The 108,252-nt window shown below is 52.7% G+C and carries 135 protein-coding genes and 5 tRNA genes (2 of these 140 running past the window's edge); 62 read left to right on the forward strand and 78 right to left on the reverse strand.

All coding sequences use genetic code 11. From position 1 onward, the window contains the following. Positions 1-76, reverse strand: the 5' portion of a protein-coding gene (locus ACYOR7_RS10545; RefSeq protein WP_479913905.1) for a hypothetical protein. Its footprint begins 125 nt before the window's first position; the window shows 76 of its 201 coding nt (coding positions 1-76); its start codon is at positions 74-76; the stop codon falls past the left edge of the window. Positions 77-131: 55 nt separating this feature from the next. Then, the gene (locus ACYOR7_RS10550; RefSeq protein WP_479913906.1) at positions 132-1,478 is read right to left on the reverse strand and encodes an MFS transporter; all 1,347 of its coding nucleotides are present in this window, start codon (positions 1,476-1,478) and stop codon (positions 132-134) included. Positions 1,479-1,623: 145 nt separating this feature from the next. Between ACYOR7_RS10550 and ACYOR7_RS10555 the strand changes: the two genes are divergently transcribed. From ACYOR7_RS10555 to ACYOR7_RS10565, 3 genes are all read left to right on the forward strand, one after another. Continuing rightward, positions 1,624-2,514, forward strand: coding sequence for a hypothetical protein (locus tag ACYOR7_RS10555; protein ID WP_479913907.1), 891 nt, complete (start codon positions 1,624-1,626; stop codon positions 2,512-2,514). A 182-nt stretch (positions 2,515-2,696) separates the two neighbouring features. Then, positions 2,697-3,668: a UbiA family prenyltransferase gene (locus ACYOR7_RS10560; RefSeq protein ID WP_479913908.1), complete on the forward strand. Its 972-nt coding sequence runs from the start codon at positions 2,697-2,699 to the stop codon at positions 3,666-3,668. A gap of 155 nt (positions 3,669-3,823) precedes the next feature. Next, complete coding sequence (locus tag ACYOR7_RS10565) at positions 3,824-4,162, forward strand: hypothetical protein (RefSeq protein ID WP_479913909.1); 339 nt, start codon at positions 3,824-3,826, stop codon at positions 4,160-4,162. 10 nt (positions 4,163-4,172) lie between these two features. On the opposite strand, the gene ACYOR7_RS10570 is transcribed toward ACYOR7_RS10565, so the two are convergent. Then, positions 4,173-4,958 (reverse strand): asparagine synthase C-terminal domain-containing protein, encoded by a 786-nt coding sequence (locus ACYOR7_RS10570; RefSeq protein ID WP_294806893.1) that lies wholly within the window; start codon positions 4,956-4,958, stop codon positions 4,173-4,175. Between the two features lie 50 nt (positions 4,959-5,008). After that, a complete protein-coding gene (locus tag ACYOR7_RS10575) occupies positions 5,009-5,206 on the reverse strand; it encodes a hypothetical protein (protein ID WP_479913910.1) in 198 nt (65 codons plus the stop codon). A gap of 179 nt (positions 5,207-5,385) precedes the next feature. Here ACYOR7_RS10575 and ACYOR7_RS10580 point away from each other — a divergent pair, with 179 nt between their 5' ends. Continuing rightward, on the forward strand, positions 5,386-6,228 hold the full coding sequence (locus ACYOR7_RS10580; RefSeq protein ID WP_479913911.1) for a 6-pyruvoyl trahydropterin synthase family protein: 843 nt from the start codon (positions 5,386-5,388) through the stop codon (positions 6,226-6,228). After that, a complete protein-coding gene (locus ACYOR7_RS10585; protein ID WP_294806886.1) occupies positions 6,229-6,876 on the forward strand; it encodes a 7-cyano-7-deazaguanine synthase in 648 nt (215 codons plus the stop codon). It begins immediately after the preceding gene. Here the strand turns inward: ACYOR7_RS10585 and ACYOR7_RS10590 are convergent. Further along, a complete protein-coding gene (locus ACYOR7_RS10590; RefSeq protein ID WP_479913912.1) occupies positions 6,851-7,879 on the reverse strand; it encodes a Clp1/GlmU family protein in 1,029 nt (342 codons plus the stop codon). The two genes, ACYOR7_RS10585 and ACYOR7_RS10590, sit on opposite strands and share 26 nt — an antisense overlap. 128 nt (positions 7,880-8,007) lie before the next feature. Between ACYOR7_RS10590 and ACYOR7_RS10595 the strand changes: the two genes are divergently transcribed. The 4 genes from ACYOR7_RS10595 to ACYOR7_RS10610 are packed head-to-tail and all read left to right on the forward strand — an operon-like array spanning position 8,008 to position 13,800. After that, positions 8,008-10,353 (forward strand): amino acid permease, encoded by a 2,346-nt coding sequence (locus ACYOR7_RS10595; RefSeq protein WP_294806881.1) that lies wholly within the window; start codon positions 8,008-8,010, stop codon positions 10,351-10,353. Positions 10,354-10,403: 50 nt separating this feature from the next. Beyond that, a complete protein-coding gene (locus ACYOR7_RS10600) occupies positions 10,404-12,743 on the forward strand; it encodes an ATP-binding protein (RefSeq protein ID WP_479913913.1) in 2,340 nt (779 codons plus the stop codon). Further along, positions 12,724-13,110: a response regulator gene (locus ACYOR7_RS10605; protein WP_294806875.1), complete on the forward strand. Its 387-nt coding sequence runs from the start codon at positions 12,724-12,726 to the stop codon at positions 13,108-13,110. Before ACYOR7_RS10600 ends, ACYOR7_RS10605 begins: the two co-directional genes overlap by 20 nt. A 15-nt stretch (positions 13,111-13,125) precedes the next feature. Beyond that, the gene (locus ACYOR7_RS10610) at positions 13,126-13,800 is read left to right on the forward strand and encodes an adenylate/guanylate cyclase domain-containing protein (protein WP_294806874.1); all 675 of its coding nucleotides are present in this window, start codon (positions 13,126-13,128) and stop codon (positions 13,798-13,800) included. Between the two features lie 35 nt (positions 13,801-13,835). Here ACYOR7_RS10610 and ACYOR7_RS10615 read toward each other — a convergent pair whose 3' ends face one another. Beyond that, positions 13,836-14,045, reverse strand: a complete 210-nt coding sequence (locus ACYOR7_RS10615) for a hypothetical protein (RefSeq protein WP_294806871.1) — start codon at positions 14,043-14,045, stop codon at positions 13,836-13,838. 92 nt (positions 14,046-14,137) lie between these two features. On the opposite strand from ACYOR7_RS10615, the gene ACYOR7_RS10620 reads away from it, so the two are divergent. Further along, on the forward strand, positions 14,138-14,737 hold the full coding sequence (locus ACYOR7_RS10620; RefSeq protein ID WP_479913914.1) for a hypothetical protein: 600 nt from the start codon (positions 14,138-14,140) through the stop codon (positions 14,735-14,737). Positions 14,738-14,754: 17 nt separating this feature from the next. Here ACYOR7_RS10620 and ACYOR7_RS10625 read toward each other — a convergent pair whose 3' ends face one another. Beyond that, a complete protein-coding gene (locus ACYOR7_RS10625) occupies positions 14,755-15,078 on the reverse strand; it encodes a DUF2024 family protein (RefSeq protein WP_294806865.1) in 324 nt (107 codons plus the stop codon). 78 nt (positions 15,079-15,156) lie between these two features. Between ACYOR7_RS10625 and ACYOR7_RS10630 the strand changes: the two genes are divergently transcribed. Together ACYOR7_RS10630 and ACYOR7_RS10635 are read left to right on the forward strand one after the other, a co-directional pair. After that, positions 15,157-15,963 (forward strand): AN1-type zinc finger domain-containing protein, encoded by an 807-nt coding sequence (locus ACYOR7_RS10630; protein WP_294806862.1) that lies wholly within the window; start codon positions 15,157-15,159, stop codon positions 15,961-15,963. A 53-nt stretch (positions 15,964-16,016) separates the two neighbouring features. Next, positions 16,017-16,661 carry a cysteine hydrolase family protein gene (locus tag ACYOR7_RS10635; RefSeq protein WP_479913915.1) on the forward strand — a complete coding sequence of 215 codons (645 nt, stop codon included), beginning with the start codon at positions 16,017-16,019 and terminating at the stop codon, positions 16,659-16,661. A 78-nt stretch (positions 16,662-16,739) separates the two neighbouring features. On the opposite strand, the gene ACYOR7_RS10640 is transcribed toward ACYOR7_RS10635, so the two are convergent. Together ACYOR7_RS10640 and ACYOR7_RS10645 are read right to left on the reverse strand one after the other, a co-directional pair. Continuing rightward, positions 16,740-16,973: a TRAM domain-containing RNA chaperone gene (locus ACYOR7_RS10640; RefSeq protein WP_075055557.1), complete on the reverse strand. Its 234-nt coding sequence runs from the start codon at positions 16,971-16,973 to the stop codon at positions 16,740-16,742. Between the two features lie 40 nt (positions 16,974-17,013). Further along, entirely contained in the window at positions 17,014-17,943 is a 930-nt protein-coding gene (locus tag ACYOR7_RS10645) for a PHP-associated domain-containing protein (protein ID WP_294806249.1), read from the reverse strand. Between the two features lie 161 nt (positions 17,944-18,104). Between ACYOR7_RS10645 and ACYOR7_RS10650 the strand changes: the two genes are divergently transcribed. Next, entirely contained in the window at positions 18,105-18,515 is a 411-nt protein-coding gene (locus tag ACYOR7_RS10650) for a hypothetical protein (RefSeq protein ID WP_294806251.1), read from the forward strand. Here the strand turns inward: ACYOR7_RS10650 and ACYOR7_RS10655 are convergent. Then, positions 18,495-18,707 carry a hypothetical protein gene (locus ACYOR7_RS10655; protein WP_294806255.1) on the reverse strand — a complete coding sequence of 71 codons (213 nt, stop codon included), beginning with the start codon at positions 18,705-18,707 and terminating at the stop codon, positions 18,495-18,497. The two genes, ACYOR7_RS10650 and ACYOR7_RS10655, sit on opposite strands and share 21 nt — an antisense overlap. Positions 18,708-18,807: 100 nt before the next feature. Between ACYOR7_RS10655 and ACYOR7_RS10660 the strand changes: the two genes are divergently transcribed. Then, a complete protein-coding gene (locus ACYOR7_RS10660) occupies positions 18,808-19,002 on the forward strand; it encodes a hypothetical protein (RefSeq protein ID WP_294806258.1) in 195 nt (64 codons plus the stop codon). Here the strand turns inward: ACYOR7_RS10660 and ACYOR7_RS10665 are convergent. The 5 genes from ACYOR7_RS10665 to ACYOR7_RS10685 all read right to left on the reverse strand — a co-directional run bounded on the left by ACYOR7_RS10665 (position 18,999) and on the right by ACYOR7_RS10685 (position 20,875). Beyond that, on the reverse strand, positions 18,999-19,157 hold the full coding sequence (locus ACYOR7_RS10665) for a hypothetical protein (protein ID WP_479913916.1): 159 nt from the start codon (positions 19,155-19,157) through the stop codon (positions 18,999-19,001). The two genes, ACYOR7_RS10660 and ACYOR7_RS10665, sit on opposite strands and share 4 nt — an antisense overlap. 10 nt (positions 19,158-19,167) lie before the next feature. After that, entirely contained in the window at positions 19,168-19,365 is a 198-nt protein-coding gene (locus tag ACYOR7_RS10670) for a hypothetical protein (protein WP_294806260.1), read from the reverse strand. Positions 19,366-19,418: 53 nt separating this feature from the next. Then, positions 19,419-20,486, reverse strand: a complete 1,068-nt coding sequence (gene hflX, locus ACYOR7_RS10675; protein ID WP_479913917.1) for a GTPase HflX — start codon at positions 20,484-20,486, stop codon at positions 19,419-19,421. 4 nt (positions 20,487-20,490) lie between these two features. After that, a complete protein-coding gene (locus tag ACYOR7_RS10680) occupies positions 20,491-20,667 on the reverse strand; it encodes a hypothetical protein (RefSeq protein ID WP_479913918.1) in 177 nt (58 codons plus the stop codon). 134 nt (positions 20,668-20,801) lie between these two features. After that, positions 20,802-20,875, reverse strand: a tRNA-Val gene (locus tag ACYOR7_RS10685). 89 nt (positions 20,876-20,964) lie between these two features. On the opposite strand from ACYOR7_RS10685, the gene ACYOR7_RS10690 reads away from it, so the two are divergent. The 4 genes from ACYOR7_RS10690 to ACYOR7_RS10705 all read left to right on the forward strand — a co-directional run bounded on the left by ACYOR7_RS10690 (position 20,965) and on the right by ACYOR7_RS10705 (position 25,273). After that, positions 20,965-21,984, forward strand: a complete 1,020-nt coding sequence (locus ACYOR7_RS10690) for a DNA-methyltransferase (protein WP_294806265.1) — start codon at positions 20,965-20,967, stop codon at positions 21,982-21,984. 28 nt (positions 21,985-22,012) lie between these two features. Next, positions 22,013-22,744, forward strand: a complete 732-nt coding sequence (bluB, locus tag ACYOR7_RS10695; RefSeq protein WP_479913919.1) for a 5,6-dimethylbenzimidazole synthase — start codon at positions 22,013-22,015, stop codon at positions 22,742-22,744. Between the two features lie 48 nt (positions 22,745-22,792). Beyond that, positions 22,793-25,165, forward strand: coding sequence for an HD domain-containing protein (locus ACYOR7_RS10700; protein ID WP_479913920.1), 2,373 nt, complete (start codon positions 22,793-22,795; stop codon positions 25,163-25,165). A 33-nt stretch (positions 25,166-25,198) separates the two neighbouring features. Continuing rightward, positions 25,199-25,273, forward strand: a tRNA-Arg gene (locus ACYOR7_RS10705). On the opposite strand, the gene ACYOR7_RS10710 is transcribed toward ACYOR7_RS10705, so the two are convergent. Then, positions 25,242-25,664, reverse strand: coding sequence for a winged helix-turn-helix transcriptional regulator (locus ACYOR7_RS10710; RefSeq protein ID WP_294806273.1), 423 nt, complete (start codon positions 25,662-25,664; stop codon positions 25,242-25,244). The two genes, ACYOR7_RS10705 and ACYOR7_RS10710, sit on opposite strands and share 32 nt — an antisense overlap. Before the next feature lie 82 nt (positions 25,665-25,746). On the opposite strand from ACYOR7_RS10710, the gene ACYOR7_RS10715 reads away from it, so the two are divergent. Continuing rightward, positions 25,747-26,124 (forward strand): VOC family protein, encoded by a 378-nt coding sequence (locus ACYOR7_RS10715; protein ID WP_294806277.1) that lies wholly within the window; start codon positions 25,747-25,749, stop codon positions 26,122-26,124. 16 nt (positions 26,125-26,140) lie between these two features. Here the strand turns inward: ACYOR7_RS10715 and ACYOR7_RS10720 are convergent, their stop codons facing one another. Together ACYOR7_RS10720 and ACYOR7_RS10725 are read right to left on the reverse strand one after the other, a co-directional pair. Beyond that, positions 26,141-26,464, reverse strand: coding sequence for a hypothetical protein (locus ACYOR7_RS10720; RefSeq protein WP_294806280.1), 324 nt, complete (start codon positions 26,462-26,464; stop codon positions 26,141-26,143). 37 nt (positions 26,465-26,501) lie between these two features. Beyond that, positions 26,502-27,005: a HEAT repeat domain-containing protein gene (locus ACYOR7_RS10725; RefSeq protein ID WP_479913921.1), complete on the reverse strand. Its 504-nt coding sequence runs from the start codon at positions 27,003-27,005 to the stop codon at positions 26,502-26,504. A gap of 100 nt (positions 27,006-27,105) precedes the next feature. Here ACYOR7_RS10725 and ACYOR7_RS10730 point away from each other — a divergent pair, with 100 nt between their 5' ends. From ACYOR7_RS10730 to ACYOR7_RS10745, 4 genes are read left to right on the forward strand one after another with little or no spacing between them, the layout of a single operon-like run. After that, positions 27,106-27,567 carry a hypothetical protein gene (locus tag ACYOR7_RS10730; RefSeq protein ID WP_479913922.1) on the forward strand — a complete coding sequence of 154 codons (462 nt, stop codon included), beginning with the start codon at positions 27,106-27,108 and terminating at the stop codon, positions 27,565-27,567. Positions 27,568-27,603: 36 nt separating this feature from the next. Next, complete coding sequence (gene tatC / locus ACYOR7_RS10735) at positions 27,604-28,419, forward strand: twin-arginine translocase subunit TatC (protein ID WP_479913923.1); 816 nt, start codon at positions 27,604-27,606, stop codon at positions 28,417-28,419. 26 nt (positions 28,420-28,445) lie between these two features. Further along, the gene (locus ACYOR7_RS10740) at positions 28,446-28,781 is read left to right on the forward strand and encodes a twin-arginine translocase TatA/TatE family subunit (protein ID WP_294806288.1); all 336 of its coding nucleotides are present in this window, start codon (positions 28,446-28,448) and stop codon (positions 28,779-28,781) included. Positions 28,782-28,819: 38 nt separating this feature from the next. Then, on the forward strand, positions 28,820-29,917 hold the full coding sequence (locus ACYOR7_RS10745; RefSeq protein ID WP_294806291.1) for a formate--phosphoribosylaminoimidazolecarboxamide ligase family protein: 1,098 nt from the start codon (positions 28,820-28,822) through the stop codon (positions 29,915-29,917). 13 nt (positions 29,918-29,930) lie between these two features. Here ACYOR7_RS10745 and ACYOR7_RS10750 read toward each other — a convergent pair whose 3' ends face one another. After that, positions 29,931-30,350: a bifunctional nuclease family protein gene (locus ACYOR7_RS10750; RefSeq protein ID WP_294806293.1), complete on the reverse strand. Its 420-nt coding sequence runs from the start codon at positions 30,348-30,350 to the stop codon at positions 29,931-29,933. A 94-nt stretch (positions 30,351-30,444) separates the two neighbouring features. On the opposite strand from ACYOR7_RS10750, the gene ACYOR7_RS10755 reads away from it, so the two are divergent. Further along, positions 30,445-31,278, forward strand: a complete 834-nt coding sequence (locus tag ACYOR7_RS10755; RefSeq protein ID WP_294806296.1) for a hypothetical protein — start codon at positions 30,445-30,447, stop codon at positions 31,276-31,278. On the opposite strand, the gene ACYOR7_RS10760 is transcribed toward ACYOR7_RS10755, so the two are convergent. Beyond that, complete coding sequence (locus ACYOR7_RS10760; RefSeq protein ID WP_479914472.1) at positions 31,258-31,914, reverse strand: HAD family hydrolase; 657 nt, start codon at positions 31,912-31,914, stop codon at positions 31,258-31,260. The genes ACYOR7_RS10755 and ACYOR7_RS10760 overlap by 21 nt on opposite strands. 80 nt (positions 31,915-31,994) lie before the next feature. Here ACYOR7_RS10760 and ACYOR7_RS10765 point away from each other — a divergent pair, with 80 nt between their 5' ends. Then, entirely contained in the window at positions 31,995-32,156 is a 162-nt protein-coding gene (locus tag ACYOR7_RS10765; RefSeq protein ID WP_479913924.1) for a hypothetical protein, read from the forward strand. Positions 32,157-32,209: 53 nt separating this feature from the next. Then, entirely contained in the window at positions 32,210-32,671 is a 462-nt protein-coding gene (gene msrA / locus ACYOR7_RS10770; protein ID WP_479913925.1) for a peptide-methionine (S)-S-oxide reductase MsrA, read from the forward strand. 26 nt (positions 32,672-32,697) lie between these two features. Here the strand turns inward: msrA and ACYOR7_RS10775 are convergent, their stop codons facing one another. Beyond that, positions 32,698-33,186 (reverse strand): hypothetical protein, encoded by a 489-nt coding sequence (locus ACYOR7_RS10775; RefSeq protein ID WP_479913926.1) that lies wholly within the window; start codon positions 33,184-33,186, stop codon positions 32,698-32,700. A 506-nt stretch (positions 33,187-33,692) separates the two neighbouring features. Between ACYOR7_RS10775 and ACYOR7_RS10780 the strand changes: the two genes are divergently transcribed. Both ACYOR7_RS10780 and ACYOR7_RS10785 read left to right on the forward strand, forming a co-directional pair. Further along, entirely contained in the window at positions 33,693-33,875 is a 183-nt protein-coding gene (locus ACYOR7_RS10780; RefSeq protein WP_479913927.1) for a hypothetical protein, read from the forward strand. A gap of 55 nt (positions 33,876-33,930) precedes the next feature. After that, positions 33,931-34,785, forward strand: coding sequence for an SDR family oxidoreductase (locus ACYOR7_RS10785; protein WP_294808548.1), 855 nt, complete (start codon positions 33,931-33,933; stop codon positions 34,783-34,785). Positions 34,786-34,853: 68 nt separating this feature from the next. Here the strand turns inward: ACYOR7_RS10785 and ACYOR7_RS10790 are convergent, their stop codons facing one another. Next, positions 34,854-35,234, reverse strand: coding sequence for a hypothetical protein (locus ACYOR7_RS10790; RefSeq protein ID WP_294808551.1), 381 nt, complete (start codon positions 35,232-35,234; stop codon positions 34,854-34,856). Positions 35,235-35,843: 609 nt separating this feature from the next. Between ACYOR7_RS10790 and ACYOR7_RS10795 the strand changes: the two genes are divergently transcribed. The 3 genes from ACYOR7_RS10795 (at position 35,844) to ACYOR7_RS10805 (ending at position 37,528) form a co-directional block, all read left to right on the forward strand. Beyond that, complete coding sequence (locus ACYOR7_RS10795; RefSeq protein ID WP_479913928.1) at positions 35,844-36,365, forward strand: hypothetical protein; 522 nt, start codon at positions 35,844-35,846, stop codon at positions 36,363-36,365. A 34-nt stretch (positions 36,366-36,399) separates the two neighbouring features. Then, positions 36,400-36,951, forward strand: coding sequence for a hypothetical protein (locus ACYOR7_RS10800; RefSeq protein WP_479913929.1), 552 nt, complete (start codon positions 36,400-36,402; stop codon positions 36,949-36,951). A gap of 268 nt (positions 36,952-37,219) precedes the next feature. Continuing rightward, positions 37,220-37,528: a hypothetical protein gene (locus tag ACYOR7_RS10805; RefSeq protein ID WP_479913930.1), complete on the forward strand. Its 309-nt coding sequence runs from the start codon at positions 37,220-37,222 to the stop codon at positions 37,526-37,528. Positions 37,529-37,622: 94 nt separating this feature from the next. Here the strand turns inward: ACYOR7_RS10805 and ACYOR7_RS10810 are convergent, their stop codons facing one another. Next, entirely contained in the window at positions 37,623-37,946 is a 324-nt protein-coding gene (locus ACYOR7_RS10810; protein ID WP_479913931.1) for a hypothetical protein, read from the reverse strand. 151 nt (positions 37,947-38,097) lie between these two features. Between ACYOR7_RS10810 and ACYOR7_RS10815 the strand changes: the two genes are divergently transcribed. Further along, on the forward strand, positions 38,098-38,412 hold the full coding sequence (locus ACYOR7_RS10815; RefSeq protein WP_479913932.1) for a hypothetical protein: 315 nt from the start codon (positions 38,098-38,100) through the stop codon (positions 38,410-38,412). A 562-nt stretch (positions 38,413-38,974) separates the two neighbouring features. On the opposite strand, the gene ACYOR7_RS10820 is transcribed toward ACYOR7_RS10815, so the two are convergent. Further along, entirely contained in the window at positions 38,975-39,172 is a 198-nt protein-coding gene (locus ACYOR7_RS10820; RefSeq protein WP_479913933.1) for a hypothetical protein, read from the reverse strand. 137 nt (positions 39,173-39,309) lie between these two features. On the opposite strand from ACYOR7_RS10820, the gene ACYOR7_RS10825 reads away from it, so the two are divergent. From ACYOR7_RS10825 to ACYOR7_RS10840, 4 genes are all read left to right on the forward strand, one after another. Next, positions 39,310-39,555, forward strand: a complete 246-nt coding sequence (locus tag ACYOR7_RS10825; RefSeq protein ID WP_479913934.1) for a hypothetical protein — start codon at positions 39,310-39,312, stop codon at positions 39,553-39,555. 324 nt (positions 39,556-39,879) lie between these two features. Further along, positions 39,880-40,275 (forward strand): hypothetical protein, encoded by a 396-nt coding sequence (locus ACYOR7_RS10830; protein ID WP_479913935.1) that lies wholly within the window; start codon positions 39,880-39,882, stop codon positions 40,273-40,275. 192 nt (positions 40,276-40,467) lie between these two features. Beyond that, positions 40,468-40,842 carry a putative quinol monooxygenase gene (locus ACYOR7_RS10835; protein ID WP_479913936.1) on the forward strand — a complete coding sequence of 125 codons (375 nt, stop codon included), beginning with the start codon at positions 40,468-40,470 and terminating at the stop codon, positions 40,840-40,842. A gap of 233 nt (positions 40,843-41,075) precedes the next feature. Next, positions 41,076-41,552, forward strand: coding sequence for a hypothetical protein (locus ACYOR7_RS10840; protein ID WP_479913937.1), 477 nt, complete (start codon positions 41,076-41,078; stop codon positions 41,550-41,552). A gap of 138 nt (positions 41,553-41,690) precedes the next feature. On the opposite strand, the gene ACYOR7_RS10845 is transcribed toward ACYOR7_RS10840, so the two are convergent. After that, a complete protein-coding gene (locus ACYOR7_RS10845) occupies positions 41,691-42,065 on the reverse strand; it encodes a nitroreductase/quinone reductase family protein (RefSeq protein ID WP_479913938.1) in 375 nt (124 codons plus the stop codon). A gap of 566 nt (positions 42,066-42,631) precedes the next feature. On the opposite strand from ACYOR7_RS10845, the gene ACYOR7_RS10850 reads away from it, so the two are divergent. After that, complete coding sequence (locus tag ACYOR7_RS10850) at positions 42,632-43,165, forward strand: hypothetical protein (protein ID WP_479913939.1); 534 nt, start codon at positions 42,632-42,634, stop codon at positions 43,163-43,165. 624 nt (positions 43,166-43,789) lie between these two features. Here the strand turns inward: ACYOR7_RS10850 and ACYOR7_RS10855 are convergent. The 3 genes from ACYOR7_RS10855 to ACYOR7_RS10865 all read right to left on the reverse strand — a co-directional run bounded on the left by ACYOR7_RS10855 (position 43,790) and on the right by ACYOR7_RS10865 (position 46,910). After that, positions 43,790-44,167, reverse strand: a complete 378-nt coding sequence (locus ACYOR7_RS10855) for a C2H2-type zinc finger protein (RefSeq protein ID WP_479913940.1) — start codon at positions 44,165-44,167, stop codon at positions 43,790-43,792. A gap of 71 nt (positions 44,168-44,238) precedes the next feature. Then, complete coding sequence (locus tag ACYOR7_RS10860) at positions 44,239-44,571, reverse strand: hypothetical protein (RefSeq protein ID WP_479913941.1); 333 nt, start codon at positions 44,569-44,571, stop codon at positions 44,239-44,241. A gap of 137 nt (positions 44,572-44,708) precedes the next feature. Then, complete coding sequence (locus ACYOR7_RS10865) at positions 44,709-46,910, reverse strand: elongation factor EF-2 (protein ID WP_294806464.1); 2,202 nt, start codon at positions 46,908-46,910, stop codon at positions 44,709-44,711. Positions 46,911-47,008: 98 nt separating this feature from the next. Here ACYOR7_RS10865 and ACYOR7_RS10870 point away from each other — a divergent pair, with 98 nt between their 5' ends. Beyond that, positions 47,009-47,842: a menaquinone biosynthesis family protein gene (locus ACYOR7_RS10870; RefSeq protein ID WP_294806467.1), complete on the forward strand. Its 834-nt coding sequence runs from the start codon at positions 47,009-47,011 to the stop codon at positions 47,840-47,842. Between the two features lie 25 nt (positions 47,843-47,867). On the opposite strand, the gene ACYOR7_RS10875 is transcribed toward ACYOR7_RS10870, so the two are convergent. Beyond that, positions 47,868-49,313, reverse strand: a complete 1,446-nt coding sequence (locus ACYOR7_RS10875) for an ArsB/NhaD family transporter (RefSeq protein ID WP_479913942.1) — start codon at positions 49,311-49,313, stop codon at positions 47,868-47,870. Between the two features lie 98 nt (positions 49,314-49,411). Continuing rightward, the gene (locus ACYOR7_RS10880; RefSeq protein ID WP_294806472.1) at positions 49,412-50,527 is read right to left on the reverse strand and encodes a radical SAM protein; all 1,116 of its coding nucleotides are present in this window, start codon (positions 50,525-50,527) and stop codon (positions 49,412-49,414) included. Positions 50,528-50,616: 89 nt separating this feature from the next. On the opposite strand from ACYOR7_RS10880, the gene mqnC reads away from it, so the two are divergent. Next, the gene (gene mqnC / locus ACYOR7_RS10885; RefSeq protein ID WP_479913943.1) at positions 50,617-51,744 is read left to right on the forward strand and encodes a cyclic dehypoxanthinyl futalosine synthase; all 1,128 of its coding nucleotides are present in this window, start codon (positions 50,617-50,619) and stop codon (positions 51,742-51,744) included. On the opposite strand, the gene ACYOR7_RS10890 is transcribed toward mqnC, so the two are convergent. From ACYOR7_RS10890 to ACYOR7_RS10900, 3 genes are read right to left on the reverse strand one after another with little or no spacing between them, the layout of a single operon-like run. Then, the gene (locus tag ACYOR7_RS10890; protein ID WP_294806476.1) at positions 51,745-52,704 is read right to left on the reverse strand and encodes a GNAT family N-acetyltransferase; all 960 of its coding nucleotides are present in this window, start codon (positions 52,702-52,704) and stop codon (positions 51,745-51,747) included. Positions 52,705-52,719: 15 nt separating this feature from the next. After that, entirely contained in the window at positions 52,720-54,171 is a 1,452-nt protein-coding gene (locus ACYOR7_RS10895) for a menaquinone biosynthesis decarboxylase (protein WP_294806479.1), read from the reverse strand. Between the two features lie 19 nt (positions 54,172-54,190). Beyond that, positions 54,191-54,595 carry a hypothetical protein gene (locus tag ACYOR7_RS10900; RefSeq protein ID WP_294806482.1) on the reverse strand — a complete coding sequence of 135 codons (405 nt, stop codon included), beginning with the start codon at positions 54,593-54,595 and terminating at the stop codon, positions 54,191-54,193. 99 nt (positions 54,596-54,694) lie between these two features. Between ACYOR7_RS10900 and ACYOR7_RS10905 the strand changes: the two genes are divergently transcribed. Beyond that, positions 54,695-55,075, forward strand: coding sequence for an eS24 family ribosomal protein (locus ACYOR7_RS10905; protein ID WP_294806485.1), 381 nt, complete (start codon positions 54,695-54,697; stop codon positions 55,073-55,075). Position 55,076: 1 nt separating this feature from the next. Next, positions 55,077-55,289, forward strand: coding sequence for a 30S ribosomal protein S27ae (locus tag ACYOR7_RS10910; RefSeq protein ID WP_294806488.1), 213 nt, complete (start codon positions 55,077-55,079; stop codon positions 55,287-55,289). A 1-nt stretch (position 55,290) separates the two neighbouring features. On the opposite strand, the gene ACYOR7_RS10915 is transcribed toward ACYOR7_RS10910, so the two are convergent. Continuing rightward, positions 55,291-56,949 carry a nucleotidyltransferase domain-containing protein gene (locus ACYOR7_RS10915; protein ID WP_479913944.1) on the reverse strand — a complete coding sequence of 553 codons (1,659 nt, stop codon included), beginning with the start codon at positions 56,947-56,949 and terminating at the stop codon, positions 55,291-55,293. Then, the gene (locus ACYOR7_RS10920) at positions 56,942-57,667 is read right to left on the reverse strand and encodes a hypothetical protein (RefSeq protein ID WP_294806493.1); all 726 of its coding nucleotides are present in this window, start codon (positions 57,665-57,667) and stop codon (positions 56,942-56,944) included. Before ACYOR7_RS10920 ends, ACYOR7_RS10915 begins: the two co-directional genes overlap by 8 nt. 487 nt (positions 57,668-58,154) lie before the next feature. Between ACYOR7_RS10920 and ACYOR7_RS10925 the strand changes: the two genes are divergently transcribed. Then, positions 58,155-58,568, forward strand: a complete 414-nt coding sequence (locus ACYOR7_RS10925) for a hypothetical protein (protein WP_479913945.1) — start codon at positions 58,155-58,157, stop codon at positions 58,566-58,568. Between the two features lie 118 nt (positions 58,569-58,686). Here ACYOR7_RS10925 and ACYOR7_RS10930 read toward each other — a convergent pair whose 3' ends face one another. The 4 genes from ACYOR7_RS10930 to ACYOR7_RS10945 form a co-directional block, all read right to left on the reverse strand. After that, on the reverse strand, positions 58,687-59,463 hold the full coding sequence (locus tag ACYOR7_RS10930; protein WP_479913946.1) for a D-glucuronyl C5-epimerase family protein: 777 nt from the start codon (positions 59,461-59,463) through the stop codon (positions 58,687-58,689). A gap of 102 nt (positions 59,464-59,565) precedes the next feature. Next, a complete protein-coding gene (locus ACYOR7_RS10935) occupies positions 59,566-60,693 on the reverse strand; it encodes a tRNA pseudouridine(54/55) synthase Pus10 (protein WP_479913947.1) in 1,128 nt (375 codons plus the stop codon). Continuing rightward, positions 60,686-62,059 carry a signal recognition particle receptor subunit alpha gene (locus ACYOR7_RS10940; protein WP_294805951.1) on the reverse strand — a complete coding sequence of 458 codons (1,374 nt, stop codon included), beginning with the start codon at positions 62,057-62,059 and terminating at the stop codon, positions 60,686-60,688. The genes ACYOR7_RS10935 and ACYOR7_RS10940 overlap by 8 nt, the downstream gene beginning before the upstream one ends. A 4-nt stretch (positions 62,060-62,063) precedes the next feature. Further along, on the reverse strand, positions 62,064-62,759 hold the full coding sequence (locus ACYOR7_RS10945; RefSeq protein ID WP_479913948.1) for a diphthine--ammonia ligase: 696 nt from the start codon (positions 62,757-62,759) through the stop codon (positions 62,064-62,066). A gap of 85 nt (positions 62,760-62,844) precedes the next feature. Here ACYOR7_RS10945 and ACYOR7_RS10950 point away from each other — a divergent pair, with 85 nt between their 5' ends. From ACYOR7_RS10950 to ACYOR7_RS10965, 4 genes are all read left to right on the forward strand, one after another. Continuing rightward, complete coding sequence (locus ACYOR7_RS10950) at positions 62,845-63,693, forward strand: ATP-binding cassette domain-containing protein (protein WP_294805955.1); 849 nt, start codon at positions 62,845-62,847, stop codon at positions 63,691-63,693. Positions 63,694-63,775: 82 nt separating this feature from the next. After that, a complete protein-coding gene (locus ACYOR7_RS10955) occupies positions 63,776-66,811 on the forward strand; it encodes an ABC transporter substrate-binding protein (RefSeq protein WP_479913949.1) in 3,036 nt (1,011 codons plus the stop codon). 39 nt (positions 66,812-66,850) lie between these two features. Continuing rightward, positions 66,851-67,900, forward strand: a complete 1,050-nt coding sequence (locus ACYOR7_RS10960; RefSeq protein ID WP_479913950.1) for an ABC transporter permease — start codon at positions 66,851-66,853, stop codon at positions 67,898-67,900. Further along, positions 67,897-69,306, forward strand: a complete 1,410-nt coding sequence (locus ACYOR7_RS10965; protein WP_479913951.1) for an ABC transporter permease — start codon at positions 67,897-67,899, stop codon at positions 69,304-69,306. The genes ACYOR7_RS10960 and ACYOR7_RS10965 overlap by 4 nt, the downstream gene beginning before the upstream one ends. Before the next feature lie 126 nt (positions 69,307-69,432). Here ACYOR7_RS10965 and ACYOR7_RS10970 read toward each other — a convergent pair whose 3' ends face one another. From ACYOR7_RS10970 to ACYOR7_RS10985, 4 genes are all read right to left on the reverse strand, one after another. Continuing rightward, positions 69,433-69,822: a translation initiation factor IF-5A gene (locus ACYOR7_RS10970; RefSeq protein WP_174405460.1), complete on the reverse strand. Its 390-nt coding sequence runs from the start codon at positions 69,820-69,822 to the stop codon at positions 69,433-69,435. Positions 69,823-70,006: 184 nt separating this feature from the next. Then, a complete protein-coding gene (locus ACYOR7_RS10975; RefSeq protein WP_479913952.1) occupies positions 70,007-70,174 on the reverse strand; it encodes a hypothetical protein in 168 nt (55 codons plus the stop codon). Positions 70,175-70,223: 49 nt separating this feature from the next. Next, positions 70,224-70,829, reverse strand: coding sequence for a hypothetical protein (locus ACYOR7_RS10980; RefSeq protein WP_294805966.1), 606 nt, complete (start codon positions 70,827-70,829; stop codon positions 70,224-70,226). Between the two features lie 137 nt (positions 70,830-70,966). After that, positions 70,967-71,920, reverse strand: coding sequence for a magnesium transporter CorA family protein (locus tag ACYOR7_RS10985; protein ID WP_479913953.1), 954 nt, complete (start codon positions 71,918-71,920; stop codon positions 70,967-70,969). Positions 71,921-72,031: 111 nt separating this feature from the next. Between ACYOR7_RS10985 and hemB the strand changes: the two genes are divergently transcribed. The 3 genes from hemB to ACYOR7_RS11000 all read left to right on the forward strand — a co-directional run bounded on the left by hemB (position 72,032) and on the right by ACYOR7_RS11000 (position 74,631). Then, positions 72,032-72,970, forward strand: coding sequence for a porphobilinogen synthase (gene hemB, locus ACYOR7_RS10990; protein ID WP_479913954.1), 939 nt, complete (start codon positions 72,032-72,034; stop codon positions 72,968-72,970). Between the two features lie 34 nt (positions 72,971-73,004). After that, positions 73,005-73,173: transfer RNA gene (locus ACYOR7_RS10995), tRNA-Tyr, on the forward strand. A 66-nt stretch (positions 73,174-73,239) separates the two neighbouring features. After that, a complete protein-coding gene (locus tag ACYOR7_RS11000; protein WP_294805972.1) occupies positions 73,240-74,631 on the forward strand; it encodes an NAD-dependent succinate-semialdehyde dehydrogenase in 1,392 nt (463 codons plus the stop codon). 51 nt (positions 74,632-74,682) lie between these two features. On the opposite strand, the gene ACYOR7_RS11005 is transcribed toward ACYOR7_RS11000, so the two are convergent. Beyond that, positions 74,683-75,735 carry an alcohol dehydrogenase gene (locus ACYOR7_RS11005; RefSeq protein ID WP_479913955.1) on the reverse strand — a complete coding sequence of 351 codons (1,053 nt, stop codon included), beginning with the start codon at positions 75,733-75,735 and terminating at the stop codon, positions 74,683-74,685. A gap of 90 nt (positions 75,736-75,825) precedes the next feature. Here ACYOR7_RS11005 and ACYOR7_RS11010 point away from each other — a divergent pair, with 90 nt between their 5' ends. Beyond that, positions 75,826-76,170 carry a DUF488 domain-containing protein gene (locus ACYOR7_RS11010; RefSeq protein WP_479913956.1) on the forward strand — a complete coding sequence of 115 codons (345 nt, stop codon included), beginning with the start codon at positions 75,826-75,828 and terminating at the stop codon, positions 76,168-76,170. 18 nt (positions 76,171-76,188) lie between these two features. After that, positions 76,189-76,554 (forward strand): hypothetical protein, encoded by a 366-nt coding sequence (locus ACYOR7_RS11015; protein WP_294805978.1) that lies wholly within the window; start codon positions 76,189-76,191, stop codon positions 76,552-76,554. Here the strand turns inward: ACYOR7_RS11015 and ACYOR7_RS11020 are convergent. The 6 genes from ACYOR7_RS11020 to ACYOR7_RS11045 all read right to left on the reverse strand — a co-directional run bounded on the left by ACYOR7_RS11020 (position 76,551) and on the right by ACYOR7_RS11045 (position 81,049). Continuing rightward, a complete protein-coding gene (locus ACYOR7_RS11020) occupies positions 76,551-77,939 on the reverse strand; it encodes an aspartate ammonia-lyase (RefSeq protein WP_479913957.1) in 1,389 nt (462 codons plus the stop codon). The two genes, ACYOR7_RS11015 and ACYOR7_RS11020, sit on opposite strands and share 4 nt — an antisense overlap. 135 nt (positions 77,940-78,074) lie before the next feature. Further along, a complete protein-coding gene (locus tag ACYOR7_RS11025) occupies positions 78,075-78,527 on the reverse strand; it encodes a hypothetical protein (protein ID WP_479913958.1) in 453 nt (150 codons plus the stop codon). Positions 78,528-78,561: 34 nt separating this feature from the next. Next, on the reverse strand, positions 78,562-78,813 hold the full coding sequence (locus ACYOR7_RS11030; RefSeq protein WP_479913959.1) for a hypothetical protein: 252 nt from the start codon (positions 78,811-78,813) through the stop codon (positions 78,562-78,564). A gap of 153 nt (positions 78,814-78,966) precedes the next feature. Next, on the reverse strand, positions 78,967-79,827 hold the full coding sequence (locus ACYOR7_RS11035) for a DUF2182 domain-containing protein (RefSeq protein WP_479913960.1): 861 nt from the start codon (positions 79,825-79,827) through the stop codon (positions 78,967-78,969). A gap of 57 nt (positions 79,828-79,884) precedes the next feature. Continuing rightward, a complete protein-coding gene (locus ACYOR7_RS11040; protein ID WP_479913961.1) occupies positions 79,885-80,529 on the reverse strand; it encodes a DUF1326 domain-containing protein in 645 nt (214 codons plus the stop codon). Between the two features lie 106 nt (positions 80,530-80,635). Beyond that, positions 80,636-81,049 carry a hypothetical protein gene (locus ACYOR7_RS11045; protein ID WP_479913962.1) on the reverse strand — a complete coding sequence of 138 codons (414 nt, stop codon included), beginning with the start codon at positions 81,047-81,049 and terminating at the stop codon, positions 80,636-80,638. Between the two features lie 74 nt (positions 81,050-81,123). Here ACYOR7_RS11045 and ACYOR7_RS11050 point away from each other — a divergent pair, with 74 nt between their 5' ends. Together ACYOR7_RS11050 and ACYOR7_RS11055 are read left to right on the forward strand one after the other, a co-directional pair. Further along, the gene (locus ACYOR7_RS11050) at positions 81,124-82,056 is read left to right on the forward strand and encodes a hydroxyacid dehydrogenase (protein ID WP_479913963.1); all 933 of its coding nucleotides are present in this window, start codon (positions 81,124-81,126) and stop codon (positions 82,054-82,056) included. Positions 82,057-82,095: 39 nt separating this feature from the next. Then, the gene (locus ACYOR7_RS11055; protein WP_479913964.1) at positions 82,096-82,554 is read left to right on the forward strand and encodes a 50S ribosomal protein L15e; all 459 of its coding nucleotides are present in this window, start codon (positions 82,096-82,098) and stop codon (positions 82,552-82,554) included. 581 nt (positions 82,555-83,135) lie between these two features. Here the strand turns inward: ACYOR7_RS11055 and ACYOR7_RS11060 are convergent. Continuing rightward, positions 83,136-83,825, reverse strand: coding sequence for a CDGSH iron-sulfur domain-containing protein (locus tag ACYOR7_RS11060; protein ID WP_479913965.1), 690 nt, complete (start codon positions 83,823-83,825; stop codon positions 83,136-83,138). Between the two features lie 259 nt (positions 83,826-84,084). On the opposite strand from ACYOR7_RS11060, the gene ACYOR7_RS11065 reads away from it, so the two are divergent. Beyond that, the gene (locus tag ACYOR7_RS11065) at positions 84,085-85,020 is read left to right on the forward strand and encodes an NADP-dependent oxidoreductase (protein ID WP_479913966.1); all 936 of its coding nucleotides are present in this window, start codon (positions 84,085-84,087) and stop codon (positions 85,018-85,020) included. Between the two features lie 77 nt (positions 85,021-85,097). Here the strand turns inward: ACYOR7_RS11065 and ACYOR7_RS11070 are convergent, their stop codons facing one another. The 10 genes from ACYOR7_RS11070 to ACYOR7_RS11115 form a co-directional block, all read right to left on the reverse strand. Continuing rightward, positions 85,098-85,886, reverse strand: coding sequence for a class I SAM-dependent methyltransferase (locus tag ACYOR7_RS11070; RefSeq protein WP_294806012.1), 789 nt, complete (start codon positions 85,884-85,886; stop codon positions 85,098-85,100). 70 nt (positions 85,887-85,956) lie between these two features. Next, on the reverse strand, positions 85,957-86,346 hold the full coding sequence (locus ACYOR7_RS11075) for a hypothetical protein (protein ID WP_479913967.1): 390 nt from the start codon (positions 86,344-86,346) through the stop codon (positions 85,957-85,959). Positions 86,347-86,422: 76 nt separating this feature from the next. Beyond that, entirely contained in the window at positions 86,423-87,028 is a 606-nt protein-coding gene (locus tag ACYOR7_RS11080) for a hypothetical protein (protein ID WP_479913968.1), read from the reverse strand. A gap of 171 nt (positions 87,029-87,199) precedes the next feature. After that, positions 87,200-87,628 carry an HTH-type transcriptional regulator LysM gene (gene lysM, locus ACYOR7_RS11085; protein WP_294806008.1) on the reverse strand — a complete coding sequence of 143 codons (429 nt, stop codon included), beginning with the start codon at positions 87,626-87,628 and terminating at the stop codon, positions 87,200-87,202. Then, the gene (locus tag ACYOR7_RS11090; RefSeq protein ID WP_479913969.1) at positions 87,618-88,799 is read right to left on the reverse strand and encodes an aspartate aminotransferase family protein; all 1,182 of its coding nucleotides are present in this window, start codon (positions 88,797-88,799) and stop codon (positions 87,618-87,620) included. The genes lysM and ACYOR7_RS11090 overlap by 11 nt, the downstream gene beginning before the upstream one ends. Further along, on the reverse strand, positions 88,796-89,599 hold the full coding sequence (locus ACYOR7_RS11095; RefSeq protein WP_479913970.1) for a [LysW]-aminoadipate/[LysW]-glutamate kinase: 804 nt from the start codon (positions 89,597-89,599) through the stop codon (positions 88,796-88,798). Before ACYOR7_RS11095 ends, ACYOR7_RS11090 begins: the two co-directional genes overlap by 4 nt. Then, complete coding sequence (gene argC, locus ACYOR7_RS11100; RefSeq protein ID WP_294806004.1) at positions 89,596-90,648, reverse strand: N-acetyl-gamma-glutamyl-phosphate reductase; 1,053 nt, start codon at positions 90,646-90,648, stop codon at positions 89,596-89,598. The genes ACYOR7_RS11095 and argC overlap by 4 nt, the downstream gene beginning before the upstream one ends. Before the next feature lie 128 nt (positions 90,649-90,776). Then, positions 90,777-91,637, reverse strand: coding sequence for a lysine biosynthesis protein LysX (gene lysX / locus ACYOR7_RS11105; protein WP_479913971.1), 861 nt, complete (start codon positions 91,635-91,637; stop codon positions 90,777-90,779). A 6-nt stretch (positions 91,638-91,643) separates the two neighbouring features. Continuing rightward, on the reverse strand, positions 91,644-91,817 hold the full coding sequence (lysW/argW, locus tag ACYOR7_RS11110) for an alpha-aminoadipate/glutamate carrier protein LysW (protein ID WP_294806001.1): 174 nt from the start codon (positions 91,815-91,817) through the stop codon (positions 91,644-91,646). A 29-nt stretch (positions 91,818-91,846) separates the two neighbouring features. Further along, positions 91,847-93,052: an argininosuccinate synthase gene (locus ACYOR7_RS11115; RefSeq protein ID WP_294805999.1), complete on the reverse strand. Its 1,206-nt coding sequence runs from the start codon at positions 93,050-93,052 to the stop codon at positions 91,847-91,849. A 76-nt stretch (positions 93,053-93,128) separates the two neighbouring features. Here ACYOR7_RS11115 and ACYOR7_RS11120 point away from each other — a divergent pair, with 76 nt between their 5' ends. Both ACYOR7_RS11120 and ACYOR7_RS11125 read left to right on the forward strand, forming a co-directional pair. Then, entirely contained in the window at positions 93,129-93,824 is a 696-nt protein-coding gene (locus ACYOR7_RS11120; protein WP_294805997.1) for an ACT domain-containing protein, read from the forward strand. 32 nt (positions 93,825-93,856) lie between these two features. Beyond that, positions 93,857-94,774 (forward strand): helix-turn-helix transcriptional regulator, encoded by a 918-nt coding sequence (locus tag ACYOR7_RS11125; protein WP_479913972.1) that lies wholly within the window; start codon positions 93,857-93,859, stop codon positions 94,772-94,774. Here the strand turns inward: ACYOR7_RS11125 and ACYOR7_RS11130 are convergent. The 5 genes from ACYOR7_RS11130 to ACYOR7_RS11150 all read right to left on the reverse strand — a co-directional run bounded on the left by ACYOR7_RS11130 (position 94,764) and on the right by ACYOR7_RS11150 (position 98,117). Continuing rightward, positions 94,764-95,207: a hypothetical protein gene (locus ACYOR7_RS11130; RefSeq protein WP_479913973.1), complete on the reverse strand. Its 444-nt coding sequence runs from the start codon at positions 95,205-95,207 to the stop codon at positions 94,764-94,766. The genes ACYOR7_RS11125 and ACYOR7_RS11130 overlap by 11 nt on opposite strands. Before the next feature lie 54 nt (positions 95,208-95,261). Next, positions 95,262-95,600 (reverse strand): FUN14 domain-containing protein, encoded by a 339-nt coding sequence (locus ACYOR7_RS11135; RefSeq protein ID WP_479913974.1) that lies wholly within the window; start codon positions 95,598-95,600, stop codon positions 95,262-95,264. A 139-nt stretch (positions 95,601-95,739) separates the two neighbouring features. Then, entirely contained in the window at positions 95,740-96,288 is a 549-nt protein-coding gene (locus ACYOR7_RS11140) for a hypothetical protein (protein WP_479913975.1), read from the reverse strand. A gap of 291 nt (positions 96,289-96,579) precedes the next feature. Beyond that, complete coding sequence (locus tag ACYOR7_RS11145) at positions 96,580-97,092, reverse strand: cupredoxin domain-containing protein (protein ID WP_479913976.1); 513 nt, start codon at positions 97,090-97,092, stop codon at positions 96,580-96,582. 230 nt (positions 97,093-97,322) lie between these two features. Continuing rightward, positions 97,323-98,117: a class I SAM-dependent methyltransferase gene (locus tag ACYOR7_RS11150; protein ID WP_479913977.1), complete on the reverse strand. Its 795-nt coding sequence runs from the start codon at positions 98,115-98,117 to the stop codon at positions 97,323-97,325. A gap of 70 nt (positions 98,118-98,187) precedes the next feature. Here ACYOR7_RS11150 and ACYOR7_RS11155 point away from each other — a divergent pair, with 70 nt between their 5' ends. Next, entirely contained in the window at positions 98,188-99,174 is a 987-nt protein-coding gene (locus ACYOR7_RS11155; RefSeq protein ID WP_479913978.1) for an LLM class flavin-dependent oxidoreductase, read from the forward strand. Positions 99,175-99,220: 46 nt separating this feature from the next. On the opposite strand, the gene ACYOR7_RS11160 is transcribed toward ACYOR7_RS11155, so the two are convergent. Continuing rightward, a tRNA-Ile gene (locus ACYOR7_RS11160) sits at positions 99,221-99,294 on the reverse strand. Between the two features lie 218 nt (positions 99,295-99,512). Here ACYOR7_RS11160 and ACYOR7_RS11165 point away from each other — a divergent pair. Together ACYOR7_RS11165 and ACYOR7_RS11170 are read left to right on the forward strand one after the other, a co-directional pair. Continuing rightward, positions 99,513-99,836: a translation initiation factor eIF-1A gene (locus tag ACYOR7_RS11165; protein WP_294805984.1), complete on the forward strand. Its 324-nt coding sequence runs from the start codon at positions 99,513-99,515 to the stop codon at positions 99,834-99,836. Between the two features lie 37 nt (positions 99,837-99,873). Further along, positions 99,874-99,979 (forward strand) — tRNA-Ala (locus ACYOR7_RS11170). A gap of 136 nt (positions 99,980-100,115) precedes the next feature. Here ACYOR7_RS11170 and ACYOR7_RS11175 read toward each other — a convergent pair. After that, positions 100,116-101,042: a cupredoxin domain-containing protein gene (locus ACYOR7_RS11175; protein WP_479913979.1), complete on the reverse strand. Its 927-nt coding sequence runs from the start codon at positions 101,040-101,042 to the stop codon at positions 100,116-100,118. Between the two features lie 122 nt (positions 101,043-101,164). Here ACYOR7_RS11175 and ACYOR7_RS11180 point away from each other — a divergent pair, with 122 nt between their 5' ends. Then, positions 101,165-101,446, forward strand: a complete 282-nt coding sequence (locus ACYOR7_RS11180; RefSeq protein ID WP_294808530.1) for a hypothetical protein — start codon at positions 101,165-101,167, stop codon at positions 101,444-101,446. Further along, entirely contained in the window at positions 101,443-101,772 is a 330-nt protein-coding gene (locus ACYOR7_RS11185) for a hypothetical protein (RefSeq protein WP_294808532.1), read from the forward strand. Before ACYOR7_RS11180 ends, ACYOR7_RS11185 begins: the two co-directional genes overlap by 4 nt. On the opposite strand, the gene ACYOR7_RS11190 is transcribed toward ACYOR7_RS11185, so the two are convergent. Together ACYOR7_RS11190 and ACYOR7_RS11195 are read right to left on the reverse strand one after the other, a co-directional pair. Then, the gene (locus ACYOR7_RS11190) at positions 101,769-102,119 is read right to left on the reverse strand and encodes a winged helix-turn-helix domain-containing protein (RefSeq protein WP_479913980.1); all 351 of its coding nucleotides are present in this window, start codon (positions 102,117-102,119) and stop codon (positions 101,769-101,771) included. The two genes, ACYOR7_RS11185 and ACYOR7_RS11190, sit on opposite strands and share 4 nt — an antisense overlap. A gap of 146 nt (positions 102,120-102,265) precedes the next feature. Next, a complete protein-coding gene (locus tag ACYOR7_RS11195; RefSeq protein WP_479913981.1) occupies positions 102,266-102,862 on the reverse strand; it encodes a hypothetical protein in 597 nt (198 codons plus the stop codon). 362 nt (positions 102,863-103,224) lie between these two features. Between ACYOR7_RS11195 and rpl12p the strand changes: the two genes are divergently transcribed. Then, positions 103,225-103,533, forward strand: a complete 309-nt coding sequence (gene rpl12p, locus ACYOR7_RS11200; protein WP_075054810.1) for a 50S ribosomal protein P1 — start codon at positions 103,225-103,227, stop codon at positions 103,531-103,533. Between the two features lie 72 nt (positions 103,534-103,605). On the opposite strand, the gene ACYOR7_RS11205 is transcribed toward rpl12p, so the two are convergent. The 8 genes from ACYOR7_RS11205 to ACYOR7_RS11240 form a co-directional block, all read right to left on the reverse strand. Beyond that, a complete protein-coding gene (locus ACYOR7_RS11205) occupies positions 103,606-103,863 on the reverse strand; it encodes a hypothetical protein (protein WP_479913982.1) in 258 nt (85 codons plus the stop codon). Continuing rightward, positions 103,853-104,221 carry a hypothetical protein gene (locus tag ACYOR7_RS11210; RefSeq protein ID WP_479913983.1) on the reverse strand — a complete coding sequence of 123 codons (369 nt, stop codon included), beginning with the start codon at positions 104,219-104,221 and terminating at the stop codon, positions 103,853-103,855. The genes ACYOR7_RS11205 and ACYOR7_RS11210 overlap by 11 nt, the downstream gene beginning before the upstream one ends. A gap of 238 nt (positions 104,222-104,459) precedes the next feature. Next, positions 104,460-105,365 (reverse strand): 50S ribosomal protein L10, encoded by a 906-nt coding sequence (locus tag ACYOR7_RS11215; RefSeq protein ID WP_479913984.1) that lies wholly within the window; start codon positions 105,363-105,365, stop codon positions 104,460-104,462. Positions 105,366-105,368: 3 nt separating this feature from the next. After that, positions 105,369-106,049, reverse strand: coding sequence for a 50S ribosomal protein L1 (locus ACYOR7_RS11220; RefSeq protein WP_479913985.1), 681 nt, complete (start codon positions 106,047-106,049; stop codon positions 105,369-105,371). A gap of 336 nt (positions 106,050-106,385) precedes the next feature. Then, positions 106,386-107,267, reverse strand: a complete 882-nt coding sequence (locus ACYOR7_RS11225; protein WP_479913986.1) for a hypothetical protein — start codon at positions 107,265-107,267, stop codon at positions 106,386-106,388. Between the two features lie 85 nt (positions 107,268-107,352). Next, positions 107,353-107,913: an FkbM family methyltransferase gene (locus tag ACYOR7_RS11230; protein WP_479914473.1), complete on the reverse strand. Its 561-nt coding sequence runs from the start codon at positions 107,911-107,913 to the stop codon at positions 107,353-107,355. Continuing rightward, positions 107,883-108,137, reverse strand: a complete 255-nt coding sequence (locus tag ACYOR7_RS11235; RefSeq protein WP_479913987.1) for a hypothetical protein — start codon at positions 108,135-108,137, stop codon at positions 107,883-107,885. The genes ACYOR7_RS11230 and ACYOR7_RS11235 overlap by 31 nt, the downstream gene beginning before the upstream one ends. A 91-nt stretch (positions 108,138-108,228) precedes the next feature. Next, positions 108,229-108,252 carry the 3' end of a glycosyltransferase family A protein gene (locus ACYOR7_RS11240; RefSeq protein ID WP_479913988.1) on the reverse strand. The gene runs 846 nt beyond the window's last position, so the window shows 24 of its 870 coding nt (coding positions 847-870); its start codon lies off the right edge, out of view; the stop codon is at positions 108,229-108,231.

Consider the following 108,252-nt stretch of genomic DNA (forward strand, 5'->3'; position numbering starts at 1 on the left):
TAACCTGCAAGCGAGCCACCTGCTCTGAAATCGGGCTTAATTTCAAAACGTCAAGCTTTGTTGTCGACGCCAGCATGGATATGAGATAGGCTGTCAGTCATATCAAGCATTTCTATATAGACTATATTGCACTATGGAGAATCATTCGCAATCTTCTCAAGAGGCTTGCCCCGGGTCTTTATTCCAAAAACAAGCATCACGCATGCCGCGACAAAAGAGAATATTGAAATCCCTACCATAAGGGGCATGAATCCCTGCGGCTGAAGTGCAATAAAGATGAATGGCGATACGGCTGCGATGCCCCTGCTACTGCCTTCCACGATTCCTGTTGCAGAAGACCGGATACGGGTTGGAAAGTTCTCTGCAGTGTACGTCAAGAGGGCCGTAATGACCCACGCATTTGCGAAAAATGCAATGAATCCGGCGAGCACCAGGCCGGCAAAATCATGGACGAGCAGACCTCTGAGGATAAACCCGATGCTCAGAATGACGCTGGCCGTGGCAACCTGGTATTTCCTCTCAATCCTGTCCCCAAACAGCATAGCCGCTATTCCGCCCGCCACAAAGCCCGTGCCACTTAGCAGGGTAATAGATATTGATTCTGATATGGTATATCCCTGATTGACGTATGCCACCACTAGCAACAATGCGGAGTATATTGGAATGTACACCAAGAACCAGACGGCTACGAGAAAAACAATACGCGAAAGAGAGGTTTTGTTTTTGAGGAACTTGAAATCGCGAGCTTTCCTTTCACTCGACGCAGTGGACTCTAGCTTGGCAGCACCTATTGATTGCAGGATGTCGTTTGTTTCCTGCAATCTGCCTTTTGACACCAGCCATCTGGGAGACTCTGGCATCCGGAGCCTGAAAGGCAGGGAGACCAGGGCGACAATGCCGGCTAGCCCAAGCACTACCCTCCAACCTTCGATTCCAGCAGAATGTCCCTGAAGCAGCGCCAACGAGATCGGGCCCGAAGAGGTCAGGCCCATCCATCCGAGAATTGCCAGAAATGAAGTGTATTTTCCTCTCTTTGCCTTGGGAGACATTTCTGCGATGTACACGCTTACTATTGCAAGCTCGGAGCCTATGCCGGCCCCGGTTATGAGCCGGAAGACCATCAGATGGGTCATGTTCTGCGACAGCGCCGCCAATATCGAGCCTACTCCCAGCAGGAGTATTGAGACCATGAATGCAGTTTTTCTTCCCTTGGAATCGGAAAGTATTGTTATCAATACCGCGCCTATCAAATAGCCCACGATTGTGAGAGAAGCGCCGGCGGCTATTTCTGCGTCGGTGACGCCCCAGACGTTTCTTAGCACGGGAGAAATGTAGGCGTAGTTTGACACGTCGTAGTACACAAAAAAGCTGGCAAGACTTATCGCAGCTATGACACTGAGTTTAAGGGGAATCCTGTTCAGGCCATCTATCTTTTCGCCTATCTCTTCAATAGGTCCCTTTCCGCCCCCCGCCTGCACTACATTGGTAACAAGATTATGGAACTAGTTAAAGGTCACCTGCGGCGCACGTCGACGTTTGAGTATCAAGATAATATTATAGAATTATCCAATACAAGACAATTATCGAATACTTAAATAGGACGCGGAGTAATCCGATGCGAATATGTCAGAATCCGTCACTACAGATCAGGTTTTCTCCATCTTAGCTGACAGGCATTCTAGTACCATTCTAAAGATGGCTTATTCCGGTTTCAAGGCTTCGTCAACCAGTTACATAGGCAATCTGAGCAAAAAGCAGTTTTACGTCAGGCTCAAGCGCCTCCGCGACGCCGGCCTGGTTGAGAAGCGCGACGCATTCTACAGGACAACTACTCTTGGATCCCTCGTCTACAACAGCCACATCAAGACGATGGACAACATACTATCCAACTATTGGAATCTCAAGGCAATAGACATCCTGAAGGCAAGGGAGGACTTTCCCTCGCACCAGAAAGAGATGGTCATCAAGGAGATAATCCAGAGCAGCAACCTCAAGGGCATCGTCAATGCGACGCACCTTTCCGGCTTTACAATCATCAAGGACTTTAACGGCCTCATCAACGAGGCAATCAAAGTTCTTGATAATGCGCACGGCGAGGTCTACTTTGCCTCAAGGTATCACGATCCTCACGTCGCGGCCAAACTGGTCGAGAAATTTGCCCAAGGCGTCAAGCTACACATACTTGACAGTAATCCCGAGCAGATAAGTCTCGAAAACAGACTTAATGCGATTCTCAGAACGCCACCCAATAAGGAAACCTTTGAAAAGGTGAATGAAATGATCAGGTCGCCACGCTTTGATCTAAAGAGAAAAGAGGTTCCAATAAGCTTCATGGTGATTGACGGCATCCAGGTCGTCTATGAGACAGTCAACTACTCGAGTCCCGAACAGTTTACAATAGCTCTATCTGTCTACGACGATACGTACATGGCCCAGCGGTTCATAACTTACTTTGACCTGCTGTCCAAGGACGCCATCATGCCTCATCTGCTGGCAAGTGTCAGAGAACGCTAGATAGCTGCTTTTAGGTTTCATTGGCTAGGGCACCCCGCAGGATTATCAATTAAACACAGAATTACAAATGAGTAAGTAGCTTCAAAGGTCCGTCCGGCCCACAATCTACCCCAGAAAGTAGCCGTTTTTGGACACTTTTTGTAAAAAAAAGTAATATCGCAATACTCTGTCGCACCCTTTTAATGTCAGTTCTTTCAACAATACAAAACCAAAAGACTGGTAAACAGGTTAAACAGACATCGTTCCTTCGTTCACAACTGATTCTCTTCCAGTCTCGGAAAAAATGGGGCCTAATCTATGCTCTTGCCACCTTGGCAGGATTATTTTGCATACCACAAGGCACAGTTGCGGCGGCTTCGCAAATTGACGCGCTGGTATTTGTCGCGAGAACCTTGCCGTTGCCCCTCGTTTCATTCGCGATAATAGTGGGCATGTACGTGCTGAACGACCTGGTTGATGCCGATCTGGACAAGGCCAACGGCAAAAAGCGCCCGATACCCACGGGCAAGGTGTCAAAAAGACAGGTGTGGGCTTTTGTAGGCCTCACTAATGGCACGGGCATACTACTTGCAAGCCTCACGTTCAACCCGGTAAGCGCGGTAATTGCACTCGTGATAGCTGCCATAGGCTTGATGTATTCCGCACCAAAGATCTCGTTCAAGGACAGGTTTGTAGTAAAGACGCTGTCAATAGCGCTTGCAATGATGCTCTGCGCACTCCTCGGCGCAACATCGATGTTTGGTCTGGACCTCTCAGGTGCCAACCTGTTCGTGCCTGCATACATGGTTCTTATGCTTGGAACCATGATCTTCATTACCTCGCCTTTTAATGATATGGGCGATATAGCAGGCGACAAGGCTGCAGGAAGACGAACCATACCTATCGTGATAGGAAGGGAAAACACGGTCAAGATGGCAATTGTGCTGGCAACAGGGATGATAGCGGCTTCATGGCTGTTCCATGGTCTCGGCGTTGTAGGCCTCGCCTCGGCAATTGCGGTGAGTTTTGTATCTTCCCTTGCGGCAGTCAACATATTCAAGGTGCTGAAAAAGCTGGATGACGTGAATTACGTACGCAAAAAACACACGATATCATATCCGCTCCACATTATGTTGCAATCGGCAATAGTAATCGGTGTGCTATTGACTTGGTAATAGCAAATAGTATCCAATAAAGGCAACTACTTGGTCATAACTACTGCCTAGAGTCACCCAAGCTATAATACGCTCACTATCACGAGTAAAGTCGTAAAATGGCCAAGACCCAGACAACAGCCACAGTCCTAAGGACCATTTCAGATGATAGATCCATGGACCTTTTTAGAACTATCGCCCATGGTAGCATAGACAGCGAGAGTCTAAAGAGTAAGACCAAGCTCACACGTAAGCAGTATTATTCTAGGCTCTCAAGGATGACAAAATCTGGTCTTGTAAGGAAAAAGAGTGGCAAATACACCCTCACCGCGTTTGGTAAGGTGGTCTACGACTCGCAGATGACTGTCGACAATGCGCTGACCAACTTTTGGAAACTCAAGGCAATCGACTCGCTCGAAATGTCAAACGAACTTCCAAAGGAAGAGCAGCAAAAGCTTATCGATACCCTCCTGGACAACCAGGAGCTCAAGGGCATCCTCGTAAAGGGGCCCTAGACGTCTCTTTCTAGACCACGCTTTTTTTCATTTCATCTTTTCTCTCTCTAGCGGACAGCTTGTAGTTCTTGTGTATGAGCGAGCCGTACTGCAGGGCCTTTTTTGGCTTGAGCGCCGACTCTTCCGGCACGCCCATGGCAAGAGCAGCCTGGCGCAGGACATGCTTTCTCATCATGTCATTTGCGTCCTTGATCTTTTGGTCCATGGGCACCTTTTCTTTCGCAAACTCGACAAACTTGGCAGACAGAAAGGGCTGGCGCACCTGCACCGAGAACTCGGCTGCGACTGCGGATATTTCCTGCACCAGTACAAGCTCGTTTTCTATCTTGGACTCCATGTACTCCATTATCGCAGACTCGCCTTTGTCATAGACTGCCCGATAGCCGTTGTAGCCGCAGAAAAGCTCGTCGCATCCGTTGGCGCTTGCCACCACGGAAAAGCCAAGCCTGTTTGCGGCCTGGGCAATGTAATAGTAGGCTATGCAGTTTTCGACGTGGGAGGTGTTGCCGCATGTCACTGTCTGCAGGACGTGCGCAAGGTCCTTCTGGAAATCACGGTGGTCAAGCTCGACCACTGTATGCGGCAGGCCGATCTTTGACGCAATCTCTTTTGAAAAAGAGACGTCGTGCGAGCCGGGAAACCCCACCGTCGCAAGCGTCACGTGCTTGCCAAGGTCGCGGCAGATAATTGACAAGAGCGCGCTATCTACCCCGCCGGAAAACGCGACTGCTACGTTTTTTTCTGGCAGAACAGCTCCTACCGCATCGCGCAGAGCGCGCTCTAGCTCTTGCAACATGTGTATATGTCAGGCAGAGGTGTGACCCTGAATAAAACGGTAATTATTGATCACAGGTCTCGGAGGGCCTTGTCGAGCATATCCATCAAAAGTTCGCCCTCGTCCTCTCCAAAGGTCTTTTTCAGCGCTTCATCTATTCGCCTCATAGGGTAAGACTCACTTCCTGTAAAAGTTATGCCCTGTCTCTGCAGGTCGGTCATCAGGAGGTCCACCACGTTAGATCCAAGCGGCTTGCGCAGGCTATTCATCGCCCTAAAGGTCTTTGCCAGGCACAGACCCCACGTTTTTCTGATTATTGGACAAAACGCACGTCTTAGTGTCTATATGTATCTAAAAATAGTTATGTTTGGTTGTTACCTAACAAGACTTATGCATCGCAAAAATACCATTTATATAGACTTTAGCTGCTCACGTAGACAGCCAATTAATGCCCACCGAACGGGTCGTTTTAAACAGCGATCTGCGCTACCTTGACAGCAAGGGCAACCTTATGCGCACGAGGGCCGAGCTGTCAGTCGCGCGGATGCTTGACTTTCTAGGCCACGACTACAAGTATGACCAGGCAGTAACGCTGCCAGACGGCACGGTCGTACGCGTTGATTTTATTGTGGCAGGCAGCAACAAGCACATAGAGGTCGTAGACTCGGAATCCGACGCGGCCAAGTTCCGCAGGATAAAGGAGGGGATGTCGGCGCTTGACATCGTCGCGATAGGCCACTCTAAATATTCAAGCAAGGTGGACGAAATTGACTCGATGTTCTTTTATGACGAGTCAGAGAGGACGCAGACGGGCTCTATCTTTATCGAGGACCCGTCACTCGCGTTTGACTATGCGCACATACTTCCGCTCGTGGAAAAATGCTCGGTCCTGCATGGCCACACTTCGACTGTCATGGTAGAGATAATCGGGAGCATGAAGAACAACCTGGTGGTAGACTTTGGCGAGGCAAAGCGCATAATCAAAGACACCATCAACATGATAGACCACAAGTTCTTCATCAACAAAAAGTACCTGGAAAAGGAAGACGACATGCACTATTACGTCTCGTTCCAGGGCCCGCGGGGCTATTTCAATCTGCAGCTGCCCAAGATGACGACGTGGCTCATGCCCGGCGAGGCGACGGTTGAAAACCTGTCGACGGAGATAATCAGGCTGCTTGCGCCGCGCATGCCGCCAAACGTGGAGGCGCTTGGTGTCTACATCTACGAGGGCGTCAACAAGGGCGCGCACATCATAGCCGGAGTCAAGAAGGAAGAGAAAAAGGGCTAGATGGACAAGGCCCTGGTGATGCTCTCAGGCGGGCTGGATTCAGCCACTTGCCTCTACTGGGCCAGGGAAAGGTTCGCAGTCTCTGCAATCACGTTCAACTATTTCGGCAGACTTGTACAGGAAAAGCGCGCCACACGCAGCCTCGCAGAGAAGGCCGGCGTAGAGGTCATAGAAGTCGATGTGCCGTTTGTAAAGGAGGCGTCTGACTTTGACGACGGCAAAATGAAGAAGGAAAAAGGTTCCGACCTGCGGTGGGCCTCGTACGTGCCGGCAAGAAACATGATGTTCTACTCCATAGCGGCTCACTACGCAGAATACCTTAACGCCAAGTGGATAATAGGCGGCCACAACAGCCACGACGTGTCATTCTTCAAGGACGCGTCCAGACAGTACATCGAAAAGATGAACTCTCTTTTTGCAGAAAGCTGCCTGCTGTGCGACGGCCGGCCGTACCAGATAGTGCTTCCTTTGGCAGAGATGGACAGAAAGGCAGTCATCACGCTTGCGCGCGGGCTGCACGTTCCCATAGAGATGACGTGGAGCTGCCACCAGGAAGGCGAGATTCCCTGCAGAGAATGCTACGCGTGCAGGCAGCGCCTGGAGGCGTTTTCGGCCCTTGGCATCAGAGACCCTGCGCTGAAAAAGTGACCCTTTCTTCTCGGTTTTTGCGCAGCCGGATCTCGCTTGCATGAATTGTGGAAAAGTCCTTTACTCCCGTCCTCATAGACACCTGCCTGCCGTCCATCGACTCTATCGCGCCAAAACCGGCTATCCTGCGCCGTGAGCCGAGGGCAACGAACATTCCCTCTGGCGCAAGCGCAAGCACTGTACCCCACTGCACGGGCCTGTCCCGGTGCAAAAAGTGGGCCGCGTCGACGCTTTTTGAGACAATCCCCGGCCCGATGTGCCTTTCGTACTGCTCCAACCGGCGCCCCACCCTTTCATAATGGGTTTTTGCCGCCTGCGCGCTCGAAGGCGCCACAGCCAGTTTCCACTGGCCCGAAAGTGCAAGATTGTCCTGCCCCATGCAGACCAGAACGTCGGGCGAGACTGCGTCTGCAAGCATCCGCTTGTACAAAGGGTCAGAATAGCCGTCGGTGTTGACTATTTTCAGGTCAGAAGACATCATTTTTCCAACAAGCGATTTTAGCTTTTTCGCCACCAGCTTTTCTGCGCCGGCGGGAGTCGTCGCGCCGATGAACGCGAAAAGGCCGGCCTCGGCATCCCTCAGGTCGACGACCTGTTCCTTGAGGACTGCCGCACCAAGGGCCGCCGGTGGCGCGAGGTCGCCCTGGCCCATGTCGCCGTCGATGATGCACGGCGCCATGCCGCGGCACAGCGCGAGGTTTGCAAGGTATGTTGAAAATGTGGACTTGCCCGTATCCGTGGCGCCGGCTACCATCACGGTTGTTGCACTGCCAAGCGACAGGATGCTTTCCGCGATTTCCCGCCACATACGGGCGCCGGCATCCTTAGAATCTGCAGTCCACGACTCGCCACCCTGCACGTCGAGCTTGAAGTCGTCGTTATTGTTGTCAGGCTCAAACGGCAGCGTCTTTCCGGTCCTCACGGCAATTGTGCGCAGAGACACATCCATTCCAAGTACCGAACACCTGCCAAGGACGCGCACTGTGGCCGGACCCTTTACCATCTGCACTGTGCCAGCCGACATCATATAATTAGAATACCTAATGTACGTGGCCGAGATAACATTTTTCTCCCTCTCCCCTTATGAGGGTTGTAAACGTTTATTTCCCAAGCCCATGGTGCACTGCTAAGTTGTCTGCACCGGCTGACGGCGCGCAGCGGCCACCGGCGGCTGAAGCTCGTGGCCAGCACCAGTTGGTACGCACCCTTGGCCTCACCGACGTCATAATGGTCGGAATAGCGGCCATGATAGGAGGCGCCATATTCGTGCTTACTGGACCTGCCATTGGGCTTGCAGGAAGCGCTGTGATAATCGCGTTTGTGATAAACGGCATTATCACGCTCTTTACGGCCATGGTGTACGCCGAGCTTGGCTCGGCGATGCCGGAGGCCGGCGGAGGCTATTTGTGGATACGCGAGGGCCTGCCCAGACCAAACGCGTTCATCAGCGGGTGGATGGCGTGGTTTGCCCACATCGTGGCAGGGAGCCTCTATTCCGTGGGCTTTGGCGCGTTTGCGTACAGCCTGCTCCAAGTTGCTGGGGTGCTTTCGTCAGAGTCACTACTCGGCATATTTCCAATTGACAAGCTGATAGCCGTGGCCTCTATAGCGGCGTTTACGTACGTCAACGTCAAGGGCACGTCTGAAACGGGCAAGGCCGGCACAATAGCGACGGTGGTGCAGCTGGGAGCAATAGTTGCCATCATCGCGTTTGGTGTGTGGGGGATCCTGAACAACCCGGGATGGGAGCAGCGGTTTTCCGAACAACTGCTGCCGATGGGGATAAGCGGCATAGTCGCGGCGATGGGTCTCACTTTCATCGCGTTCGAAGGCTACGAGATAATAGTCCAGACGGGCGAAGAGGTCAAGAACCCAAAACGCAACATACCCCGGGCGATATTCATCTCCCTTGCAATCGTAGTCGCCCTGTACTGTCTGATGGCCTTTGTGGCGCTGGCCGCTACAAAGGCGCCTGACGGCACGCCGGCGTGGAAGTTCATAGGAAGCGAGGGTGAACTTGGGATAAGCAAGGCTGTCAACCTTTTCATGCCGTATGGCGCGTTTGTGGTCCTTGCAGGCGGCATCGTGTCCACCCTTGCCGCGCTCAACGCCACCACGTTTTCGTCTTCAAGAGTCGCCTTTGCCATGGGCAGGAACTACAACCTGCCGCACAAGCTCAGCGAAATACATCCGGTGAACAGAACGCCCTACGTCGCCGCCATCGTTTCGGGCATAATAATGGCAGTCATGGCATACGCTCTCCCGCTCAACGACATCGCCCTTGCGGCAGGCGTGATATTCCTTCTCCTTTTTACGCAGGTCAACGTGTCAGTCATAACCATACGCAGGATGTACGGAAGCAAGCTCGACTATGGCTTCAAGACGCCGTTCTTTCCCGTCATACCTGTCATTGGCATCATACTAAAGCTCGGCCTTGCCGTCTACCTCCTTGTCACGCAGCCGCTCAGCTGGGTCATCACCATCCTGTGGATACTCGTCGGCTTTGTGCTGTACCGCATGTACACGTTCAAGAAGGAGGTGGAGCACTATGCGCCCCTTGTCACGCAACAGGGAGCAGAAGAGCGGCGCGGCTACAGGGTGCTCCTTATGTACAGCCCGGAAAACCCCGACAGGCTGGCGAAATACGCGACTAGGATAGCGAGGGAAACGGCTGGCGAGGTGAACGTGCTTCGCATAATCACGGTCCCGCACCAGACCCCGCTTTCCGCCGGCTCGGCCTTTGCGGAAAGCGCCCGGCGCGCGTTCCAGCCGCTTGAGGAGGCGTTTGAGAAAAGAGGCGTGCCAAGCCACTACCTTGTCAGGATATCGCATGACGCGACAGAGGCGATGCTTGCTACCATAGAGGAGCAAAAGATAAACCTGGTGGTGGCCGACCTTGAGACGCTGCGCAGGAACAAAAAGCTGCTGACGCTTGCCACCTGCGACATCCTGGCGATAGCGGCCGAAAGCGACGAATTGGAGATGGAGCCGGCGCGCGAGCAGGTCGAGGCTGATCTTGAGCTGCACGCTGTGCCGGCGGAGGAAAAGAAGAGCCTGGTGGTGATATACGACGGCGGGCCGCACGCAAACCTGGTGCTAAAGATCACAAGCTGGCTTGAGCATTCTGGCAGGTTCAAGGTCAACCTCGTTTCAGTGGGCAAGAAGGAGGAAGAGGCGGCAGAAGGAAGCGTCGCCATGAAGCCCGATTATTTGTCGCAGCTTGGGGTAGACCTGACGGAGGTTCATCTGGGTACAAGCGTGCAAGAGTCTGCCGCAAACGTGTTTTCCGCCGTCGACGCAAACAAGCCGGACATCGTGGTGATGGGTGCAAGCATCGGCAAGTTTTCCGTCCTTGACAGCCCGTACATGCTGCAGATGCTCAAGCGGCTCCGCTGTCCCGTCATGATTGCTAGGGACTTTGGCATCCCAGGCGTCTACCGCGCCACGTCGCTTGTGAGAAGGATGCTTGGAAGGTAGCAACATAGATATCGTTTTTATTTCTCGCGGGACGCAATCTACCGCGTCTTTTGCACCAGCCCGTCTTTCTGAGCATCAGGTCCAAGATCACGTTTATCAGCCTCTTTCTTTCGATAACAACGCTTTTTGCAGTCGCCCTCATCAGCTTCATCTCCGCCGACAATCAGCTGCGCGAAAGAGTCAGCGACCAGCTGATAAGCGAGTCCACCGGCAGGGGCGCGGCCATACGCTCGCTTGTCGACACAAGGATAGAGCAGATACGATTAATGTTCACAAACAGCGTGCTGCAGCAAGCCATCGAGGAATTGAACCAGAACGGCTCGTCGATAAGCGACCAGAGGATGCAGGCGTACAGAAACGACTTTACAGCAGGCATCGAGTCTTTCCGGCAGGTCGTCGGGACCACCGCGGGGCTTGAAAACGTCAAGGCGATTGGCTCAAGCGGGCACGTGCTTTTTTCGTCCGACCGGTCCGAGGAAGGCGCGGACCTGTCGCGCGACAGGCGGTTTCTGCGCGGCATGAGCGAGAGCTTTCTAGAGTTTGATCAGATTGACGGCAAGCGCAAGGCCGTAGTCGCCGTCCCGATATACAAGAACGGCCAGATAGGCACGCCGCCGGCAATAGGCGTCATGATTGCCACGATGGATACGGCGAAATTTGACGAGATCCTTCTAAACCGCGAGGGCCTCGGGGAGACCGGCGAGGTGTACCTTGTAAACGCCAACAGGACGCTCATCTCCGAGTCGAGGTTCATCGAAAACGCCGCCTTTCGCACGACAGTCAATACCCTTCCCGCCAACAGGTGCTTTGACGAAGGCGCCAAGATTTTTGCGGTATACCCGGACTACAGGAACATACCCATCGTAGGGGCGTCGTACTGCGCCCGCGACCTTGGGTTCGTGCTCCTTGCCGAGTTTGACGAGGCAGAGATATTCCAGCCCGTGACGCAGCTGCGCGACGCCATCCTCATTGCGGGCGCAATCATCACGGGCGTGGTAGTCGTCATAGCCCTGTACGTGTCAAAGACCATCTCTAGGCCCATAACGCGGCTCAAAGACGCCGCCGACAAGATCTCAAAGGGCGACTATACCCACAGGGTAGAAGTCGAGTCCGGCGACGAGGTAGGCAGGCTTGCATGGCAGTTTGACATGATGCGAAAAAGCGTGCTAGAGACCAACATGAACCTGAACCGGCTGGTGCGCGACAGGACAAAAGAACTCACCGACATGACAAACGCGCTGGACGCTACTGCCATCGTGGCCGTGACTGACAAGGACGGCACGATAACAAAGGTGAACAGCAGGTTCGCGGAAATATCGAAATATTCAGAGGAGGAGCTCATAGGGCAGAACCACCGGCTCTTAAAGTCTGGATACCACTCTCCGACCTTTTTCGAGGAGATGTGGAAGACCATCACCTCCGGCCAGATATGGCAGGGCGAGATAAAGAACAAGGCCAAGGACGGGAGCTTTTACTGGGTCAAGACCACCATCGTGCCGTTCCTCGGCGAAGACGGCCAACCCAAGCAGTACATAGCGATACACAACGACATCACCAACCTAAAGAACACAGAGGAGCGCCTGAACGAGGCGCTTGCGCGCGACAGGGCAAACACCGAGATAATCAAGATGCAAGTCGAGGAGCTGAACGTCACTAACGAGGAGCTCCGGCACAAGGACAAGCTGAAAGACGAGTTTCTCAGCATGGCGTCACACGAGCTAAAGACGCCGCTCACCCCCATCATTGGGTGGTGCGGCGCGCTAAAGTCAAACACAATCCTTGGCAGGCTCTCAGGCGAGCAGCGCGCCGCGGTCGACACGATTGAAAAGAACGCGGTCAAGCTGGAAAAGATGGTGAGCGACATGCTCGACGCGCAAAAGCTAGAGCTGAACGAGTTCAAGTTCAACATCGGAGAGGTGGACGTGGACCGCGTGATAAGAAACGTCGAGCGCGATTTGGAGTTTGTCATGAAGGAAAACAAGATCGAGTTTGTGGTAAATGCGCAGCCGGGCTTGAAGCTGCGGTCGGACGAAGCCAGGATAATGCAGGTGCTAAACGCGCTCCTGTACAACTCGGTCGATTTCGTCCCCAAGACAGGTGGCAGGATAGAGCTCACAGCTGAATCGAGAGGCGGCGACATTGTCTTTGGAGTCAGGGACAACGGGCCGGGGATACCGAAGGACAAGCAGCGGTTCCTGTTCAAGAAATTCTATCAGGTCGATACATCGCTAAAGCGCAAGCACGGCGGGACGGGCCTCGGGCTTGCCATATCAAAGGGCATAGTTACCGGCCTCGGCGGCCAGATATGGGTCGACACCGAAGAGGGCAAGGGCTCTAGTTTTTATTTCAGTCTACCGAGAGAAACAAAAAATGAGAATCCTCATAATTGACGACAGCGACGACATAACAGACCTGCTCGTCAAGGTTCTCACCACCGTCGGGCACGAGGTGACGCCGTCCGACAACGGCAGGGAGGGTCTTGCCATGATAAACAGCGGCAAGTTCGACCTCGTCTTCCTTGACATTGCGATGCCGGACTTTTCCGGCCTTGACGTGATTGACAAACTTGTGCAGTCGGGCAGAATAAGAGACAGCCCAATAGTGCTTTTCACCGCTTCTTCCATCACCGACGCGGAAGTGGCAGAGCTCGTGAAAAAGGGCGTGCACTCGTGTCTGAGAAAGCCGGTAAGAATAGAGACGCTGTTTGAAAAGGTGGAAGAGATTGGCAAGCTGCGGGCCTCGGCGGCCAAGAGCTAGAACGGTGTTTTGATATTGTCCAGTGGCGACCGCGACGACCAGTACAGGACCCACACCGCGGCAGAAGCCGGGGCCGAGCATGACACGAAGGAAAAGCAGCAGATAGACCTCCTGCTCCAGTTCTTTTCGTCCACTAGGAACTATTGCGTCGGCATCGTCGACATGGTGGGCTCTACCGCCGCGACCATGAAGATGGCGCCGGACAAGGTCAGCCGCTTTTACGGCATTTTCCTAAATGGCCTTGCAGAGGTGGTTTCCCGCAACGGCGCAGTCGTGGTCAAGAACATCGGCGACAGCCTGCTGTACTACTTTCCTGCGACGGAGTCCGGCGAGGTCCTGGCGTTTGAGCAGGTGTTGAGGTGCTGTTTTGCCATGATCGAAAAGGGCCCGCAGCTGAACGCGCTCTTGGAAAGCGAGGGCCTGCCGAGAATAAAATACAGGATAAGTTGCGAGTACGGCGCCGTGGTGGTGGCAAGGATGTCCACGTCGTCCGTAAACGACATCTTTGGCTCTCCGGTCAACATGTGCTCCAAGATGAACCCGCTTGCGCCGCCGTGCGGAGTCGTGATAGGTCAAGGGTTGTATGAAATGGCAAAGAACGTCCCCGGCTATGCGTTTTCCGAGGTAAAGGGCGCGCCCATGTTTTCAGAAACGGGCTACAGCCTGTACATTGTTGATATGGCGGCCTAAAAGTCTCTGCGGGCCTCTGCATATTTTTTGCGCAGTCAGCCGTGCGATATTACTATGGCAGTCTTGCAGAAGGGGCATCTGGTCATGTCGGGGTCTACTAGCTCGCCCTTTTTGTCGTACAGCTCGACAGAGCCGTCCGGGGTGACCCTGACCATGTTCTTTTCCTTGGCCCCTGCCATCTTTGTGCAGCACCACGTAAAAGTATAGCGCACGGATTCAGGTTTTTTCGTTATTGCTACGTGCAAGACAAAATCAAGCTCTAGGGTTTTTGCTTATTATCTTTACTATGTAAGAAGATAAACTGTTTTTACAGATGTCTTGGAAATGTACGCATATCATGGAACCGGCATCAATCATTCAGAGGACTGTTGCCGAACATGCCGTGTCAAGAGAGGTTCCGCCCAACAGGAGAGAAGAGATTCTCGAATACCTAAAGCTGTTTGGCTACAAGCCGGACAGGACCATAATCCAGGTCCACATCACGGGCTTTTTCAACAAGAAAGGCGGCTCTGCCCCAAGAGAAGCCGCAAAAAGGGAAGCCGCTGCAAAAAGGTACGGCGGGACCACGTTTGTAATAGTCGGAAGGACGCACGACCCGGCGATAATGGAGCAGGTGATAAAGCCCAGAAAAAGCGCCAGGGACGCAAGCCCCGGCTACGTAGGCTATTTGTGGCAGAACCGCGACCAACAGCTGAGGCCGCCCCATGAAGTGATACCGCTCGACTTTACGCCCGTGCACATGTCTTATCCGAAGGACTGGAAGGACGCGTTTGCGACAAAGGGATTCCTGCTTGCGATGCACGTCCCAAGCTCGTTTGCAAAGGAGAAAAATAGCTTGACAAGGGCACTCTACCGCCTTGGCAAGGGTGCGGATGCAAAAGAGCAATGGACGTTTCTAAAAGAGCTGAAAAATTTCGGGTTCAAGCAGCAGGAATAAAGCGCTTGTACTACCAGCTAGTTTGGCTTTGGGCAGCCTTCCATCGGCCAGATGAACACTTCTTTTTCGGGAAGCTGCCACAGCTCGTTTGAATAGAGCGAGGTGTCGTCGATGTGGCAGCGCTCGCACATGTTCACCATCAGGTTGCTTGACTGCTTGCCTATCAGCTTCAGGAACTCCTTGGCGTACTCCACCGCCTGGGCGTCCATGTCCTTTGGGACTTGTCCGGCGTTGGACTTGTCTGTCGGGATAAAGACGTCAAAGTGGAGCTTGCCCCCGTCAGCGTACGTGTTGTACACTACGACCTTTTTGCGTCCGCCGTGGTACGGTTCAAGTTGCATATGCCAAGAGTTGGAAGAGACGGCTTTTAATTTTTTGGCCGGCGGTTTTTATCTTGGAAATGCACATATTCTTCATAGTTGGAATGCGGGATATGCGGTAGGTGGGAGGAAGAGAAGCTTTCGTTCCGATGCCGTTACTGCAAGGGCTACTTTTGCTCGGAACACAGGCTCCCCCCCAACCACAACTGCCTGTTCATAAACGACTTTATGCGCCAGCCTGAAAGGGACAGGGAGTTTGTAGAATACGTGAGCGGCATGGGAGGAGGGCTGGGCGAGCGGGCCGCAAACGTCGTGAAAAATACCGTATTTCTCAGGTTCTCAAAGACAGAGATAGCCCACCTTGCCATAGGCATGGCGCTTGTAGCAGCCGTCGGCATGTCGATGTTTGGCTTTCGCTTCCAGCCAGGATACATAGCGATATTTGTCAGTGCGTTTCTTCTCCACGAGCTTGCGCACAAATTCCTTGCCCAGTTCTACAGGGCATGGGCGGAGTTTCGCGTAATATTTTTTAGCGCGCTTTTTACCGCGGTGTCGGCCATGCCGTTCTTCCCGTTCAAGTTCATAGCGCCTGGCGCCGTGTTCATAAGCGGATCCGTGAGCGAGCGGAGAAACGGCAAGATATCGCTCGTGGGCCCGCTCACCAACGTGGCGCTTGGCGCCGGCATGCTGCTTGCGTTCATGTTGTTTTCAGACTCGCAGCTGCTTGCGCTGGGCGCAAGGTTCAACGCGTGGATAGCCATCTTTAACCTGATACCGTTCATGGGCCTTGACGGGCAAAAGATATTCGCGTGGAACAAGATTGTGTGGGTGCTTGCACTGGCCGCATCGGCGCTCCTCTACCTCGCAGTAGGATTTGCATCCGGCAGGGGCCTCGGATTTCCCTAGCCAGAGCATGGAGCTTGCTTAACTCTTTTTAATCGAGCTTGCATCTATAGGGCATGACCACCATCAGGGGCCACAAGATTAACCCTGCCCTAGTAGTAATCGACGTGCAGAACGGCTTTGTAAGCAAGGGAGGCTCGTACGACCTCCTCGGAATGGAGACTGCGCACTACCAGCAGGTCATCCCGAAAATAGCGAGGCTCATCTCCCTGTGCAGGGACGCCGGCGTGCCGGTATTTTACACCCAGGCCGTGAGAGAGAAATCCGGGATAGACCTGCTCACGAGATCGCACAGGATCCTGCCAAAGGCAAGAGAGGAGAGGATACGCAAAAGGCCAATATGCGTCAGGGACACGTGGGACGCAGGAATAGTCGACGAGATAAAGCCGGCGCCGGAAGACCATATCGTAGTAAAGAGAAGGGATTCGGCTTTTCACGACACCGAGATAGGCGTGTGGCTCAAGAGCCTCAATGTTGACACGCTCTTGTTCTGCGGCATCGATACTTCCATCTGCGTCGAGACCTCACTCCGTGACGCGTTCAACAACGGCTATGACGTGGTGCTGGTGTCAGACGCCACAGCATCAGGCAACCGCAAGCATTTCGAGTCGACGCTGGAAATAGTGAAGGACTATTACGGCTTTGTCATGGAAATCGACGAGCTTGCGCGTTCGCTTCCTCCTCAAAAGCAGGTGCAGTAGCAAAAGAGCGAGTAAAGATGGGATGAAAAAAGTGTGGCACGTTGCTTTGGGCAATTGCCACGTTTTTGTTGGTCGTGATTATTGTGCGATTTCTGCTGTGGCGAACCTGTTTCCTACGTTGGTGATCTTTACCTTGACCTTCTGACCGACCTGGCCGCCCGTAACAAAGATCACGAATCCCTGTACTCTGGCAATGCCGTCGCCCTTTCTGCTCGTTTCAGTTATCTGCACTTCGTATTCTTTACCTGTTTCCACAGGCTTTGGACCGTAGCTGCCGCCGAAGCCGCCACTCCCACGTCTCTGGTATGACATTCGTTGGCGTAAAGTGGGCACGATTGTAATATAAAGGTGGCTATGGCAGAAGACTCATCTTTATGAGTTTTGCCCACTGCCTGTTGGAGAACACGTGCGGGCTGTGGCCCTTCATGTTCACCTTTTCAGAGACACGCCTTGTCAGGTAGAGTGAGAACGCGGCCACCGACCGCCAGAGAGGGCTCTTGTAGTTCCCGAGGTACGAGTCAAGCGCCCACTTTACTATCCAGTGCAGGCGCGGGTGGCTCTCAAGGGCGTGCTGGAGCAAGAGCTCACGTGAGCTCTGCATGATGTAGTAGGCGTGCTCGTACAGCTCGTCATGGGAGGCGTATTCCCTGCACGCCACCTTTACCTTTCTGTGAAGCATGGCATCAAGCATAGAGTCAAGGTTGTTTTCTTCTGCCTCCACAGTGTTGACGCACTTGCCAAGGGTGGTCAGGACATGCGAATCGCTTCCGGCCACTTCGGGCATCGAGTTATCGTGCGCAAACTTGCTTGCGACAATGTTGGAAAAGCGGTCTACATTATTGCTGTTGAACGACTCTATCATGTCGCACAAAAGCGCCTTTTCGCGGATGCCGTTGGACACCGCAAATGGGTGGGCGGCGCACGACACCGCGCCCTGCCTCCTTATCTCGTCAAGCGTCTCGCCAAGCGTCATGCCGGGCCGGATGGTCCGGTGTATGCCGTAGGCAAGCACGTGGCCCCCGGTGTCTATCGTCACCTCCTCGGCAGGGAAGATGGCGATTTTCTGAAATTTTGAGTGGTTTGCCTGGTACTCCAGTATCTGGCGGTAGCCGTCAAGCGTGTTGTGGTTTGTCACAAACAACACATCTATCTGCCTTGCAAGTGCGGCCTCTAATTGTGCCGCCATCTCGACTCCGCAGTCAAACGGGATGCGTGCAGACCCGTTTTGATGGTTCGAGAAGGTGTTGTGGCAGTGGAGCTCCGCGTTCAGCACCCTAGTCATACCAGCAGTATCACGTCCTTGGAGCAAGTAACGGCGTTACCACATAAATATTACGCTATTGCAATAGCGAGAGCCGGCAGCGTGGCGTGATAAAGCTTTGTCTCAAGCAAGAGCGCCCATCCATTCAGGTTATATGGCGTGCGCTACAATATACTATCGTCTTGACTCAGAACAGCTTTCCCATGAAAGACTGGCACGTCAAGCACATGGAAAAAACAATAGTCAAGTACGTGAGCGGGCTTGCCCCAGACGCCTCTGCATGGGAGTGGAAAAACCACATGAAGTACGTCAACTTTTCAAACACTTGCAGGCAGATAGACTATGACATCAAGCACGGCGTCACAAGCGAACAGGTGGTGTCTTTTCTGGGCAAGGTACGCCACAACGCGTCATATTCCAAGGTCAGGAAAAACGACGGCTCGATGGACAGGCTCGTAGAGGTAGAGAAGTACTTCCATGAAACTGTCAGGCAAGAGCTGCCGCAGCGCAGGCAGGCCAAGATCCGCGGCAGCGGCAGGGTCGCCGGAAACCGCGTTGCGGCCAAAAACAGGTCAAGACAGTTTTTGACCTAGCTTGTACCGCCGGACTATTTCCTTGTCTATCTCTTCGTGCTTTATCTCTTCTCCCCTTCTGCCAGGCGTCTTCATCCCCTGCTGGTTCACCTTCTTCCTTTCGTCTTCCAGCTCGTCCTGTCTTTTCTTCCGCAGCTCCTGGGCATAGTTTTCCCGGAATACCTGCTCCGCATCGGTGTCTATTGTTGCCATACTCTGCTACTACCCACCGCTACGGTTAGAGCCAAGGACTGATTAGCCTTTCTATTTGCATGAGATAGTTTGATAAGCAGGTTCTGCTACAACGAATATCGTGGCCGAGCTTATTGTCGAATCGTACCGGAACTCGACCGTGAACACCATACTTGAGGACATTGGCAGGAAATACAAGATTGACACGAAACGCGACTGCCTGCAGGTTGACAGCATGGTAGAAGAGATCAAGTTCAAGTACAGGACGTACGGCGAGTGCGTCAAGATGCTGTACAAAAAGGCAGGCATGGCCTAGGTTCTGACTTTCATCAATGTGACATGGCCGATTGTGCAGCCGTCGCTCCCCTCCAGGTGCGAATGTCTAAGATCTTTTGCCTGCTGTTCCGGGAGCTTTTCAGTCGAGATGTAGCCGCATTTTTTACAGACTACGATATAGCTCCAGCTTACCACTGCGGCCTTCTCACTCCAGCGGCGCAAGCTCTTGGTTGCGGCCTTTTTGTGCGGCCTTTTGCTCTGTCATTTGCTGCGGGAAATACGTGATCCCATGGTCTATCTTTAGGTGGCTGAGAAATGCCACGCCGTTGTTCACTGTGTCCTTGACTATGAGCGCGCGGCCGCAGATGCTGCATTTTATAATGTGTTCGTCAGATGCTACCAAGACTGCCCTATGATGTGCAAGGCTCCCTAATAAGGCAGATTGCATGGCATGCGTCAAGCACGCTGCAGCCGAAAGCCCGCCATTGTCTTTAGCTTGTGCACGCCATAGCCGCTTGCCGACGATATGGCGACAGGGTTTGGCACTTCGAGGCTTGTGGCAAGCTGCGCGACTAGCTCTTCCGAGCCCAGCTTGTCGTATTTCGTGAAAACTACCGCGACGCGCGACCTGTCCACCTTTAGCTCGTCAAGCACCTGCCAGCAGGCCCGGTACTTTATCCGTATGTCGTGCAGATCCTCTGAAGCGTCTACCAAGAGCAATATCAAGTCGGCTGCAAGCGACTCTTCAAGCGTCGACTTGAACGCATCTATCATATAGGTCGGAAGCCTGCTGATAAAGCCGACAGTGTCGGTGAGAAGAGCCTCCCTGCCCCCGATCTCAAGCACCCGCGTCGTGGTAGAAAGCGTCGTAAACAGGCTGCTTGCAGTCTGCTTGTTCTCGTTGGCAAGCAGGTTGAAAAGCGTGGTCTTGCCAGAGCTCGTATATCCTACCAGCGAGATTACATGCATCCCAGTCTTTACCCTCTGCTGGTGGTAAAGCTCGCGCTTTTTCCTTGCCTCGTCCAGCTTGTCCTTGACAAACGACATGCGCCTTTTCAGGTCTCGGAACTTGACATCGACCGTGTATTCGCCCATGCCGCCCTTTCCGGCCCGCTCGCTTCCAGAGGTCAGTTTTGCGTTTTCCCGCACGCGTGGCATTTCGTATTTTATCTCTGCAAGCTCGATCTGCAGTTTGGCCTCAGTCGTGGTTGCCCGGGAATAAAAGATGTCAAGTATGAGCCGCTCGCGGTCGATTACCTGCACGCCAGTCAGTTTTTCAAGGTTGTATATCTGGCGCGAGGTGAGGCGCTCGTCGACTATTACCTGTTCCGCGCCGGACTCTTTCACGAACTCTTTTATCTCTTCGGCTTTGCCCGAGCCCACGCCATACTGCGAGTGGTTGAGGTACTTTTGGGTAAAGACTGCGATGCTCCGGCGGTCGGCAGAATCCACCAGGCTTTTTGCCTCCTCAAGGGCAAAGCTGTCGGGATACGCCACGAGCACTACCTTTCTTGGGTTTGCCAACTATTCATGACCAGTCCATATAGTCTTGCAGGACGTATTCGTTCGCGTGCCCCCTAGAACACGTGTGAGAAGAGTCGTTTTTTGTGGCGGTTGATTTGAAATCGGCGGTGCTCCCTTCAGGGACGTACAGGCCCGGGAATACTTCGCCGCAGGTCTTGCACTTTAGCATGAGCATCGGCATCAGGCATCCCCAAAGATGAAAGAATTTCTCACGCATGTGTTGTGCCAGCCCCGCTTAAGAACCTTCAAGGTCATTCTAGCTGACGACACGAGGAGAGAGATATAGCTGCGCAGACACTTTTAAGATGAGAAAAGTGGGCGAGGCGTGATTTGAACACGCGACCACCTCGATGTCAACGAGGTATCATACCGAGCTAGACCACCCGCCCGTACGCCAACTACCTTTTCCGCCCAAATATATTGTTACACATTTTGCAGGAAAGGTTAAGAATCACGGCACGCGCTGTTAAAACGAAATTTGGCCGGCGATCCTTTCAGGGTGCTGCAGGGCGACGCCCGAGATGTTGCAAGGGGCCTTGAGCCCGGGACGTTCCGGGCGATAATAACGTCCCCGCCGTACTTTGGCCACAGGCACTATGGTCTCGACGGGGGCGAGATAGGGCAGGAGCGCGACGTTGAAAAATACCTTGACGCGCTAGAGGGCGTCTTTGTGGCGTGCAAGAGGCTGCTTGCAGAGGATGGGAGCCTCTGGATAGTGATAGGCGACACGCGCCGGCGCAAGGAAAAGCTCCGGGTGCCCCATAGGCTCGCAGAAAGGCTGGCAAGGGCGGGCTACAGGTTCCGCGAGGACATTATCTGGTACAAAAAGAACAACATAAGCTCCAGCTCGAAGGACAACTTTTCGCAGGCGTACGAGTACGTGTTGTTCTTTTCAAAGGGTGCGCGCTCGTACGCGGACCTCGACGCGGTGAGGGTGCAGGGCAACGAGGCAGTAGAGGGCAGGAACAGGGTCCCGCCAAGAGAGATGGTGCAGTTTGCGCCTGAAAATCCCGACAGAAGGGAGATAGAGCGCATCGCAAGGATAATCCATGGCGCGACGGCAAAGACGCCGATTTCAGAACTGCCAAGCACCGCAGAAATTGCGCGTGCCCACGGCTATGACCCGGAAAAATTCTGCCCGACGTGTTACCGCAAGTTCAAGAGGCACGCGACCCGGCGCAGGATAGGCGACCACAGGCACTACCCCATATTTGCGGTGTGCAACCCAAATGGCAAGAATCCCTCAAACGTCTGGGAGATAGCTACGAGGGCGCATTATGGAAACGAGCACTTTGCCATATTTCCAGAAGAGCTCGTGGAAAAGATAATCCTCTTTGCCACCAAAAAGGGCGACTCTGTGCTCGATCCGTTCTGCGGAAGAGGAACCACAGGAATCGCCGCGGTGTCGCTTGGGCGCACGTTTACAGGCATCGACCTTTACAGTGAAAACGTCGACAGGGCTGCAAAGAACATTTTGCAGGCGCAGCAGCAAATCTAATAACCGGTGCCGTGAAGCACTGACACACTTGGCAGAAGGTGATTATGCGCTTTCCGGCCCTGAGAAGGAGGGCCTGTACAAGGCGATATTTTCAAGGAGGGACGTGAGGTCGCACTTTGTGCAAGAGAAGGATGTCCCCGACGATGTGCTCTTGCGCATACTGAACGCCGCGCACCACGCGCCGTCTGTCGGCTTTTCGCAGCCGTGGAACTTTATACTGATAAAGGATAAAGAGACGCGCAAGGAGGTAAAAGAGTCGTTTGAGCGGGAGCGGGAGCGCTCGATAAAGATGCTCGAAGGCGACAAGGAGAGGCAGGAAAGGTACTCCAGGCTAAAGCTTGAGGGGATAATGGAGTCGGCGCTCAACGTCTGCGTCACTTATGACCCGACGCGCTTTGGGCCGTTCGTGCTCGGCAGGACTTCAATCGAAGACACGGGCGTCTACAGCGTCTGCTGCGCGATTCAGAACCTGTGGCTTGCAGCGAGGGCCGAGGGCGTCGGGGTCGGCTGGGTCAGCATACTCTCAAACGAGGACCTTGAGCGCATACTTGCGATACCGGCGCACGTCAAGCCGGTCGCATACCTGTGCCTCGGCTACGTGGCCGAGTTTGCGCAAAAGCCGGACCTAGAGCGCGCAGGCTGGCTCCCCAGGATAGACCTTTCAAAAGTGGTGTGCTATGAACGGTGGAACAGGCACGAGTCGGAAAAATGGTCGGGCCTGTGCGACGCGGTTGGCAGACTTGCTCGAAATAATATATAGATGGACAGACCGCCATTGAAAATATACCGGCAGGCAGGCACAGACATATTGGGCTCAACACCGGGAGGTAGCTTCTCTGGCGCATCTTGCAGCCATGCGTACGGTCGGCGTAACAGTGGCCTGCCGTTCAGCCTCTACTACCACGACATTGCGCGCTGGCTGTTCATCCTGCTTCTCTTTTCCGGCCTGCTTTCGACCGGCTGGTTCGGCATACCGCTCACCCCCAAGTACTTTATCGGGACCGTCGACATTGTTTCGGGCATTTTCGCCCTGTTCAGCGCGCTCGGCACCATCTGGGGCATCATGGCGTACAGAGAATTCACAAAGTCGGCAAGCGCTGTCATCGAGGCAAGGCTTGCCGCGCGCAGGCTCGACCCTTCCATAGGCGACTATGAGTACAAGTCGTACAACCCCCTGACGAGGGAGTACGAGGACGGCTTTGTGCCGTCCGGCCCGGTGGATTTCTGGGATAAGGAGACGACGGTCCCGGCATGGATGGACAAGGGCAAGTACTGGCACATACTGCTGTCGCTTCAGAACCCCGGCCGGGAAATACGGCTGCAGGTTGTCCGGGATAGAGACTTGCCGTTTGGAAGCGGGATGCGAAACGTGGCAGTCACGTCAAAGGACCAGAGCGACGAGGGAAGGATAATGAACCGCTACATAGTCAAGGTGCCGCAGTGGCTCGTCATGAACACGGAGCGCCGGCGCTTCTCAGGGCACGAGGCCGAGGGCTCTGAACTGAGCGCGCTCATTTCCGACGTGAACAGAAAGATAGTAGCTGCCACAAACGAGGTCGCCGGGTGGGAGCGCCTGCGCGTGCGCTACCCGTGGCGCTTCATGACGTTTGTAATATACCTGAACAAGAGCCTGCCACTGCGCATCGTCTACAGGCAGGTCATACGCAACTTTCCCGGCGCAAAGGAGCGCAAGGTCTACGAGACAAACGCCAACCTTGCAAACGTGGGCGACGACGAGCTGGCTGCGTCGATAATGGAGCTAGCGCAAAAGAAAAAGATCCCGCCGGCAAGGATGGCGCAGGTGCAGACGCTCATGCGCTTTTTGAAAAACGCGTACACCCGGCAGGGCCTGGGCGAGGGCGCAAGCGAGTACCACAATTTCCACCACTCGCTTGAAGTGGCGTACGTAGCGATGCAGCTGCTCCCCGACTATTTCAGGGGACACGAGTTTGGCCCAAAGGACTATGAGCTTTTGCTGGTGGCCGGACTCTTGCATGACTACGACCCCGCGCAGGAGCTCGGCGCAAATTCCGGCAAGCCCAAGGGCCCGAGCGCGGCGAGGACCATCGAGGAAGTGCAAAGGACCAGGATACACGACGCGTACTTTACCATGACAAACGCCGAGTTTATTGACTATTTCCGGCAGTACGGGTCGTCGTCGCTCCAGCCGCCGGAGGATTACGCCACCACGCACCCGGAGAGGGTCAAGTCCGACTGGACGCCGACGGAGAGCCTCGTAATCGAGACGCTCATCTGGAGGACAGACTTTCCGTTCTTCAAGCAAAGGCTTGCGCAGGAAAAGTATTCCGCACTGCTTTCGCAGCTAAAAGACAATGGCAAGGTGAACCTGCTTGCAGAGGTGCTCTGGCTTGCGGACCTTTCCGTGACGTACATGGTCTCAGACCCCGTCAGGGCATGGGACAGGGTGAACAACCTCTATGACGAGTTGTTCCTGCCAAAGCTGGAAGCCGTGTCGAGGACTGACGCGTTCTTTGCAGACTTTGCGGACCTGCCTCTGTACAGGGAGCTTCTCGCCCAGCGCGGCTTTCCCGATGTTTTCCGGCGGCGGTGGAACCTGATATACCAGTTCTTCCACGAGGGCAATCCGTCGACACCTCTCAACCGCACCATAGAGATGGCGCGCAAGATTTACTTCAAGGTGAACATGGAACTCGACATGAGGCAGGGTGAGATGCTGCAAGAGATAGCATCGAACAACTGGTCAGAGTATTTCATCGGCATAGGAAAGGACCAGGGCGAGGTCCTCAAGGCCAAGTCGAGGCTTGCCGAGCTTGACCCGCAGAACGCGTCGGCGTTCTGGGGCGACGTGCAAAAGCTGCTACCTTCAATTCCCGACGGCGCCATCGACAACTTTTTGATGGTCATGCCAAGCCGCGTCGAGCTGCTTGACACTGAGGAAGAAAAAGCCAAGGTAGAGACGATGTTCTCCATCCTTGTCAAAAAGCTCGCCCAAGCTGGCGCAGTCAAGGTGTTGACCGACATCAACGGAAACGACTCGCAGTTTTTGGAGTTAATGTCGGCGGCAGACAGGGCGGGCCTTGCTCCCTCTGACACGGGCAAGCAGTATTTCCCGCCGGGCTGGGCCGACCCCGACTTTGCAAAAGACCCCCGCATAATCACGCTTGCGCCAAAGCCGGCGGCCGAAGCGACGAAGGCTTAAAATTAACGCGACCGTGGTTGAACATTCAAGCGGGGGCTCGTAGCTCAGCATGGACAGAGCGAACGCCTCCTAAGCGTTAGGTCGTGGGTTCGAATCCCACCGGGCCCGCTTGTTGTTTGTACAAATCTTCAAGCGTCTTGGGCGTTCCGTCCTTGCACACTTCCTGCGGGTAATGCTGCATCGAAAACAGCATCAGCTGGTCAAGCACCGGCTTGAGAGCAAGGCCCCTTTCAGTCAGGAAATACTCTATCTGGACAGGCGTGCCGGGGTGCACCCTGCGCTCCACCAGCCCGTTTTTCTGCATCTCTTTCAGGCGCTGCGAGAGCGTCTTTGGGTTGATGCCCTCGATTGTCAGAAATTCGTTAAAGTGTCGGTGGCCAAGGTGCATCATATTACGCATGAGGAGCACCGTGAATTTCTTGCCGATTATCTGGAACGTGTAGTTTATCGGGCACTGCTTCAAGTTCTGCATTACCGCAGCATAATCGACCGTGGACAACTTACTCCGCCTTCACCTACTTACCTCATCGACACCTGCCAATTAAAATATTACTTTATTATATCTGCTATCCAGAAGTAACATGGCTACAATAGTCCACTTTGAGATACCCGCAGACAATATCGAGCGCACAAACAAGTTCTATGGAAATCTGTTTGGATGGAAGATGGAAAAGATGGCCGGCCCGATGGAATACTGGACATTTCGCACCACCAACGACAAGGGAGAGCAGATCATCGGTGGCGGCATCATGAAAAGGCAGATGCCTGATCAGGGAATAATAAACTACATAGGCGTGGACTCGGTCGACAAGTATTCAAAAAAGGTGCAAGAACTTGGAGGCAAGGTCAAGGTCCAAAAGACAGAGGTCCCGGGGTTTGGATGGTTTGCCGTATGCACAGACACAGAGAACAACACCTTTGCCTTATGGGAGGCAAACCCGCAGGCACAGCACCATTGAGAGACGCTAAATAAGACTAGACGCCGGCGAGCTTGGCGTTTCCGTACAGACGCGCCTGGTGGACCTCGCTTATCTCCTCCCGGCGGTGCCGGCGCCTCTCGACCACGTATCCCGACGCGGAATGATAAATGATGACCATGTCCTTTGGGTAAAACGACAGCATCTCGTGGTTTTCACTGTCAGAGGCCATGTGGCGCAGGTGTATGCGCTCCCAAGCAAACAGCTCGTCCACCTTGCCTCGAAAGTGGAAGGTGCTCCCGCACGGGCACTGGGTGTCGCGCCAGCTGCCGCCAATGTTGTTGAGCCACTGGCTCCCTTCCTCCCCCTCTTGCGCAGCCATGTATTCCTTGTATACAGGCAGGCGCCGTTTTATATTGTTAGCCGCCAGTCATGCGGGTAAAGTCGTTCTTCCTGTTGACCGCCTTGATGTAGTCGAGGTTCGCCAGGGCGACCACTGCCGAGTCGCGCACCTCCTCGCTTTCGTCATTCTCCAGGGCGTCGTCCAGCGTCTTTCTTGCGTCCTCCGAGCCGATTACGCCGAGGGCCACCGCGGCCTCGTGGCGCACGAAAAAGCTCTTGTCCTTTTTCACGGCGTCGGCAAGCGGCTTTATCCCGCTTGAAAAGCCTAGCTGGCCAAGCGAGAACGCGGCCTCGTGGCGCACCAGGTCGTTGTCGTCGTCCTTCAACACCTTGCTTATCGGAGTCACCGCCGACTCGCCGGCTATCTCTGCCAGTATGCACACGGCCCTTGTACGGACCACGCTGTCCGGGTGCGTCAACAGTTTCTTGAAATATATAACGTTCTTTTCGTCAAACTGCGCCTCCATCTCCTCGAATAGCTTTATCCTCTCAATGCCAGGTGATTGTTTTTTGGCCGCCATGCCCCATGTGTGCAGGCAGGACCCTTTTATTTTTTGTCAGGTCTGTCTGGCGCGAGACGTTATTATAATCCCGCAGGTTACAGATGCGCCGTATATCTATATGCGCGTAAGGTACTGGCGTCTTGGCATCACCGACGTTCTGGATTCGGCGTACCCTGCCGAGAAGGCGAACCACTGGGACATCAAGTGTATGCAGGGCGAGTACGAGCACTTTGGGGTGTTCTGGTACCGCTACGGAACGCCGTTTGACAAAGAGCCGGTGCACGGCGTATGCTTTTACTTTAACGATGTGCCCAAAAAGACGGTCGACGACCTGGCCGCATTCTTGCAGGGCAAGTTTGGCGGGCAGCTGCTGTACAGGCAGGCGAGAGGATTCTTGCAGGGGTCAAAAGAGTTTGCCGACGGCAAGGCGGTGGGCATCCTGGCAAACGAGATTTCCCTGAAATTCAACGCGCCCGTGGAATTGACCCTAGAGTTTGAGAAAGCCACCAAGGAAGAAGTCGACAGTGAGGCGTGGAAGCTTCCGGCTGGAAAGGCGCTTCCGATACCGGGTCCCGACTAAAATATATTCCACAGACGATCACTCTAAGGTGAAGCAATGGCGTCAGAGATGACCCTGTTTGAGCACTTTAACGAGCTTCGCGCTCGCATAGTGCGCATGGTAATCGCCGTCATCGCCATAAGCATCTTCTGCATGTCGTTTGGCCTAAAGCCGACAGAGTATGCGGGCATACAGCTAGCATACCCCTTTCCGGACACGATACACAACGTCTCGTCCCAGATAATGCTCTACATGCAAAAGAGCCTCATCCCTACAGGAGTCACCCTGGTCCAGACTGCGCCGGGGCAGGCGTTCTTTGCGCAGGTGTACGTCTCGATGCTTGCAGGGGTCATTGGCGCCATGCCGGTCATCGTCAAAGAGATAGCAGGGTTCATCTCGCCGGCGATAAGCCCAAAGACAAGAAAGTCGATATCCCACGTCGTCATACCGGCGATTGCCCTCTTTGCCGCCGGCGTGGTGTTTGCATACCTTGCGGCGGTGCCGTTCGTGCTCCAGTTCCTCTACCAGTATGGCGAGGCGATAGGCGCGGTGGCGCTGTTCAACGTCTCGGATTTCATCTCGTTCGTGCTCCAGTTTCTCCTCGGCTTTGGCATCGCCTTTGAGCTCCCGGTCCTGATGTACGGCATCTCTCTCACGGGCGCCATGTCGCCCTACTTTTGGCGCAACAACTTTCGCTATGCCATCATAGTCCTCGTGATATTTGGAGCGGTGATAACACCCGACGGTAGTGGCATCACGATGTGGTTCGTGGCCGGCCCCATGATAGCCCTGTACCTGGCGGGTATGGTGGCAGTCGAAAGCAGGGCTAAAAAGCTTGAGAAGGCGGCAAGATTGGCACCTAATAACACTTAAATTCTTAATATTTACATACTCTTTTGATGTCTGGAGGACTTTCAAGCCTCATAATGCAGTTCGGTGGCCTAGGCGGCGCTGAATGGATATTCATCATAATAGCTATTGTGGTAGTATTCTTTGGGGTCAAAAAGATCCCCGAGATTGCAAGGAGCTTTGGCAAGGCGTCAGCAGAATACGAGAAGGCCAAGATAGAGGCCAAGCGCGAGCTCCAGCAATACAAGAACCAGGAAAGCAACAGGGTGGGCAGGGAAAAGCTGGAGGAGATCGCAGACTCGCTGGGCATCAACTACACCAACAAGAACGACGACGAGCTGAGAGCAGCGATCGACATCGAGCTGAACAAGACCTCGAAAAAGTAAGCAAGGCTTTTTATTACAATCTTTTTGTTTTATAGCCGTTGATCGGCCCGCAGCAGATCGCATCGGTTATAGACCGCTACGACCCGAGGGACGTCACCATCGGCACCATTGGGAGCCATTCCGCCCTTGAGGTGATGGACGGCGCCAAGGACGAGGGGATGAAGACGATCTGCATCTGCCAGAAGGGCAGGGACCTGCCGTACCGCAGGTTCAAGCGCCTCGCCGACGAGATAATAATCCTTGACAAGTTTTCCGACATACTGAACCGCGAAAACCAGGAAAAGCTGCGCGAAAGAAACTGCATAATGGTTGCGCACCGAGCGTTTACCGCTTATCTAGGCTACGACAATATCGAGAACAACTTTAAGGTGCCAGTGTTTGGCAACAGGTCGCTCCTGAGGGCAGAAGAGCGAACTGCGCCGAGAAACCAATATTACCTCATAGAAAAGGCGGGCCTGCGCCACCCAAAGATATACCGCAAGCCGTCTGACATCGCCGGGCCGGCCATGGTCAAGGTACAGGAGGCAAAGCGCAAGCTGGAAAGGGCGTTTTTCATAGTCACCTCGTACGAGGACTACAAGAAAAAAGCCAAGCAGAAAATCGAGCAGGGGGTGGTGAGCAAGCAGGACCTCGAAAACGCGGTGATAGAGGAGTACGTTCTGGGAACATATTTCAATCTCAACTTTTTCCACTCGCCCCTGACAGGCGAGACAGAGTTTCTTGGCATCGAGCGCAGGCTGCAGACCAACCTCCACGACTTTGTGTCCATCCCGGCAAAGCAGCAGATGGAAATGGACATACAGACGCAGAACATCGAAGTCGGCCACACGCCGGCGAGCATACGAGAATCGTTGCTGGAAAAGGTGTTCGAGATGGGCGACAAGTTTGCGGTGGCGGCAAGAAAAGAATACCCGCCGGGGATAATCGGCCCGATTTCGCTCCAGAGCGCAGTCACCACCGACCTTGATTTCGTCGTTTACGACGTTTCTCTCAGGGTGCCGGGGAACCCAATAATGGCGACTACGAGCCCGTACACGAAATACTATTACGGCCATACTATGGGTGTCGGCCGCAGGATTGCCATGGAGATAAAGAATGCCGCAGCACAGCGCAAGCTGCGCGATATTGTCACCTAGCTAACTGACCAGACTAGTGCTCAAGCGCCTCTTCAAAGAGGCCTTTTCGCACCTTTATGGGCGTATCATAGTATGAGGCAAGCGCGATGGAATCAGATGCGCGGTAGTTGCGGAGCACTATCTCGCCCTTTCTCCCCTGAAAGTACAGGTTTGCCCGCAGGACCGTCCCGCTCTGGTAGACGCGGACCTCCGTCAGCATGAGGTCGGCCATTGCGGCAATCTCTTCCACGAGGTTATAGATGGTCGGAATTGCGCCCTTGTCCCCTTCCTGAAAGCGCGAAATGTGCCTTGCCACCTCTCCGGAGAACGCCCGCATTGGAAACTCGCGGCCATCTTCTGCCTTTAGTATGACCACTCCTTCAAGCCCCACCTGGTCGACGAACCCGACGTAACTTATCCTTGCGCTAACATATTCGTCCTCATGGCCGAGCATGACAACAGTGTATTTACAAAACTGGGAATTAAGGATTTGCGGGCGACGACGACGATAGGATTTAATTTGAATCATGCTATCCTGAGCACTGTATATGAGCTGGCGGGCCATGCGTGAAAGTGGCTACAGGATGATGTTCACAGGCCTGTTTTCGCTTGCAATCGCGTTTATCATCTATTCCCGGCTGACAGGCACGTCCAACGATTCTCCTGTGCAGGCATCGCAGCTGACCGGCCTTGCGTACGCCATCCTTGGCATCACCGCCGCGTCGCTTGCCGCGGCTATGTACGGCGCATACACGATTTTCCGCGCAGAGCAGGCGCGTACAGCAGGCGGAAGCAGCCTTGTGTCGTTCGTCACGGGCGCCTTTTCGGATGGGAGATACTGGCGCATCATGGCCGTTTCCGCCATAGTCTATGGCATATTCTTTGCGTTTCTATCCCAGATACTAGTCTACCGGCCCGACGTTTCGTTTGCAGAGCGCGGGATAAAGGTCCCGTCGACCGACCTGATACCGTGCTGCAGCGCCCCCGGATATATGCCCATGTTCACCGCGTATTTCACAGACCACTTTTTGCTCCTAGTCATCCCGGTCAACGTCATCCTCGCTGCAGTCGTGTCGGTGATGGTCGGCTTTAACGTGGCGCTCAGCGTCTATGCGTACAGGCTCAGGCAGGCGGTGCAGGGCAGGACCTCCATAGTAGGAGGCATCGGCGCCGCAACGGGGTTGTTTGTAGGCTGCCCTACCTGCGCAGGGAGCATGATCTCTGCGGTGCTCGGCCTCGGCGCTATTGGCGCCGGCGCAAGCACGAGCGCGCTAGCGTCGTTCCAGACGCTGTTTATAGCCGCAAGCCTGCCCGCCCTTGCGTTTGCGCCGTTTCTGCTCGCAAGGAGCATAAGGTCCATCTCAATGTGCGGTGCCAAGTAGGCGCGCCACTTGCATCATGTCCTGCTTGCGCACCACGTTTTTCGTGGCACTTGAAATGTCGTCGTCTTTTGGCATGAACGCAATCCCGGTGCCGGCGCGCCTTACCATGCAAATGTCTGCTCGCGTGTCGCCTATTGCGGCCGTGTTTTCCAGAGACACGCCAAACTTGGCTGCATATTTTTCAAGGTGAAAGCGCTTGCACACCGACAATTTGCACGCGCACCCAATTTCCTGCCAGCCAAGCGGCATCTGTACGTTGCCGGTTATCCTGTCTCCTGCAAATTCCAGCTCGTTTGCCGCAACAAAGTCCATCGACAGCCTGTCTGCAATCACAGATGCGGCAGTAGCATAGCTGTCGGTTATTATCCCCACCTTCCAGCCCTGCTCCTTCAAAAGCGAGATTGCGCGCTCACAGTTTGCGGCAAGCGGAATCGATTCTATGGCTGCAAGAACATCCCGCCGGGTCAGGCCGGAAAAAAGAGCGGCTATCGCCTTTGTCCTTTCATAGTTTGCAAGCCCGCCGTCTGCCTGGACTGCCCGGACCTGGCCTTCAAGCCCAAAGCCCTCTGCAAGCGCAAGGACGAGCCGGCCGTCAAGGAGCGTGCCGTCCATGTCAAAAGCCGCAAGTCGCGCCATCACGTTCTGTGTTGTACTAAACCATTCTAAACCTTTTTGGAAAGCAGTTTATTACTGCCCATACAATTGCAGATATAGCAGTGCAGGACAGAAAGTACCAGAAGAAAAAGGCCGCTGTTGAAAAGTTTGTAAAAAAGAACGGATCTACGGATCATTCTGTGATACTGAACAGCATTGATGTCGACTATGACACGCTGATGCGCATCCTGTCAGAGCTCAGAAACGAGGGCAGGATTTCCTGAATTAGACGCAATGTGGAAAAAGGCTTAATTTTCCATCCTGTTAAATAGAAGATGTGAAGGCTACTTTTGGCATGGGATGCTTTTGGTGCTCCGAGGACGTCTTTGGCCGCGTCAAGGAGGTGAAATCGACTGCTGTGGGCTACATGGGAGGCAAGGTCGAGCGCCCGACGTACGAGCAGGTGTGCACCGACAGGACGGGCCATGCAGAGGTAGTGCAGGTCGAGTACGACCCTGCGCAGGTCTCGTACGAGGAGCTCCTGAGTGTGTTCTGGGCAAACCACGACCCGACTACCCCGAACAGGCAGGGCTGGGACGTAGGTGCGCAGTACAGGTCGGCCGTGTTTTACCACAGCCCCGAGCAAAAGTCCGCTGCCGAAGCGATAAAGCAAAAGCTGCAGGACTCTGGCGCGTTCAAGAGAAAGATAGTAACAGAGGTCTCGCCAGCGTCGGCATTCTGGCAGGCAGAGGAATACCACCAGAAATACTACCAAAAGTGCGGGCTAGAGATGCACTGACGGTTGTCCGTTCGTCATTCTCCAAACTACCGGAACATTAGCGAAAAAGCGGTGGCGTACGGCACGTGGACGGTGACCTTGTCCGTCTTGGCGTTGTAGACGCCGTAGATGGTGTCTATGTCCAGATTGTCGTATTTCTTGTTGAAATACTTGCTCTCGACCGCTATGTTTTTGCCCTCGACGTCGACTGAAAGGCGCGTGTTGGAGCCGTCCATCTTGGAAGGCTTGACATATATCTTGACGTCGGAGGCAACTATCTTGAAACCGATGAATTCGCGCTCAATGTCAGGTATCTTGTAGTCGCTGGCCTTGAGCTTGCCAACGATGTCGTCTTTGATCTCCTTGGTTGGGAAGAACTGGCCTGCGTCAATGTCAGCCTTGTACTCGAACAGGCCGTCAAGAAAGTTTGCCGAAAACGCGGTGCTATAGTTTTCTGCCCGAGCCTGCTGGCCGGCGTACACGGTAAGGGCAAGGACAGAAGCAAGTGCAACAGCTACTGCATCCCTAAAGAGCATCTGTGATTGACGAACGTGAGCTAGGGCTCATGTAAAATCTTTATGGAGAATTATTACACCATTCAATCTTGTGCCCTTGTTAAGGTACCGCCTACGATAAGGGATTTATAGAAAGAGGTTCAGGACTCTGTGTTGATAATCCGCCTGCCGCAGGGCCGGGAAATCACCAAAAACCATTATTGGATAAACTTGCAGCTCTTGTTTGGCCACGTCAATCTAGGATGTCATGACGGAAAAAGATTCTGCCTCTTCAAGTGCCGCGAGCATGGAATAGTGCTCAATTACGAGCTGGGGTACGAAGGCCGGCTTGATTGCCCCTTGTGTTCGCTAAAATAATAAAAAAACGCGTGTGTATGCACCTGCTTTATAGCAATTCGATTTTCGCCGCGCAACTGACTGCTACGCTTCACTAGAGGGTCTCTAAATGGTCATGATTGCAAAGCGAGTGCGAAAAAATGGCGCACAGTCTTTTCTTCCATTTGGCCGCATTGCGCGTGCATATATACATGCAATGCCGGTTTTCAGGCTGGTGCAAGTACTACGACAAGAAAGATAGTCGCTGCCAGGACGGCCAGAATGCAGTAGCATCTTGCGCAGCAGCATGGCAGTTTGACAGATACGCAAAAGGATACAAAGACATTGGGATGAACGTGGCCAATATTTTCATCGTCAGGATACACAACGGATGAGCTTTCGATATGGCGGCAGCAGTTTTGAAATAAATGCAGCTGCATCTGTACGGCCATGTCAAGAGAAGAAACTGTGCGAACGGCGGTTGTCACCGGGAGCTCTTCAGGCATAGGTTTTGAGACGTCTCTTGCGCTTGCGAAAAGCGGGTTCCATACCTACGCGACAATGAGAAACCCCGCAAAAGGAAAAGCACTTTCAGACAGGGCGGAAAAGGAAAACCTGCCGCTGCAGGTGGCAGAGCTTGACGTTGACAGCGACCAGTCGGTCAGAAACACAATCGACGGCATATTAAGGGAACGCAAAAGGATTGACGTCTTGGTGAACAACGCAGGGTTTGCCCTTGTCGGCGCGCTGGAAGACACGTCGATGGACGAGATAAAGGCCCAGTTTGAGACCAACCTGTTCGGCGCGCTGAGGGTCATGAAGGCAGTCATCCCCGTGATGAGAAGGCAGGCAAGTGGGACCATAGTGAACATAACCTCAATGGGCGGCAGGGTTGCAATTCCGCTTGACCCGATTTACCATGGCACAAAATTCGCACTTGAAGGCATAACGGAATCGATTCGCTACGAAATGCAGCCTTTTGGGGTAAACGTGGTGCTTGTCGAGCCCGGCGCGGTAAAGACGAATTTCTTTGACAACCTAAGGTTTGCGCAGGGAGCCACCAGACCTGATTCTCCGTACGCCAGGTTCATGAGCGGCTTGCAGTCAGCAGCCGCGCACATGGTACAGGACGCGATTCCCGCCCAACAAGTTGCCGAGGTGATAGCGCAGGCGGCAAGATCGGATTCTCCTCAGATGAGGTACGTCGTCGGAAAAGACGCGCAGGCAATGATCGAGGCCAAAAAAAGCATGGGCGACAAAGAGTTTGAAAAGCTTGTGGCCTCACGGTTCTTTGGAAGCCAATAGTATATTGCCGGGCCCGGCCGTGCGTGCGCCCGCCCCCTCTATAGTCTAGGCCAAAACGACACGTGCAGCTAGACATAGCTTTCCATGTCAGGGTTTGGTTCAAGGGTCGCGCTCACCTTGAGCGTGATGTATTCTGTGCTGGTAGAGGAATTTACTACCATTCCTACATAGCCCCTCCCTTGTATCGGGAGGAGCATCGTTTTTGCCATGTCATAATCAACTACTACGCATTCTACTTTCCCAAAGGTTTCTTCAGAAAGCTGTGCCGTTGCAAATATCATTGCCGCATAGTCGCCGCTGCTCTTCTTGAGCCTGTCTGAAATCTTGAATTTCTTGTCAAAAGCCTGTTTTGATGCCGCTTCTAAAACCCTGAAATTAGAGTCCATAAGGCAAACGGCCAGGATATTCTCGTCTATTGACAAGAGGTGCTGTGATGCTGTTATGATCACGGATGTCAGGGATAGAGTTTCGCACTTATAATTCTGTGGAGAATAACTTTCTAGTAAATACTAACTGTTAAATGCCGCGTGGGGTTATGCTTAAATATAATATCAAGGTCGAAAATTCGCGATTAGTTTAGAGTAAAAATTCTGATGAATAAGAGGATTGGTTGAAATTCTATTCTGTCATTCTGCATCATCATAGCGGTATTTCCATCATCAGAAGACATAACCGTAGAGTCCTACAGAGATGACCTGCATCATGTTTTTATTCAAATCAGGCAAGACCATTAGGGAGATTGCGCCAATAAGGGTAGGTATGCGTCTGCTCCTTGCCCCAAGTCGCAGAAATGTGTAAGACTGTCATGGTATTAGCTTCGCTGCGCTGCTTAGCGTCGTGGCGTACAATTCTTTCACGTACGACTTGTCTATAGCGTGGCGCTCCACACGCCTTAAGAATCATCATCCTCGATCGGTTGACGATTAGACGCTATGAAAGAAATTGGGAAAAAAACAAACAACAAAATTTCATCACAGCCTTCTAATTCTCTTGTCCTTCTCAGAAAGGGTTGGAGTATCAGAAGGTTATGGATCCTCTCCATCATAGGAGTGGCTGGGTTGGCACTGGACGCCTCTTTTCACACGCTCGCCAACGGCACGCCTTTGTCGATAATATTCGACGGGGCAGACTTTTCGACGAACCAGATAATCTTGACAACCGCGCCGGCCATTGCAACTCTCTCTTGGACCGGCCATATTACGTTCCTTACGGCATTCACGCTGCTAGGGATACTGCCTGTGCTTTTCTTTGAAAAGTCGGCGCCAGCAAGATCTAGCGACCAGGGCGGCCGCAGATGGGCTGTGCTGAAGCAAGGCCGCAACATAAAGCAGATGTGGATTATAGGGCTCATCGGCGTAGCAGGGTTGGCACTGGACGTGTCATTCCATTGGCTTCAGGACGGCGATCCGTCAAAAGTGGTACTCAACGGCTTTGAAGACCCGCGCCCGCTAGTCGCCATTCTTGCAATAAGTGCCCACATGATGTTCCTCGGTGCATTCGCGCTGCTGATTTTCCTGCCAAAGATACTCGTTTCCGCACAACACCCGCCGACGCCGACGGTATCGATGACTCCAGCGTAAAAGGGGCAAAACAAAATCTCGCAGTGTGACAGGCATGAAAAAGTTGCGAAACATTGTTGGGAATGCTGCCTTTGCACTGGTGGTTCTGGTGCTAGTTGCAGTGCCTTTGCTGCTGCAACAGCCCGGACACTTGGCGCAGGCGCACCTCCTTGGAACCATAAAACAAGTCGATAACTACCAGGTTTCATTTCAGCAAATCCCGCAGTTCACCTCGGCAGGCAAGAACACCACGCTGCACCTCTCAGTCCTGCAGGACAACGCCGTCGTAAACAACGTAAACATGGCGTTACAGATAACGGAAAAAGACTCGGGCAAAGTCGTAGAACAGATGCCGTACAAGCTCCAAGAGGTTAGCGACATCACGGTGCCCTACACATTTCAGAACAATACCAACTACGTGGTAAACCTGTTGATGCGGATGGACGACGGAAAACCAGAGCACATGGCCAAGCCGCTCACGGCGGACTTTGATGTCTCTGTGAAACCCACCTCAGTTATCCAGCCAACCGAGCTTCTTGCAGGAGCGTTGCCTTTCGCAGCGGGCCTGATTGGAGGCGTCGTCCTAGTGTTCAAAAAGGTGAGATGAAACTCCGGGCTAATTTTTTGTAGCAGAGTACGCAGGCAGACGATGATTATGACAATAATTCCTGCAGCAGCAAGAAACAACGGCCTTTTGCACAAAATCTGCAGGCCACCCTATTCCCTCTCCTCTTTTTTATTGATTGCAAACGGCACAATCTTTTATTGCCAGATTATTTTACTATCATCTTGAAAAAACTGGCAAAGAAATTGTTGTGTCAGTTTCAGTCTCTTTCATAAACAAGATTTGTCGATTATGTAGCATTATATTTGCGATGGGCAAAAGTCTGTACAGAAAGATGTCGTCGGAATCGCCTGAGAGTCTCGTACTACCATACGAAGACATCAATACCATTCAAGAAAGGATCAGCGGAGAGGTCTTTCCGGGCATCATCCTTGAACTTTGCGACAACTGCAATTGGTCATGCACATGCTTTAACGCAAGACGCATCATCGACTCGTGCCCGTTGTGTCAAGTTGATGTCTCTCACATCCCAATGACGTTGCAAGAGGTCTGCAGCATAAAGCACGATGACAAGCGCGGGATAATACTAGAGTTTAGCAGGCAAGATCCGCTCAGGTAGCACACACATATACATACACACGCCTCTTTGCTTTAATGGACGAAAACTCTTGCGCAGAAATCACGTGGTCTTTATGCCAGTGTAAACGCCGAAGTCATCGCAGCTCTTCCATGTCAGACGGCTCCAAGACAGACCGGAGCATGTACAGCATCTTTTTGATATATCCCTGCTTTGACGGCGTTTCAATCAACTTCTGCTGGTAAAAGTCAATCAGGTGAGAGATAAAGCACTTCATCTCCTCCTTGCTTTCCGGCAGGTTGGTGAGTATCGCAGAGTACCAATACTCAACCAGGGCATCTTCGCCGTATCTTTTTTCCAGCTCTACAAGAGCCGCAAAATTGGCGTGACATTTCCTGCACAAGCCGCCGTGGGCGTCTGCATATGAGCGTGTCGCAAAATGGCCACACCTTGTCTTCATAAGCACGCAAGAATTAAGCAAAATAGAGATATAAACGATAATTGGAGTTGAATTTATGCTGCAATCAGGAACGATTCACGCGAATTACGTGCGCAATCAAGACTCTTTTTAATCGCAATGCGGGTATAATAGCAGGTGATTATGGACAAAGATGTCCAACGTAGACTATAATGTAGAGTCGGGAAAGGGCTACCAAGAAGGCGCTTCAAAGTTCAAGCCCATAAAGGTCGAGATGAAGGTTTCAAACGTGAACAAGGATCAGGTCAACTACTGGATAAATGAGATCGCAAACCAATATGCGGATCTGGTCGTGACAAATGTCAATACCGGGAGCGACAGGATAGCTTTTGACATAGGCTCGCCAAGCATGAGCGACCTGACCGCCGAAGACATCAAGTTCAGGATGGAAGAATACCTGACCATGAACATACCGCCTTTTGAGCTCCAAGAGTTAAAGGTGCAATAGTAGCAGCGGCAAAAGCCATTCCCTTTTTACGGACTGGGAATGAAACGAGAGAAAATGTTGCCGCTGCGCATGTGATGCCTTTGCCTTTACGAAAAATAAGGGAAAGAAGAAAGAGTTGCCTTACTACTCGTTAGCTTCTTCTGTTATGGGCTACCACTAACATCTGTACTTCCTTGAACACGCAAGGCTGGAGTTTTGGATCATGAATTCTGCATACCGCAAAGTGCCATGCGGTCTCCAGCGCAAGGTAAGTAAAGACGAAGCCGATTATTGGATACGCCAGATTTTCCAACATTGGAAACTAATGCCTATGGACGCATATAAGATTATCTGAGCAAAAAAGACGCATTTGATAAGAAGAGTTATAAAATATCTTACATTTGTTAAGCTAGACAGGCGAGACTGGCAAATAGATTCTCGCATGTAAAACAGGCAACGGCAGCTTTAGACGGATTCAATATCCCGGGCCTGATCGTCAAGCGGGTCGATTTTCCTGACAGTTTTTCATATGCGACCGTACCCTCCTCGTTTCTAAAGTACACCGACAGAAAGGGCTTTTTGCTTATGCAGAGGGAGGCACCAGATTTCTGGTAAGCCTGACGGCAGGATCGACTCCAGAGCTGCACGAGTCGGGCCCGACGCCCCAATTATTGCCGGTGTCGGTAAAGGAAGTGACCATTGTCCACGGAGATCCATCGGCAGAATCCCTGTTTCCAAGCCACGGCTCCACAGTCGTCTGCGTGTTTGCGGCGTTGTTCATTATAATATACGTGAAAGGCACCGGCGCGTTCTTTGGAAACGTCTTTCCAAGTGAAAACTTGTCAGTATCCTAAACTCTGCGTCCAAATGCTTCAACACTCGGAGCTTTTATAGAGCACAACGAGGCGAATACGAATATTGAAAGGGAAAAAGTTGCCGTACGAAAAGGAAGGCGTCTATATCTTGGCACGCAGCGGCAAGAGCCCGGAATACCATATTGCAAAAATCATTAGCGAGGGCGAAACATCAAACCCAAGCTCGGTCGGAAACGCCAGTACAAAATGCCTGCGCTATTACAAGAGCCATGAATATTCCATCGCAGAGAAAGAACCTCCGCGCAGCGAGGTTTGCCGCAAGTGCCAATCAATGAGGCATAGCGGCTGAGAAAGCAGCAGAGTTGGCAGTGTGATTTTAGGGCATGAAAAGATGGAAAGAACCTAGATACAAAAAGAGAAAAGCATTCTTGCTTCTTGTCGATAAAAATGCCATTTAACCGAGTAATAAATAATCAAGATTCCTTTCTTTCAATTACGGCAAAAAGAGATAATTTTTATGAGATTCCAAATCTGTAAGATCTTGCAGATCTTTGCAAGATAGGTATACAATTAATAATTATTCTCTATATTTCATATACGCTATGATATCTGAAGCATAATTTTTGCAAAACTCTTTAATCCTTTTCAATACTAGATTAAATTGAGCAAAAATATGAAAGTTGAAAAAAGACAAACTGCAATGCTCGCAGCCATGGTGACTGTCGCACTTTTGAGCGCAATAGCAGTTCGTGGACTGGTATCATCATCTGGCGACAGTATCGCCGCAGCCGCACAAAAGCAGCCTGCGATTAAACTACAACCTAGTTCAGGCGCTCCCGGGAGTATCGTTAAGGTCATTGGTACTGACTTTAGCCCCAAAAGCCCTTTGAGCGTCAGCGTCGACAACAAGGAACTCCCGGCAAAAACCAAAGTAACTACAAAGGACGACGGTAGCTTTATGGCTACTCTAAAGATTCCAGACGACGCCAAAGACGGCAACCATCAGATAAAGGTTAGCGACGACAAAGGCAAGAGTGCGACAGCAGACTTTACTGTTGCCAAGAAGTAATAGCTGCGTCACTATGCTCAACGAGGGGGCAAATGGCCAAGCACCCTTCATTTTTTTATTATGACTTGCGTTACGAGCTTTAAGCACTCGCTCCGATATTTCCTACCCTACGTTATGACGTAGATAATGCGCGTACAAAGGCAAGTGAAAAAAGATTCTCTTTTTATCGACACAAGGAGAAAGAGAAGTGGTATGAAGAGCAGCAGCCAGATTCATTTCAGAGCAGAATTTACCATAGAAGAAGGAAGAACAGAAGAGTACAAGAAACTGGTACAGGAAATGAGCAGGGTGGTGCAAGCCAACGAGCCAGATACAATAGATTACCAGTTTTATCTGAACAGAGATGATGAAACAAAGTGTGTTGTACACGAAACGTACACAAACTCTGAGGCGGTACTTGCCCACAATGCTGGTGTTGCATCGCAAACAATACTTCCAAAGATTTCCAAGGTTGCGAGAATAAGCAAATTTGATGTTTATGGGAACCCTAACGATGAATTACGAAAAGTGCTGGCAAGTTTTAGCCCACAGATTTACAATCTGTTTGCCGGATTCAGTCGTCGTTGACAGTTCTTTCTTACATAGACTCCGTTATGCGTACTATCTTGGGCATGTCGCTCCATACGAAAACCGGGCATAAAAATCACGTTCTGTACATATCGCCTCTAGCGTCGTGTGAAGTATAGATGCCGGAAAGTTTTTCTGTTTTTATTTTAATGGAACACGCCGTTTTGACCGGCCCGAGAGTTATTTGTGAAATAATAAATGCTTTTTAAAGTTTCTTCTGTTGTTTATGAGCAATGTCTGAACTTGGCATAGCTGAATATTTTGGAATTGGAGAAGCGGTCGGAATAATGGCCACTTTTTTCATAACCCTCTATTATTCTAGAAAGGGAATACGCAACCTCCGAATAGACCTTGAGACAAAAGTCCTAAACGACCTTGATGACAAGCTGCATGGAGTAATTGAGACTATTGTTCACAAGCCAACCCTCGCCAGAGTAGTCGAAAAGGAGGGCACGGCGACCCAGTCTGAAGAGGTGGTGTTTTCGTACGCCATTTTGTACATGTGCTCCCACGCGTTTCACATGCGCCAGAGAAAGGTGCTTAGCGACAACGAATGGAACGGCTGGCTTCGATGGATGAGAACCGCCTTTGCGCAGGGGGCAATAAGAGAATACTGGAACAAGGACATAGACCCAAGGAATTGGTTCGATCCAGACTTTGAGGATTTTATCAACAACGAAATTATCGATAAGAAAAACAATGCAAAATGAATGAATCTAGAAGTATACGCTTCTCTCTATTGGATATGGCATCCCTCAAGTCACAGTAACACAGCGTCGCGGCTCTCTCGCTTCCAGCATGTTTGTCAAGTCGCCATCCTCTTTGATGATGGTTCATAGGGAGATCTGTCAGAGCTGGATTTCAACGGCTACATCTGTTTTTGGATAATACTTTTTTACATCTCCTTCGCCATATTTGGACTTGAATTTACTTACGACATCGTTAACCTTGCTGCTGGCAGTTATCGGTTGTCCTCTTGCAGATAATTCTTCTCCGCCGCTACGATTATTGCTTACAGAAATCTTTAACGTTGAATCTGCTAGAAGGTTCTTGTACCAGTTGGTGTTGGAACCCTGAACTGGAAGCAAATACAGAGTGCTACCTTCATGCACAAACCAGACCAGCCGAGATATATCCCTGCCTGATTTTCTTCCTTTGACGCTTAGTGTTATCTCGGAGGCTCTGTTCAGTTTCTGGCTAAGATCGGCTTCTTCTTTTACCATGACATACAAAGCTGCACATGTCAGAAAAGGGTTTCGAGCGCCCTGAAAAAAAGCGGCACAAAGTTCTGCGTAAACAGGAGGCTTGTCCTTACAGTGGAAGGGAATAAAACTAATCAGGATCTTGCGCGCATAATCTAATAATAAATGACCAGCAACACTTCACAATATTTTACCACTGTACCGCTGGTCATACCTGCATTCATTTTGATCATAGGATTGTATTTCGTTTTCTCTATAGCACCAGTGGATACTTTGATGTGAAGGTTCTCTCAAACATTTTTCAATGTATTTACCGTGATGCCGTTCTCAATAATCACCCTTGGCGGAGTGATAATCTCCTATGCCGTAAGGGAACGACAAATCCAAATAAAGAATACGACATTTGCCATGATTGATATCGGCGCAATCATCGTGCTAATGGGTTTGGGAATATTCATTTTCTATGTGGTGGACTAATCACTATCCAGAATAGTGACACAACCCTGAGCGCGAAAAAGGTTAGGTTATCTGACTGAAGAATATACTCATTAAAAAGTGCGACCGTATGATAAAGTGAATATACTTAGTTGAGCCTATCAGATTATGCACTAGTCGCAACAGGTATTGGCACAGCTGGTTTGGCGGTCGCGACCATCATTCAAGCCATTGCCACAAGACGACAGGTGCAAATCAGCCAGCATCAAATCGATTCTACAGTTAGACCTTGGCTCGGTGCATCGGATAAAGGACTTGAAAAAGAGCCGGGAGAGACAAAAATCAGATTCTTTTACATAAACTACGGACAGATGCCGGCATCAAGTGTCAAGGTCAGAGGCCTGATGTCAGAGGTAGAGATTACAAAGGACGAGCTAATCCACCAGGCAGCAGCCCAAGGTCAGGCTTCACTGGTCTTTCCCGGCGAAGAGAAATCATACTTTATGCGATACAGTATTGATGATGACAATGGTGACAATACAAGTGTTCAGGCGAAGGAGAAGCCGCCATACGTTGGATTTCTAATCGATTATGATTACGGTAGCAAGCATGGCAGGTATGGCGTGATCATTAAACTTGATCTGATTGAAGACGTCAACTCGATAGTCGACGAGTGGGCCGAATAATAGTTTATTGCGTTGACAGCCAGCTCTTGCGCAGTTGCGCATACCAGCCTTCTTTGATTAATCCGAGAATCCTTCAAGAACATGATTTAGCGACGCATTTAATCCGTATTGACTATTCTATTGTTACTGCGTATACACGACCGCGGGAATATGTACATACAGAACCGTCGTCATCTCGCATTATGAGGGCCTTCCAGCTCTCAGACATCAACAAGCGGTGAGAGCCCTCAATACTAATAAAAGAACACTAGAAACACGAGCTAGAAACACATTGCGACAAGTTAAAGGCTTATTGAATATGACAGATGTCTGATGCGACGACTAATGGTACCGGTTACTCTAACGCTAGCTATTGGTGGAGTTCTGGCGCTTGGCGCTATTGTCCTTCTAATAATGATCGAAGATTTGATCTAATTGGCCTGCACCTAGAGCTAGCTGCAGACAGGCACTTTTTCAGGTTAAACGGAACATGCAAAAGCGGCATAATGTTGGACATGGAAAGAGGATTCCCTTTTTACGTCCTGTCGATAAAAACATACTCTCCCCCCTCCTTTTTTGAGCATGGATTTGTGCCGCTTTTTGCCTATGCTATAGGATGATAGAGAATATGCATGCAGCCGGCCATTATTCTGCAATAGAGCCTGTGTAGTCTTTTATTCGGCGTACAAAGTCTGCGTCGTCGTTGTACCGCCCGTCGGGTATGTTCCGTACGGCATCGACAACTTCAAGCGGCAGCGATTCTTTGTTTTCCTCCACCTCCTTTACAATCTCGGCTTTTGTTTTTGGAAAGTTTATCCTGCCGCCAAATGCCTTCTGAATGACTTCGGTGGCAGTCACCATCCTCTTTTGCTCATGCATCGTGTCAACATGCTGCCTGAGAACATTCTGATCATCAAAAGTGTCGCCGCAGACCTTGCATATGAACCGGGTGGTATTCTGTTTTTCCGCCGGTCCCGTCCGCGTCTTTATCGTACGCGTCTCTGGTTTGTCTTCCTTTGCCATCAAAAAAAAGAGTGCTAGCAAATCATGAAATTACGGTTGCAGCTAGCTTCGTTTTTTCAGCGAGTGGCACTTCATCCTGCGGTTACGTTTCCTGTTGGCGGTGCGGTCATATTGCTGCCGGGTGAAGTTATGTTACCTGATGGTCCCATAGGTGGAGACGTAAGGTTTCCGGGCTGATTTGGATTCGTTTCCATGGCTGTTGGCAAGGTAGCGTTTCCTCCCTGAGTCATATTCCCTCCTTGTGTGGCATTTCCACTTGGGGTGGTTGCGTTTTGCGCAAATGCAGCCGGCGTCACTACTATAGCCGATGCGACTATTGCAAAACCCAGCACCAACAGGGAAATAGTAAATGCTGACATTATTGTCGTTCTTTTTCTTGATTTACTTCCCGTTAGACTTGACATTAACTCAGTTGTGCGGCCATGATTTTAAAGAGTTGAGCAAAAAAGACAGGTAATAATCATCATACGCACTCGCTTTAGATGCTTTTACACAAGAAGCGACACAAGTTTACGCACAAAAAGAGGTGGAATTCCCTTTTTTACTCCTTGTCGATGAATTCATCCGGTCCAGGCGGCTCGGGGTTGAGGCCCTTTCTCTTCCTCGTGTCGGCAACCAGATTCCTGAATATCGAGTTCGGGACTGGCGCCCATGTCTTGAAGAACGTTGTCCACATCGCCTTGCCTGCGGTTCCACCCCTCATGACTTCTGACAGGTCGAACGTCTCGGATGCCGGCACCTCGCCCTGTATGATGGCGATGATGCCCTTCTGCTCGACGTTGAGTAGCTTGCCGCGCTTGCTTGACAGCACGCTTGCGACGACGCCTATCTGTTCCTGTGGGCACTTGATCTCAATACCAAGTATCGGCTCCAAAAGCACCGGGTCGGCAATCAGTATCGAGCCGAGCATTGCCCTCCTTGTGGCCGGCATCAGCTGCGCAAGGCCCCTGTGTGCAGGGTCCTCGTGCGGGACAAAGTGGTGCAGGACAAACTTTACGCCCCTCACCTGCTCCTTTGCTATCGGGCCATTCTTTATCACATCGTCAAAGCCTGAACGGATAGAGTCCATAGATTCCTGTATGAACTGGACACCCTTGGTCTCGTCTACCATCATGTTGCCGGACGCGTCGATTGCAACGACGCTCCTTGATTCGTCGGTGCCCCAGCCCTTTTCCCTCAGGATCTTGGCCATCTCCTTCTTGTCCATGTCTTCCTTCAGCTTGCCCGTCCTGATGAGGTCGACAATGTCCTCTGGCAACGGCTCGACGCGCATGAATATCTTGTTGTGCTTGTTCGGAGACTTGCTCATTATGGGGCCGGCCTTTGCGCGGATTGTCTCGCGGTAGTTGATCAACGGTTGCGTAGTGACGATGTCAAGGCCCATTTCCTGCAGGAGCGACGTAGCGATTTCAAGGTGCAGGACACCCATTCCTGCCATCAAGGTCTCGCCGGATTCCTCGTTTATCTTGACTATCAGGTTCGGGTCCTCGACGGTGATCCTGCGCAGGCCCTCGACCAGTTTGGGCAGGTCCTTGGGGTGCTTTGGTTCCACCGCGATTGTGACGACAGGTTCAGAAACGTATTTGATAGATTCAAACGCGGTCGCCGTTTTGACGGTTGATATCGACTCGCCAGAGACTGCATAGTCGAGGCCGAGCAGCGCCGGTATGTTGCCTGCAGGAAGCACGCTCACCACTTCGCGGGTGTTGCCCATGTAGATGTTTACAGACTGCACCTTGCCCGGTCTCTTTGCGTCAATCAGATAGATTTCGTCGCCGTCCTTTATCGTGCCTGAATACAGGCGGCCTGTTGCAACCCTGCCTGCCTGCGGGTCGACGTTGATGGTAGTCACCATCATCATGGCCGGACCCTTTTCGTCGCAGTTCAAGAGCGCCTGGCCGATCTCAGAGTTGAGGTCGCCTGGCCAGATTTTCGGGATACGGTATTTCTGCGCCACGTGGGGCGGCGGGTGGTGCTCGACTACCATGCCAAGCACGGCGTCGTGCAAATGCGATTTCTCTGCAAGTGCCTTTATCTTGTCTGTGCCTTCCGACGTGTACGCTTCGTAGACGTCCTTAAAGCCGACGCCCAGCTTTTGCGCCATCTTGAAGTTAAAGCCCCAGCGGTCCTTTGCAGAACCAAAGGCGACGCTGTTGCCCTGTATCGAGACCTTCCACTTTTCCTTGTACTCCGGCTCGGCATAGAGGTCCACGAGCCTGTTGAAATCGGCAATGATGTTTGAAAGCCATTTTTGCATGGCAGGTCCGTCCAGCCTCAGCTCTTTTACGAGCCTGTCTATCTTGTTTATGTAAAGGACTGGCCTGACGCGCTCTTCGAGTGCCTGCCTCGTGACAGTCTCTGTCTGAGTCATGATGCCCTCGACAGAGTCAGAGACTACGACCACGCCGTCGATTGCGCGAAGCGCCCTCGTAACCCTGCCTGTAAAGTCGATGTGGCCGGGCGTGTCTATCATGTTGATGACGTAATCCTTGTTATCGTGTTCGTACAGCAGCGTCACGTTTGCGCCCCTGATGGTCATCTGCCTGTTCTGCTCCAGCTTCATAGAGTCGAGAGCAAGGGCCTGGCCGGCCACGGACGGTGCGATGATGCCGGACGCGGCAAGAAGGCTGTCGGACATGGTCGTCTTGCCGTGGTCGACGTGTGCAATGACACCGAAATTGCGTATCTGATCCTTATTACCGATGATTCTCAGGATTTCCTGAGTAGACTTGAACTTTGGCATACACTCAATTTTCAAAAATTTTGTTCGGGGACTATAAATGTTGCCTATATTTTTCACGGATATTCATTTAATAGTGGCGCAGGCTCCTTGCACGGGGGATGGAGATAACGCTCGGCCACACTCCTGACGCCGACGACGCGTTCATGTTCTACGGCTTTGCATGCGGCGGGGTAAGGTCCGGCAAGTTCAAGATAAAGCACGTCATCCAGGACATCGAGACTTTGAATAAGAGGGCCTTGGCGCACGAGCTTGACGTGACTGCAGTGTCGGCTCATGCCTATGCTTACTTGAAAGACTATGTCATATTGCGCGGTGGCGGCAGCTTTGGGTTAAAGTACGGTCCGGTGGTGATTGCAAGGAAAGACAAGGATTTGACTCTTGACAAGCTACAAGACGCCACAATAGCCATCCCAGGCAGGATGACTTCTGCCAACCTTTTGCTGAAACTTGCCCTGGGCAGGTTCAAGGAGAAAGAGATGTCGTTTGAGACGATTCCGCAGGCAGTACTGGCAGGTGAGGTCGATGCAGGGCTTGTCATACACGAGGCGCAGATAACCTACGACAAGACGAAATTTGCAGCTATAATGGAGCTTGGCCCATGGTGGGACGCGCAGACCGGTGGCCTTCCGGTCCCGCTTGGCATAAACGTGGCAAGCGCAAGGACGATGGACCGCGGACAGTTGAAGGAGTTCAGCGACCTTTTCGTAAAATCAATAGAGTATGGCCTTAACAACATCGATGCTTCCGTAGATTACGCAATGCAGTATTCCAGAGGCCAGCCAAGGGAGACGATAAAGAAATTCGTTCTGATGTACGTGAACGAAATAACCCGCGACATGGGTCCGGAAGGCAGAAAGGCGATTGAAAAGATGTTTTCGATGGCCCGCGAGCGCAAGATTCTAGAATCGGACGTCAAGGTCGACGTAGTCTAGATTTTTTTACGTAAAAAAAGAAGAACTAGCCGATCCTTAGCATCATATCCACAAACAGCACGACGCTTCCGACTGCCACCGTCATTATCATGAACGGAAAACCGACCCGCATAAAGCGGTTAAAGGACACCGCCTGACCGGCCTTTTCCGAAAGCCCGGTGGCTACGACTCCCGCGCTTGACCCTATCAGTGTGCCGTTGCCGCCCAGGCCCACCCCGAGCGAAAGGGCCCACCACAGCGGGCTTATCGCAAAGCTGCCAAACGCAGAGGCGATGCTTCCGTTCTGGTTCAGGACGTGTATCAGCGGGATCATGGTCGCAGCAAAGGGTATGTTGTCAACAAACGCGCTGGCAATCGCGGACATCCAGATTATCAAAAAGAACGTCATCGTGGGCTCGCCTCCCGTTATGCCAAGAGCAGTCTTTGCAAGGAGATCTATCATCCCGGCGTGCTCGGCGCCGCTAATGATTACAAAGAGCCCGGCAAAGAATATCAGAGTCGCCCAGTCCACGTCGTGGAACACCTTTTCCGGCTTGGCCCGCGTGGCCACCAGAAGCACACCCGCGCCTCCGAGCGCGATGAGCGACGGCTCTACGTGGAGGCTGCCGTGGACTACAAAGAGCGCAATGACTCCGGCAAGCACTATCATTGATTTTTTCATCACGCCCCTGTCGGTTATCAGCGACTTTTCGTCCTGCGCCATCAGCTCGTCGAGGTTCTGGGGCTTTTGCGCAAGGTCCTTTCGAAAGAGGAACTTTAGCATGAACAGCGACGCGACAAGCGATACGCCTATCGTGGGCCCCATGTGGAACAGAAACGCGTTAAAGTCTATGCCTGCGGCAGAGCCGATGAGTATGTTTGGAGGGTCGCCTATGAGAGTTGCAGTCCCGCCCACGTTTGAGGCAAGTACCTGGGCAAGTATGAACGGAACGGGGGAAAGCCGGAAAATTCTGAAAATGGAGATGGTTATGGGCACCATCAGGAGCACGGTCGTCACGTTGTCTATGAACATCGAGGTGACGGCCGTAAAGGCGCTCATCATGACGAGCAGCTTCCACATGTTGCCCTTTGACGCCTTGCTCATACGGATGGCAAGGTATTGAAAGACGCCCGTCTCGGCCATTATGGCCACGATTATCATCATGCCGAGCAAAAGGCCGATTGTGTTAAAGTCGATGGCTCTAGTCGCAAACTCGAAACTCTCGCCTGCCGTGATGAGCCCGGTCGATATTATTATGATGACTACTGCCGTGGCGCCGGCAAGCGCGATTGCAGTCCTGTGTACTATTTCAAACGAAAGCATCACGTACACGGACAGCAGCACTATCGACGTCAGCTTTAGCGGCAGGCTGATTGAAAGCCCCAAGGCATCCGGAACAATCAGGACTACTGCGGAGAGTATGGCGACGAGCGCAAGGCCGATTACGGTCTTTTTCTTGTGATGCGCGGCGCTTGCCTCAAGCAGAGCCAACCCCTATTCACTGCTCTCAGTGATATATAGCCATGATCAGATTTTCCGTAGTTTACAGATATGCAGGCACAGCTCTCTCTATCTCCCTCTATTGATAACTAGTCGAACCGGCGGATGATGTTGAAAAACGTGTCGCGCTGCGCCGGCTCACGCTTTATCTCGCGCACCATGCTCGCAAGCTCCTGCAATGACGTCCCGCTTGACTTGCCTGCAGCCTTGAATATCTCCTCCGAATAGGCGGTGCCCACCATATCGTTTCCGCCGTACGAGAGTGCCACCTGCGCTATCTTTTTGCCTAGCGCGACCCAGTACACCGAGAGGTTCTTTAGCGTGTTTCCAAGCAAGAGCCGCGACACCGCTATCACGCGCAGGTCGTAGGGCGAGGGACTCTCTGACTTTATCATCTCTTTCTGCTCAAGTTCAGTGTTTTCAAGGCTGAACTTGAGCGGGATAAACGTGGTAAAGCCGCCGGTTTTTTTGTGGAGCTCGCGTATCTTGATGACGTGGTCAACGACGTGCTCGGGTTTTTCAATGTGCCCAAAGAGCATCGTGCAGTTGCTCCGGATGCCAAGCTCGTGCGCCTGCCTTGCAGTGTCGAGCCACTCTTCGCCGGAGCACTTGCCTATCACTATTTTCCTGCGGGTGTCGGGGTGGAATATCTCGGCGCCTCCGCCGGGAAGCGCGTCAAGGCCAGCAGACTTTAGCCGCGAAAGCACTTCCTTTACCGAGTTGTGCGTCAGGCGCGCGATGAAAAACACCTCTGCAGGGGTGAGTGCCTTTATCATGACTTTTGGATGTTCGGCCTTGATGGCGCGCATCATGTTTTCATAGTACTCGAGCCCCAGCTTGGGGTGAAAGCCCCCCACGATGTGCAGTTCTGTGGCGCCCATCTGTTCTATCGCTATCTTGGCCCTTGCGACTATTTGCTCGGTAGAAAGCGTGTAGGCGTCTTCTTCATTGCCCTTGCGGTAGAACGCGCACAGCGGGCAGCTGGCGGCGCACACGTTTGTGTAATTCAGGTAGTAAGAAGATACAAAGGTCACGGTGCTCCCGCACAGGTCGCGGCGGAGCTTGTCTGCGGCCGCGCCGAGCAAGAAAAGGTTCTCCTCATTCATCAGCTGCACGCCGTCCTCGTAGGACAGCTCCTCTCCGGCAAGCGCCTTTTCGAGCGCCGGCGTCCCGCTGGCGTTGCCGACAGCGTCTATCGACTGCAACAGGGTAACTTTTGCCGTCAGGCCATTATAAATTTAGGCTCTTTCTCCAAATCATTAAATAGCATTGCAGGGACAAAACAGCCAGACACTTGCAAGGCCGGCTGCTCCAGGAATTCTTGAAAAAGTCCGACATCAGCGACGTTCTGGACACCGCGCTGGCCGGAAGGAGGCCGCTTGGCCTTGACGACTGCATACGGCTCGTGAAATCCGACGACGCCTACTCTATGGGCCTCGTCGCAAGCATATTGCGCCAGCGGCTCTTTGGCGACAGAATAACTTTTGTCAACAACATCATACTCAACTATACCAACGTCTGCGTGACGTACTGCAAGTTCTGCGCATTCTACAGACCGCCGGGGCACGAAGAATCGTACACCGTGCCCAAGGAGGAGATTGTAAGGCGAGTAGCCACTTCAAGAGAGATGTTTCGGATCACGCAGGTGCTCATACAGGGTGGCCATAACCCGAATCTCGGGATAGAATATTACGAGGACGCATTCAGGGCGATGAAGGAAAAGTGCCCCGAGGTTGGAATCCACGGGCTTTCGCCTTCCGAGGTCGACATGATAGCCAAGGTGGAAAGGAGCAGCACAAAAGAAGTGCTTGCGCGGCTAAAGGCAGCTGGCATGGACACGTTTGCGGGGGCAGGCGCCGAGATACTGGAGGACAGAGTCAAAGAACAAATCAGTCCGTTAAAGATAAAGAGCGACGAGTGGCTGCGCATAATGGAAGAAGCGCACAACGTCGGGCTAAAGTCGGTCGCCACCATGATGTACGGCACGGTCGAGACGGAAGAGGACCGCGCAAGGCACATACTAAGGATAATGAAGCTTCAGGAAAAGACTGGAGGCTTTGTCTGCTTTATCCCGTGGAGCTTTGAGCCCAACAATACCGAGATGCAGGCGGAAGGGCTGATAAAGTACCCATCCGGCGGCCTGCAGCTGCTAAAGATGATAGCGATTTCAAGGATAATGTTCTACGGCCTCATAGACCATTTGCAGTCGTCGTGGCTGACAAACGGAATCGGCATGGCGCAGCTGGCGCTGAACCACGGCGCAGACGACTTTGGAGGCACGCTGATAGGAGAAGAGGTGGTGAGCGCAACGGGGGCTCGCTCTACCGAACTGACGTCTGACAGGATAATAGCTGCCATAAAGCAGGCAGGCTACAAGCCGGCCGAGCGGGACAACCTGTACAGGACGGTCAGGGAATTCTAGTTACCGCCAGTCGTCCATCAGGTAGACGTCTTTTCTGTTGTAGCCCGGCTCATCAGGCTTTTCCATGGCGACTCCCTGGATGTCGGTACGAAACTTGTGCGCAATCATCCTTCTGTATGCGTCGTGGCGGCCCGTATTGACGCCTGCAACTATGCGCGACAAACCTTGTGAGCCTGCAAACGACTCGCAGGCATCCAGAAGGCGCTCAAAGCGTTCACCAGCAGAGCCTTGGCCGGCCGCTGCGGCGCCAAACTTGACGTAGCAGTTTCCGCTGCCAGCCTCCGTTCCGGGCCCGCAGTGGCAGACTGCAAAGCCGGCTAGAGAGTTGCTGCCGCCATCATCATAGGTAAGTATGGTGTCTCCAAGTTTCTGCCTGTCGACGGAGTAGATTTCCTCGCTCAGGTCCAGCCCGTCGTAGATCTTGCCTGTTAGGGTTTTGCACGCCTCGACGGCCTGTTCCTTGTCAGCCGCGGTTAATTGCGAATAGCGGACCGGTTTGGCTGCACTTGCCTTGTCGTCCACCGGCTTTGACATTATCGCAGTCAGGAACCGGGGCCAAAAGCCAAACTTTTGGTACAGGTGGACGTGCTTGCTGCTCTGGGCAAACGTAAAGAGGCCGGCGTGGCGCACCTGCCACTTTGCAAAAATTCCCATCGTCTCTTCAAGCAAGAGCCTTGCCACGCCCTTGTCCCAAAAGTCGGGATGTATGGTCAGAGGGCCGAAAACTCCGACGCTTCCCCAGTGCAGAGCAAAGTTCGAGCCTGCGATTTTGCCGTCGACTTGTGCCACCAGCGCGGCAGACGGGTCGGCGCGGTAGCGGGTGTAGACATAATCGGCGTCGCCGGCAAAAGACGTCGGGTCGGGCAGGCCAAGAAACGTGCCAAAGGCAAGCCTCATTATCCTGTCCGCCTCCTGCAGGTCGCTTTCCTGCATGCGCCGGACTATTATGTCAAGAGCCAATGCATATCCTCTTCCCTATGAGCGAAAGTACTCCTGCCATCGCCTGTCGACAAGCGCCTTTGTCTCATCGTCAACTACTGCTAGCTGCTGTATCTCGCGCATATAGCCTTCCTCTCTCGTTTTTTGCGTGGCGTCTATTCCCATCTTTGAGCCAAGGTTGACAAATGGCGACGCGGGGTCAAGCGTGTCTGTAGGCGTGTTATTGATGATGACTGTGTCGCGCGCGGCGTCTGCGCGTGTAGTCACCGCCCATATCACGTCGTTTGCGTCGTGCACGTCCACATCGCTGTCGACCACCACGAACATCTTTGTCAGCGACAGCTGGCCCATCCCCCAAAGACCCATCATCACCTTCTTGGCCTGACCGGGGTATGTCTTTTTTATCGATATTACTGCAAGGCCCTGGAACCAGCCGGCGCCCGGCATGGAAAAGTCGACTACCTCCGGGTGGAACATCTGTATCAGCGGCAGAAACGAGCGCTCTATCACCTTGCCGATGTAGGCATCCTCAAGCACCGGCTTGCCCACAACGGTTGTCAGGTATATCGGGCTCCTGCGCCTCATGATGCCAGTCAGCGTAAAAGTGGGAAAGGGCTCTGCCGGCGTGTAATAGCCAGTGTGGTCGCCGAACGGTCCTTCCATGCGCATGTCGTTTGGGTCCACGTACCCTTCGAGTACTATCTCGGCGTTTGCAGGCACTTCAAGGTCGATGGTCCTGCATTTTACGAGTTTTACCCCTTTCTTTCTCGTGATGCCGGAAAACAGGTACTTGTCCATTCCTTCGGGCACAGGCGCGACTGCTGAAAACACGGTAGCAGGGTCTGCGCCGATGACGATTGCGGCTTCAATCTTTTTGTTCTGCTCTTTGAGCATCTTGTAGTGCTGCGCGCCCCGCTTGTGGGTCTGCCAGTGCATTGTTGCGTGCTTGTCATCGATTATCTGTACGCGGTAGACACCCAGGTTGCGGATCTCCGTCTCAGGGTGTTTCGTTACCGTCATGCCAAAAGTGATGAACCTGCCTGCGTCGCCGGCAAACGATTTTAGTATCGGAAGCGAGTTGAAGGACGCTTTATCATTTTCTATCACTTCGGTAACGGATCCCTTGTCCTCGTATTTCGGGCCATACTCGCCAATCTCTGACAGCTTGGGCAGCATTTTCAGCTTGTTGAGCATACCGGACGGCATCTTTATCCTCGTGAGGTCGACGATGCGCTGGCCAATGTCCACGAAATCCTCCGATTCCAGCGCCAGCTGCAGGCGCTTCATTGTGCCAAAGGCGTTTCCAAGGACCTGCATGTCTGACCCTTCCACATTTTCAAAGAGAACGGCCGGCTGGTCGCCCTTGTACATGAGCCGGCGCATTACCTCCGCTATTTCGAGGTCCGCGCTCACCTTTGCCTTTATGCGTTTCAGCTCGCCTGCCCTTTCGAGGGCATCAACGTACTCGCCGAGGCTTTCAAACGGCATGCAAGACTACTACCTTTTTTTATTTCATGAACTTGCCGGTGTTCTTGCGCACAAGCGGGATTATCTTTTTGGTGATGACGCCGTGCACCTTGTCGCCTGACTTGACGTCAAACGAAAGCAGCATGACGTAGTACAGCCGGCTGTTCTCGTCGGCTATAGGTATGGTGGCGCGGATGAGTTTTGCATAGTGCGACGAGGCATAATCTATCTTGCCAAGCAGGTATTCCCACCTAAGGCGCGTGTACTGGCGCGTGGCGGCGGTGATGGCATACTGGGCGCGCTCTTCGGGCGTCAGGAGTGGTTTCAGCCCTTTACGCTCGGCTGTTGCCACCAATTTGCCGTCCTCGTCGGCAATCCCCGCGAATCGTATCGAGGGGTCGAGCGAGACTACCTTGTCGCAGATGTCCTGGAAAAATTGCTTCATTTTCTCACCGTCCCGGGCGACTAGGCGGTATATTTGATTTTCCTGTGTAACAGGCCAAGCAAATACTTAAATGGGTTACACGGAACGGTACCTTTCACTTTGTCGCAGGAAGCAGTAGTGATGATAGAGGACCGCAAGAACTCGCTTTTGAGCAGGCGCGAGGTAAAGGCGCTGTTCAGAGGAGCCGCCGGCAAGCTGAAAAAGACAGAAGCGGCCGAGCAGATAGCGAGCCAGCTTGGGGTCGACAAGAAAATAGTTATCCCGATAAACCTTGTATGCGAGACAGGAATGACAGACGTGCACGCAGTTTTCTACGTCTACGAGAATGAAGAGGCTGCCAAGAAGCAGTTGCCGAGATACCGGATGCTGCGCACCATGCCAAAAGCCGACAGGAAAAAGCTGCTCGACGAGGAAAAAGCAGAGAGGCTGAAGGCCAAGCAGGCAGCGGCCGCTGACGCCAAGGGAGGCGCCAAGAAGTAACATGGCAGACAAGAAAGCCCCGGCAAAAGGCGAGGTTGCAGTCTACAAGTTCTACAAGGTAGAGGGCAACAAGGTCACGAGGAACAAGCGCGAATGCCTGAAATGCGGCAAGGGCGTGTTCATGGCCGAGCACAAGGACCGCTTTACGTGTGGCAAGTGCGGCTACACGGAATTCGCTCGCAAGGAAGCGCCCAAGAATAAGGCCAAGAAATAACCTACAAGCTGCGGGCCACGTTCTTTATCGCCCTTGCGACCTGAGGCGACAGGACAGGTATGAAATTCTCGATGTAGCGCTTGCTCTGTACGAGCCGGCCTGCCACTTTTTCGTTTCCGTATCCTTGCAGAAACTCGGCCGCCACTTTTGCTGCCGCTGGCGCGTTTGCGCTTCCCTTCAGGCCCCAGCATACAAACTGCGCAAGGTCCCAGACTGGGTCCCCTCCCTCAAAGACAAACTGTTCAAGGTCTGTGAACCACAAAAGCCCATCCTTTGCAATCACGTTCTTGGGCTTGATGTTGCCAAAGCACGCGCCTGCCGCATGGACGGCCGCAACCTGCCTCCCGGCTTCTCTGACAAGCGCAAGGTCGTCATTGTTGTTGTTGTTGCCGGCAAGCGCGCCCCGGATGATGTCGGCAAGACTTGGGCCTTCCATGAACCGGGTCGCAATCATCCGCCCGTCAAGCACCACCGCCTCTATCTCCGGCGTCTTGAGCCCCAGCGTGCGCAGGTATCGCAGGGCGCGGTATTCTGTGCCGAGCCGGAACACCGGGTCGACCTTGAATTTTTTCACCTGCGCGGTCCACATGCTGAGCGCCGCCCACTTTACCGACTTGGTTCGTGCAAGCTCTTTTGCGGCTATTTTCATTTCTCCGCCCCCATGCTTTAGCGTATAAAGCATCGTTCTGCTATTTGGGTTGCCGAGCCGGCGCTTTTTCGCAGTGTATCCAGAAGATATGCCATGCGCCTCTGCGACAGCGTCGAGCCAGTCTTTGTGCCGGTCCGCTACTACAAGCACGCCCTCTGGTATCTTCCAGTAGGCGCACGCAGGACATGCAAGAAACGATGGGAACTTGACCTTCTGGCCGACGTGACGACGGATCTTTGACTCGGCCTCCCTGACCGCGAGATGGAACATGTGCCTGCCTGCGTACGAGTGAATAAAATAAGAGCTAAAGTGCTGGAGCTTTTTTGTCAGCCTGAGAGCCGGCTCGCCCCGCGCAAATCTGACGCGATCTTTGGACAGCCGGAGCGTCTGGCCGTCGATTACAAACAGCCCCGGGTCTTCGATGACAATGTCTGCAAGGGCGCGCCGGTATCCCTGCATTGCAAAGTCCAAGTTGCGCGGGCTTGACGTGTATGTCTTGGCGTAGCTGTACGCGGCGTTTGGATACATTGCCGCGCGGCGCTTTATCTTTGAGAATGCAATGTATCCCAGCGGGAACGATATTTCCGGAGCAAGGGCGCTTGACGATTTCACGAGCTCTTGCAGCTCTTCAAGTATCACACGGCGCTTGTAAGTCCGTTCGATTTCCGCGAAAAATTCCGGGTTTATCACTGGCTCGTAGACATGCAAAAGCCGGCCAACCACGAACTCGCCCATGCGCGCGCTCTTGGCGTCTCTTTCAAGCGACTTTTTGTTCACGACGAGGGCAGAGATGTCGACTCCAGACTCTTTCATGTAGGCGTACTTTACCCGGTAGGGATAGTTTTCAAGCACGACAAGGATGTCGATGTCGCTGTCCGGCCTTGCATAGCCAGCCACCTTTGATCCATAGATGCATGCCGCGGCGACCTTGCGGCCTCTGGCGACTTTGTCGATGCACTTTTGCAACGCTTGCAGTTCTGCCGGCGATACGCTGCTGCTACTACTAGACATAGCCGGTCTGGCTTTTGCGCTTGCGCAGTTTCACGCTTTCAAACTCGGCAATCTTGTCCCGTATTGCCTGCTCGACCTGCAGACGCGCCATGGCCTCCACCGGTATCTTTATCACGTTTGCGTCAATGGGGACTTTGATCATGGGCAGGCCCTTGTCCATCCACAACTTTATCGCCTTGTCCTCCAATTTGTAGTCCCGAAAGCCTTCCGGAAAGCGGGTCGTTATGTGTTTCAGGAGCGTCGGGTCGGACTTGAATACCGCTCGCTCTTCAAGCAGCTTGCCCGAGTCGGCGTACCTGCCCTCAAATAGCGTGCCGGAAATCTCGTCAGAGACGATGTTCATCTTTACAATCCTGCTTACAAGCTCCAGGTAGTGCAGAAACTCGTGCGCCAGAATCGCGTGTATTGTGCCCTTTAGCCCAAACGCCACCAGAGGCGCAGTTATCTGCACGACTACGCGCAGGAGGTTGTCGTCGCCTATCACCGGTATCGTGCGGGCGAAAAAGACTCCAAACTGCGCAAACTCGGCCGCGGACGTGGAAACCACCATCGACGGCTCGACGTAAAAGTATGGGTATTTCAGCCCAGACGCTTTCTCGACCCGCTTTATCCCCTCCCTGACTAGCGGAAGGCGCTTGACTATCAGCTTGTAGGTTTTTTCGGGAATATGGCCCGCGCGAGCGGCGTCATGTACCTTGTAAAGCGGGTCAAAGCTCATCCTTGCATTTCCAGAGCAAGCGTCAGACAAAAACGTTACTGAAAATAGATGTTTTTGCAGTGATCGGTCATCTAGCGCGTGCGTGTTTCCAGTGGACTACAAATACAAGCGTAGTAGTTTCGCTAAATCTATCGTGTTGGAATGTAGATTTTTGCCGGCAAATGTCATGTTGAACTATATGCATCATCGCCGATAACAAAATCAAGAGAACGGCATATATGGCGATGCTGGACTTGCCGATGAAGAAATTTAGGGCGGATGGAACGGACTTGCGGAAACCAGCAAGCCAGCATAACTACCTACTTTCTAGATGTCTTTTGTAAAATCCTTAACAGAGATTACTTAGAAACAGGCGGCGTACAAATTCCAGTTCTTTATAATAGAATGTTTGTGAATTATAGATTAATTGATCTTGTATTTTCTAAAATAATTATATTCCAGAGCCACTTTGCTCAAGGTTTTATAATCACTTCCGAGGGAAATGTACATGTCAAGTCTGACTGCAAAAAGGGCGACCATCGCCCTCTTGACACTGGGTTTCGCAATTGCTTCATTGGCAATGGCGATGCCGAACGCCGCGCTTGCGAGCTCGAGTTACAACAATGGCAATGACGACAACAAGGACTTTGTTGTTTGCTCCCTTGAAAACAACAATAACGATGATAGCAACAACAATGATCACAAGGACCACTATTACTCGTCAAGCTACAGCATGGACGACAACAACAGCAATAACGATGACAACGGCTGCACTTGCTTCTCCAAAGACAACAATAACAATGGTAACGACTACTACTCTTCAAGCTATAGCAAGGACGATAACGACAATGGTAACGAAGTCATCATATGCATACTGCCCAACAACAATGACGACAACAATGGTAACAACGGCGGCTACTAAGAAGGGACTAGTCCTGTGGGAAACTCGCAACACCGTGGCGTAAAAGCAGAGGCGCGTGATAATAGTCACACGCCCTTCCTCTCTTTTTGACAATCCTCTCACCGGCTGCAGGCAGGCATTACGGGCCCCGCCCCGTGCAGGCGGCAAACCTGTCACTGTACTCTTTTAGCACTTGCTCGCCAGTTATCTCGTACAGTCTGCCGAGCTGGGCGATGTGTCCCTTGTGGTAGTTGTCCTTTGCCCTGTTGCCCATCTGGTCGTAGTATGACCAGTCGCCGGCATAGTATTTTTTCAGGTTGCCGTCAGCAGCAAGCCAGTTCACCCCCTTGCCAAACACAATGAGCGCCCGATAGTCGCGCGTGTATTGGTAGTATTTCCACACGTGTATCAGCGAGTTTGTGTGGCCGTTTAAAACGTAGGTCTTTTGAAAGCCCGGCTTGGCTAGAAGCTGCAGAAATATCGAGTCCTTGCCCTCATCGCTTGCGACCCCGTCGACGTCGTAATCGACCAGAAACGCGCCAAAGGCTCTTCTTGCCCCTGCAAGGTAGCTGTCTTTTCCCGTCATTTCGTGCGCAAGCAGAAGGACGTTGGTCCCCTCGGCCTGCGCAAGCGCTGAGGTGTACGGGGGCTCGACTCCCCCGTACCAGCCCCACCGAAAACCGTATTCCCACAGCGAATATCCGGATTTTTCTTTTGCGTGCCCAAGCAGCCAGTCGGCGGTGTTTATCAGGTTCTGCCTTGCCTGCGGGTCGCCTGTCCGCCGGTAGCTATCATGATACTGCAGCCCGTATGTGGCGACCACGGTCGGGTTGTAGACGATGCCTGTTGATCCGCCATAGTTGTACATCATGACCCCGTTTTTGTCGGGGACCGGCCCGCTGCCAGAAGCTGCCATGGCAGCAGATCTCTGCGCAAACAAGCTGATAATCATGCTGTTCAAGAATTAGGCTGTTGCTAGCGATATTGAGCGCACACGATGTTTTGTCAAATGTCAAGATTAGACGGTGTTGAAGAAATCCACTTTTAGGATGTCAAACGCGGTGCACTCGCACTTGGCGCCTAGAAGGCTCGAAACGTTCGGCTCGATGTACTGCTCGCCTCCTACGAACTGCTTGATGGGAAGGCCGCCATCAGCCACGATTGTGAGCACAAGCTCGTTTTCAGCGGTTTTTTTCACTTGCGCGGAATGGATTTTTTTAACCGCTATTTTTGAGCGGTTTTCGAATTTAGCCTGCGCGCCTGCAAGCGACTTTTTCAGCTTTATGATGTCGTCCGGCAAAATTGCGCGTTCACACTTGCATACGATCCTAGTCTTTGTCACAAAGCGCGCCTGCGTATCTGGCACGTCGTCAAGCACCTTTACCACTTTTCCTTCAATGCCTGCCTCTGCAAACCTTGTTTTCTTTGGCTTGCGCATCTTTGGGTCCGACGCCTTTACGTAAAACGGCCTTCCCTGCCCAAGGACGAGGCTCGACTGGTCCTCGCTTCCAATCCACGAGAATTTTGGCGCCTGACCTCCCGTCATCTTCATGAGGTGCTTGGTCGCTATTCCTTCGACGCTTTCAAGGCCATTGAGGCCGGTGCCGTCGCAGAGGTTGCAACCCTTGCCGAGGCACAGCGGGCATTTCTCGGCCTTTTGTGGCAGGCCCCGCTTCCTCTTGACATACCTGCACAGAAGCGCAAGTGGTCTTGCCCTTGCCGATGCCTCGATTCCGCCATCCTTTGTTATCACGACGTTGATTGCCAGGTCCGGCCGCATATAGTCGGCTTTTTTGCGCGTCATCTTGGCAAGGCGCGTCCCAAGCTCCCTTGTCAGCTGGTTCTTGACGCTTTCTCTGCCCCGGATCTTGAGCCGGGCGCGCAGTGCGTCCTCCCGCTCGTACAGCTGCGTCGGCAACGTTGCTCCTACAAGAAAAGTGTCAAACTGGTACTGCTTTGCAGCAAGGAGTGCCTTTTCTGCAATCTCGTCAAGCCTTCCAAAGAGCCCCTTGCAGATGTAGCATTTTTTTTCTTCAAGCGCCTTTTTTCTGCCCTGCGCGCCGTCAGCCTGCCTCAGCAGGCAGTGCCTGCACAGCTGGTACTCTTTTAGCAGCAAGAGGGCGTTTTGCGCGGCAGCATCAACCAAGCCCAAACTTCCTCATGAGGCCCTGCATCTGCCGGCCCTTGGACTGCTTCATCATGGCCTTGGAGTTGTTGTACTGCGTTATCATGTGCTTGACCTCGCTTTCCGGCATACCAGAGCCTCTGGCTATGCGCTTGCGCCGCGCCTCGTTTATGAGGTCGGGGTCCTTCTTTTCGTCACCTGTCATAGACTGGATGATAAAGCGCCACTTTTCCATGCGTGCCTGCATCGCGTCCAGCTGGTCCTCCTTTACCATGCCGGAAAGCCCCGGCATGTTCTCGATAACGTTTCGGAAGCCTATCTTGCTCACCTGTTCCATCTGCGCGTAGAAATCCTCTATCGTCATCTTGCCGGACAACACGCGTTTTGCCTGGTTCTCGTCTGCCTGCATCTCCAGGCCCTTTGCCATCTCCAAAAGCGCCTTGATGTCGCCCATTCCAAGCAGGCGGCCGACAAAGCGCGTCGGGGAGAACTGCTCAAGGTCGTCGATGCGCTCGCCGGTCCCGATGAACATCACCTTTGCACCCGTGGCCGCAGAGGCCGCAAGTGCGCCTCCGCCCTTTGCAGTGCCGTCAAGTTTTGTGATTATGATACCGCCTAATGGCGCCGCCTTGTGGAATGCCTCGGCCTGGCTGTACGCTTGCTGGCCGATTGTCCCGTCGAGGACTAGCAGTGCCAGATCAGGAGTTGACACCTTGTGCATCTCGGTCATCTCTTGCAAGAGGCCGGCTTCCTCCTTGTGCCTGCCGGCAGTGTCTATGATTATCACGTCCAGATTCTGAGGTTTAAAGTGCTCAAGGCCGTGCCGCGCTATTCCGACCGCGTCCTTGCTCTCCTCCTCTCCGTACACCTCGACGTTTATCTTGGCGCAGTTCATCTTTAGCTGCGTCAGCGCGCCGGGGCGCCACGTGTCAGTCCCGATTACCCCGATCCTGTAGCCGTGCTTTGTGAGCCACCTTGCGAGTTTTGCCGTGACAGTGGTCTTGCCGGAGCCCTGTATGCCAAGGAGGAGCACGACGTTCTGCTTGCCGGGCTTGAAGAACGCGGTGATGCCCGGGTCGTCGTCTATGCCCTTTTTGTCGATGGTGGTTATCACCTCGCCAGAGTAGCCCAGCGTCCTTGCCAGCTCGCCGTACAGGATGGTTACGATGTGGTCCTTGCGTGAGAGCCCCTTTGGCGGTTGCTCGGTCATGGCGCGATGCTTCAGATTATCGGTAATTGTCTTGACAAGCCCTGCCTTTACGTCCGAGAGCAAGAGCGAGCGCTGGATGTCCTTGCACAGCGAATCGATGAGCTCCTCGTTGATGTCGGATGCTCCCACAATCTTTTTCAGTGCGCTCCTCAGCCCGTCACGCAGGTTGTCAAACATATGCTTACTTCTTGTCTAATAGCTCTGCTTCCAGTATTTCAAACATTCCCCTCTGGCCGTCCCATTTTGTGGCTGCCTGCCTCACGGCCAGCCTCTTTGAGTAGAGAGGGCAGTCGAGTACGAGCGTCTCTGCCTCGCCGCCCTCAAACGTCAGGTTAAATCCGTACTTCTTTGACAACTGGGCGAGTTTTGCAAGCGATTCTCTGTCTATTATCCTACCGAGCCACTCTTTTTCAAGCCCCATCGCAGAGACGCCCACTATCATAACGGTAAAGCCATCTGCCAACAGGCAGGCCATGTATTTTTCAGGCTCTATTCCCCACAGGGGCGAGAGGGGCATGAGGCCGTGCTTTTTGCAGGCGCCCTCAAACGCCTGTTTCTGGAACACGCTCGCGATTCCGCCGTTGACGACTCCCTCAATGTCGTAGAGCGATTTTGCCTGTTCAAGGGCTGTTGCAAGCGCCTTTGTCTCGGCATCCCTGTCGGTGCCTGCCATGATAGATGATTCAAGCAGCGGAATCCCCATCGCCTCTGCAAGATATTTTGTAACGTGGCTGTTTGGGTAATGAAAGAGCGCGCTGTCGTCGGCCGCAGGGTGCATCGTTATCAGGCATTCGATAGCGTCGCCGGCCTGCCTTGCGCGGTACATGGCAAAGGTGCTGTCCTTGCCTCCGGAAAATAGCGCCGCAAGCCTCATCATGGGTTAACGGCTGCCATGGCGCGCAATATTAACACTACAACAACATTTTAACACTGTTTATATCACGAGGAGGCCAATTGCTCTCGTGGCCCCTTCTCCGCTACTCGAAGTCAGGGAGCTGTACAAGCACTTTCCAGTAAAGCGCACCTTCCGGCAGATGCTTCACCAGAAGGGCCAGGATTTCGTCAAGGCAGTGGACGGCGTCAGTTTTGCGCTAGAGCGCGGCAAGGTGCTCGTGCTTGCCGGCGAGTCAGGGTCTGGCAAGACCACGGTTGCAAGGCTGGTGCTCCGTGCAATCGAGCCGGACGCGGGGTCGATATTCTTTGAGGGAAGCGACGTCACGCGCTATTCAGGGAGCCAGCTGAAGCACTTTCGCGCCTCCGTGCACATGGTGTACCAGGACCCGTATGCGTCTCTGAACCCCCGCATGAAGATAATGGACATCGTGATGGAGCCCCTTTCAATACACGACAAGGCAAGCACAAAGGAGCAAAAGGAGGAAAAGGTGCTAAAGGCGCTTGAGGAGGTGAGGCTCGTGCCGGCGCAAGAGATTTCCCGGCGCCTTCCTCATATGCTCTCCGGCGGCCAGCGCCAGAGGGTAGCGCTTGCAAGGGCGCTTGTCATGAGGCCGGCGCTCATCGTGGCCGACGAGCCGGTCTCGATGCTCGACGTTTCGGTAAGGGGAGAGATACTGGAGCTCATGCAGACTCTGCGGCAGCGCTTTTCCCTGTCGTACATCTACATCACCCACGACTTGTCCACGGCGCGCTATGTCGGCGACGACATTGCAATCATGAACGCGGGCAAGATTGTCGAGACGGGGCCCATCGACAGGGTGCTCCTGAGCCCGGCGCACCAGTACACGAAATCGCTGATAGAGGCGATACCTGACCCCGACCGTGGCGGCAGCAGCAGGGCGCAGACAGCACCATGAAAGATATATTGGAGATCCAAGGCGTAATCTCGTGCGAAAGGCACCTGCAGTAGTATCTTCGTTAATGATTCTGGCATTGCTTTTGTCTGTTTTTTCCACGGTTTTTGGTAACACCGCTTTTGCCCAGCAACAACAACAAAAGGGTCCGTACGTAAACCAGGTCACGTTCATCCACCGCGACGACGAGAACCTTGCCCTAGAGGACGTCAAGTCAGGAAACCTCGACGCCTATTACTATCAGATCCCCCTTGAATCGGCTGCTGACGCAAAGAACGACCAGCGCGTGACGATATACGACAGGACGGCCGGCTCTGCCGGGCTCTTGATGAACCCCGCGCCGTCAAAAGACGGCAGCACCCTCAACCCGTTTTCCCTCAAGCAAGTCAGGTTTGCCATGAACTATCTCATCGACCGCCAGTTCGTGGTAAACGAGATCTACAAGGGGTACGGTAGCCCGCTTATCGACCCGTTTGGCATCTATTCGCCTGAATACCTCAACGTCATAGACACGGTAGAGTCGTTTGGGTTCAGCTACAACCCCGGCCTTGCCGAGAAGATGATATCTGACGCCATGACTGCCGCCGGCGCCACCAAAGACGCTAATGGCAAGTGGATGTTCAAAGGAAGCCCCGTCACCGTCAAGATAATGATAAGGCTTGACGACGCCCAGAGAAAGTCGATAGGCGAGCTCATCGCCTCAAAGCTTGAAGAGGTAGGGTTTACGGTCCAGAAGGACTTTGGAGACCTGACAAAGGCCAACACCATAGTCTACGGCTCCAACCCGCAGGACTTCAAGTGGAACATGTACACCGAAGGGCTGGCAGGCACCTCGGTGTTTGTAAAGTACAACCCGATAATACCGGGGCAGATGTACGCCCCGTGGGTCGGCAACATGCCCGGCTCCCAGAACCCGAGCTTTTGGAACTACCAGAACTCCACCCTCGACGACGTCACGCAAAAGATATTCTTTGCCAATTTTACGTCGGCAGAAGACAGGAGCAAACTGGTGAGCACCGCAGTCAAGGCCGGCATACAGGAATCGGTCAGGATATTCCTTGCGCAGAGGACCGAGCCGTTTGCGGTTTCCTCCTCGCTCAAGGGCATGGTCAACGACTTTGGCGCAGGCATCACGAGCAAGTATTCGCTCCTGAACGCCAAGCCGGCCGGTGACAAAAGTGCCCTCAACATCGGAGTCAAGCAAATTCACCAGGGCTCGTGGAACAACATAGCTGGCTTGTCAGACACATACAGCAAGGACATTTTCTATTCCATCTACGACACTGCCACGTTCAGGGACCCGTACACCGGCGAGATAATCCCCATGAGGACCCCGTGGACGGACATTTCCACGCAGGGTCCGGCGGGCAAGCTAAAGGTGGCAGAAAACGCCCAGACATGGGATCCTGCAACGCAAAAGTGGAAGGACGCAGGGCCGAACGCCACTGCCACGAGCGAGGTCACGTACAAGATGCTTTACTCAAAGTGGCACAACGGCATCCCGATGGACAAGTCGGACATAATGTTCTCCGAGTATTTCGCCTTCGAGTGGGGCACTGACTCGGGCCCCGGCGACAGGACAGTCGACCCGGAATACACTTCCGGGGTAGCGCCGGGACTGCCGCGCATCAAGGGAATAGTGTTCACGTCGGACGACACCATGAAATCCTACGTCAACTTTTGGCACTATGACAACAAAGAGATCGCAGACTTTGCGTCCGTGTGGCCGGCAGAGCCCTGGGAGATAACCGCGGCGACTGAAAGGCTCGTCACCGACGGCAAATTCGCGTATTCTAGAAGCCAGGCGGTCGCAAAGGGCATCGACTGGCTCGACCCGATAGTGCCCGAACACGCGCAGGCGATAAAGGAAGAACTGCAAAAGATGAAGAGTGAGAACTATGTCCCCGTAGCACTCAAGGGAATAATTAGCGCTGACGACGCCAAAAAGCGCTACGACGCAAGCATCGCCTGGATAAGCACCCACAACAACGCCGTCATCAGCAACGGCGCGTTCTACCTTGACAACTTTAACATCGCAGGCGGGGCCATAACGATAAAGGCGTTCCGCGATCCGTCGTATCCGTTTGAGCAGGGTCACTTCTCGGCTTACGAGAACCCAAGGCTTGCGACGATAGAAAAGGTAAACGCGGCGCAGGTGATAGAGATGGGCAAGCCGGCGGAAATGACGGTCAACGTGCAGGTTGACGGCAAGGCTAGCAATGACGCGCTAGTAGACTACTTTATCTCCAACAAGGACGGAAAAGTAGTGCTCAGAGGCGAGGCCAAGCCTGCTCCAGACAGCGCAGGAACGTTCAAGGTGGACCTGTCGCAGGACGACACTTCGAAACTGACTACTGGGCCAAACCAGCTAAAGATATTTGCAAACAGCAAGTACGCGTTCAGGCCGGACATTTCTACCAGTACAGTGCTTGCCGTAGAAACTACAGCAACAGGCGGCAACAATAATGGCGGAGGAAGCGGAGGCGGCAGCCAGACGACGACTCCTCCAGGTAGTAATGGAGGGCAACAGCAGCAGCCGGCAAAGCCGTCCGGCTGCCTCATCGCAACTGCCGCGTTCGGTTCTGAACTGACGCCCCAGGTGCAGTTCCTCCGCAACTTTAGGGAGAACTATATCCTGTCGACTGCCTCCGGCTCGGCGTTCATGAACGCCTTTAACACCGTCTACTACTCGTTCAGCCCGCAGGTCGCAGATTACGAGCGCGGGCAGCCGTGGCTGCAGGCGACGGTAAAGACGGCGATATACCCGCTCTTTGGGATACTGATGGCGTCGGAAAAGGCGTACTCGGCAGCGGCAGGGGGCGACTTGGGAGCGGTGGCGGCAGGAACAGTCGCAAGCGCACTCATCGGCGCAGTGTACCTGTGGCCGGCGGCGCTTTCGACGCGCCTTCAGAACAGGTTTAGGACGGCTGCCAAGATAGCGCTTGCAGTGGTGTGTGCCGCAGGCGCGCTAATTGCAATCGGCATGGCTACGAACAATGCGCTGTTGCTGTCGATAAGCACTTCGCTGTTCGTCCTGTCGGCCGCCAGCGTGGCCGCGATCGCAGTCGGCAAGCTGGCAAGGACAGCCTACAGCGCACTTGCGACGACAGGCAGACATTAATAGAAAAGCAGCCCCAAGAGCTGTGGGGCAGAAGAAAAGATGGTCGGAGGCTTTGGCCGCTTTCTGGTAAGGCGCTCAGCGAACATGCTTATCGTGCTGTTTGCGACGCTTGTCCTCACCATATCGCTCCTTGGCCCCACGATGGATAGGATACTGACCGACGCGACCAGGTTTTCCATAGTCGACGAGGTAAACCACGGCAAGTTAAAGTTCCAGAGCCCGCAGGAGCGACAGCAGTACATCGACGACAGGGTACAGTTCCAGGTAAAGACGCTCGGCCTCGACGAGCCGTGGTACTCGCCCAAGAGGTTCACCAACACGGTACTGAAGGTGATGACCCTCGACCTTGGCAGGTCCAACTTTTTCACAAGCGACAGCGGCTCCTCAAGCGTCAGGGACATCATACTAGAAAGGGTTCCCAAGACCATCCTCCTTTTCACGACCTCGACTCTGGTGATAACGGTGATAGGGCTGTACCTCGGCGCCTACGTTGCCAACAAATCCGGCTCGGTGCTGGACAGGCTCAACTCGGCGTTTGCGGTGTTTAGCGGGAGCTTTCCCACATGGTGGGTCGGGATACTCATGATCTTTGCGTTTGCATTTGCGTACCACATCTTTCCGGCGCGCGCTACGCCTCTTACCGCGCCGTCCGACCCGGCATACGTGCCCGATCTCTTGTACCATATGCTGCTCCCGCTGATAACCATAGTCGCAGTCGGCTTTGGCTCATGGGCCTACATCGTAAGGTATTTCGTAGTCGGCATACTGGGCGAGGACTATATTGCGGCAAAGAGGGCCTCAGGGGTGCCGGAAAAGAGGATAATCTATTCCCACGCGCTGAAAAACGCGGCTCCCCCCATAGTGACCGTCATAGCGCTCAGTCTTGCAGGTTCGTTTGGCGGGGCGATAACAGTCGAGGCGGTGTTTGACTGGCCCGGCATGGGGAGCCTCTACTATCAGGCGATAGGCTTTTTCGACATACCGGTCATAATCGGACTCACGTACATTTCCACGCTCATTTTCGTTATAACCGTCTTTGTCACCGACATTGTCTACGCGTACTTTGACCCGAGGGTGAAGGTCGGATGAGTTTTGCGGCCGCCGCGATTTCAAGGTCCCAGATCCTGAGCGAGTTCCGGCACTCAAAGAGTGGGCTTGCAGGAATTGGCATACTTGCAGGCCTCATCTTGATGACTATATACTCGGTAGTCGCGATACCGCTCGACTCGTACCGGCAGTGGAACAACCCCGACTTTTGGATAGATTTACCAAAGTCGGCCGCGCCGGCGTGGACGAACATAGGGTTTGGCCCAAAGGTGCCGGAGCATCTTGTATTGCACGCCAAGGATGCAACCATATCCACTTCGGGCAACGGTGGCAGCAGCAGGACTGTTACCTATTCCTACACCGTGAACTTCAACTATGATTCCTACCCGAGCGACTTTATGCTGCTCTACTCTGCCAGGTACGGAGGCACACAGCCGGCGCTGCAGGCAGACGTGCTCAGGCCCGACGGCAAGGAATTTCGAATCTACTTTGCGCCACTCCCTCCTGCCTCCCAAGGAAGCAGCGACAACGACTTTTCCGGCAGGGTCTTTTCCACCGACAGTGGCATAGCCGAAAACCTGCGCGGCTACACGGACGCCTTTACGTACAGGCAGGACCCGTCCAGGCCGCAGGCTATGATATTTGCAGATACGCAGGAAAACCACGTGCTAAAGGGTACGTACGTCATCCGCGAGACGTTCTACCTTTTCGGGCATGACGACTCTGTCACGGACTCGGGCGTCATACTCGGTGGCAAGGTGTACGGTCTGATGGGCACGGACGAACTGCGCCGCGACCTTGCGACGGGTATCCTATGGGCCGCGCCGGTGGCGCTCTTTATCGGCCTCACAGTGTCCATAGCATCCGTGCTGATCGGCCTGACGTACGGCGTGGTGGCCGGCTACAAGGGCAAGAGGACCGACGAGGGGCTGATGCGCATAAACGACATATTTTACTCGCTTCCAACCTTGCCCCTGCTGGTCATCCTCTCCGTCACTATAGGGCGCAGCGTCTTTCTGGTAACCGGTTTTCTGGTCATCTTTGGGTGGGTCGGCATGGCCAAGATAAGCAGGAGCCTTGCGCTCCAGCTAAAGAACCTGCAGTACGTCGAGGCCGCAAAACTGATGGGCCAGTCTGACACGCGCATAATCTTCCGGCACATAATCCCGCAACTGCTGCCGCTGACGTTTGCGAGCATCGCAATCGCGGTGCCAAGCGCCATCCTCGGCGAGGCCGCGCTCTCTTTTCTTGGCCTCGGCGACCCGTCAATCCCGACGTGGGGCCAAATACTGCACGACGCCAACACCGCCGGCGCGGCCATCAGGGGCCTGTGGTGGTGGATAGTGCCACCGGGCCTCATGATAGCCTTGACCGGCCTTGCGTTTGCGCTCATCGGGAACGCGCTGGATTCGATAGTGAACCCGCGCGCAAAAAAGATAAAAAAGTAGCGGATGCCTCAGGACTCATAATCCTCGTCATAACAAAATTCAGACGGCTCTTCCTTCACGTCATCAGCATCCAAGGACTGTGTCTTTGCCGCTGGCGTATGAACTTTGTGTGCATGTGCAGACGAGCTAGCCCTTTACGCGGACAATCTTTATTCTGTCAAGCACCTTCCAGTACTCGACTTCTCGGCCGTTGACGTTGTCCTGGAGTTTGTCCTTTATCTCGTCTTCCACGGACGAAGTCTCAAACACTTCAAACGTCTCTAGGTCCATTATCTGGAGCGTCTCGCCGCTCTTTGAGATTATCTGGCCGTTGCGTTTGTCAATAAGCGGAACTTCAACCCTCGTGGTTACCGGGCCTACAAATGGGTGCGTGCCGCCGTCAAAGACGCCGACCGCGTTTATTCTGGCCTTGGCCGAGCCGTGCTTGCCGGGCTTGCTGTGGTCGTACGAGACAATCCTGCAGGGCTCTCCGTCGATGATAATGTAAGAACCAATCTTTAATGCGCCAAGTTCCATCGGCTTGCTCAATATAATTCAGAATTTTGAAAAGATCCAGCATATTTAAGCGTTGAGCTTCGGCGGGCTTCTTTTTTTTGCAAAGCAAACAGCCGTGTATGTGTGTGTCAGGTATTATGCGCCACGAACGCTAATACAACTAGTGCTCTTTAAGAGAGAAGGACTATATGCTGCTAAAAACTGCTCAGATGTCATCCAGCGCAGAATTGATGTAGTCATCCGTTACCATAGACGGCATCTTGGGCGGGTTTGGAAGCAGCTTGCGGATTAGGTTGAACAGCTTGACTTTTCTGTCCATGTCGCTCTCCTCCCTGCACTCCCATACCAGATCTTCCATTTGCGACTTCATCACAAGATTATCGCACTTATCGCTTTTAGGTATTGCGGAAGGGGATTACAGACTATTTCAGTTTTTCAAGTATAGAAAAGCTTACTAGGTTGTTCAGCAGTATGCCCTTTCTAGCCACGTCGCGCCTCGTGCGCTCGCAGTATTTCTGATCCGTCTGGTGCGTCTCTGACCCTTCCACCTCCAGTATCACGAGGTTCTTGGAGTATGGAAACGCAAAGCGGGGCTGCTCGGCTGCCAAAAGCTGCATCTCGGCTAGGCTTGCCTTTTTCACCCTGTCGCGCCTTGCGATGACGTTTGCAAGGTCGCCTATGGCCGGATCGCCGCTTGAATATTTAGTGAAATAAAGGGAGACATAGTTGAGCTTTTCTCCGACGCGCTCAAAGAGCGGGCTGTTCAGGCTGAACATGAAGGCAAGCCGGTCCATTCCTCCCTTGCGGATGTCGTCAAGCACGCCTTCCATGCCTGCAAACGACGCAAGGACATAGTTGTTCGCCTTGTTCGGAAAGTACGGCACACTTTCGTCAGAGAACGTCGCTGCCGCAAAATACATGTCGACAATGTTTGTGCTCTTTTTCCACGCCTCCACGAGCGAGACCGTCTGCTTGCCGTGAGGGGTACAAACGTACCCAGTAACAACCTCCCTCTTTCCTTCTGCCAACCCTTCATCTCTGATAGACGACCAGAATATATACCCTTTGCTTCCAAAAATGGGAATTTTTGTACTAGTTACAGGTCATTGTTAAAATTACGATAATGCTGTCTAAACAAAACAAATATTATAGAAAAAAGGTGGGACTAGAGCCAGCCCTGCTTGCGGAAGTACAGGAGCATGAGACCCGCGGCGGCTGCCGAGACTGCAACTACGAACATCAATGAAGTGTACGGCCCAAGCTGCGTCCATGAGCCGGTCTGTATTCCACCGGGCAGGTTGACGTTCATGCCGTAAAAGGTGCTCACGACGGTCGCGGGGAGCGAGAGAGTGAATATGATTGTCAGCACCGCGAGAATCTTGTTGGTCTTTTCGGTGCTCAGCACATAGTCGGTGTCCTTGTAGATCTCGACCGTCTCTTTTGCCTCCTCAAGGGCCTCGTACACTTTTTCCACGTGATCCTGCACGTCCTTGTAATACGGGGTGAGATCCTCGATTGAAAACTTCTGCACGTCCTTTGTCAGGTCCAGAACTATGCGGCGCAGATGGATTACGATTCTCCTGAGCGTGGTTATCTCGCGGCGCAGGAGCGCTATCTGACGTGAGACTGAAATGCGCTCGTCAAACACCAGGTCCTCGATGTCCTCAATGTTGCCCACCACCTTCATTAGAAGGTGCAAAAGATCGTCTACAAGCGTGTCGATTATCTTGTGCAAGAGGTAGCCGGAGGACTTGCCCATTATGGCCTGGCGCATCTTTTCGTCGGCCTTGCACATGTTGAACAGCTCCTCAAGTGGCTTGAGGTCGCCCTGATGGACGGTGACAACGAAACTTGCGCCGATGAACACGGACAGCTGCGAGAATATGAACCCGCGCTCCTTGTCGGCCGTCGGGAAATGCAGCACGATGAACATGTGGTCTTCGTAGCGGTCGATTTTCGGCAGCTGGATCTTTGAGAGGCAGTCCTCAAAGTTGAGCTTGTGGAACGACGGGTGGCGCTCGCCGAGCGTCGCAAGGTCGACGTAGGCCGGCCTCTGTATGTATGTCCAGTCTAGGCCGTTGTTTGTGATGGTGTCCTGCCGCTTTTGCGCCTCTATCATTATGGTCTACCCCCGCCACACCTGCCGATGGTGCCTTTGCAGACAGCTGTCATAAAAACGTGTGCGATATCATAGATAACGTATTCATAGGCCGGCGCGCGATGCACAGTCGTGCAGGTGTACGCAGACACGCTCTCGGTTGCTGGCCTCAGGCGCGAGCACCTCATCTGCCCGGTCTTTGTGTCAGAAAGACAGCAGCAAGAGGGCGCAATAGCGGCCATGCCAGGCGTGCCCGTATCGCCTTCCAGGGACGCAGCCGCAGGCGTGCAGAAAATATCCGACGCTGGAATCCGCTCTATCATAGTCTTTGGCATTCCAAAAAGCCGCGACGGCGACGGCTCGTCCGCAGCGGACAGAAACGGCGTCGTGCAGCGCGCGACAAGGGAGATAAAATCGGCGTTTGGCAGGTCGATTGACGTGATAACGGACGTCTGCGTTTGCCAGTACAATCTGTCAGGGCACTGCGGGCTGTTGCGCAACGGCGCGGTGGTAGACAACGACTCTACTCTGCGGATGCTTGCAGAGATTTCTCAGAGCCACGCCGAGGCGGGCGCGGACGTAGTGGCGCCCTCTGCCATGATGGACGGCCAAGTGCGCGCAATAAGGACCGCGCTTGACAGAAACGGCTACAGGGCAAGGATACTTTCGTACTCTGCCAAGCACGCGTCGTCGCTGTACACGCCGTTTCGGTCGGCCGCGTTTGCAAGAAAAAACGGTGCAATTGACAAGGCAGGATACCAGGTGTCGTACGCAAACCCAAAGCAGGTGATGCGCGAAATAGCAGCCGACATTGAGGAGGGCGCGGACATGGTGATGGTCAAGCCGGGCCTTGCGTATCTTGACCTTGTCAGGCGCGCAAAGGAGCAGTTTTCCGTGCCGGTAGCGGTGCAAAACGTGTCAGGCGAATACGCCATGATAAAGGCAGCAGGCATGAGGGGCTGGGTGGACGAGGAGCAGTGCAAGGTCGCGTCGCTTGCTGCCATGAGGAGGGCGGGCGCCGACAGGATAATCTCTTATTTTGCACTTGACGTCGCACGGTACCTCCAATAAGATAATATAGCATTCTCGCAGCCAACGGAACTGTCCCGCTGTAGCTCAGCCTGGTAGAGCTTTCGGCTGTAGATGTCGGCTAACAGTTAGCTGACCACGTGTAGCAGCCTATCGGGCGTACAGGTAGCAGTAACCGAAGAGTCGCAGGCTCAAACAAGACTGGCGACACACACGCCGTTTTGGAGCAAATCCTGCCGGCGGGATACACTTTCTTTTCTTCTTCTTTTTCATCGAGCGCTTATTAGCGCGCAGAGCATAGTACTGCCATCATGCAGCAGATAGAGACGGTAAACCCGGCAACAGGCAAGGCAATCGCGTCTTATGACAACGACAGTGCAGAAGTGGTTGCGCAAAAAGTAAGGAAGGCAAGGGAGGCGTTTTCCGGCTGGAAAAAGCTAGAGCTAGGCGAGCGCGCAGACTATATGCGCAAGCTCGGCAGGGTGATGCGCAAAAACCGTGAGGATTATGCGCATGTCGTGACGGAAGAGATGGGCAAGCCAGTGCGCCAGTCGCTTGCCGAAATCGAAAAATGCGCATGGGTGTGCGACTATTACGCCGAGCACGCGGAGGCGTTTTTGCGCGACCAGATAGTGCCCACAGAGTTCCGCAAGAGCTTTGTGTCGTTTGAGCCGCTGGGCGTAGTTGCGTCTATAATGCCGTGGAATTTCCCGTTTTGGCAGGTGATGCGCTTTGCGGTGCCGGCGCTGACTGCTGGAAACGTCGGCGTGCTAAAGCATTCGAGCGTATGCCTTGGAAGCTCGCTTAAGCTGCAGGAGGCGTTTTCTGACGCTGGCTTTCCGGAAAACGTGTTCCAAGTGGTAATCGGCGACTATCGCGCCGGCGAGGCACTTGTGCAGGCAGACATCGACGCAGTCTCGGTCACCGGCAGCGTGAATACTGGAAAACGTGTGGCCGAGCTTGCGTCCAAAGACCTAAAGAAATTCGTGCTGGAGCTTGGCGGCAGTGATCCGTTTATCGTGCTTGAGGACGCCGACCTAAAGCAGACGGCGTACATGGCCACGCAGTCGCGTCTTTTGAACACGGGCCAGAGCTGCATATCCGCCAAGAGGTTCATAGTGGTCAAGAGCATCGCGGAGAAATTCACGAAACTGTTTGTCGAAGACACGCAGGCGGAGGTGCTTGGCGATCCGCTTGACCCCAAGACCACAATCGGCCCGCTGGTTCGCGACAGCCAGAGGCAGGCTCTTGCAAGGCAGGTCGACGACGCAAGGGCAAAGGGAGGCAAGGTGCTTGTCGGGGGCAAGCCCGTCCCAAGAGACGGCTACTTTTACGAGCCGACCATAATCTCGGGCGTCGGGCACGAGATGAGCGTTCTAAAGGAAGAGGTGTTTGGCCCGGCCGCGCCGATAATAGTGGTGGAAGACGAGGTGCAGGCGATCCGCGAGGCCAACAACTCGGAGTTTGGACTTGGCGCAAGCGTGTGGACCAACGACATCGAGCGCGGGATAAAGGTTGCAAGGCAGATAGAATCCGGCATAGTTTCGGTGAACGAGATGGTCAAGTCTGACCCGCGCCTGCCCTTTGGCGGCGTAAAGAAATCCGGCATCGGCCGGGAGCTGTCAGAGTTTGGAATAAAAGAGTTTGTCAACATCAAGTCGGTGGTGGTGAAGGACATCCAGAGCAAGCTGCTGGTGGAATAATAACAACAACAAAAGAGAAAAAGAGGACGCGTAAGAAGAAAGGCGGTCCGGCTAGGGGTTGATTACCGCCCTGCCGAGTATCTTGCCGGCCTTTAGATCTTCAAGCGCAGTGTTTACCTCGTCGAGCTTGAACCGGCGCGACACCACGGACTGGATCTTGCCCTTCTTGGCAATCTCCACGAGCTCCACCAGGTCGGCGTACTTGCCCGTGTAGGTGCCCGTAAGGGTGAACGCCCTCAGCGGTATGAGCGGAAGGTTGAGTTCCATAGAGCCTCCGAAAAGGCCAACCATCACCAATCTTCCGCGCTTTCTCAGCATGTTGAACGAGTTTGGCGCCGTCTTTGCATTATTGACAAAGTCGATGACTGCTTCGGCTCCGAGGCCCTTTGTGGCGTCCTTGACTCCTTGCACAGGGTCGCCCTTGCCCGAGTTCACGGTAATAGCGGCTCCGAGCTTTTTTGCCTCTTCCAGTTTCTTGTCGTCAATGTCGACAACGGCTATCCTTGCGCCGGTTATTGCCTTGGCTATCTGCACCGCCATGAGCCCCAGCCCGCCTGCGCCGATTATCACCAGCGTCTCGCCGTCCTTTACAGCCGCCTTTTTCACGGCTGTAAACGCGGTCAGGCCAGAGCACGCAAGCGACGCTGCCGCGGCAGTGTCATAGTCTCCCAGTTTTACAAGGTACTTGTAGCTTGGGACCAGCGCGTACTCGCCGTACCCCCCGTCCTGGTACACGCCTAGCGACCTCGGTGCATCGCAGAGGTTTTCCTCGCCGGCCTTGCACGCAGGGCACGTGCCTTCTCCTATCCACGGGTAGACCAGCACCTTCTCGCCCTTGCTGTAGCCGGTGACCTTGTCGCCCATTTCCACTATCGAGCCGGCGACCTCGTGGCCCGGCGTCAATGGGAACTTTACTCCGCGGTCTTCAACCTTCATGAAAATGCCTTGTGGGCCGGCGTAGCCTCCTTCCCACAGGTGCAGGTCGCTGTGGCAGACTCCTGCGCTGTCCACCTTTACAAGGACCTGCTCGCCGCTTGGCTTTGGTGTAGCAATATCTTCTACCTTCAAGGGTTCCTTTGTCTTGATTATGCGTGCAGCCTTCATGCGTCTCTGTACCATGCGATTGGTATTAAACTAAACGCAGGTATGTACGACAGTTTATCTTGCAATCCTGTGCAACTGTTCATGACGATAATGATGATAAGGGTAGCGAGGATCTATTCCTTTGAAAGCGACGGCAGCTACCGCGTGCTGGTGGACAGGCTGTGGCCAAGGGGCGTCAGCAAAAAGAGCGTGGACCTGTGGCTAAAAGACATCGGCCCGTCCGACGCTCTGCGCAAGTGGTTCTCTCACGATGATAAAAAGTGGGACGGCTTTAAGGAGCGCTATTTCAAAGAGCTTGAAGGAAAGCAAGAATTTGTGGAAACTATCCTTGAAAAAGAAAAGCAGGGACCCGTGACCTTGTTATTTGCGGCAAAAGATGCAGAGCACAACAACGCGGTTGCGCTTTTGGAATACCTGAAACGCTTTAATTGCTAGGACGCGTCTTTCGACTCAATGCGTACTAGTGCGGTCGCAATAGTCCTTGCGGCAATAGCAGCCGCTGGCGCAATCGCAATCCCGTTTGGCAACCCGGCGTTTCTGGACAGGGCGATTGCGCTTGAATGCGTGTTTATCGCCCTTGCCGTCTTGACGTTTGCCGGCTACAAAAAGCAGCTGTACGCGTGCATTCCGCTTGCAGTCATTGTGATGGTTGGAAATTCGCTTGCTCCCCCGCACGTGGAGATAATGACGACATTTTCAAAGCCGCTCAACGCGGTGGTGCTCATAACGGGCGGGTACATACTGCAAGTGGCGCTGATAGCAACTACTGTACTAGAGCTGCAAAAGAAAAAGGCCACCAGCCAGGAAATAAAGGGTTAGCCGGCGCCAAGGATGCTTTCCTTTGACAGCGCCTTGTCAAGGTCCGCCTTGGTCATCAGCTTCTTTTCAAGGACGAGCTCCCTGATGGTCTTGTTTGTTTTCAGAGCCTCCTTGTAGATTTCCGCCGCCTTTAGGTAGCCGATGTACGGGTTCAGGAGCGTGACAAGCACAGGGCTTTTCTCAATGTATGATTCCAGCTTTTCCCTGTTGGCCTTTATCCCGTCAATCATGTTTTCTGCAAACACGGGCAGGAAATTTTTCAGCATATCGGTCGAGTCGAGCATGTTCTTTAGCATCCCGGGCAGCATGACGTTTAGCTCGAACTGGCCTGCCTGCGCCGCCATTGCGACTGCGACGTCGTTTCCTATCACGTTAAAGCAGACCATGTTCAGGCACTCTGCAAGCGACGGGTTGACCTTGCCCGGCATTATCGACGACCCGGCGTGCACAGCCGGTATCAGCACCTCTGCAAGGCCGGCGACGGGGCCGCACGCCATCAGGCGTATGTCGTTTGCCATCTTTGTCAATTCAATAGCGACGTTGCGCAGGGCGGATGACGCGTTTGCGACGTCGAGCTTGCTCTGCAGTGAATAAAACATGTTATCAGACGGCTTTAGCTCTAGCTTTGATATTTCAGAGAGGTGCTTTATAGCAAGATCGCGGTAGCCCTTGGGCGTGTTGGCACCCGTTCCGACTGCGGTTCCCCCAAGGCCCACTTCGTGCAAGCCATCCATCGCCTCGCGCATCCTCTTTTGCGCCTTTGCAAGAGAGTAGGCGTACTCTTCAAACTCGGCGCCGAGGGTGACAGGGATTGCGTCCATCAGGTGCGTCCTCCCTATCTTGATTATGTCTTCAAATTCCTTGGCTTTTTTCTGAAGCGAGTTTATCAGGACGGAGAGAGACTTGTCGGCCTCTTCCATGTTGAACAGGATTGCGACGTGCATTGCGGTGGGAAATGTGTCGTTTGACGACTGGGACATGTTGACATGGTCGTTTGGACTGACGGTTTCATACTCGCCCTTTTTCTTGCCAAGGATCTCAAGGGCCCTGTTTGCTATCACCTCATTGGTGTTCATGTTAAAGGCGGTGCCGGCGCCCGAGTTGATTGCCTCGACTACGAACTGATCCAATAGCTTGCCGGCAAGAATCTCGTCGCACGCCTGTACGATGGCGTCGGCCTTTTTGGCGTCCAGTGCCTTCAGTTCCTTGTTTGCAAGGGCCGCGGAGCGCTTTATCATGACAAAGGCGCGTATCAGGTAGATGTGTGCCCTCTGGCCCGTTACCTTGTACATCTCCTTCGCCCTAGATGCAAAGGGGCCGTAGTAGGCGTCCGACGGAACCTTGACTTCGCCAAGTGAATCCTTGTCAATCCTGAAAGAAGACATCTCGCAGCTGCGATGGCGCTAGCGCCGTAATAAATTAATCGACGCTCTCACGGCTTTGCTTGGAAGAAAGCGACTTGCTGTGGATAATAATCATTGCTGTAGTGGTCAGCAGAGCCACCGCAGGCTAGCGCGTCGCTATTGTTGTCGCTGCCCCGCCTTGACTGGGGCTGTTGCCACCGTCCTTGAAATTATCGAGCAGATGATTCCAATTCCTGCCGCGGTGCCGGTGAACCAGAGGACGTAATTACTCAGGAAATTCGTTCCTTCTGATGCAAGGCCAAGGACCAGACTAAGAATAATGGTCAGGATGCCCTGGCCGGTCCCTATCATCACCAGGAACTTGCCGCTTGTAATCCTGTTTTTCAAAAACAGCACTCCCCCCACTATGACGACTATGCCTCCAAGTTGCGCAATAAACGCCAAAATCCCGATTGGCACGATGGCGACCTGCCAAACATCCTTAGCCGCGTACTCTTTCAGGCCCGCGACGATCAGATCGTAAACGGCGGTGCTTGGATGATAGCCGGAAACGAGAAAAAGCACGCCGGAAACTATTGCCAGGGTCCCGGCCAGCTTGTTACGGATCACTTTTCTTTTCTCCCTACCGACGCTTTTTCATGTATTACGCGGGCAGCCTTTCCCAATGATTGTTATTTTCAGGTGCATTTTCTTGTTGTTGTTGTTCAAGGCTGCTTTTCAGCTGATCTTCCCCGTAAGATACGAGCTGCTTTGTTTTGGCTACGACATCCCTTATTCCTGGGGCGTCGGCAATTTTTTCTACTCCCTGTTGCACACCCGATAGAAATGTGCGCACTCCCAGACCCAATACCGCGAGCACGACTACTCCAACAACTATCCAGGTCATTACTCCCATATGCTAGTTCAAAGAAATAATATTATCAATATTAAGCGATTATGGAGACTCTTTCTTGCACTTTTTAGCTACCCTCGGAAAGTACTGAAGAATCCGGAACGCTTGAATGTTTTTGTAGCACGCAAGAAATAGCCATCAGTTGTTGCAGGATTGCTAACCAGCAGCCATGTTTCCTGTAGGCGGCGTCATCATCGTTTGCGGCAGAGAAATTACTGATGACCCGCCCGTGATTGCAACCAGGATGCCAGTCACCACAAATCCGATTCCTGCGGCTCTTGCAACCCATATCCCCTTTGACCAGATTTTTTCTCCGAAAATTATTCCCGAAAACAAGGTCATCCAGAGCAGGTTCATCCAGCCAAGTGCCACCATCAGCAGAAAGTACGGCCAGCAGCATCCTAGACAGTACAGGCCGTGAAAGACCCCCATCTTGGCCGCCCCGGAAGCGCCGTTGCTCCACCTCTTCATGAAAAAGCTCATCGGAGATTCGCAATACCCCAAGCACTTGGCTTTGAGCGAGGTGAACTGATTGGCCCCTGCAATAATTAGGATGGCGCCATAGACGTACTGCATTGATGGCTCTGACGCCGCGTTTGTGGCGCTCATGAGCGCGGACCATCCAGAAAGCAGAGCAAGCCCTGTCATGGACCAGACCGCAAGATAGCCGCCTACAAAGAGCATGGTCTTGAAGCGATAGACTTTCTGAGAGGTGTCGTCATTTTTGCCCTGGAGGGCTACTTGCTTCTGGCCGCTGTTGCCCGAACCGGCCAGCTTGTTGTAGAGGAGCACCATTGGAGTGATGGCAGGAAACATCATCGCGGCCATGCCGACGGTCCACAACGACACAAAAAAGATGTAAGACGTCAGGCCGGGACCGTCACCACCATTATTGCCCATTCCAGCAAAAGACATTGCCATCATCATCATGTCATTCTGAAAAACCTGTGAAATAAGCCAGCTTGCTGCTGAAACGGAGACTAGTGAAACAAGGATTATCTTTTGCACTTTGTCCATGCGTCAGCAACTCACTCTCTTTCTCTCTGCCACTACTGCACATATCCCTGGTGGCGTTTACGGGCCGGTCCAATCGAAAGGAATGTGCTTGCTAGAGTTGCCTTTTCTCTTCCAGCTATAGCGGATTTCTGGGGCACTCACCTCATCGACTGCCGCCACCCCCCATGTGGCGACCGCGCCAGGTCCCACCTCACTTCCGGGAGGGTTGATTGTTTGCACCCTTTTGCCAGGCGGGGTCATGGGACCGGTCAGAGCCTCAGCCTTTACGGCTATCTTTCCGGGGAGCGTTGCGCTCCAGTACGCGAGATCCTCTGCGACTTCAAACTTGATTGGCGCAAAATTTGTCCCGCGTACCTCTCCTACTAGCTTGGCAAAATTTGCCATGAAACCTCCGGCCTTGCCGGAGAAAATCATTTCCAGTGCATGCCGCTGCTGTTTGTCAGCCCTCTCGTCAAGAAAGAAGGCAATGCTCGCTTTTGTCTCGCCGGCCCATATGTTGCCTTTGAAATATCCCAGTGCTATCGCATTCAAGCCGTCAAGGGAAGTTTCGCCGTATTTTCCGTTCTTGATGTGGTACGCCAGCACGCCGTCGCACTCTCCGTGGGTCGGAGATTGGGCAAATTCACACGGGCAAGGGACGTTGCACCTACAGACATCAAACCAGTCACCTGAGGCTTTCCACTTGGGAATATCTGCGGACATACGATTTGATACCCGGTACGATATTTTAGCATTTAGAACATGAAACGGTAATTTTGTTACCTCTGCGAGATTAATGCCTCTGGATTTTTTGCAAATCGGCGCTGTCTCAAGTAATTATTTTCGAACCTGCGAGGCTTTCAATCTTGGACAGTTCATCCCCGGTTATCTCCAGGCCGTGCAAGAGCGCCGGCTGCTTGCCGGCAAGCGGTGTATCAGAAACGGGCACGGCCGGCAGGAACCTTGCCAGCATGGCAAACACCATCTTGCCGTACCAGTTGTTTTCAAGGCACAGCTTTTTTTCGCTGTTGTTTAAAGCATCAAGCTCGACTATTTTTTCAAGAGTCGCCGAGCCGATTATTACAGAGTCGCCGTGCGCGTTTTTCCCGACGAGCAGGATTTTCGAGTCGGCAGACCAGTCGCGCCTGATGCCCACGTACAAAGAATGCCTTGCGTACAGCATGCGCTCCTGCTCCTCCTTTACGCGCACGACGTACGCCAATCCCATGACTTGAGAGAGCACGCAACAATAAGCTTTGCTAATCACCGTCGTCATCGCAATAACAATATATTATCACCGGGATTTTTCACCCATATATGCAAGCAAGCGGCAAGGTGCTCGTCTGCGACTCGATAGACCAGGCAGGCATCGACAGCATGAAGCGCGCAGGGTTGGCAGTCGACTACAAGCCCGAGATAAAAGCCAGCGAACTGGTTGCAATAGTAAAGGATTATGACGTCATAGTGGTGAGGAGCAGGACCAAGGTCACAAAGGAGGTCATAGACGCTGCATCCAGTGCCAAGATAATAGCGAGGGTCGGAGTCGGGCTTGACAACGTTGACGTCAAGGCCGCAGAGGCGAAAAAGATCAGGGTGATAAACGCTCCAGAGGCCGCGTCCGTGGCAGTGGCAGAGCTTGCAATCGGCCTCATGATCTCGCTTGCAAGAAGCATACCGAGGGCAGACGCCGAGTCCAAGAAGGGCAACTGGATAAAAAAAGACCTGATGGGCACGCAGCTGTCAGGCAAGTACCTTGGCATAGTAGGCGTCGGAAACATCGGCCGGCACATAGGCAGGATGGCCAAGGCGCTCCACATGAATTTGATCGGTTACGACCCGTACCCGATAAACAAAGAGTTCATCAGCGAGACTGCCATGATAGTCACCGACCTTAACACGCTCCTTGAAAGCGCCGACTATATCACGTGCCACGTGCCCTCGACGCCAGAGACAAAGCACATGTTCAATGCAGAGCGCTTTTCCAAGATGAAGCCGACGGCATATCTCGTTAACACGTCAAGGGGCGAGATAATCGACGAGAACGCCCTGTACGAGGCGCTGAAAAACAACAAGATCGCCGGCGCGGCGCTTGACGTCTTTGAGGTAGAGCCGCCGACTAACAAGCTCCTTCTCGGCCTTCCAAACATAGTATGTACACCCCACATCGGCGCGCAGACAAAGGAGGCGCAGGAGCTTGCGTCGACCGTTATAGCAGAAAAGATAATCCAGATCCTGCGCGGTGTCATATAATGACATATAAAGGGCTAGAAGTCTGGAGAGTGGTATAATATGCGCAGCTATATGGCCCAGACTTGGACAAAGATGTGGAAGGAGAACTCGGACGAACTAAAGTCCAAGGCCATTGCATGGAGGCAAGAGCCTACTATCAACAGGATAGAAAGGCCAAGCAGGCTCGACAGGGCGCGCAGGCTGGGCTACAAGGCCAAGCAGGGCATCGTGGTCGTCCGCACGCGCGTCGGCAGGGGCGGCATGAGAAAGCAGCGCCCGGTCGCAGGCAGAAGGCCAAAGCACATCGGCGTAGTCCATATCAAGCAGGGCATCAGTATGCGCAAGGTCGCCGAGAGGAGGGTTTCAGAAAAGTTCCCGAACCTTGAGGTCATGGGATCGTACTACCTGCACAAGGACGGAATGAACATCTGGTACGAGGTAATCCTGGCAGACCCGGCCCACCCCGCGATATCCAAAGACCGCGAGATGAGGGGCAAGCTCAAGGCGTTTGCAAAGTAGTAAAAAAAATTATTACCTAGCGCGGTATCAGGAGAAACGTCATTACCGTCAAAACGCCGGTCAATCCTATCAATGCCAGTGTTAGTTAGTTTCTCCACCCTTTTTGATGAAGATTCTGTGAATCGCTTTACACTTTGGTGAAGCTCTTGGACATCCCGGTGCGACCTCTGGGACAAGGCATATGAAAATTCCATCTGTCTTAAAATTACTTCAAGAAAATCTCTGCCGACAACTGCACCATCAGAATGTAGCGCTAAATTCCTGAGCTCTTCTAGCCGTTTCACGAAAAAGAAGGATCGTAATCGTCGTCATCATGGTCACATCATTATCGTCAATGTCACATCGTCATCATCGCTCACCGCAAAACCATTCAATATCATATTAAAGTATTTTAGCCTTGGATACGCGTATAGACAATGATGCCTCTCTATATTTTCTAGATAATAATCTGATGCTTGTTCGCTGGCATTCCAAGGTAAACATAGTACTCATGGTGTTTGCTCAAGACTTTGAGATTGGTTAGCGCAATCGCGCACGCACACACACAGACGCGAATGAACATGCGTTAATTAGTAGTTGTGTTAACCAGTCAGCTCGTCTTTGAACTGTATGCTTGCATGACTGCCGTTGCAAAATGGCATATTACTTGAAGCCCCGCACCGACATAGCGTCACGCGATTGCGCACTTCATACCGCTTGCCGTCAGGGGATTCGATAGGAATGCCTCCGCGAATCCACAGCGGCCCGCTGCATCCTAAGGCAGGGTCTTCGACCACCCCGATAGAAGGAGTGAGCTTGTGTTCGATCTCTTTTCCCGTCTTTTTATCGTGCACCACCAGCCGGCCTGCAGGGCAATGATTTGCTTCGCGTATCACGAGATCACGCACTGCAGGATTGTCAGTTTGCTCTATCAGGTTCCAAATCTGCCCTTCAGGATCGCAAAAACGCGCAAATGCGCACAAGTTTTCTGCGTCGCTAAGAACCATCGTCGGGCCGTCATATTTTTTGGCTTGCCTGACATACGGCTTGCGTGTCGCAGTTTCTTTTCCCTCAAATCCTATTTTCTCATGGGTTCCATCGCAAAATGGCTTGTTCTTTGACTGCCCGCATCGACACAGCGCATACTCTGATGTTTGCGCATCAAACGTTCTGCCCTCTGTCCAATCCCACGAAAAACCCTCTTTGTTCGGGGTAATGGTCTGCATCGAAATAGGAATGCCGCCTGAAACCAGATATGGCCCGTTCTTGCTGACGATTATCTTTTTCTCCAAAGGTTTGTCCACGTTCTGACCTTTCCCTTGCATTAGGTAGAAGATCGTCGTTGATGTGGATTAATTTATCGTTCATGCCAGCGAATGCTAAAAGCACGCACACACATACAAGTGCCAGACGCCATGCTTGCAGATGTGTTATTTGTAATAATCGCCGTGTAAATCTAAAAAAAATAATGCATTGAGCATTTGAGAAGAATTCCCAAGTACATCCTTACTCTTGTTGTTTAATATCGCGCTTGACATAATAATATCAGCAATGAAGTCAGCTCAAATCAAAGGGTATGGCGATAGCAAAGTAGTAGAGATTAACCCTGACGTGCCTGCACCAGATCCATCGGCAGGAAAGGTCCTAGTCATTGTCAAAGCGGCCGGCGTAAATCCAATCGACTGGAAAATCCGCGAAGGCTACATGCAGCAAATGATAAAGCTGCAATTCCCCTCAACGCTGGGCATGGATTTTTCCGGCATTATCAAGGAGGTTGGAAACGGAGTTGCGGGCTTCAAGCAAGGCGATGAAGTATACGGGCAGGCATCTGTCATCACCGGCGGGTCAGGGGCGTTTGCAGAGATGGCTCTGGCGCCTGCACAGACCATCGCGTACAAGCCAAAAAGTTTGAGCCATGCCGAAGCGGCAGGTCTTCCCCTTGTAGGCGTCAGCGCATGGCAGGCGCTCGTGGAAACCATCGGACTGGCAAAGGGCCAGAAAATCCTTATTCACGGAGGAGCAGGAGGAATAGGCTCAATCGCGATTCAACTTGCAAAGAAGCTGGGCGCGCAAGTCGCCACGACAATAAGCGCAGACGACAGAAAGTTTGTGCAAGAATTGGGAGCCGACGAAACAATTGACTACAAGAGCCAAAAGTTTGAGGATATCTTGCACGACTGTGACGCGGTCTTTGATACCGTGGGCGGTGATACCTACAAGAGGTCCTTCAAGGTACTCAAGAAAGGCGGGATAATCGTCTCCATGCTAGAACAGCCAAATGCGGAGTTGATGAACCAGTTTGGAGTCAAAGCCGTTTTCCTGTTCTCACAGGTAAACAACGAACGGTTGACGAAATTGGCGCAGTGGGTGGATCAAGATAACATAAAGGTAAACATTGACAAAAAGTTCCCCCTAGACGAGGCGGGAAAGGCGCTTGATTACGTAAAGGACATTCATCCACGGGGCAAGATTGTCCTGGCAGCTTGAAAGAGAGCGAGGAGGCGCAGAAGACTCTGCATATGCGCTACTGAAAAAGCATATGAGCTATCCAGGGTTTTGCAGGATTAGCGCGCTTTTCTTGCCTTTATCAAGACATATTCGATGTCGCCCCCGTCCGACAGCTGCTTCATTTTCAGAATTGACCGGTACAGCAGCTTTTCGAGGTAGGCAGGATATTCTGCCAAGATTCTCGGCTTCAGGTCTTCCCTGTTTGCAAGGTAATAGTCTGCAAGCGGCCCGTAGACGCGGGGGCCTATGTAACGGCTTGTCTCTATCGACAGGCCCGCGTTCCTGATTGCGCTCTGGACATACTCTGGGCCATAGTGCTCTGACGACCAGGTGACAGACAGTATGCCGAGGCTCAGAAAATGCAGCTTTTTGCGCAACTTTAGCACGGGAATTGCCATTACCAAGAGGCCGCCGCTGGCAAGCACCCGGGCAGATTCCTGCATGAACCGGTCAAGCGGCCGGAAATGCTGCGCCGATTCAAGCGCCACGACTCTGTCCACTGAGCCGCTGGAAAACGGCAGCGCGGTAGAGGTGGCGTTTACCAAGGAAACCCTTGCGCCGTCCGAGTCCTGCAGTTGCGAAAAGTTGATGTTCACGCAGGCAACCTGCAGCGATTCGTGGCAGGATCTCCAGTACGAGGCGGGCGCGCCAAGGCCGCTTCCGACGTCTATTACTGCCTTGGCAGAGGCAAGCTCGGCCAGCTCGCCGACCTGCGCGCAGAGCATCTGCTGCGCTTCAAGGGGTGTTGTATTGGCAGAGGAATCGTCCCAGTAGCCGAAATTGAGCATCTTGCCTCCTGTCGCAATGGTCATCAGCGGAGACAGCGAGTCGTAGAGTTTTACCACGTCTCTTTCGCTCCGCCGGAACGTCCATAGCAGGACGTCGAGCGGGCGTATGTTGCCTGCCAGCGGAGAACTACCTGGCCAGCTTTTTGGCTGACTCGATTATCTTGGCTACTTCGGCAGCCGGCGTTTCCTTGTCCATAGTGATGTAGTAAAAGTTGTCCTCGTTTGTCAGAGTCAATATCTTTACCTTTTCGTTCTCGGTCAGGGTGTATTCTGTTTTGCCTATCGACCGCTCGAAGCTTTTCCTCAGCTGCTCGCGCGTAGCTTCTATGAAATACTCGTTGCGTGCCTCGTCAGGCTTTAAGAGCGGGACGACTCCTTTGCGCAGGCCGCCGGCAAGCGTCCTTCCAAACTTGTTCATAACGCCAGCATAGCGTATGCGAGGCGAGATTGCAAGAAGCAAGTTACACTTTTCCCTGTGCTTTTGAGTGTCCGGGTCGGCGTGCGGTCTGTTGGACATACGGATTGATCTTGCAATAGGTAATATATGAACTGCTTTAAACAACAGGGCTAAAAAAATAGAGAGGGGGGGGAGATCAGATGCTCCCGATTTTTTCCATGTCGATGCTGTTGTTGCCGTGCGATGCAGGCGGCTTTTTCTGAAAATAAGTCGTAATGTATGCCAGCCCGCCTGCGACTACTCCTATTATCAACAACCCTGCAAACGCTGCAATGGGAGTGATGAACTGCTCCATTATTGCAGGATTCGCCTTTAGGCCAGCTGCTCCACCATCGCCGGCAATCACGCCAAGCACGCCGGAGCCGGCGAGCCCCGCATACACCATCATCAACGTCACTGCGGCGCCTCCGACGTTCATTCCTACAAGGTTGGCCCACGCAAGTGCAGACCTGACTCCATGAATCCTCTTTTGCAGGCTGACCTCCAGGTGGCTGTAGAATATCGCCGTGGTCGCTATTGCGACAATAAGTATCATGTAGAATAGGTAGCCGAGAAATATCCACTTGGCCGGCCCTTCAAATGACAGCGAGAGGATCTGTATGATGTTGATGCTGTTGGACGAAAAGAGAAACTGCACTCCAATAAACGACGCGGTAAGCAGGGTGATTGCCGCGCCCTGAATTATCGCCGATGCTATGAACCTGTTGGACCATATGCTGCTGCTAGGTGTTTCTACTTTCATGCAATCGTCACCGAGATATATTGCGCTGATTCTCGTGATAAGAGAAAGTCAAAAGGAAAAGATGGAGTAAAGTACGGGTTATAGCGGGCTTAATAGGGCCGAACATGCAATATATCTATCAATAGCAAAACAACAAGGATGTGCCCTACCCTAGGGCGGATCTACGCTAGGTTAGCGCATCGTCTTTAGTATTATGACGGTGTTCGTGTCGGACACGCCCTCTATCTTGCGTATGTCGTCGATGCACTTGTTTATCTCGACGATTGCAGGTGCAGCGATTATGGCGGCAATGTCATATTGACCTGTTATCTCGTAGACCACTTCGACGCCGGCAAGCTTCATCAACCTCTGCGAGACTGCCGAGGTGTCGGCGGTAGAACTTACCGAGATGAGCGTTATTGCACTCGTCTTGTCCGACGCGCCTAGTTCTATCGTAAAGCGCTTTACTATGCCGCTGTCCGTGAGGTTCTTAACGCGCCTTCTCACGGCCGACTCGGACAGACCGATCTCGTTTGCAATGTCCACGAATGCCTTTCTCGAATCGGTCTGCAGGATGCGGATTATCTTTTCGTCTGTCTCGTCCATGTTGCTAATTGACATTTCTTCTCTGTTCCTCCCTTGTAAGTACCGCATCCATTATTTCAACTGCGCGGGAAACCGTCGCTTCGTTCATCACAAGTGGCGGAAGCAGGCGCAAGATGTTTCTTCCCGAGTACAGTATAAGCAGTCCGTTGCTGATTCCGTCAAAGAGCACATCTTTTACCTCAAAGCGGAGCTCGACTCCAAGCATCATTCCAAGGCCGCGAACCTCTCGGATTATTTTGTGGCGCTCCTTAAGGGCCAGCAGCTTTTCCTTGAACACCTTGCCAGTCTTGGCGGCATTGTCCACTAGCCCGTCAGTGGTCAGCGCCTCTAGTGTCGCAGAAGCCGCCGCGCAGGCTAGAGGGCTTGCGCCAAAGGTAGATGAGTGCTCGCCCAGCTTCATAGCGTCCATTATCTCCGGTTTAGTCAGTACGAGACCCATCGGGACTCCGCCGGCGATGCCCTTTGCAAGGCACATGATGTCCGGCGTCGTGTTCCAGTTCTGCCCTGCCCACATCTTGCCTGTCCTGCCAAGTCCTGCCTGTATTTCGTCAAATATCAGCACGAGGTTTCTGCGGTTGCATATGTCGCGGATCTTGGGTATGAGGTCGTCAGGCGGCACTATGATACCGGTCTCACCTTGTATCGGCTCCAGTATCACCGCGCCGATAGAGTCGTCTATGGCCTCTTCAAGTTTCGCCGGCTCTCCGTACGGGACGAACTTTACCCCCTCAAGGAGCGGCATGAACGCCTTGCGGTATTTCTCGTTGTATGTGACAGAAAGCGCGCCAAACGTCTTGCCGTGGTAGGCGCCGCTCATTGCAATAACGCCGGGCTTGCCGGTGAATTTCCTTGCAAACTTTAGCGCCGCTTCCACAGACTCGGCACCCGAGTTTGTAAAGAACATCTTGGTCAATCCCGGCGGCGCCACTTGCGCCATTTTCTTCATGAATTCAAGGCGCGTCTCGTTATAGACTGACATGTGCGCGGTTATCAGGGTCTCTGCTTGCTTTTTAATGGCTTCAACGACGCGGTCGTTGCAGTGGCCTACGAGCGCGACGCCGTATCCTCCCATGCAGTCGATGTATTCCTTGCCGTTTACGTCCCAAACCCGGGCTTCCTTGCCCCTTGCGACATTTACGGGGAACCTCTGGTACAGCGTGCCTAGGTAGTTGTCCTCGCCGTTCATTTTGGGGTTATCACCGTGCAGTTGTTGTGCGCGATAGCTGACGACACAGGGTTGTCGACCTGTCCGGACGCAATTATGGCTTCCTTTACTCCCATCTCTAGCGCCTCCGTGCAGGCAAGCACCTTCTTTTCCATGCCAAAGCCTATCTTTGGCAGGGTCGCTTTTGCCTGCTCCAGAGTCAAGCCAGTGACGAGTTTTTCGTTGAGCATCAGGCCATTGACGTTTGTTATGAATATTACCTTGTCGGCCTTTATTCCGCCGGCCACGTATGCGGCAGCCCTGTCGCCGTCCACATTGAGAAAATCAAATTCTTCAGAGAGTGCAATAGGAGACACCACCGGCACGTAGCCATTGTTTACAAGAGTGTTTACGAGTGAAGGGTCGACGTCGTTTATCTTGCCGGTGTATCCGCCGTCTATCACCATCTTCCTCCCTTTCTCGTTTATCACCATCAGCTTTTTCTTGCGCTCTGCCTTCAGTATGCCCCCGTCGACTCCGGCTACGCCAACTGCCTTTATTCCCTGGCGCAGCAACATGCCGACAATGGCCTTGTTTATTTTGCCAGACATGACCATCGTGTAAATGTCGGCAGTCTCTTTGTCAGTGTACCTGCTGCGCACGCCGCCGGGCGAGACGATGAATTTCTGCTCCTTGCCCAGCTTGGTCGCCGTCGCAGTCACCTCCTTGCCACCTCCGTGGACGAATACTAGCTTTTCTTTCTCTGCTATCGCCTTGATGTCGGCAAGCGTTGACGGGTGCAGACCGTCGACTACGCTTCCCCCTATCTTTATGACTATCATACCGGAGTCAGAGGGGTGTACCTCAGGCCCTCAGTCTCATCATAGCCAAACATCACGTTCATGACCTGCACTGCGGAGCCAGCCGCGCCCTTCATGAGATTATCAGACGCCGAGAGCGCAACAATCCTCTGGTTGTCCTCGTCAATGTCAAAGCCGACGTCGCAAAAGTTCGAGCCGACAACGAACTTGGGGTCGGGGAACTTGTATAGGCCCTTTTTGTCGCGGATGAGCCGGACAAACGGCTCGCCCTTGTACGAGTTGCGATACATCTTCCACAGCTCCAGCTCTTCCACCTTGCGCTTGAGGAACGTATGGTTGGTGGTCAGGATGCCACGGACGATGTTGACTGCGTGCGGGCTCATGCTGACCTTGATCTGCTTCTTTGCTATCATCGACAGCTCTTGCTCTATCTCGCCGGTGTGCCGGTGCTTGGCAGGCTTGTACGGCCTGACTACTCCGTAGCGCATGGCATGGTGCGTGCCGGCGTTTGCCTTTTGTCCGGCGCCCGATGAGCCTATCTTGCTGTCTACCACCACGTGCTCGGTGTCGATGAGGTTGTTCTCGATCAGAGGCTTTAGCGCCAGCAAAGATGTCACTGCCATGCAGCCCGGGCATGACACCAGCTGCGCCTTCTTTATCTCCTCGCGGTGCAATTCCGGCACGCCGTAGACCGACTTGGACAGCATATCAGGGAACGGGTGCTCCCAGCCGTACCACTTTATGTAATCCTTGGGGTTCTTTAAGCGAAAGTCTGCCGAAAGGTCGATTATCTTTACTCCCCTGTCGTACAGGTCTTTTACTATCTTGTTGGCTTTTCCGTGCGGCACCGACGTGAACACCATGTCGCAGTTGTTGGCCAGCTTTTCCATGTCCATCGGCGAGAAGGTGAGGTCGATAAAGCCCTTCAAGCTAGGGTGCACCCTCTGCACGTACTCGCCTGCCTTTTGGCGCGATGTAACCATGGTGACTTCAGCCTTGGGGTGCGTCACGAGTAGCCTGAGAAGCTCGCCACCGACGTAGCCTGATGCGCCTACAACTCCAACCTTCATTGCAAAATGTCCTCCATCATCATGTTCACGAGATGCATTGTTATGATGGTTCTGCCTTAAAAATCCTCATTTATATTTTTTGGACATATTTGACCTAATAAGGGTCAATAGTGACCGAAATTGGTCACTTACTTCTTCACAAGGCTCACGGCGTAGTCGATCATTGCGTCGGGAATGTCGTTCGTAGAGACGCTCGCCGCTCCTCGGAATTCCACGGTGTTGTTCACCTCGTGAACCACAAGCCCGCGGCCCTTGTCTTCCATCAAATCGACGCCCACGATTCCGCCGCCTACCGCCTTTGCCGCGCGCAGCGCCAAGTCTTCAAGCTCTTTTGTTATTGGCGCTAGCTCTGCCTTGCCTCCACGGGCGACGTTTGTGCGCCACTCGTTTTCTGCGGAATAGCGGTATATTGCCGTCACGACCCTGTCGCCTACTACAATGCACCGTATGTCGCGTGGCGGCCTGTCTATCATTTCCTGCACGTAGTATATCCTTGCAAGCGGGCTGTCGTTTTCCTCCCTCATCTCGACTATCATGCTTGCAGTCTCGTCGTCGCGCAGAGGAAAGACGCCCCTGCCCCACGAGCCCACTATCGGCTTTAGGACAAGCGGCAGGCCGGTCTTGCGTATGACTTCGATTGCAGACTCGGCTGAAAACGCCATCTGGGTCTTTGGCGTAGGGATGTTGTTCTTGGCCAGAACAAGGGACGTGACCAGCTTGTTTCCGCACCTCTCTGCCGTCTGGAACTTGTTAATAACAGGATAATCAAGAAATTCAAGGCAGGCGGTGAGGTAGAGGCCCCGGTAATGGCTCACGCTTCTCTGCATCACTACGTCGCCGAGTGCAAGGTCGCCCTTTTTGCTTTCGGTGCCGACGGTAATGTTTTTCCCATCTACCATCTGCGCCTTCAAGCCTTTCTCAAGAGCCTTGTCGTAGAGCGCCTTTTCCTCAAAGCGCACCTTGTCGTAGATTATGCAGACCTCGACCATTACCGACTACTGTCCCCAATCTTCGCCTACTGTTTCTGCCGGCTTCAACTCTACCTTGTCCGCCGCCTTGGTGGCGATTTCAAAGTCGCCTCCGCAGTCGGGGCAGGTCACTATCTCTCCCACCACTGCGTCTTCCGGGATGTTGATGTCGGCTCCACATTCTTGGCATTCTTTTTTCATTTTCTATTTTTCTCTCCTACTACTTTTTCTTATTGTTGCTGCTGTTTCTTGCCGGCCGTCTCTGCAACCGAGTTTGCTATTATCGACTGCAGCCCCCATAGCTCGACAAAGCCCTTTGCCAGTGACTGGTCAAAGGTCGACCCGGCCGCATACGTCGCCAGGTCGTTTTTGTATAGGGAGTAGCGTGACTGCCTTCCGACCACGCGGATTGATCCGCGCTGGAGCTTTACCCGCACTTTTCCGCTGACGCGGGCCTGAGTCGCGTCTATAAACCTATCCAGGTCCGTGCGCAGCGGGTCCTGCCACAGGCCGGCGTACGCAAGCCAGCTCCACTGATCGTCCACCGAGCGCTTGAAGGCAAGCTCGTGCTTGGTCAGCACCATCTTTTCGAGGTCGCGGTGGGCCTCGATTATGGTCACTGCTGCCGGCGCCTCGTACACTTCACGCGACTTTATTCCCACGACGCGGTCCTCGACGTGATCAACGATCCCGACGCCGTGCGCGCCGGCCTTGTCGTTGACGTACTGTATCAGGTCGGTAAGCGGCATGCGCTTGCCGTCTACAGCAACAGGCACGCCCTGGTCGAACTCGATGTCGACGTAGCCGGCCTTGTCGTTTTTGAAATTGATGAATTGGAACGCCTCTTCCGGAGGCTCGAAATCGGCGTCCTCAATGTTACCACCTTCCACGGCGCGGCCCCAGAGGTTGAGGTCAATGCTGTATTTTTTTGCCGCGGTGCTTATCTGGATGTTCTGTTCCTTGGCGTACTTTATCTCGACGTCTCTCGTGAGGTTCATGTCGCGGATGGGGGCGATTATCTTCAGGTCGGGCCTGAGAGCCCGCATGGTGACGTCAAAGCGGATTTGATCATTGCCTTTGCCGGTGCAGCCGTGCGCTATTGCAACCGCGTTTTCTTTTGTCGCGACTTCCACCGTCTTGGCCGCGATGAGCGGGCGTGCAAGCGCCGTTGCCAATGGATACTTGCCCTGGTACAGGCCGTTTGCCTTGATGCTTGGGATGACGTAATCTCTGGCAAACTCGTCCTTGGCGTCTATGTAGACGTGCTTTATGGCGCCTATCGCCTTTGCACGCCTTTCAATCTCTGCAAAATCGTCGTCCTGGCCGCAATCTACCGTTACAGTGATAACGTCCATCTTGTGCAGGGTCTGCAGGTACCTGATGCAGACGGACGTGTCGAGGCCGCCAGAATAGGCCAGGACCACTTTGTTTGTCATGAACGTGCATTTCGTTTCAAACATTACATTTATATTTTTTGGTCAAGATTGACCTAAATCAGGGTGATAGTGACCGATGTCGGTCAACGAGAAATCCATTACAAACGCGGTAAAGGAAGTCGTCAACAACGACCTCTCTTTCCAGGATTCGCTGCAGCGCGATTACTGCAACATTAGCGCGCTGGCAAGGATTGTCAAGCCGCAGATAGACCAAATGCTCGGCGGCAAGAACACCAGCGTCGAAAGCATAGTGACGGCGCTAAAACGCTCCAGGCGCGACTATGACGTACCAGAGCGCCCGATTGCGGCCATCCTTGCAGGAAGCACGGTCAGCGTCAAGACTGATGTCGCAAAAGTATCAGCAGCAAAGAGCAAAAGGACGATTGAAAAGGTCGCCAAGTCGCTTACGCAGAACGTTGACAACTTTATCAGCGTGTCAGAGAGCATCATGTCCATCACACTAGTGTTTGACGACGTGCTACTCGACGGCGTCAAGGCCATGTTTGCGCACGACGACGTGCTGGAGGTGGAAGACGACCTTGCGGCAATCATCGTGCACAGCCCGGAGGAGATTATAAAGACGCCGGGGTGCGCCATTGCGTTCTACAACCAGCTTGCGCGCAGGCACATCAACATTGAAGACACAGTCAGCTGCTACACGGACACCATCATGCTCGTGCGGATGGACCAGGTAGGAAAGGCGTTCAACGCGCTCACCGACCTGATTTCGAACTCCAGAAAGATGCCAAGGAAGAAGCAGCAACATCGGTAAGGGTTTTTATCTTCCGGTAGGGCTGTTGGTACATGTCAATGTACCGGCGCTACACGCTCGACGAAGTCAAGCGCAAAATAGTCGACGTGCTAGAGAACGCCGGCACCGGCCTTTCAGGAGTCGAGCTTGCCGACAAGACGGGCATAAACCGCATGACGATCACGAAATACCTCGACATCATGCACACGATGGGCCTCGTGAAAAAGAAAAAGGCCGGCACCGTCAACGTGTGGTTTCTGGAAACCGGCATCTCGGACATCGAGTTTCCCGTCAACTATGTGCAGGTGCAACAGAGGCTCATCGACTTTGCGCTTGCCGGCGAGGAAGAGCAGGCCCGCAGGCTCTTGATAAGCGTGCTCAACTCCAACATAGACCAGGTAAAGATGATAACAGACGTCATCCTGCCCGCTGCAAACACGGTGGGTGAACTGTACAGCAGGGGCAGGCTTGGCAAGACAGAGCGCGCGCACCTTGCCTCCATGATGGGCGAGCTCGTTGATTTAGTCAAGTTCAACGCGCATCCTGCTGAACCCAAGATGAACGCCCACGTGCTCTGCATTGCAGGCACCGATGACAGGGCGCACCTTGCCAGAAGCGCGGCCGTCGTGTTTCAGATACTTGGATGGGATTCGCGCTACGTCGGAAGCGTCGAGCAGGACATCGACCCGTTTTTCGACATCGACCTGCAGCGCTACGTGAACAAAGCGTGGGGAAACAAGCACGGATTGATGATGATGTGTGTGTTTTCCTCCGGCGAGGGCCCGCTGCGCTTCATCACATCTACCATAAAGGGCATGAGGGGCCGGCTCAAGGGCGAATTGCGCCTTGCCGCCTATGCCCCAGAGGCAGAAGCTGTAGCCGGCGAAAACGCCGACTATGCGGCAAAGGACCTGCAGGGCATGATAGACTGGGCCGAGCGCCAGTACGCCCTCGTGACGGCTAGAACGTAGGGAACGGCGTTATCGGCGGGGCCTGAGGTATCAGCGCCTGCAAGCCTATCGTGATTATCGTGCCTATCACGGCAAACACTATGGTCGCAAGGATGGCAATTCCTAGCGCGCGCAGCCACCCTGTGTCAAAGCCCAGCTTGAAGACGCCTATCCAGGCAATGAACGCAAGGATGAAAGCTACAGTAGTTATGAATATCTTTTCTCCAAGCGTCATGTGCAGGATAGCGCTAGAGAGAAAGAACACAATGGCATAGACTATGGGGCCGGCAGCAGTCACCAGCATCGCTCGCGTAAAGCGGGCTTTTCCGACAGTCACCACTTTTGCCGCAATCCACACAGGTATCGAGACCAGTACCCACAGGATCAAGAGCCCAAAGACGAGGGCGAGTGCGGCTATCAACGCTTCGGCCTGCATCAGCAGCGGCTGGAGCAACGTCTCTCAACTGCGGCTCTAGGATTTAAGCAATATCGGAGATTCTTCTATAGCTTAGCCCTTCATAAACCCAAGCGCAAACGCGGCCGCAAAACTGCCTGTGAGGGGAATGCCGATGTTTGCAAGCGCCATCATCACTTGGTCCGCGGCGCCGGGCGTCGCGCCTATCGTCGCATTCTGTATCCCCACGAGGGTTGAAGTGGAGGCCGAACCTATCTTGTCCCAGTTTACAGAGATCACACCCTGGCTGGCCAGATACGCAAGCGCAGCCAGAAACAGCCCGATTATCACCATCACTATTTTCAGGATTTTTTTTATCGCATAGCCAATGACAAAGCCCGCGACGCCGCCTACGCCTACCGATGCCGCGACAGAGGTAAGATCAACGCTCACGACGTTACTTTGCGCAGCCCGGATTTATTGCTACAAGGAAAAATGTTCGGGGGTCAATTGCAGAAGAACGTGTAGAGAGAGAGAATAGTTGCCCGCTTTCACAGGCATCATTTTCTTCAACGGCTCTTGGATTTCTTTCCTATTCAGTTTTGGCAAGTATTTCTTTGATCTTGTTTCTAGATGTCTGGAGCTCGTCCTCGGCCTGCCTGTGACCCTTTTCTTCATCTTCAATCTCGCCCAAGATGACCCTAATGTACTCTTCTAATTTCTTCTTGTCTTCGTCTGAGGGGCTGCTTCCTAATGCACGTTCAGGATTTGACCTCAGATCAGACAGTTGGCTCTTGGCTTCGTCGAAATATTCCCGCAATTTGGCGCGGGCCTCTGCAAGCCGGTCAAGCGCTTCCAATCCCTTCGTCATTTTTTCGTTGATCTCGCTGATTCGGTCGTTACTCTCTTCAATCTCCTTTTTCCATTCATCGATGTTGTCTTTGCGGCGCAAGGTTTCTTCTACTCTTTCTTCGTTTGCAATCTTTTCCTTGAGCTGCTTTATGTCGTACAGTTTGCTCTCCTTTTGGTTTTTCAGCGTATTTGTATCGATTTCGGCCTCGCTCTTTCTGCGCGTCACCTCCGCAGCAGCGTTAGCTGCATCGCTGCGTAGAGTGGAAAAGGGTATCAGGTTTACGCCCAAGGTACTGCCGCCAGCGGCCGATCTAAGATCATCTAATGTGCAGGACATGTGCCATATGGCAAGGTTGAATTATAAAAGAATACCCAAAATAGGAGATTTTGCCGGTAATTTTTAGTGTTTACTAAACGACGCTGACATTTTGGCTTGATCTTTTGGGGGGGGCGGAGAATCGCATGATGAGTAATTTTCGTACTGTTTAGAGACAACATGCTTCACATACGAGCATGTCGGGCCTTGACCCGTCAGGAGCATCTGCAGGTGTTTTTTGAGGGAAAAAGAAGAAGAAAGGTATTACGAGGTGCCTGCTGATGCTACCTCGATTGTCCCCTTCATCGTGTCCGGATGGTACTCGCAGTGGTATTCAAACGTGCCAGCCGTTGCAGGCTTGAACGAAAGCTGCCCAGAGCCGTTTGGCGCAATGTCTCCGCTGGATGCAAGTTCCTTGCCGTTGGATTCTATTACCAGCTCGTGCTTGGCGTCAGTCGGGTTTGCTATCTGCACAGTGTTGTCCGCGTTGGCAGTCATTTTGAGCGTCGGGTTGTTTCCGCCATCGCTTGTTAACCACCGGTAGGTTTCATCTACTTCCTTTGCACTCAGTTTTATAGGAGAGGTAGTAGCAGCAGCGGAAGTCGTGGTATAGCTTGATGGGCTGCCACCGGTTGCGGGTGATGCTGCTGTTGTTGCTGATACATTATTCTGCTGTGTTCCAGCAGCAGAAGAAGACAATACGGCTATTGCAGCGCCTAGGACTGCCACTGCGATAACTATCGGAACAACAGTCTTGGTCTTTTTTGTTGCGTTCATATGCAAGTCAAATTATCTAGTTTTACCACTTTTATAGACAGGACACGATTCCCACTGCTGAATGCCACTCTTGGTATCAACGCTACAAAATATAATAGAGCATTATGCAGAAAACAGGCAAGAGAGAAAGACCAGGCAAAAAGTGACAAATGAAAGCTGGCTTGACCTTTGGATTTGAAAAACCGCTCGAAAATTACTTTTCGTGCTGTTCGGTGATACAGTATCTCATGTTATCTTGACTCATGGACGGAACCGCGTACAGCCCAAACTCGGCCGCGAAGGATAAACGGGGCTGCCTCATCTTGAAGTCTCAATTGTCTTTTTACTTCCTCACGCAGGATTGATAGGCGGTCGCGGCCGACACGTTTCACGTATGCGCCGGCCGGGCCTTGACCCGTCAGGAAGGGCTCCCAATAGTCCTGAAAAGATTTGAAATTCATCTCAACTTCCAGTGGCTGTTCGTGGATATCATCAAGTGCAGCAGACCTCCACAGGTCGGAGAGCTCGCCTGTGCGGCACAGTGGCATATGCTTCTCATGAAGCCTGCTAGCGTTTGCGTCCACAGCCACCGCGGCATCCCAAAACACTCGTAACATCTCCATACCGTCGCCATAATCCCACACCGCCGCGGCAATTCGCCCTCCGGGTTTTGTTACCCTCTTCATTTCAGAGAGTGCCCTAGGTGCATTTGGGACGAAGTTGAGCGCAAGCAGAGATAGGCTATCATCAAATGCTGCGTCAGGAAAGGCAAGGTTTTGTACGTTACCAATTTCAAAGTGAACCCTGTCGGAGTAATTGTTGCGGGATTTGGCGTAGCTGATATACTCTTGGGAAGTGTCGATGCCCACTACATGGCAGAGAGGTCTAGATTCAGCGATGGCAAAAGCTAGGACGCCTATGCCACAACCAGCATCAAGGATCTTGCCGCCGCTATCAGGAATCCCTGCAAATTCTGCCAGGCGTGGCGCAATCAGGCGACTCCACCGACCCATGAATTTATCGTAGGCATAGGCGTTGGTGAACATATGCAGGACTTTTCTTGTTGTTGTTGGCTCAGGATTCTTTATCTATTTTTAGATTGCATTACAACATTGTATGCAGCTACCGAATCTGGGAATAGCCATCAGGTGTCTTGACGATCCTCGGTTCTTTATAAAGCCGGTCAGAGCTGCCGAGGAAGCAGGGTTTCAGAGTGTCTGGCTTGTCGAGGTCAACGACGTTGACACGGTAGCCTTTGCCTCTGCTCTCTCGCAAGTCACAAACAGGATAAGGATCTGCACGGGAGTTGTAAACGCGAGCCTGCGTCTGCCTACGCTGCTTGCGATGGGCGCGGCGACCGTGTCAAACCTCTCGCAAGGGCGCTTCCTTCTAGGCGTTGGTGCAGGTTCCTCTCCGATGAAGGATTCGGGTTCAAGCGCAGGAGACAGAGTGGCAAGACTTCGCGAAACGCTCCAGTTGCTTCGCGGTATCCTCTCTGGTGCCAAAACCTCTTTTCAAGGCTCTCTCTTCAAGATCCAAGACTTCCAGCTCGGATTCACTCCAAGGTATTCCATTCCGCTCTACGGCGCGGCCATGGGACTAGGGATGGTAAAGACTGTCGCGGAGGTTGCTGATGGAGTAGTCTTGATGCTACCAACACTAGATTACACCGATCGTGCCGTTCGCACCATTCGCTCAGTAACTAGAAAAGGGCGTGCGGATCAATTCAGGATTGCCTGTCATTTTGTTACAGTAGTGTCAGAGAAGGAATCGATACTTGATGCAAGGCGTGCAGTAGCAAGGTTCTGTGCGATACCTCCGTATCATGATAGCTTCATGAGGATGGGTTTTGCCAATGAGGTGGCAAAAATAGACGCGGCTCTGAACACTAGCTCAAGTGAAGCGTGGCGGTTTGTTCCCGCTGAGATGGCAGACAGGCTAATCATTCATGGCAATGCTGAAGAGTGCGTCAAAAGGATCTCAGAGTACATCCGGCTTGGCGTAACTGACCCAATCATTTATCCTTCACTTCCTGACAACAACAGCAGCAGCCCAGAATCTCTGGAGAAAGTGATCAAGAGCTTCTCACGGTACACTGGATAATGCCAAGGGCACCCGCAAGTCTGGTAGCTGTTTGAGAAGAGTTAGGTGGGCCGTAAGGGATTTGAACCCTCGACCTTTCGATTATCAGTCGAACGCTCCACCAAGCTGAGCTAACGGCCCGTTTGTTTCAAAACTGGGAGCGTTATTTAATCGTCGCTACCCTGTGTGCAAAAAAAATCATTATTTGCAGTGGCAACCTGAGATAACGTATGGAACGCACGCGGCGGACCTCAGGCTCGCGGAGCAAGGCCTGAGAAATCCACAGGATATGGTCGGGAATGGATGAAAAGCGTTGAGCAGGCTAGAGCAGTACACTTTTAACCCCATCTTTCGGAATAATGTCGGGACCACAAATAGGCAAGAAAAAGGTACTTTCTGAATCAGAGCTGAAGGAAATGGTCATGCCGCAGCAGGGCGAGTTACTAGGCCGCGTGATAAAGCTGGTCGGCGGCGACAACATCATTGTTAAATGTACCGATGGCAAGGTGCGCACGTGCCGCATAAGAGGCAAGATAAAGCGTAGGATGTGGATCCGCGACAACGACCTTGTCCTGGTCGCGCCCTGGGATTTCCAGTCTGAAAGAGCAGATATCATCTGGCGCTACATCTCGGCTCACGCCGAAAAGATGAAGGCAGAAGGCCACCTGCAAGGATTAGAATAATACACTTAAATTATCATTTTTTCAGCGTTAAGTCTGTGGGCTGGTAGTTTAGTCCGGTAGAATACCTGCCTTGCATGTCTGTGTGTATGTCATACAGGCAGAGGACACGTAGGTGGTCGTGGGTTCGAATCCCACCCAGTCCACTATATCATATCATGTACACATTGTTCATGCCAACGCAAGCAGGCTTTCTTTTGAAACAAATAAGAAAAAGAGAGCGAGCCCAAGAGCCGCTCCGGTACTGCACATTCTAAAAAAAGAAGAAGAAGAAGAAAGGTATTACGAGGTGCCTGCTGATGCTACCTCGATTGTCCCCTTCATCGTGTCCGGATGGTACTCGCAGTGGTATTCAAACGTGCCAGCCGTTGCAGGCTTGAACGAAAGCTGCCCAGAGCCGTTTGGCGCAATGTCTCCGCTGGATGCAAGTTCCTTGCCGTTGGATTCTATTACCAGCTCGTGCTTGGCGTCAGTCGGGTTTGCTATCTGCACAGTGTTGTCCGCGTTGGCAGTCATCTTTAGTGTGGGATTTATCGTCCCGTCGCTTGTTGACGACCACCGGTAGGTCTCGCTCACCTCCTGCGCACTCATCTTGATGGCACTGGTATGATTAGACGCCGTGGAGTTGCCGGTGCCATCCATGCTTTTCATAGCCGCCTTGGAACTGGTGGAAAGCGTGCCGTAAACTGGGCCTGTCCCAAAGTGCGAAGCCACCTTGTCAGGGCCTATCCACATCCCCATCACCGCGTTGTTGAACACCTTTATGGTCAGCTGCACGCCTGTAACCGGGCCTTCTTTCATAGTTACGGTCGCCGTGCCCTTGAGCACCTTTGTAGCAGAGTTTCCTTCTTGTGACATCTCTGTTGCATTGAAATTGTATATGCTGTGCGAATGCGCGGCAGTCCCGTCCGGCTTGATCATGTCAAACTTTGCCACGAGCTGGACCGATGGGTGCTGCGGATCGGAAGAGAAGACCCTGAGGACCCATATGCCTGACTGGATCCATTCTGGCTGCCCGCCGGCTCCCATCTGGACGCTTGCTATCTTGCCCTTCAGCGTCTGGACTTTCCCTGCTGTCGCCATGCTGTTGCTGCTACTGTCGTCATTGTCGTTCGCTGCTGACGCACGCTGCGCCTCGATAGAAAGTATTAGTGTAGCGCCAAGAATCGCAGCCATAAAGAGTGTAACGGCCGCCTTTCTTGCATTCATGTGCAAACAGGTTTGCGGTTGCAGTACTTATATCAGGTACACAATTCCCACGACTGAGTGCCACTTGTGAAATCTACTACAAACATTATAACACGCACCGATGCAAAACAATGCGGCAGAAAGTGGCGATTGAAAGCTGGCTTGACCTTGTCAGTGCGGTGCTGATCTTCTTTGCGGCCGTCATCCCGGCCTATCTGAGCCTGAGACTGAAGGGGAACACGAGGATACTAGCGGTAGCGTTGACAGCCTTTGTGGCAACACACGGAATCTACCACATTGTAAGGATGCAGGGGCTAGAGTCGATGGCAGACGGAGTGTTCGAGCCAGCCTCGATTGTCGCTCTGATCGCATTTGGCATAACGTACCTTGGCATATCACGCAAAAAAGAGGCGGCCAGGTTATGATGACAGATGCAGGCATATCGCTTTCTACGGGCGGCCTCACTCTTGTTCTGCTGGTCGTTGCCCTCGGGATTTTTGCGTGGCTGGCGGTGAAATCAAGGAGCGTCAGAAGCTTCCAGTTCCAGCTGTCTCTGTTCATCGTCATATGGATAGCCGGCGAGATAGTGGATCTCCTCCACGAACAGTATACGATGCTTTTGCCTTACCACAACGCCGGGCTGTACATCCACGTTCTAGCCATGGGACTGTTCAGCGCCATGCTGTGGACGAGGTTTTACCTTTCCAGAAAAAGCGGCAAAAAAATGGCGGACAGCATGCAAGAGGGCTAAAGGGAGAAAAGCCTCTCGGCGGTTTTCTCTAGCACGTTGACATTGTACTCGATTTCCACGGCCAGTTTCCCGTGCTCGTACCTCGCGTTTATTGACTTTAGGGTGCTCCGAAAGAGGCTGAACTTTTTCCCATCGGGCGTCACTTCTATCTTTTCCGTGAGGAGCAGGCCTTCTTCTAGCATCCATTTGATTTTACGGTACGCGGTGCTATGGGAGATGCCTAACTCCCGGATAACGTCGTTTACGGATCTCGGTCGCAGTGTAGCATAATCAAGGATCTTTACAATCTCTTTATCGGCCAGTGCCATCAGGACAGCCTGCTTCAATCGATCCTTCTCAACTATCATTTGCCATCAATACACAATGGTAGATCAAGAATCGCTGCATATTTGTTTATTTTCCTTCTCATGAATATATTATGGATATTTCGTGTTAACTCTAGTGTGCGAAAAAATAATGGAACGTACTGCCTTTTGGAGGCAGTTCCCATCGACTAGGATTCTGGCTGAATTGGTGTCGCGGTATTGTTGACAGAAGGAGGCGCTATAGATGTAGAATTGCTGTCCGGCCCAACCGAAGTCTCATTTCCGGACGGAGATGTCATCGAGGTTTCGTTTCCAGTTGATGTGACATTGCCAGCCGCACCAGAAGTTGTATTGTTCTCTCCTACAGTAAATGTGGCAGTTGAATTCTCTCCGCTGCTACCTGCTGCCTTGACCTCATGATCACCGCTTGTCGCGTTCTCGGGTACGAGTGCGGTCGTGTTGAACTCACCCGTCGCAAATTGAACCATGTTGCCGGTCAGAATGTACCCTCCATCAAATGTGAAGTTGAAGGTCTGAGAGGGCGAGAATCCACTTCCTGCAATAGTGACGTTGCTACCTGCTGCGCCTGATGAAGGCGTCAAGGTAATTGTTGGTGTCGAGGAAGATGTTTCATTTCCTTGCGGCGTGTCTGTTGTTGTTTCATTGCCTGGCTGAACCTGTGCAGAGGCATTTCCTGTTGTCAATAAGAAGCCTGGCACTGCGGCCGCGCTCAGTATTGCGAGGCCGGCTATTACAGCCAGGGCTACATTTCTTGGCTCAAACATATTCTTTCGACAAAGTTGCAGATCCAAGAAACTTAAATGAAATGGGTACCAGCTCTATTAGAGTTTCCTGTAATCCGAGATACGCACCACTTTAGTCGAAATAAGAATGCAGGCTATTACTTTAAGACGATTACCGAACGAATGTAAAGCCCCTATGCAGGGAACCGCTATCTGGCGCCAAATGAATAGATTATGATTGATATGCCATTTTTAGCAAAAATTTACCGGAATAAATTTGCGAGCGTTTTGAAATAGAAATCTCAGAAAATCGTTTTGCGGGAAGTTTCAAAGGAATTCATTTAGGGGATTCAGATCGACATGCGTTAAGTTCAAATATGGTGCGGAACGGAACGACTTCTGCAATGGAATACGTATACGCTGCTCTGCTTCTCCACAAGCTAAAGCAGAATATCACTGAAGATAATGTCAAGAGCGTTGTCAAGGCTGCAGGCGTGACGCCAGACGACGTAAGGGTAAAAGCCCTCGTCGCAGCCCTCTCAGAGGTCAACATTGAAGAGGCACTAAAGGCTGCACCAGTCGCAGTGGCAGCGGCAGCACCGGCAGGCGGCGCTTCTGCGCCAGCAGGCGGAGCGGCCCCGGCCAAAGAAGAAAAGAAGGACGAAAAGAAAGAGGAAGAAGCCCTGGAAGGTCTGTCTTCCCTCTTTGGTTAGAAAAAAAAATCTATCCTCCTCTTCTTCTTTTCTTTTTGCTTTCTCTCTCGCTCTTTTCTCCCCACACTCTTTCTAAACTATTATCACTCGTCGCTCCTTTTTCGAATACTTTATCGCCTCCTGGTATAGAGCATCGGCCTCCTGTCCGTACGCCACTATGCTATAACAGGCGCCGCCACTACTACTGCTGCCGGCGGCGTCTCCGTCGCACGACACCTGGACGCTGCAGCGCTTGATCCCGTTCTTCAAGTAGCCGATGCTTGTCTGAACGTCCATTGCGCTGCCGCTTTTCCTGATGGCGTAGAAGGCGTCGATGCTGCTATCGAACAATGTCTTTTCCTCCTCCACCTCCTCCTCCCTTCGTCACCTCCCACAGCATCACGGCAAGCTTTTTGCGCATCTTGCCGTACTTGCCTGCAGTCGTAAAGGAGACCAGTTGTCCGCACCTGCCGCAGCGTGCCCTTTTGATGTGCGACAGGTCCAGCCGGTACAGTGGCAGCAGCTTGCACGCGGAGCAGCGGTAGTGCGTGAGGAACATCCTCTGGATAGAAGTCATGGCATGGCTGCTAATTCCCTCGGCGTTGCAGAGTATGCTTACCTGTTGGTCTAGAAGCCTGTCCATCGACGGCGTCGGCGGCGGCTCGTATGGGGACTGTATCGCTACTTCATCAAGCCTGTACGATGTCATGGCCAGTATTGCGCGTACGCTGCTCAAAACCGTTGGTAAAAGCCGTTTTGTCAAGATACACCGCGCTTGCGCCTCGTAGCAAGAGCGCGCTACCCATACAACCCGCGTGATATTAATAATAGCGTATTCTGGCTAAATTTGTGCATTAACCACGCAATATATTGTATAGAGTGCAAATCATACAATAAAAATAGCAAGATGATAAAGAAATTGGCGGGCATAAAAAGCCCGAGGGATTTTACTGCGCGGTATAGCCCTTTTTCTTGGCCTCGTTGGCTACAGCCTGCGCCTTGGACTGCGCCCTTGGTAGGACGATATCCGCAGTGTCCTTGGTGAGGTAGCCAGATTCGGCTGCAAGGGACCTTGCGTGCTGTTGCGCCTTGACCAACATCGGCTTGACAGTCTCTGGCGTCACATAGCCGACCTCTGTCGCAAGCGCAAGTGCCTGCTGGAATGACCTGACCAGCTCATCTCTGTATTCTGCCAGATTGATGCGCAGGTCTGCCTCCTTGAACAGCAGGCCCTCGGCGATGGCAAAGTTGACGGCGATGCCAGCCTCTATCGGCTTGATGTTGAGCTTGCTCATGAGGGAGGCAAGTTGCATCGATATCACGTCGCCAGGCTTGGCCACCACCGTGTCCTTGTTCACCCAGATGGTGCCCTGATCTATCTTGGTCTGCACGTTGGCGACCTTGAACTCTGAGAGCACCGGGCCTGGCGCAATGCCGGTGTTGCCGGCAGGGATCACGATCTCTTTTGTGGCGATGTCGCCTCCCTTGGCTGCGAGGAAGATCTTGTTCTGAGAGAACGCGAGGTTGAGCTTGAACGGGCTGATGTTAGTGAACATGAGCGCGCACTGGCCTTCGAGCTCCTTGCTCAGGCTCTCAATGCCGGCCACACCCTTGACGCCCTCAAAGGCGCGCTGGGCGACCTTGTTCTTGATTATCCTTATCCTGATGTCGTTTCGGAACTTTTTGCGGATGAGCATGAGCTGCGAAGCGCGCACCTTGTGCATCTTTGACAGCGCTATCACGTTGTAAGACTTCGGCAGCTCCTGCAATTCTTGATACATTACGCGCTTTTTCTTTGGATAGCTCTTGCGCGGGATTACGGGTTTAGCTGTTGTCGCTGTTGCGGCGGACATTGCTTATTGTTCTTCCTCCTTCTTTTTCTCTGCGGCCTTGAGCGCCGAAAGCTTTGCTCCCTTGCCCATCGTGAACTTGATCATGACGTTTTTGATGTTCTTGTCACCCTGCGGCAGCTTTTTCTCGACTGCTGCAATGATGGCGTGTGCATTCTCTGCAAGTTGGTCGTCGGAAAGCTTTTCGTCGCCTATCTTGGTCGATGCGTTGAGTTGGTTCTTGGCCTTGACGCGAACCGAGCCCCTAAAGCGTGTGGCGATTGTCTCGACCGGCGCGCCATAGGGAAGGGGTGTAGGCATCTTGCCCTTTGGACCAAGGAACTGGCCCAGGGAACGGCCGACCGCTGCCATTTGGCCTGTGTCGGACAGGAAAAAGTCGTGCGCCCTCACTATTTTTCGAGCTTCGCGCTTGTTGGTGCCAAGCCGGTCAAGTTCACCTGGCTCCATCACGCTCTCTACTCCTGCTTTCTTGGCCCTCATGCCCATCTCGCCGGCGGCAATTACGCATATTGTTGGCTGCCTGCTAGGCTTGTGCGGCAGGACGACTGTCTCGTTGAGGTTGAAACCCTTCTTTACGTCGATATCCTTCAGTACAAGTGTCAATTCGGCAGACTGGCTAAAGTTGCGCTTGCCTGCTCCTTCGCGCGCCTTTTTGACCAGCTCCTTGATTTGGCTGTCGCTCACCATGTTTCCGTACACGCAGAGAGCGTGGCAGGCCACTTTTAATCTTTAGGATTTCAAGGCATGAGTCTGGAGTGGGTGGACCATGGATTTTGAAGAAAAATGACTATGTTAGGAGGAGTAGGGGAAACGCGGTAGCCTTTGTTACACCATTTCTCTGAATCTGATCTCTTTTACCGGTCTCTTTCTATCCGTCTTCCATGTTTAAAAAGCCAAATTTAAGTGTGTGTGGTGGTGTATCTGTCCAAAAGTCTGTCACTACTTCTCGTGATAAACAGGTTACGGAATTTGCATGTAGCAGATGCGAGCGCATTATCACCAAGGTCAAGGCCTGGTAATGGGCTAAACCTTGTTGTAGTATCCGGCAACGGCTTCTACAATTTTCCGGGCATCGTGATTTTGTTCGACATACGCCTTTCCTGCCTGACCTAACCTTTTTCTCTCTTGTGCATCATCCACGAGACTTTTCAAGTCATCGGCAAATGTTTCGGCAGTCACGCGGTGTACCGGTGGACGATATTTTTCGTAGAGCTCGTCTGAAACATACGCGGTAACAGGCTTGCCTAAAGCCATACCTTCAAGCTCAAAAAGACTGAACCATCCCATCTGCGGCATAATTTTTCCTATCACTATATCGCAAGTTGCGATTATCTCCAGTGCTTCTCGATGAGGCTTGCCAAATATTCTTACCACCTCGACATTATCTCCAAAGGAGTCTAATACAGCACTGTAATAATCTGTGCTCTGATAATGTTTGTAATGTGGGTAATGGGCTATTCGGACCTTGTCGTTATTCTCTGTTACTTTTATGCTTGATATTTCTTGAAGATCTATAGGCGAAGGAAGCCAGACACCATTCGGAGCGAATTGCAGCAAATCGGGCGTGGATACCACGCAGAAATCATCTTCATGTTTTCCACGGAGGTCATCACCATGATAATGCTTGAGATATTTTCTGTCACCTTTTGATTCTTGCAGCGTTTCTTTCAAGCCGGGATAAGGGTAATGGTAATGCCATACGTCATAATTCTTCAGTTCCTTCAGAAATCGCTTTTTTGTTACTATGCGGCTGAATTTGTTGCCGCCATTCCAGTCGATGAATTTACCGCCAAATTGCCGATATGTACCTTCATCAAAACAATAGGCAGGCGTGCCACCTTGGTACTTTGCCAATACCGAGCCGATGCCTGCCACATTGCCAATATGTGCTATTTTTTCGTACAATCGCTATTTTTGTTCATAATTATCCTGGATATTTATGTTAAACCGCGAACAAAACAGCCAAAACACGCAGAGACTTATTCGTCAATCACTGACATAGAATATTTGTCCCAACTTTTGTCACTGCTAGCTTTTCCAACTCTTCAAATGATATCTGGCCAGCATCAGGAACCGAAATTTGATAACCAAGCGACTGCACAAAGTCGTAGACATCTTTTGGCTTTGCACCATACTCTATAATGCTTGGTGGGTGGAGCTCCATGAGGAGCATTGGATGATATTGTTCTAGCAGCCTTTTCATCCCCTTTAGCGCTCCCAGCTCTGCACCTTCAATGTCCATCTCGATAAAATCGATTTTACTCTGAATACTATCATCGATGCTTACGGTACTGACCGCTACCGTTCCTTCATTACACCATTGTGATTGATAGAGGCGATGCATTCCTCTGTTGGTGTCGCATGTGTGTAACGTGCTAGTGCCGCTTTTTTCCGCTACGGCAGCATGAATCGGCTTGATGTTGTTCTGCAGGTTGTTGCCCTCAATGTTTTTAACAAGTGTCTGAAAATTTCTTGGTTCTGGCTCAAATGCGTAAACCTTCCTCGCCTCTTTTCCTATTATCAGCGTGAAATAGCCGATATTTGCGCCAATGTCTGGACCTCAAATTCTGGCTTGACGAGTTTTTTGATAAAAGCTGTGGAGTCCGGCTCATATATTCCGTATTTTGTGAGGTTCAGCGAATCCTTGTCATCGACATACATCCAGCTGCCCTGGATGAGAAAGCGTCCATTACCGTCACTTTTTGGCGCCTGATACTTTGGTGGTATCGCCCCTATCTTTCTTAACGCTTTACCTGCAAGATTGCCCAGTGTCAACCTTCGTTAAGAGTAACTGGATTGGTATAAACTTATTCAGGACAGATTGCTTGCTACCATATGCTATCCCGGATGTCCGGAAACGCGTTATTCAAAAGATTCTTTTCAGTCGTTT

The sequence above is a fragment of the Candidatus Nitrososphaera sp. 86-2 genome, assembly GCF_056726185.1.

Bases quoted from the DNA above. Each gene is read 5' to 3' on its own strand.
- ACYOR7_RS11195 (WP_479913981.1), bottom strand. From the start codon at position 102,862: ATGTTTGAGCCAAGAAATGTAGCCCTGGCTGTAATAGCCGGCCTCGCA.
- ACYOR7_RS10930 (WP_479913946.1), bottom strand. From the start codon at position 59,463: ATGGCAGCTTCTGGCAGCGGGCCGGTCCCCGACAAAAACGGGGTCATG.
- ACYOR7_RS10960 (WP_479913950.1), top strand. From the start codon at position 66,851: ATGGTCGGAGGCTTTGGCCGCTTTCTGGTAAGGCGCTCAGCGAACATG.
- ACYOR7_RS10775 (WP_479913926.1), bottom strand. From the start codon at position 33,186: ATGCTCTTTAGGGATGCAGTAGCTGTTGCACTTGCTTCTGTCCTTGCC.
- ACYOR7_RS10640 (WP_075055557.1), bottom strand. From the start codon at position 16,973: ATGTCATACCAGAGACGTGGGAGTGGCGGCTTCGGCGGCAGCTACGGT.
- lysW/argW (WP_294806001.1), bottom strand. From the start codon at position 91,817: ATGAAAAAAGAATGCCAAGAATGTGGAGCCGACATCAACATCCCGGAA.
- ACYOR7_RS11125 (WP_479913972.1), top strand. From the start codon at position 93,857: ATGTCAATGTACCGGCGCTACACGCTCGACGAAGTCAAGCGCAAAATA.
- ACYOR7_RS10865 (WP_294806464.1), bottom strand. From the start codon at position 46,910: ATGCCAAAGTTCAAGTCTACTCAGGAAATCCTGAGAATCATCGGTAAT.
- ACYOR7_RS10605 (WP_294806875.1), top strand. From the start codon at position 12,724: ATGAGAATCCTCATAATTGACGACAGCGACGACATAACAGACCTGCTC.
- ACYOR7_RS11150 (WP_479913977.1), bottom strand. From the start codon at position 98,117: ATGTTCACCAACGCCTATGCCTACGATAAATTCATGGGTCGGTGGAGT.
- ACYOR7_RS11115 (WP_294805999.1), bottom strand. From the start codon at position 93,052: ATGACAAACAAAGTGGTCCTGGCCTATTCTGGCGGCCTCGACACGTCC.
- ACYOR7_RS11005 (WP_479913955.1), bottom strand. From the start codon at position 75,735: ATGAAGGCTGCACGCATAATCAAGACAAAGGAACCCTTGAAGGTAGAA.
- ACYOR7_RS10560 (WP_479913908.1), top strand. From the start codon at position 2,697: ATGTCAGTTCTTTCAACAATACAAAACCAAAAGACTGGTAAACAGGTT.
- ACYOR7_RS10840 (WP_479913937.1), top strand. From the start codon at position 41,076: ATGTCTGAACTTGGCATAGCTGAATATTTTGGAATTGGAGAAGCGGTC.
- ACYOR7_RS10585 (WP_294806886.1), top strand. From the start codon at position 6,229: ATGGACAAGGCCCTGGTGATGCTCTCAGGCGGGCTGGATTCAGCCACT.
- ACYOR7_RS10845 (WP_479913938.1), bottom strand. From the start codon at position 42,065: ATGGTAAAAGAAGAAGCCGATCTTAGCCAGAAACTGAACAGAGCCTCC.
- ACYOR7_RS10920 (WP_294806493.1), bottom strand. From the start codon at position 57,667: ATGAGCTTTGACCCGCTTTACAAGGTACATGACGCCGCTCGCGCGGGC.
- ACYOR7_RS10940 (WP_294805951.1), bottom strand. From the start codon at position 62,059: ATGTTTGACAACCTGCGTGACGGGCTGAGGAGCGCACTGAAAAAGATT.
- tatC (WP_479913923.1), top strand. From the start codon at position 27,604: ATGGCGTCAGAGATGACCCTGTTTGAGCACTTTAACGAGCTTCGCGCT.
- ACYOR7_RS10910 (WP_294806488.1), top strand. From the start codon at position 55,077: ATGGCAGACAAGAAAGCCCCGGCAAAAGGCGAGGTTGCAGTCTACAAG.
- ACYOR7_RS11145 (WP_479913976.1), bottom strand. From the start codon at position 97,092: ATGAACGCAACAAAAAAGACCAAGACTGTTGTTCCGATAGTTATCGCA.
- ACYOR7_RS10760 (WP_479914472.1), bottom strand. From the start codon at position 31,914: ATGGCGCGACTTGCGGCTTTTGACATGGACGGCACGCTCCTTGACGGC.
- ACYOR7_RS10830 (WP_479913935.1), top strand. From the start codon at position 39,880: ATGAAAGTTGAAAAAAGACAAACTGCAATGCTCGCAGCCATGGTGACT.
- ACYOR7_RS10870 (WP_294806467.1), top strand. From the start codon at position 47,009: ATGGAGATAACGCTCGGCCACACTCCTGACGCCGACGACGCGTTCATG.
- ACYOR7_RS10985 (WP_479913953.1), bottom strand. From the start codon at position 71,920: ATGATAGAGGCGCAAAAGCGGCAGGACACCATCACAAACAACGGCCTA.
- ACYOR7_RS11050 (WP_479913963.1), top strand. From the start codon at position 81,124: ATGCAAGCAAGCGGCAAGGTGCTCGTCTGCGACTCGATAGACCAGGCA.
- ACYOR7_RS10860 (WP_479913941.1), bottom strand. From the start codon at position 44,571: ATGTCAAGTCTAACGGGAAGTAAATCAAGAAAAAGAACGACAATAATG.
- ACYOR7_RS11015 (WP_294805978.1), top strand. From the start codon at position 76,189: ATGCGTACTAGTGCGGTCGCAATAGTCCTTGCGGCAATAGCAGCCGCT.
- ACYOR7_RS11120 (WP_294805997.1), top strand. From the start codon at position 93,129: ATGTCGGTCAACGAGAAATCCATTACAAACGCGGTAAAGGAAGTCGTC.
- rpl12p (WP_075054810.1), top strand. From the start codon at position 103,225: ATGGAATACGTATACGCTGCTCTGCTTCTCCACAAGCTAAAGCAGAAT.
- ACYOR7_RS11035 (WP_479913960.1), bottom strand. From the start codon at position 79,827: ATGGACAAAGTGCAAAAGATAATCCTTGTTTCACTAGTCTCCGTTTCA.
- ACYOR7_RS11010 (WP_479913956.1), top strand. From the start codon at position 75,826: ATGATGATAAGGGTAGCGAGGATCTATTCCTTTGAAAGCGACGGCAGC.
- ACYOR7_RS11215 (WP_479913984.1), bottom strand. From the start codon at position 105,365: ATGTCCGCCGCAACAGCGACAACAGCTAAACCCGTAATCCCGCGCAAG.
- ACYOR7_RS11075 (WP_479913967.1), bottom strand. From the start codon at position 86,346: ATGTCCAACAGACCGCACGCCGACCCGGACACTCAAAAGCACAGGGAA.
- ACYOR7_RS11020 (WP_479913957.1), bottom strand. From the start codon at position 77,939: ATGTCTTCTTTCAGGATTGACAAGGATTCACTTGGCGAAGTCAAGGTT.
- ACYOR7_RS11190 (WP_479913980.1), bottom strand. From the start codon at position 102,119: ATGATAGTTGAGAAGGATCGATTGAAGCAGGCTGTCCTGATGGCACTG.
- ACYOR7_RS10810 (WP_479913931.1), bottom strand. From the start codon at position 37,946: ATGAAGACAAGGTGTGGCCATTTTGCGACACGCTCATATGCAGACGCC.
- lysM (WP_294806008.1), bottom strand. From the start codon at position 87,628: ATGTCAATTAGCAACATGGACGAGACAGACGAAAAGATAATCCGCATC.
- ACYOR7_RS10925 (WP_479913945.1), top strand. From the start codon at position 58,155: ATGTCAAGTCTGACTGCAAAAAGGGCGACCATCGCCCTCTTGACACTG.
- ACYOR7_RS10680 (WP_479913918.1), bottom strand. From the start codon at position 20,667: ATGCCGATGCTCATGCTAAAGTGCAAGACCTGCGGCGAAGTATTCCCG.
- ACYOR7_RS11040 (WP_479913961.1), bottom strand. From the start codon at position 80,529: ATGTCCGCAGATATTCCCAAGTGGAAAGCCTCAGGTGACTGGTTTGAT.
- ACYOR7_RS10645 (WP_294806249.1), bottom strand. From the start codon at position 17,943: ATGACTAGGGTGCTGAACGCGGAGCTCCACTGCCACAACACCTTCTCG.
- ACYOR7_RS10945 (WP_479913948.1), bottom strand. From the start codon at position 62,759: ATGATGAGGCTTGCGGCGCTATTTTCCGGAGGCAAGGACAGCACCTTT.
- ACYOR7_RS10740 (WP_294806288.1), top strand. From the start codon at position 28,446: ATGTCTGGAGGACTTTCAAGCCTCATAATGCAGTTCGGTGGCCTAGGC.
- ACYOR7_RS10805 (WP_479913930.1), top strand. From the start codon at position 37,220: ATGGGCAAAAGTCTGTACAGAAAGATGTCGTCGGAATCGCCTGAGAGT.
- ACYOR7_RS10895 (WP_294806479.1), bottom strand. From the start codon at position 54,171: ATGCCGTTTGAAAGCCTCGGCGAGTACGTTGATGCCCTCGAAAGGGCA.
- ACYOR7_RS10785 (WP_294808548.1), top strand. From the start codon at position 33,931: ATGTCAAGAGAAGAAACTGTGCGAACGGCGGTTGTCACCGGGAGCTCT.
- ACYOR7_RS10820 (WP_479913933.1), bottom strand. From the start codon at position 39,172: ATGAACAACGCCGCAAACACGCAGACGACTGTGGAGCCGTGGCTTGGA.
- ACYOR7_RS10915 (WP_479913944.1), bottom strand. From the start codon at position 56,949: ATGTCTAGTAGTAGCAGCAGCGTATCGCCGGCAGAACTGCAAGCGTTG.
- ACYOR7_RS10715 (WP_294806277.1), top strand. From the start codon at position 25,747: ATGGCTACAATAGTCCACTTTGAGATACCCGCAGACAATATCGAGCGC.
- ACYOR7_RS10780 (WP_479913927.1), top strand. From the start codon at position 33,693: ATGCAATGCCGGTTTTCAGGCTGGTGCAAGTACTACGACAAGAAAGAT.
- ACYOR7_RS10855 (WP_479913940.1), bottom strand. From the start codon at position 44,167: ATGGCAAAGGAAGACAAACCAGAGACGCGTACGATAAAGACGCGGACG.
- ACYOR7_RS10800 (WP_479913929.1), top strand. From the start codon at position 36,400: ATGAAAAAGTTGCGAAACATTGTTGGGAATGCTGCCTTTGCACTGGTG.
- ACYOR7_RS10965 (WP_479913951.1), top strand. From the start codon at position 67,897: ATGAGTTTTGCGGCCGCCGCGATTTCAAGGTCCCAGATCCTGAGCGAG.
- ACYOR7_RS10720 (WP_294806280.1), bottom strand. From the start codon at position 26,464: ATGGCTGCGCAAGAGGGGGAGGAAGGGAGCCAGTGGCTCAACAACATT.
- argC (WP_294806004.1), bottom strand. From the start codon at position 90,648: ATGAAGGTTGGAGTTGTAGGCGCATCAGGCTACGTCGGTGGCGAGCTT.
- ACYOR7_RS10620 (WP_479913914.1), top strand. From the start codon at position 14,138: ATGGAACCGGCATCAATCATTCAGAGGACTGTTGCCGAACATGCCGTG.
- ACYOR7_RS10635 (WP_479913915.1), top strand. From the start codon at position 16,017: ATGACCACCATCAGGGGCCACAAGATTAACCCTGCCCTAGTAGTAATC.
- ACYOR7_RS11065 (WP_479913966.1), top strand. From the start codon at position 84,085: ATGAAGTCAGCTCAAATCAAAGGGTATGGCGATAGCAAAGTAGTAGAG.
- ACYOR7_RS11000 (WP_294805972.1), top strand. From the start codon at position 73,240: ATGCAGCAGATAGAGACGGTAAACCCGGCAACAGGCAAGGCAATCGCG.
- ACYOR7_RS10970 (WP_174405460.1), bottom strand. From the start codon at position 69,822: ATGGAACTTGGCGCATTAAAGATTGGTTCTTACATTATCATCGACGGA.
- ACYOR7_RS10835 (WP_479913936.1), top strand. From the start codon at position 40,468: ATGAAGAGCAGCAGCCAGATTCATTTCAGAGCAGAATTTACCATAGAA.
- ACYOR7_RS10575 (WP_479913910.1), bottom strand. From the start codon at position 5,206: ATGAATAGCCTGCGCAAGCCGCTTGGATCTAACGTGGTGGACCTCCTG.
- lysX (WP_479913971.1), bottom strand. From the start codon at position 91,637: ATGGTCGAGGTCTGCATAATCTACGACAAGGTGCGCTTTGAGGAAAAG.
- ACYOR7_RS11095 (WP_479913970.1), bottom strand. From the start codon at position 89,599: ATGATAGTCATAAAGATAGGGGGAAGCGTAGTCGACGGTCTGCACCCG.
- ACYOR7_RS11165 (WP_294805984.1), top strand. From the start codon at position 99,513: ATGTCGGGACCACAAATAGGCAAGAAAAAGGTACTTTCTGAATCAGAG.
- ACYOR7_RS10900 (WP_294806482.1), bottom strand. From the start codon at position 54,595: ATGAAGCAATTTTTCCAGGACATCTGCGACAAGGTAGTCTCGCTCGAC.
- ACYOR7_RS10755 (WP_294806296.1), top strand. From the start codon at position 30,445: ATGAGCTGGCGGGCCATGCGTGAAAGTGGCTACAGGATGATGTTCACA.
- ACYOR7_RS11090 (WP_479913969.1), bottom strand. From the start codon at position 88,799: ATGAACGGCGAGGACAACTACCTAGGCACGCTGTACCAGAGGTTCCCC.
- ACYOR7_RS10565 (WP_479913909.1), top strand. From the start codon at position 3,824: ATGGACCTTTTTAGAACTATCGCCCATGGTAGCATAGACAGCGAGAGT.
- ACYOR7_RS10725 (WP_479913921.1), bottom strand. From the start codon at position 27,005: ATGGCGGCCAAAAAACAATCACCTGGCATTGAGAGGATAAAGCTATTC.
- ACYOR7_RS10555 (WP_479913907.1), top strand. From the start codon at position 1,624: ATGTCAGAATCCGTCACTACAGATCAGGTTTTCTCCATCTTAGCTGAC.
- ACYOR7_RS11030 (WP_479913959.1), bottom strand. From the start codon at position 78,813: ATGGGAGTAATGACCTGGATAGTTGTTGGAGTAGTCGTGCTCGCGGTA.
- ACYOR7_RS10570 (WP_294806893.1), bottom strand. From the start codon at position 4,958: ATGTTGCAAGAGCTAGAGCGCGCTCTGCGCGATGCGGTAGGAGCTGTT.
- ACYOR7_RS10655 (WP_294806255.1), bottom strand. From the start codon at position 18,707: ATGGCAACAATAGACACCGATGCGGAGCAGGTATTCCGGGAAAACTAT.
- ACYOR7_RS11055 (WP_479913964.1), top strand. From the start codon at position 82,096: ATGCGCAGCTATATGGCCCAGACTTGGACAAAGATGTGGAAGGAGAAC.
- ACYOR7_RS11175 (WP_479913979.1), bottom strand. From the start codon at position 101,042: ATGAATGCAAGAAAGGCGGCCGTTACACTCTTTATGGCTGCGATTCTT.
- ACYOR7_RS11080 (WP_479913968.1), bottom strand. From the start codon at position 87,028: ATGAAAGTAGAAACACCTAGCAGCAGCATATGGTCCAACAGGTTCATA.
- ACYOR7_RS10750 (WP_294806293.1), bottom strand. From the start codon at position 30,350: ATGCTCGGCCATGAGGACGAATATGTTAGCGCAAGGATAAGTTACGTC.
- ACYOR7_RS10590 (WP_479913912.1), bottom strand. From the start codon at position 7,879: ATGGTAAAGGGTCCGGCCACAGTGCGCGTCCTTGGCAGGTGTTCGGTA.
- ACYOR7_RS11220 (WP_479913985.1), bottom strand. From the start codon at position 106,049: ATGGTGAGCGACAGCCAAATCAAGGAGCTGGTCAAAAAGGCGCGCGAA.
- ACYOR7_RS11155 (WP_479913978.1), top strand. From the start codon at position 98,188: ATGCAGCTACCGAATCTGGGAATAGCCATCAGGTGTCTTGACGATCCT.
- ACYOR7_RS10730 (WP_479913922.1), top strand. From the start codon at position 27,106: ATGCGCGTAAGGTACTGGCGTCTTGGCATCACCGACGTTCTGGATTCG.
- ACYOR7_RS10815 (WP_479913932.1), top strand. From the start codon at position 38,098: ATGTCCAACGTAGACTATAATGTAGAGTCGGGAAAGGGCTACCAAGAA.
- ACYOR7_RS11185 (WP_294808532.1), top strand. From the start codon at position 101,443: ATGATGACAGATGCAGGCATATCGCTTTCTACGGGCGGCCTCACTCTT.
- ACYOR7_RS11210 (WP_479913983.1), bottom strand. From the start codon at position 104,221: ATGACATCGTACAGGCTTGATGAAGTAGCGATACAGTCCCCATACGAG.
- ACYOR7_RS10625 (WP_294806865.1), bottom strand. From the start codon at position 15,078: ATGCAACTTGAACCGTACCACGGCGGACGCAAAAAGGTCGTAGTGTAC.
- ACYOR7_RS10580 (WP_479913911.1), top strand. From the start codon at position 5,386: ATGCCCACCGAACGGGTCGTTTTAAACAGCGATCTGCGCTACCTTGAC.